The sequence below is a fragment of the Flavobacterium sp. NLM genome (assembly GCF_002210235.1).
In the GTDB taxonomy this organism is placed as follows: domain Bacteria; phylum Bacteroidota; class Bacteroidia; order Flavobacteriales; family Flavobacteriaceae; genus Flavobacterium; species Flavobacterium panici.
Window position 1 is genome coordinate 115343 of record NZ_LIAC01000008.1, and the last position, 115343, is coordinate 230685.

At 33.5% G+C, this 115343-nt stretch carries 100 protein-coding genes (1 of these 100 cut by a window edge); 72 read left to right on the forward strand and 28 right to left on the reverse strand.

What is annotated here, in order from left to right; genetic code table 11:
• The 4 genes from APR43_RS11625 to priA form a co-directional block, all read left to right on the forward strand.
• On the forward strand, nucleotides 1-61 hold the end of the coding sequence (locus APR43_RS11625; protein ID WP_053473464.1) for a DUF2147 domain-containing protein. The gene continues 368 nt to the left of window position 1, outside the view; only the last 61 of its 429 coding nucleotides appear in the window; its start codon lies off the left edge, out of view; its stop codon occupies nucleotides 59-61.
• Nucleotides 62-72: 11 nt separating this feature from the next.
• Nucleotides 73-819, forward strand: coding sequence for a subclass B1 metallo-beta-lactamase (gene bla-B1-FLAV / locus APR43_RS11630; protein ID WP_053473463.1), 747 nt, complete (start codon nucleotides 73-75; stop codon nucleotides 817-819).
• Nucleotides 820-889: 70 nt separating this feature from the next.
• Nucleotides 890-1093, forward strand: coding sequence for a hypothetical protein (locus APR43_RS11635; RefSeq protein ID WP_053473462.1), 204 nt, complete (start codon nucleotides 890-892; stop codon nucleotides 1091-1093).
• A 144-nt stretch (nucleotides 1094-1237) separates the two neighbouring features.
• Complete coding sequence (gene priA / locus APR43_RS11640) at nucleotides 1238-3685, forward strand: primosomal protein N' (RefSeq protein ID WP_053473461.1); 2448 nt, start codon at nucleotides 1238-1240, stop codon at nucleotides 3683-3685.
• On the opposite strand, the gene APR43_RS11645 is transcribed toward priA, so the two are convergent.
• Nucleotides 3682-4380, reverse strand: a complete 699-nt coding sequence (locus APR43_RS11645; RefSeq protein ID WP_053473460.1) for a LytR/AlgR family response regulator transcription factor — start codon at nucleotides 4378-4380, stop codon at nucleotides 3682-3684. The genes priA and APR43_RS11645 overlap by 4 nt on opposite strands.
• A 177-nt stretch (nucleotides 4381-4557) precedes the next feature.
• Between APR43_RS11645 and rpsF the strand changes: the two genes are divergently transcribed.
• The 10 genes from rpsF (at nucleotide 4558) to APR43_RS11695 (ending at nucleotide 24935) form a co-directional block, all read left to right on the forward strand.
• Nucleotides 4558-4899 (forward strand): 30S ribosomal protein S6, encoded by a 342-nt coding sequence (rpsF, locus tag APR43_RS11650; RefSeq protein ID WP_041518692.1) that lies wholly within the window; start codon nucleotides 4558-4560, stop codon nucleotides 4897-4899.
• 5 nt (nucleotides 4900-4904) lie between these two features.
• The gene (gene rpsR / locus APR43_RS11655; RefSeq protein ID WP_002987043.1) at nucleotides 4905-5201 is read left to right on the forward strand and encodes a 30S ribosomal protein S18; all 297 of its coding nucleotides are present in this window, start codon (nucleotides 4905-4907) and stop codon (nucleotides 5199-5201) included.
• A gap of 65 nt (nucleotides 5202-5266) precedes the next feature.
• The gene (gene rplI, locus APR43_RS11660; RefSeq protein WP_053473459.1) at nucleotides 5267-5707 is read left to right on the forward strand and encodes a 50S ribosomal protein L9; all 441 of its coding nucleotides are present in this window, start codon (nucleotides 5267-5269) and stop codon (nucleotides 5705-5707) included.
• 100 nt (nucleotides 5708-5807) lie between these two features.
• Entirely contained in the window at nucleotides 5808-8978 is a 3171-nt protein-coding gene (locus APR43_RS11665; protein WP_053473458.1) for a TonB-dependent receptor, read from the forward strand.
• A 96-nt stretch (nucleotides 8979-9074) separates the two neighbouring features.
• A complete protein-coding gene (locus tag APR43_RS11670) occupies nucleotides 9075-9548 on the forward strand; it encodes a DUF6495 family protein (protein WP_053473457.1) in 474 nt (157 codons plus the stop codon).
• A gap of 1242 nt (nucleotides 9549-10790) precedes the next feature.
• Nucleotides 10791-19073, forward strand: coding sequence for a gliding motility-associated C-terminal domain-containing protein (locus APR43_RS11675; protein ID WP_240514949.1), 8283 nt, complete (start codon nucleotides 10791-10793; stop codon nucleotides 19071-19073).
• A gap of 44 nt (nucleotides 19074-19117) precedes the next feature.
• Entirely contained in the window at nucleotides 19118-20050 is a 933-nt protein-coding gene (locus APR43_RS11680; RefSeq protein WP_053472130.1) for a type IX secretion system membrane protein PorP/SprF, read from the forward strand.
• A gap of 11 nt (nucleotides 20051-20061) precedes the next feature.
• Nucleotides 20062-21999 (forward strand): OmpA family protein, encoded by a 1938-nt coding sequence (locus tag APR43_RS11685; RefSeq protein WP_053472131.1) that lies wholly within the window; start codon nucleotides 20062-20064, stop codon nucleotides 21997-21999.
• 247 nt (nucleotides 22000-22246) lie between these two features.
• The gene (gene ligA / locus APR43_RS11690) at nucleotides 22247-24250 is read left to right on the forward strand and encodes an NAD-dependent DNA ligase LigA (protein WP_053472132.1); all 2004 of its coding nucleotides are present in this window, start codon (nucleotides 22247-22249) and stop codon (nucleotides 24248-24250) included.
• Entirely contained in the window at nucleotides 24240-24935 is a 696-nt protein-coding gene (locus tag APR43_RS11695) for a hypothetical protein (protein WP_053472133.1), read from the forward strand. The genes ligA and APR43_RS11695 overlap by 11 nt, the downstream gene beginning before the upstream one ends.
• Here the strand turns inward: APR43_RS11695 and APR43_RS11700 are convergent.
• Both APR43_RS11700 and APR43_RS11705 read right to left on the reverse strand, forming a co-directional pair.
• Complete coding sequence (locus tag APR43_RS11700) at nucleotides 24921-25832, reverse strand: bifunctional metallophosphatase/5'-nucleotidase (RefSeq protein WP_053472134.1); 912 nt, start codon at nucleotides 25830-25832, stop codon at nucleotides 24921-24923. The genes APR43_RS11695 and APR43_RS11700 overlap by 15 nt on opposite strands.
• A 136-nt stretch (nucleotides 25833-25968) precedes the next feature.
• A complete protein-coding gene (locus APR43_RS11705; RefSeq protein ID WP_053472135.1) occupies nucleotides 25969-26748 on the reverse strand; it encodes a 5'-nucleotidase C-terminal domain-containing protein in 780 nt (259 codons plus the stop codon).
• A 46-nt stretch (nucleotides 26749-26794) separates the two neighbouring features.
• Between APR43_RS11705 and APR43_RS11710 the strand changes: the two genes are divergently transcribed.
• The 16 genes from APR43_RS11710 to APR43_RS11785 all read left to right on the forward strand — a co-directional run bounded on the left by APR43_RS11710 (nucleotide 26795) and on the right by APR43_RS11785 (nucleotide 42665).
• Nucleotides 26795-27307: a DUF6913 domain-containing protein gene (locus APR43_RS11710; protein ID WP_053472136.1), complete on the forward strand. Its 513-nt coding sequence runs from the start codon at nucleotides 26795-26797 to the stop codon at nucleotides 27305-27307.
• Between the two features lie 16 nt (nucleotides 27308-27323).
• Nucleotides 27324-28205, forward strand: coding sequence for a 4-hydroxy-tetrahydrodipicolinate synthase (dapA, locus tag APR43_RS11715; RefSeq protein WP_053472137.1), 882 nt, complete (start codon nucleotides 27324-27326; stop codon nucleotides 28203-28205).
• Nucleotides 28206-28344: 139 nt separating this feature from the next.
• Complete coding sequence (locus APR43_RS11720) at nucleotides 28345-29139, forward strand: outer membrane protein assembly factor BamD (protein ID WP_053472138.1); 795 nt, start codon at nucleotides 28345-28347, stop codon at nucleotides 29137-29139.
• Nucleotides 29140-29148: 9 nt separating this feature from the next.
• Nucleotides 29149-29466: a DNA-directed RNA polymerase subunit omega gene (locus APR43_RS11725; RefSeq protein WP_007807938.1), complete on the forward strand. Its 318-nt coding sequence runs from the start codon at nucleotides 29149-29151 to the stop codon at nucleotides 29464-29466.
• Nucleotides 29467-29475: 9 nt separating this feature from the next.
• Nucleotides 29476-30690, forward strand: a complete 1215-nt coding sequence (gene coaBC, locus APR43_RS11730; protein ID WP_053472139.1) for a bifunctional phosphopantothenoylcysteine decarboxylase/phosphopantothenate--cysteine ligase CoaBC — start codon at nucleotides 29476-29478, stop codon at nucleotides 30688-30690.
• Between the two features lie 69 nt (nucleotides 30691-30759).
• A complete protein-coding gene (locus APR43_RS11735; protein WP_053472140.1) occupies nucleotides 30760-31650 on the forward strand; it encodes a DUF4835 family protein in 891 nt (296 codons plus the stop codon).
• 54 nt (nucleotides 31651-31704) lie between these two features.
• Nucleotides 31705-33357, forward strand: a complete 1653-nt coding sequence (recN, locus tag APR43_RS11740; RefSeq protein WP_053472141.1) for a DNA repair protein RecN — start codon at nucleotides 31705-31707, stop codon at nucleotides 33355-33357.
• Nucleotides 33358-33457: 100 nt separating this feature from the next.
• Nucleotides 33458-34648: an enoyl-ACP reductase FabV gene (fabV, locus tag APR43_RS11745; RefSeq protein WP_053472142.1), complete on the forward strand. Its 1191-nt coding sequence runs from the start codon at nucleotides 33458-33460 to the stop codon at nucleotides 34646-34648.
• 120 nt (nucleotides 34649-34768) lie between these two features.
• On the forward strand, nucleotides 34769-35767 hold the full coding sequence (locus APR43_RS11750) for a glycosyltransferase (protein ID WP_053472143.1): 999 nt from the start codon (nucleotides 34769-34771) through the stop codon (nucleotides 35765-35767).
• Nucleotide 35768: 1 nt separating this feature from the next.
• A complete protein-coding gene (coaE, locus tag APR43_RS11755) occupies nucleotides 35769-36365 on the forward strand; it encodes a dephospho-CoA kinase (protein WP_053472144.1) in 597 nt (198 codons plus the stop codon).
• Between the two features lie 59 nt (nucleotides 36366-36424).
• Nucleotides 36425-38011: a sensor histidine kinase gene (locus tag APR43_RS11760; RefSeq protein ID WP_053472145.1), complete on the forward strand. Its 1587-nt coding sequence runs from the start codon at nucleotides 36425-36427 to the stop codon at nucleotides 38009-38011.
• 3 nt (nucleotides 38012-38014) lie between these two features.
• Nucleotides 38015-38731, forward strand: a complete 717-nt coding sequence (locus APR43_RS11765) for a response regulator transcription factor (protein WP_012025443.1) — start codon at nucleotides 38015-38017, stop codon at nucleotides 38729-38731.
• Nucleotides 38732-39464: 733 nt separating this feature from the next.
• Nucleotides 39465-40856, forward strand: a complete 1392-nt coding sequence (locus tag APR43_RS11770) for an RtcB family protein (RefSeq protein ID WP_053472256.1) — start codon at nucleotides 39465-39467, stop codon at nucleotides 40854-40856.
• Between the two features lie 12 nt (nucleotides 40857-40868).
• Nucleotides 40869-41474 (forward strand): hypothetical protein, encoded by a 606-nt coding sequence (locus APR43_RS11775; RefSeq protein WP_053472146.1) that lies wholly within the window; start codon nucleotides 40869-40871, stop codon nucleotides 41472-41474.
• Entirely contained in the window at nucleotides 41462-42151 is a 690-nt protein-coding gene (gene prfH, locus APR43_RS11780; RefSeq protein WP_053472147.1) for a peptide chain release factor H, read from the forward strand. The genes APR43_RS11775 and prfH overlap by 13 nt, the downstream gene beginning before the upstream one ends.
• A complete protein-coding gene (locus tag APR43_RS11785; RefSeq protein ID WP_053472148.1) occupies nucleotides 42138-42665 on the forward strand; it encodes a hypothetical protein in 528 nt (175 codons plus the stop codon). Before prfH ends, APR43_RS11785 begins: the two co-directional genes overlap by 14 nt.
• A gap of 209 nt (nucleotides 42666-42874) precedes the next feature.
• Here APR43_RS11785 and APR43_RS11795 read toward each other — a convergent pair whose 3' ends face one another.
• The 10 genes from APR43_RS11795 to APR43_RS11840 all read right to left on the reverse strand — a co-directional run bounded on the left by APR43_RS11795 (nucleotide 42875) and on the right by APR43_RS11840 (nucleotide 51545).
• Nucleotides 42875-43621, reverse strand: a complete 747-nt coding sequence (locus APR43_RS11795; protein ID WP_053472150.1) for an acyl-[acyl-carrier-protein] thioesterase — start codon at nucleotides 43619-43621, stop codon at nucleotides 42875-42877.
• A 79-nt stretch (nucleotides 43622-43700) separates the two neighbouring features.
• Nucleotides 43701-43916, reverse strand: a complete 216-nt coding sequence (locus APR43_RS11800) for a hypothetical protein (RefSeq protein WP_053472151.1) — start codon at nucleotides 43914-43916, stop codon at nucleotides 43701-43703.
• The gene (miaA, locus tag APR43_RS11805; RefSeq protein ID WP_053472152.1) at nucleotides 43913-44833 is read right to left on the reverse strand and encodes a tRNA (adenosine(37)-N6)-dimethylallyltransferase MiaA; all 921 of its coding nucleotides are present in this window, start codon (nucleotides 44831-44833) and stop codon (nucleotides 43913-43915) included. Before miaA ends, APR43_RS11800 begins: the two co-directional genes overlap by 4 nt.
• Nucleotides 44834-44986: 153 nt before the next feature.
• Nucleotides 44987-45826, reverse strand: a complete 840-nt coding sequence (locus APR43_RS11810) for an ion transporter (RefSeq protein WP_053472153.1) — start codon at nucleotides 45824-45826, stop codon at nucleotides 44987-44989.
• Nucleotides 45827-45856: 30 nt separating this feature from the next.
• Entirely contained in the window at nucleotides 45857-47218 is a 1362-nt protein-coding gene (locus tag APR43_RS11815; protein WP_053472154.1) for an exonuclease domain-containing protein, read from the reverse strand.
• Between the two features lie 86 nt (nucleotides 47219-47304).
• Nucleotides 47305-47964 (reverse strand): YggS family pyridoxal phosphate-dependent enzyme, encoded by a 660-nt coding sequence (locus tag APR43_RS11820; RefSeq protein ID WP_053472155.1) that lies wholly within the window; start codon nucleotides 47962-47964, stop codon nucleotides 47305-47307.
• A gap of 6 nt (nucleotides 47965-47970) precedes the next feature.
• Nucleotides 47971-48465 carry a hypothetical protein gene (locus APR43_RS11825; protein WP_053472156.1) on the reverse strand — a complete coding sequence of 165 codons (495 nt, stop codon included), beginning with the start codon at nucleotides 48463-48465 and terminating at the stop codon, nucleotides 47971-47973.
• 15 nt (nucleotides 48466-48480) lie between these two features.
• Nucleotides 48481-49368 (reverse strand): 3-hydroxyacyl-CoA dehydrogenase family protein, encoded by an 888-nt coding sequence (locus APR43_RS11830; protein ID WP_053472157.1) that lies wholly within the window; start codon nucleotides 49366-49368, stop codon nucleotides 48481-48483.
• Nucleotides 49369-49460: 92 nt separating this feature from the next.
• Complete coding sequence (locus tag APR43_RS11835; protein ID WP_053472158.1) at nucleotides 49461-50426, reverse strand: Gfo/Idh/MocA family protein; 966 nt, start codon at nucleotides 50424-50426, stop codon at nucleotides 49461-49463.
• 114 nt (nucleotides 50427-50540) lie between these two features.
• Nucleotides 50541-51545 (reverse strand): RDD family protein, encoded by a 1005-nt coding sequence (locus tag APR43_RS11840; protein ID WP_053472159.1) that lies wholly within the window; start codon nucleotides 51543-51545, stop codon nucleotides 50541-50543.
• Nucleotides 51546-51664: 119 nt separating this feature from the next.
• On the opposite strand from APR43_RS11840, the gene APR43_RS11845 reads away from it, so the two are divergent.
• Entirely contained in the window at nucleotides 51665-52306 is a 642-nt protein-coding gene (locus APR43_RS11845; protein ID WP_053472160.1) for a protein-L-isoaspartate(D-aspartate) O-methyltransferase, read from the forward strand.
• A gap of 322 nt (nucleotides 52307-52628) precedes the next feature.
• Here APR43_RS11845 and APR43_RS11850 read toward each other — a convergent pair whose 3' ends face one another.
• From APR43_RS11850 to smpB, 3 genes are all read right to left on the reverse strand, one after another.
• Nucleotides 52629-53678, reverse strand: a complete 1050-nt coding sequence (locus APR43_RS11850) for a Fic family protein (RefSeq protein ID WP_053472161.1) — start codon at nucleotides 53676-53678, stop codon at nucleotides 52629-52631.
• An 87-nt stretch (nucleotides 53679-53765) separates the two neighbouring features.
• Entirely contained in the window at nucleotides 53766-54407 is a 642-nt protein-coding gene (locus APR43_RS11855; protein WP_053472162.1) for a hypothetical protein, read from the reverse strand.
• A gap of 78 nt (nucleotides 54408-54485) precedes the next feature.
• Nucleotides 54486-54941, reverse strand: a complete 456-nt coding sequence (gene smpB, locus APR43_RS11860) for an SsrA-binding protein SmpB (protein ID WP_053472163.1) — start codon at nucleotides 54939-54941, stop codon at nucleotides 54486-54488.
• A 138-nt stretch (nucleotides 54942-55079) separates the two neighbouring features.
• On the opposite strand from smpB, the gene APR43_RS11865 reads away from it, so the two are divergent.
• Nucleotides 55080-55718 (forward strand): outer membrane beta-barrel protein, encoded by a 639-nt coding sequence (locus APR43_RS11865; protein WP_053472164.1) that lies wholly within the window; start codon nucleotides 55080-55082, stop codon nucleotides 55716-55718.
• A gap of 99 nt (nucleotides 55719-55817) precedes the next feature.
• Nucleotides 55818-56042, forward strand: coding sequence for a VF530 family DNA-binding protein (locus APR43_RS11870; RefSeq protein WP_053472165.1), 225 nt, complete (start codon nucleotides 55818-55820; stop codon nucleotides 56040-56042).
• 2 nt (nucleotides 56043-56044) lie between these two features.
• Here the strand turns inward: APR43_RS11870 and APR43_RS11875 are convergent, their stop codons facing one another.
• From APR43_RS11875 to APR43_RS11885, 3 genes are all read right to left on the reverse strand, one after another.
• A complete protein-coding gene (locus APR43_RS11875; protein ID WP_053472257.1) occupies nucleotides 56045-56602 on the reverse strand; it encodes a DUF3575 domain-containing protein in 558 nt (185 codons plus the stop codon).
• A gap of 125 nt (nucleotides 56603-56727) precedes the next feature.
• Nucleotides 56728-57276 (reverse strand): GNAT family N-acetyltransferase, encoded by a 549-nt coding sequence (locus APR43_RS11880; protein WP_053472166.1) that lies wholly within the window; start codon nucleotides 57274-57276, stop codon nucleotides 56728-56730.
• Between the two features lie 6 nt (nucleotides 57277-57282).
• Nucleotides 57283-58134, reverse strand: a complete 852-nt coding sequence (locus APR43_RS11885; protein ID WP_053472167.1) for an aldose 1-epimerase family protein — start codon at nucleotides 58132-58134, stop codon at nucleotides 57283-57285.
• Nucleotides 58135-58321: 187 nt separating this feature from the next.
• Here APR43_RS11885 and APR43_RS11890 point away from each other — a divergent pair, with 187 nt between their 5' ends.
• A complete protein-coding gene (locus APR43_RS11890) occupies nucleotides 58322-60592 on the forward strand; it encodes a M1 family metallopeptidase (protein WP_053472168.1) in 2271 nt (756 codons plus the stop codon).
• A 108-nt stretch (nucleotides 60593-60700) separates the two neighbouring features.
• On the opposite strand, the gene APR43_RS11895 is transcribed toward APR43_RS11890, so the two are convergent.
• Nucleotides 60701-60931 (reverse strand): hypothetical protein, encoded by a 231-nt coding sequence (locus APR43_RS11895; protein ID WP_123924575.1) that lies wholly within the window; start codon nucleotides 60929-60931, stop codon nucleotides 60701-60703.
• Between the two features lie 201 nt (nucleotides 60932-61132).
• Between APR43_RS11895 and APR43_RS11900 the strand changes: the two genes are divergently transcribed.
• The 14 genes from APR43_RS11900 to APR43_RS11965 all read left to right on the forward strand — a co-directional run bounded on the left by APR43_RS11900 (nucleotide 61133) and on the right by APR43_RS11965 (nucleotide 75418).
• On the forward strand, nucleotides 61133-61780 hold the full coding sequence (locus tag APR43_RS11900) for a GNAT family N-acetyltransferase (RefSeq protein ID WP_053472170.1): 648 nt from the start codon (nucleotides 61133-61135) through the stop codon (nucleotides 61778-61780).
• Between the two features lie 55 nt (nucleotides 61781-61835).
• Entirely contained in the window at nucleotides 61836-63029 is a 1194-nt protein-coding gene (locus APR43_RS11905; RefSeq protein ID WP_053472171.1) for an argininosuccinate synthase, read from the forward strand.
• Nucleotides 63030-63083: 54 nt separating this feature from the next.
• Nucleotides 63084-63395 carry a hypothetical protein gene (locus APR43_RS11910; RefSeq protein ID WP_123959140.1) on the forward strand — a complete coding sequence of 104 codons (312 nt, stop codon included), beginning with the start codon at nucleotides 63084-63086 and terminating at the stop codon, nucleotides 63393-63395.
• Between the two features lie 13 nt (nucleotides 63396-63408).
• Entirely contained in the window at nucleotides 63409-64386 is a 978-nt protein-coding gene (gene argC, locus APR43_RS11915) for an N-acetyl-gamma-glutamyl-phosphate reductase (RefSeq protein WP_053472173.1), read from the forward strand.
• 88 nt (nucleotides 64387-64474) lie between these two features.
• A complete protein-coding gene (locus APR43_RS11920) occupies nucleotides 64475-65614 on the forward strand; it encodes an aspartate aminotransferase family protein (protein WP_053472174.1) in 1140 nt (379 codons plus the stop codon).
• A 103-nt stretch (nucleotides 65615-65717) separates the two neighbouring features.
• A complete protein-coding gene (locus APR43_RS11925; protein WP_053472175.1) occupies nucleotides 65718-66911 on the forward strand; it encodes a glutamate-5-semialdehyde dehydrogenase in 1194 nt (397 codons plus the stop codon).
• A gap of 209 nt (nucleotides 66912-67120) precedes the next feature.
• Nucleotides 67121-67882, forward strand: a complete 762-nt coding sequence (gene proB, locus APR43_RS11930; RefSeq protein ID WP_053472258.1) for a glutamate 5-kinase — start codon at nucleotides 67121-67123, stop codon at nucleotides 67880-67882.
• A gap of 106 nt (nucleotides 67883-67988) precedes the next feature.
• Nucleotides 67989-68378 carry a GxxExxY protein gene (locus APR43_RS11935; RefSeq protein ID WP_053472176.1) on the forward strand — a complete coding sequence of 130 codons (390 nt, stop codon included), beginning with the start codon at nucleotides 67989-67991 and terminating at the stop codon, nucleotides 68376-68378.
• Nucleotides 68379-68470: 92 nt separating this feature from the next.
• Nucleotides 68471-69418 carry an N-acetylornithine carbamoyltransferase gene (locus APR43_RS11940; RefSeq protein WP_053472177.1) on the forward strand — a complete coding sequence of 316 codons (948 nt, stop codon included), beginning with the start codon at nucleotides 68471-68473 and terminating at the stop codon, nucleotides 69416-69418.
• 103 nt (nucleotides 69419-69521) lie between these two features.
• Nucleotides 69522-70295, forward strand: coding sequence for an acetylglutamate kinase (gene argB / locus APR43_RS11945; RefSeq protein WP_053472178.1), 774 nt, complete (start codon nucleotides 69522-69524; stop codon nucleotides 70293-70295).
• Nucleotides 70296-70552: 257 nt separating this feature from the next.
• The gene (locus APR43_RS11950; protein WP_053472179.1) at nucleotides 70553-71623 is read left to right on the forward strand and encodes a M20 family metallo-hydrolase; all 1071 of its coding nucleotides are present in this window, start codon (nucleotides 70553-70555) and stop codon (nucleotides 71621-71623) included.
• 207 nt (nucleotides 71624-71830) lie between these two features.
• Nucleotides 71831-73111, forward strand: a complete 1281-nt coding sequence (gene argH / locus APR43_RS11955) for an argininosuccinate lyase (RefSeq protein WP_053472180.1) — start codon at nucleotides 71831-71833, stop codon at nucleotides 73109-73111.
• Nucleotides 73112-73253: 142 nt separating this feature from the next.
• Nucleotides 73254-74252: a DUF2157 domain-containing protein gene (locus APR43_RS11960; RefSeq protein WP_053472181.1), complete on the forward strand. Its 999-nt coding sequence runs from the start codon at nucleotides 73254-73256 to the stop codon at nucleotides 74250-74252.
• Nucleotides 74249-75418 (forward strand): hypothetical protein, encoded by a 1170-nt coding sequence (locus APR43_RS11965; RefSeq protein ID WP_053472182.1) that lies wholly within the window; start codon nucleotides 74249-74251, stop codon nucleotides 75416-75418. The genes APR43_RS11960 and APR43_RS11965 overlap by 4 nt, the downstream gene beginning before the upstream one ends.
• 155 nt (nucleotides 75419-75573) lie before the next feature.
• Here APR43_RS11965 and ytxJ read toward each other — a convergent pair whose 3' ends face one another.
• Nucleotides 75574-75963: a bacillithiol system redox-active protein YtxJ gene (ytxJ, locus tag APR43_RS11970; RefSeq protein WP_053472183.1), complete on the reverse strand. Its 390-nt coding sequence runs from the start codon at nucleotides 75961-75963 to the stop codon at nucleotides 75574-75576.
• 206 nt (nucleotides 75964-76169) lie between these two features.
• Here ytxJ and clpB point away from each other — a divergent pair, with 206 nt between their 5' ends.
• The 5 genes from clpB to APR43_RS11995 all read left to right on the forward strand — a co-directional run bounded on the left by clpB (nucleotide 76170) and on the right by APR43_RS11995 (nucleotide 82397).
• Entirely contained in the window at nucleotides 76170-78773 is a 2604-nt protein-coding gene (gene clpB / locus APR43_RS11975) for an ATP-dependent chaperone ClpB (protein WP_053472184.1), read from the forward strand.
• Between the two features lie 357 nt (nucleotides 78774-79130).
• On the forward strand, nucleotides 79131-80006 hold the full coding sequence (locus APR43_RS11980; protein WP_053472185.1) for a DUF808 domain-containing protein: 876 nt from the start codon (nucleotides 79131-79133) through the stop codon (nucleotides 80004-80006).
• A 138-nt stretch (nucleotides 80007-80144) separates the two neighbouring features.
• Complete coding sequence (locus APR43_RS11985; protein WP_053472186.1) at nucleotides 80145-80561, forward strand: hypothetical protein; 417 nt, start codon at nucleotides 80145-80147, stop codon at nucleotides 80559-80561.
• A gap of 357 nt (nucleotides 80562-80918) precedes the next feature.
• Nucleotides 80919-81332, forward strand: coding sequence for a hypothetical protein (locus APR43_RS11990; RefSeq protein WP_053472187.1), 414 nt, complete (start codon nucleotides 80919-80921; stop codon nucleotides 81330-81332).
• A 174-nt stretch (nucleotides 81333-81506) separates the two neighbouring features.
• Entirely contained in the window at nucleotides 81507-82397 is an 891-nt protein-coding gene (locus APR43_RS11995; protein ID WP_053472188.1) for a carbon-nitrogen hydrolase, read from the forward strand.
• Nucleotides 82398-82467: 70 nt separating this feature from the next.
• Here APR43_RS11995 and APR43_RS12000 read toward each other — a convergent pair whose 3' ends face one another.
• Nucleotides 82468-83727 (reverse strand): OmpA family protein, encoded by a 1260-nt coding sequence (locus APR43_RS12000; protein WP_053472259.1) that lies wholly within the window; start codon nucleotides 83725-83727, stop codon nucleotides 82468-82470.
• A gap of 202 nt (nucleotides 83728-83929) precedes the next feature.
• A complete protein-coding gene (locus tag APR43_RS12005) occupies nucleotides 83930-85450 on the reverse strand; it encodes a choice-of-anchor I family protein (protein WP_053472189.1) in 1521 nt (506 codons plus the stop codon).
• 189 nt (nucleotides 85451-85639) lie between these two features.
• On the opposite strand from APR43_RS12005, the gene APR43_RS12010 reads away from it, so the two are divergent.
• Nucleotides 85640-86680 carry an agmatine/peptidylarginine deiminase gene (locus tag APR43_RS12010; RefSeq protein WP_053472190.1) on the forward strand — a complete coding sequence of 347 codons (1041 nt, stop codon included), beginning with the start codon at nucleotides 85640-85642 and terminating at the stop codon, nucleotides 86678-86680.
• Between the two features lie 431 nt (nucleotides 86681-87111).
• On the opposite strand, the gene fahA is transcribed toward APR43_RS12010, so the two are convergent.
• Nucleotides 87112-88395, reverse strand: coding sequence for a fumarylacetoacetase (gene fahA, locus APR43_RS12020; protein WP_053472192.1), 1284 nt, complete (start codon nucleotides 88393-88395; stop codon nucleotides 87112-87114).
• A 109-nt stretch (nucleotides 88396-88504) separates the two neighbouring features.
• On the opposite strand from fahA, the gene glyA reads away from it, so the two are divergent.
• The 5 genes from glyA (at nucleotide 88505) to APR43_RS12045 (ending at nucleotide 93432) form a co-directional block, all read left to right on the forward strand.
• Nucleotides 88505-89779 carry a serine hydroxymethyltransferase gene (gene glyA / locus APR43_RS12025; RefSeq protein WP_053472193.1) on the forward strand — a complete coding sequence of 425 codons (1275 nt, stop codon included), beginning with the start codon at nucleotides 88505-88507 and terminating at the stop codon, nucleotides 89777-89779.
• A gap of 131 nt (nucleotides 89780-89910) precedes the next feature.
• On the forward strand, nucleotides 89911-90504 hold the full coding sequence (locus tag APR43_RS12030; protein WP_053472194.1) for a tRNA-(ms[2]io[6]A)-hydroxylase: 594 nt from the start codon (nucleotides 89911-89913) through the stop codon (nucleotides 90502-90504).
• Between the two features lie 330 nt (nucleotides 90505-90834).
• Entirely contained in the window at nucleotides 90835-91875 is a 1041-nt protein-coding gene (locus tag APR43_RS12035; RefSeq protein ID WP_053472195.1) for a GMP reductase, read from the forward strand.
• An 18-nt stretch (nucleotides 91876-91893) separates the two neighbouring features.
• A complete protein-coding gene (locus tag APR43_RS12040) occupies nucleotides 91894-92391 on the forward strand; it encodes a GNAT family N-acetyltransferase (protein WP_053472196.1) in 498 nt (165 codons plus the stop codon).
• A gap of 69 nt (nucleotides 92392-92460) precedes the next feature.
• Complete coding sequence (locus APR43_RS12045) at nucleotides 92461-93432, forward strand: hypothetical protein (RefSeq protein WP_053472197.1); 972 nt, start codon at nucleotides 92461-92463, stop codon at nucleotides 93430-93432.
• Between the two features lie 70 nt (nucleotides 93433-93502).
• On the opposite strand, the gene APR43_RS12050 is transcribed toward APR43_RS12045, so the two are convergent.
• Entirely contained in the window at nucleotides 93503-94081 is a 579-nt protein-coding gene (locus APR43_RS12050; RefSeq protein ID WP_053472198.1) for a pentapeptide repeat-containing protein, read from the reverse strand.
• Between the two features lie 134 nt (nucleotides 94082-94215).
• On the opposite strand from APR43_RS12050, the gene aspA reads away from it, so the two are divergent.
• Complete coding sequence (gene aspA, locus APR43_RS12055; RefSeq protein ID WP_053472199.1) at nucleotides 94216-95625, forward strand: aspartate ammonia-lyase; 1410 nt, start codon at nucleotides 94216-94218, stop codon at nucleotides 95623-95625.
• 80 nt (nucleotides 95626-95705) lie between these two features.
• Here aspA and APR43_RS12060 read toward each other — a convergent pair whose 3' ends face one another.
• Entirely contained in the window at nucleotides 95706-96179 is a 474-nt protein-coding gene (locus APR43_RS12060; protein ID WP_053472200.1) for a hypothetical protein, read from the reverse strand.
• Nucleotides 96180-96414: 235 nt separating this feature from the next.
• On the opposite strand from APR43_RS12060, the gene APR43_RS12065 reads away from it, so the two are divergent.
• The 6 genes from APR43_RS12065 (at nucleotide 96415) to APR43_RS12090 (ending at nucleotide 102613) form a co-directional block, all read left to right on the forward strand.
• Nucleotides 96415-97689: a BamA/TamA family outer membrane protein gene (locus APR43_RS12065; protein WP_053472201.1), complete on the forward strand. Its 1275-nt coding sequence runs from the start codon at nucleotides 96415-96417 to the stop codon at nucleotides 97687-97689.
• Nucleotides 97690-97801: 112 nt separating this feature from the next.
• Nucleotides 97802-98422, forward strand: coding sequence for an outer membrane beta-barrel protein (locus APR43_RS12070; protein ID WP_053472202.1), 621 nt, complete (start codon nucleotides 97802-97804; stop codon nucleotides 98420-98422).
• Nucleotides 98423-98742: 320 nt separating this feature from the next.
• Nucleotides 98743-99417, forward strand: a complete 675-nt coding sequence (locus APR43_RS12075; RefSeq protein ID WP_053472203.1) for a response regulator transcription factor — start codon at nucleotides 98743-98745, stop codon at nucleotides 99415-99417.
• A gap of 1 nt (nucleotide 99418) precedes the next feature.
• On the forward strand, nucleotides 99419-100822 hold the full coding sequence (locus APR43_RS12080; RefSeq protein ID WP_053472204.1) for a sensor histidine kinase: 1404 nt from the start codon (nucleotides 99419-99421) through the stop codon (nucleotides 100820-100822).
• 77 nt (nucleotides 100823-100899) lie between these two features.
• Nucleotides 100900-101619 (forward strand): universal stress protein, encoded by a 720-nt coding sequence (locus APR43_RS12085; RefSeq protein ID WP_053472205.1) that lies wholly within the window; start codon nucleotides 100900-100902, stop codon nucleotides 101617-101619.
• A gap of 46 nt (nucleotides 101620-101665) precedes the next feature.
• Nucleotides 101666-102613 carry a bestrophin family protein gene (locus APR43_RS12090; RefSeq protein WP_053472206.1) on the forward strand — a complete coding sequence of 316 codons (948 nt, stop codon included), beginning with the start codon at nucleotides 101666-101668 and terminating at the stop codon, nucleotides 102611-102613.
• 407 nt (nucleotides 102614-103020) lie between these two features.
• Here the strand turns inward: APR43_RS12090 and APR43_RS12095 are convergent, their stop codons facing one another.
• Entirely contained in the window at nucleotides 103021-104445 is a 1425-nt protein-coding gene (locus APR43_RS12095) for a PLP-dependent aminotransferase family protein (RefSeq protein ID WP_053472207.1), read from the reverse strand.
• Between the two features lie 101 nt (nucleotides 104446-104546).
• Here APR43_RS12095 and APR43_RS12100 point away from each other — a divergent pair, with 101 nt between their 5' ends.
• The gene (locus tag APR43_RS12100) at nucleotides 104547-105464 is read left to right on the forward strand and encodes an EamA family transporter (protein WP_053472208.1); all 918 of its coding nucleotides are present in this window, start codon (nucleotides 104547-104549) and stop codon (nucleotides 105462-105464) included.
• 323 nt (nucleotides 105465-105787) lie between these two features.
• A complete protein-coding gene (locus APR43_RS12105) occupies nucleotides 105788-108046 on the forward strand; it encodes an acyl-CoA dehydrogenase (RefSeq protein ID WP_053472209.1) in 2259 nt (752 codons plus the stop codon).
• 277 nt (nucleotides 108047-108323) lie between these two features.
• Here the strand turns inward: APR43_RS12105 and APR43_RS12110 are convergent, their stop codons facing one another.
• The gene (locus APR43_RS12110) at nucleotides 108324-108668 is read right to left on the reverse strand and encodes a 5-carboxymethyl-2-hydroxymuconate Delta-isomerase (RefSeq protein WP_053472210.1); all 345 of its coding nucleotides are present in this window, start codon (nucleotides 108666-108668) and stop codon (nucleotides 108324-108326) included.
• A 183-nt stretch (nucleotides 108669-108851) separates the two neighbouring features.
• Here APR43_RS12110 and APR43_RS12115 point away from each other — a divergent pair, with 183 nt between their 5' ends.
• The 4 genes from APR43_RS12115 (at nucleotide 108852) to APR43_RS12130 (ending at nucleotide 115005) form a co-directional block, all read left to right on the forward strand.
• Nucleotides 108852-110459 (forward strand): DUF6377 domain-containing protein, encoded by a 1608-nt coding sequence (locus APR43_RS12115; RefSeq protein WP_053472211.1) that lies wholly within the window; start codon nucleotides 108852-108854, stop codon nucleotides 110457-110459.
• A gap of 207 nt (nucleotides 110460-110666) precedes the next feature.
• Nucleotides 110667-112883, forward strand: coding sequence for a glycoside hydrolase family 3 C-terminal domain-containing protein (locus APR43_RS12120; RefSeq protein WP_053472212.1), 2217 nt, complete (start codon nucleotides 110667-110669; stop codon nucleotides 112881-112883).
• Nucleotides 112884-113062: 179 nt separating this feature from the next.
• Nucleotides 113063-113710: a DUF1349 domain-containing protein gene (locus tag APR43_RS12125; protein ID WP_053472213.1), complete on the forward strand. Its 648-nt coding sequence runs from the start codon at nucleotides 113063-113065 to the stop codon at nucleotides 113708-113710.
• Nucleotides 113711-113865: 155 nt separating this feature from the next.
• Entirely contained in the window at nucleotides 113866-115005 is a 1140-nt protein-coding gene (locus APR43_RS12130) for an acyltransferase family protein (RefSeq protein ID WP_053472214.1), read from the forward strand.
• The last annotated feature ends 338 nt before the right edge of the window (nucleotides 115006-115343 follow it).

The window sequence follows — 115343 nt, forward strand, 5'->3', positions numbered from 1 at the left end:
CGGCTATGTTGGTATTTCGATTATGGGAAGAACACAATACTGGACACGTGTAAAAAACTAATTCAAAATTAAATGCGAAAATTAGCTTCAATAGTTTTATTCTTAGTCATAACCTTAAATAGTTTTGGACAAAAGAAGAATTCTCCATTACCAATAAGTCATCTTACAGGTGACTTTTATGTTTATAAAACATTTCATGATTATAATGGAACGTTGATTTCTGCCAATGCCATGTATCTTGTTACAGATAAAGGTGTTGTGATGTTTGATGCACCTTGGGACGAAACTCAGTTTCAGCCTTTATTAGATAGTATAAAAGCAAAACATAATAAAGATGTGATAATGCTTTTTGCGACCCATTCTCACGATGATCGTGCAGGAGGATTTGATTTTTACAGAAAAAAAGGAATCAAAACATATTCGATTAAGTTAACAGATGATATTCTTAAAAAAGAAAACAAACCGAGAGCAGAATTTATAATTCCAAATGATAAGTTTTTTACAGTCGGGCAGCATACTTTTGAGGTTTATTATCCCGGAAAAGGTCATGCATCTGATAATATTGTAGCTTGGTTTGATAAAGAAAAAGTGCTTTACGGAGCTTGTTTTATAAAAAGTGCCGATGCCATAGACCTTGGTTATTTAGCGGATTCTGACGTAAAAGAATGGAAAAAATCGATTGGGAAAGTAAAGGCAAAATTTAAGAATCCAAAATATATTATTCCGGGTCATGAAGACTGGACTAATACAGAATCTTTAAACCATACTTTGAAATTGGTTGATGAGTATTTGGCTCAAAAATCTTCAGGAAAAAAGTAACAGATAATTATTAAATTCAGATTATAGTTAAAAAATAGTTTAATTTTGTTTGAACTAATAATGAGGATATATGACTGTAACGGATAAAAATATATTGGAAACCTACTCAAATTTATTTGAAGGACTTAGTTTTTCAAATAAAATTGAACTTATAGAGCGATTAACAAAGTCTATTAAAAGTAATAAATCAAAAGAGAATAATTTCTATAAATCTTTTGGAGCTTTTGCATCTGAAAAATCTGCAGAAGAAATTGTTTCTGATATAAAAAGATAACCACAATTAAGAATCAATTGATTTTTTTTACTGATAATACTAAAGATTTTAAGCTTTTAGACGGAATTCAAATGAAGAACTGGTTTGAAAGAAATTAAATATTTTTGTTCAAATTCATTCTTCAATCTTTATTAAAATATCTGCATGTTTTTTATCGAAGTTATTTTACCGCTTTCCTTAGCAAAAACCTTTACATATCGTGTTTCTGAGGCCGAATTCCATTTTATAAAAAAAGGAATGCGTGTGGCGGTGCCTTTTGGTAAAAGCAAAATATATACGGCACTTGTATTAGATACACATGAAAATGCGCCCACATTATATGAGGCTAAAGAAATCCATCAAATTTTAGATGAAAAACCAATTGCAACCGAAACGCAGATTAAACATTGGCTTTGGGTTGCTAATTATTATATGTGCGGTATTGGCGATGTGTATCGTGGAGCATTTCCAACCGGATTATTATTAGAAAGCGAAACTATTGTTTCATATAAACCAGAAGTTATTGTTAACGATTCTGAACTTTCTGATGATGAATTTTTGGTTTATGAAGCGCTGCAGCATCAAAGTTCGCTTAAGGTTCAGGAAATTGCTTCAATCTTAAATAGAAAAAATATTCTGCCTATTCTTCAAAAATTAATAGCAAAAGATATTATTGTTTTAGAAGAAGAAATAAAAGAAAGCTACAAACCAAAACTGGTTCGGTATGTAAAATTACATTCACAGTACGAAACAGATCAAGGTTTGATGAATTTGCTGGATATTTTGAGAAGTGATAAGCAAAAAGAAATTGTTTTGGCTTATTTTCAAATAAGCGCTTCAGAAAAAAAGCCCATAACAGTTAATAAACTGGTTGAAGTTTCAGGCTCAACTTCAGCAGTTGTAAAAACTTTGATTAAGAATGAAATTTTCGAGGAATATTATTTACAGCAAGACCGTATTTTATTTAACGGAGAAAAAACAGATAAAGAATTACAGTTAAGCGAAGCGCAGCAAGATGCTTTTACAGCAATAAAAGAGAGTTTTTCTGAAAAAGAAGTCTGCTTGCTTCACGGCGTAACTTCAAGCGGAAAAACTGAAATCTATATTAAATTAATCGAAGAATATCTGCAAACAGGAAGACAGGTTTTATATCTGCTTCCGGAAATTGCGCTTACAACACAATTGGTTTCTCGTTTACGACTTCATTTTGGAGATAAAGTAGCTGTTTTTCATTCTAAATATAGTAATAATGAAAGAGTTGAAGTTTGGAAACAAACACTCGAGAATTCAGAAAAAGCACAAATTGTAATAGGAGCGAGGTCGGCATTGTTTTTACCTTTCAATGATTTAGGTTTATTGATTGTGGATGAAGAACACGAACAGACTTTTAAACAGACAGATCCGGCGCCGAGATATCATGCCAGAGATGCGGCTATTGTTCTGGCAAATTTTCATAATGCAAAAGTACTTTTAGGTTCTGCAACGCCAAGTATTGAAACCTATTTTAATACGCAGAGCGAAAAATACGGTTTGGTTACGCTTACAGAACGTTATAAAAACGTTCGAATGCCAGAAGTTGTTTTGGTTGACTTAAAAGACAAGCATTTCAGAAAACGAATGACGGGGCATTTTAGTGATGTTTTAATAGAAGAAATGGCCGAAGCTTTGTCTTTGGGCGAACAAGTGATTTTGTTTCAAAACAGAAGAGGATATTCTCCTATAATAGAATGTCTCACCTGCGGACACGTACCACATTGTCAGCAATGCGATGTGAGTTTGACTTTTCATAAATTTAAAAATCAATTGCGCTGCCATTATTGTGGATATTCAATTGCAAAACCAACGCATTGTCACAGCTGTTCCAGTATTGATTTAACGACTAAAGGTTTTGGAACAGAACAAATAGAGCAGGAGTTGTTATCGCTTTTTCCGAAAGCTAAAACGGCCAGAATGGATCAGGATACAACCCGTGGTAAATTTGGTTTTGAAAAGATTATCGATACTTTTAAAAATCGGGAGATTGATATTTTGGTTGGAACTCAAATGCTAGCCAAAGGTTTAGATTTTGATAATGTGAGTTTAGTCGGAATCATGAATGCAGATAATATGCTACATCATCCTGATTTCAGGGCTTTTGAGCGCAGTTTTCAAATGATGACGCAAGTTGCGGGAAGAGCAGGAAGATCTGAAAAACAAGGTAAAGTTGTGATTCAGACTTATAACCCAGATCATAATACAATTCAGCAAGTTACAAACCATAATTATATAGGTATGTATAAGGAGCAGTTGTATGACAGACAGATTTATAAATATCCGCCGTATTTCAGGATTATTAAATTAACGATAAAACATCGTGAATTTGAGAAATTGAAAGAAGGATCCATGTGGCTGTATCAGGTTTTAAGTCAAAACCTGAATATGCCGGTTTTGGGTCCGGAAGAACCGGCTATCAGTAGAATTCGAAACGAATATATAAGGACTATATTAATTAAAATCCCTCAGAACCTGCATTTAGGAAACACAAAAAAAACTATTCAGAAAATGTTGAATAGTTTTGAAGCGGTTGCTCAGTACAGAGCTATAAAAGTTGTGGTCAATGTCGATTTCTATTAATTAGATGTCGACAATGCTTTTACTAAATCTTCCTTTTTGTTTCGACTAAGCGGAATTTTAGTAATACCGATTTCTGCAAATTTACTATTAAAGCGTTCTACCTTATCAATATTAATGATATATGATTTGTGTACACGAATGAATTTGTCTTTTGATAAATCATTTTCAAAAGATTTCATTGTTGAAAGTACCAGATTACTGTCGTCTTCTGTAACCACTCTTACATAATCTCCAAAAGCTTCAATCCATTTGATTTTAGCCGTAAATATTTTAAGCTTTTTAAGGTTGCTTTTAATAAAAATATGTTCGCCTTCTTCTTCTTTGACTTCTTTTTTAAGCAAATGCATGTCAATTGCTCTTTTTACAGAAGCATTGAAACGGTCTACGGCAATTGGTTTTTGCAGATAATCAGTGGCATCATAATCAAAAGCTTTCAGGGCGTATTCAGCCTTAGAAGTGATAAATATAATTTGTGGTTTAGATTTTAAACCATCAAGAAAATCAAAGCCATTAATGACTGGCATTTCTATATCAAGAAAAATTAAGTCGATATTATTTAATGAGATACAACTTTTTGCTTCTATTGCATTAGAAAAATCCCCGATTAAGTGCAAACCTGGGTGATTATTAACTAATTTTGCAATAATTGTCCTTTGTATAGAACTATCATCCACAACAACACAGTTTAGTTTCATAACATTTAAATTTAGAATAAATTCAGGATAGCAGTAGTAAATGTATAGTTTTTTTGGAAAAAAAACTAAAATAGACGTATAATTTTTGCATTATGACGAATAATAGAAAAAATGTGTTGTATATTTAAAAATAATGGTTACTTTTGCACCCAATTTTAACAAATAAATTTTTTATTTATGAATCATTATGAAACTGTTTTCATTTTAAATCCCGTTTTATCTGAGGTTCAGGTGAAGGAAACAGTAACGAAATTTGAAGAATTTCTTACTAGCAGAGGAGCTGAAATGGTATCAAAAGAGGATTGGGGTCTTAAAAAAATGGCTTACGAAATCCAAAACAAAAAAAGTGGTTTTTATCACTTATTTGAGTTCAAAGTATCAGGAGAAGTTCTAATTGCTTTTGAAACTGAATTTAGACGTGACGAAAGAGTTATGCGTTTCTTAACTGTAAGTTTAGACAAGCATGCTATTTCATGGGCGGAGAGAAGAAGAGCAAAATTAAAATCTACTAAAGCTTAATCATTATGTCTACAATAGAGCAATCTGCAAAAGGAAAAAAAGACGGAGATATCAGATATTTAACGCCTTTAAACATTGAAACTAACAAAACTAAAAAGTATTGCCGTTTCAAAAAATCAGGAATCAAATACATCGATTATAAAGATGCTGATTTCTTATTGAAATTCGTAAATGAGCAAGGAAAAATTCTTCCTCGTCGTTTAACCGGAACTTCATTAAAATACCAAAGAAAAGTTTCTGTAGCTGTAAAAAGAGCTCGTCACTTAGCTTTAATGCCATACGTGGCCGATTTATTAAAATAATTAAAAACTCTAGTCGCTGGTTTCTGTTCAGCAGAACCTAACTTCTAAAATATAAGGACAACAACATGGAACTTATTTTAAAACAAGACGTACAAAACTTAGGATTTAAAGATGATGTAGTATCTGTAAAGCCTGGTTACGGTCGTAACTTTTTAATTCCTCAAGGTTTTGCTGCATTAGCAACTCCTTCTGCTAAAAAAGTTTTAGCTGAAAATCTAAAACAAAGAGCACATAAAGAAGCTAAAGTTGTTGCTGATGCTAAAGCATTAGCTGAAACTTTAAAAGCTCTTGAAATTAAACTTACTGCAAAAGCTGGTGGAGAGAAACTTTTTGGTTCTATCACAAACATCGACATTGCTGAAGCTTTAGAGAAATCAGGTAATGCTATTGATAGAAAATTCATCACTAGTGGTATCGTAAAACGTACAGGAAAATATACAGCTAGCATCCGTTTACACAGAGATGTTATCGTTGAGTTACCATACGAGATTATCGCTGAAAAATAACATTTTGTTAACTTCTTGTTAATAAAATATAAAAACCACTTTTAGGAGTGGTTTTTTTTTGCCTAATTTTGAGGGAATTAACTCACTCAAAACCAGGAAAATGAAAAAACTATTTGCATTAATGTTATGTGTTTTGGCGTTCACAGCAGCTACAGGACAGACTACAACGTCGAGTATAAAAGGTATTGTAAAGAGTTCAGGTAATGAACTATTACCGGGAGCTGGTATCTTAGCGGTTCATACTCCAACTGGAACTAAATATTCTGCCGTTTCCAATGAAGATGGAAGGTTTAATATTTTGAATATGAGAATTGGCGGACCTTACAAGATTTTGGTAACCTTTGTTGGGTATCAAAGTCAGGAATATAATGACATATATCTGGATTTAGGAAAACCATTTAATATAGATGTACTTCTGGCTGATGAAAGTCAGACTCTTGAAGAAGTTAAAGTCACCTCAAAAGATAAAGTTTTTAAAAGCGGAAAAACCGGTGCAGAAACGACAATTGGAAGAAGGGAATTAACAGCTCTGCCAACAATTTCAAGATCGGCGGAAGATTTTACCCGTTTGGAGCCAACAGCAAGCGGCGGATCTTTTGGTGGTCGAAATGATCAATATAATAATTACTCTTTAAACGGAGCAGTTTTTAATAACCCTTTCGGACTTGACGCTGCTACTCCCGGAGGACAAACAGGTGCTCAGCCAATATCATTAGATGCAATTGAACAGATTCAGGTTGCTACAGCTCCTTATGATGTAACTTTATCTGGTTTTACAGGAGCTTCTGTAAATGCGGTTACAAAATCAGGAACAAATGAAATTCACGGAACTGCTTATGCTTTTTACAGAAATCAGGATTTAACGGGAAGTAAAATTAAAGGAGAAAAAATATTTGTACCTTCATTAGAGCAGACTCAGGCTGGATTTAGTTTGGGAGCGCCAATCATTAAAGATAAATTATTCATTTTTGGGAATTTTGAAATTGATAAACGAAGTGATTTGGGTTCTAATTTTGTAGCCAATAATAATGACGGCGTTACGGGAATTAATGAATCAAGAGTTTTAGAATCGGATTTAATTGCAGTTTCTGATGCTTTGGCAAAATTGGGTTATAATACCGGGGCTTATCAGGGATTTAAGCATGAATCAAATTCAAGTAAAGGAATTATAAAAGTAGATTGGAATATTAATGATAATCATAAATTAGCGGTTATTTATAATTTTCTAGATGCTTCAAAAGATAAACCGGCTCACCCGACAGCTTTGGGTTTTAGAGGGCCAAATGCTTCTATATTGCAATTTCAAAATTCAGGATATCAAATCAATAATAAACTGAGTTCCTTTTTAGTGGAGTTGAATTCTAAATTTAGCGAATCGGTATCAAACAAACTGCAGGCAGGTTATACTCATTTTAATGATTACAGAGATCCTTTTTCTGTTCCGGCGCCTGTTATAAATATTCAGGATGGGGCAGGATCGAATTATATTATTGCAGGTCATGAACCATTTTCTATCAATAATACTTTAGATCAAAAAGTAATTCAAATTACTGATAATCTAACATATACAGTTGGTAAACATGCTTTTACTTTTGGAACTTCTTTTGAGAAATTTGCTTTTAAAAATTCTTTCAATTTAGCGGGTTATGATAATTTCGGAAATCCAAATGGTTATGCAGGAACATTCTTTACACCTTATTTCACAGTCCAGGATTTCTTGACTGATGCTGCAAAACCATATGCTACAAGTATTATTGCGCAAAATCTTCAGTATGCGCAAGATATCTATAATTCAAAAAGTAACTTTGATGTAGGCAGCGACGGCGGTTGGAAACTGGCAGAGTTAAACGTAGGGCAGTGGGCGCTTTATGCTCAGGATGATATTAGTGTAAGCGACGATTTTAAATTGTCTTTGGGTTTAAGAATTGATAAACCATTATACTTTAATACTGCAGATTTGATTCAAAAATATATAGATACTGATAACGGAGGAGCAGGAAGAGATAATAGTATAGATTATTATAATCCGCAGACAGGCCAAGCGGTTAAATTGATTTCGACTGATTTGCCTAGCGACAGGATTTTATGGTCGCCTCGTATTGGTTTTAACTGGGATGTAAAAGGAAATGCAACTTCGCAGCTTAGAGGAGGATCTGGAATTTTTACAGGAAGAATCCCGTTTGTTTGGTTAGGAAATCAGGTAAGTGGTGCAGATGATAGCTTTTTTCAGATTATGGATCCGGATTATAAATGGCCGCAAGTATGGAGAACAAGTTTAGGTTACGATCATCGATTTGAAAGTAATTATATTGTAACACTGGATTTATCACTTAATAAAGACATTAATGCAGTGCATGTGCAGAACTGGGGATTAAAACCTCCAACGGGAGTATTGGCTGGTGTAGATAACAGACCGATTTATGTAGCTGCAGATCATGGCGCAAACAATGCGTATGTAATGACAAATTCTGATAAAGGAAGCGCTTTTAATGCTTCTGTTAAAGTGCAGAAAACATTTGTAAACGGATTGTATGCAAGTGTTGCTTATAATTATATGAAATCAAAAGATGTCAACTCTATTGAAGCAGAAATTACCGGAGATGCTTTTTCTTTTAATCCTGCTTTAGGAAATGTAAATAATGATGTGCTTTCGAATTCTAAATATGGCGATAATCATCGTTTTATTGGCGTAGCTTCAAAAAAATGGAAATACGGAAAGGATAAATGGGCTACTACAGCTTCTGCGTTTTTTGAATATGCTCAGGGCGGGCGTTTTAATTATACGTATGGTGGAGATATTAACGGAGACGGTTCTACTGTAAATGATTTGATTTATATTCCGACAACGGCAGAAATTGGTCAAATGACTTTTAGCGGACCTGGTCAGGGTGAAGCTTTTGATAAATTTATTTCGCAGGATAAATATATGAAAGATCGAAGAGGGCAGTATGCAGAGCGTTATGGCGCTATATCGCCTTGGAGAGGACGATGTGATATCAAGTTATTGCAGGATTATAATTTTAAATATTCATCAGCATCTGAAAAAACAAACACGATTCAGTTTAGTATCGATATTTTAAATTTCGGAAATTTATTAAATTCTGATTGGGGCGTTGTTCAGGTGCCAACTAGTGTTCAGCCTATTGGGGTAACTGTTGTTGGAAATACGCCAACATATACCTTTAATAATACCCAGACCAAAACATTTAGTTATGATGCTAGTTTAACCTCAAGATGGCAGGCTCAATTTGGTGTTAGATACATTTTTTAGTAATGACAAAAAAGTTATAAATTTGCCCTCGCATTTGTGAGGGCTTTTTTTTATGACTAAAAGTTCTTTTTAAAGCGTTTAAACAATAAATAATAGATGAAGTACGCAAGATTAACAAAAGAGCAGTTTGATGAATTGCATGCAGAATTTGCAAGTTTTTTAGCAACTCAGGCAATAGATAAAGCAGAGTGGGATTCTCTTAAAATAAATAAACCAGAAGTAGCAGAGCAGGAACTGGATGTTTTTTCAGATTTAATCTGGGAAGGTGTTTTGGGCAGGGCAGAATTTTTAGAGCATTTTTCAAAAAATCATATCTTTTTGTTTCATTGTTTTGATACTTATGTGCAATCAATAGTTTTGAAGTCATTAGTACCCGAAACTGATTTTTTGAGTAAAGAAGGTTTGCAATGGCTTAGTGATAATATGTTTACGGATAATATCGAAATGAAAGTGGGGAAAAAGGTCTTTACTGAGGATAGAAATTCTTCTATTTTTGAATTGATCAAACAGGGCGCTTTTTTAAGTGATGGACAATTATTTACTCAAATTAATACAATTTTACAATCTTAGGTTGTAATAAGTTCATTTTCAAAATATTATAAAAGGATAAGCAATTGTGTTAATTGTTTATCCTTTTTTTAATTTTTTAACTATTGTTTAGACTTTTGTGTTTTGTGATACCCGTATTTTTACGCGGTTTTGTAATAATAATTAAAATTTTAAGAGTTTATTTAATTTCGGTAAATTTTAGACCATTATATACTTAAAATTGTTAAATATCAATCGATTGCGTAATTTTTATTGTAATTTAAAACTTACAAATATTAATTTTAACAGAAAAACGTTAATATTTTTAAGCCTTGAAAAATGGGATGTTTATCTAGTAAAAACTCCGTATTTTCTTATATTAACAAAGATTAGCTAATTTTTAATTTTTACTTCGGGTTAAAAAAATAAGAATTTTATACTTGTTTTATTCTTTTGTTTTTTTTAATTTTAGAATACAAAAGTTAAACAAAATGTTTTTTTAGGTTTTCTTCAATAAAAATCAAAAAAAAATTATCTGTTGAACTTTTAAGATCAAAATATACTATGTAATAATTATAATCGAATCGGCTTTATAATAATAACTTTAATCGCCCTGCTTATGGAACTGACATTTACTTTCTTTATTATTGAGTTTGCATTAGGTCTTCATATTATTTTAGCTTTATATTTTATTATTCTGAAGAAAAACAAACTTCTTCACTCTTTTGATTATCCTTCTTTGGTTACAAACTTTTTTCAAAAGTTTTTAATATTCAATTCTAAATATTTAAAGTGTTGTCTGCATTGCGTAGACGATCATGTTGTCTGTTAAATTTTGTTTTAATGGACAAATCTTTAATGTCTAATTAATTCAATTTAGATTTTGATTTTAGAGAAGTCAAAATCATAGAAAGAGTAATCAACTTTCTATTTGAAATCGATTAAATATTATTGAATTAAAATTCTCCCCCCTACACTTTAAATTTTCTTTTATGAAAATTAATTTTAAAACAAATCACTTCATTTGGAAGATTGGTGTAGATCAATATTTCCTAAAAGTTTCGAGATTTTTTTGTTTAAAGAAAATAAAAAGGACTCAATTGTATACTTCGGTATACCAGACACAACGTAATTTTTTTAATGAAAATTTAAACTATAGTCTTTATGTGCTAAGGATTTGTTTTAGAGTTTAACTAATTGATTTTTAATGTTTTTTTTAATTGCCTAAGCATATGTGCTTATGGCAGCAGGTATTTTATTGTCCATTTTCTAATCTTCCAAATTATGAAAAAAAAATTTACTTTTTGTAGTCTCAACTTTCAGAAGAGATTATTCGGACTATTATTTTTATTCCTATTATGCACGAATTCATTTGCGCAGACTATTTGCAGACCTACGTCTCAAACAAATAGTCAGGGCGGATTATTGTGTGTAGGATTAAATGTTGATAGTCCGGCCAACGCTTATGACAGCGCGGGCTTAACAACTTTTGCAACCCTGACAAATGCTGTTGGAGTAGGCTGTTTCGTCGAAGAAACACTGACCTTGAACCAGACAGCAAGAGCAGGAGATCAAATTGCAATTTATTTTGGTACAGGAAATGGTTTGCTGGATGTTGGATTATTATCTAATGCATCTCTTCAAACCAAATTGTCTGGCGTAAATGTAGGTTCAAGTGTGGCTTTAAATAGTCCGCTCCTGAACTTAAATTTGCTTTCAGGAAATACTGTAGCAGTTGCAAAGTACACTTTAACAGGTGATGCAAATCAGGTACAAATTCAGGTTGGCGGACTTTTAAGTCTTTTAGTCAGCTTACGAATTTATGATGTCCGATTAGAATTTGCACAGCCAACAGTTGCCGGCGGTTTAACGCAAACGGTTTGCGCCGGAGCTACACCAACCCTTACAGCAACTCCTGCTGCAGGAACTACACTTGCATGGTATAGCTCAGCAGCGTCGACAACACCATTAATTACAGGAAATAGTTTTACAACTCCTGCATTAAATGCTAATACTACTTATTATATTGGTATTTCCCGAGCTGCCGGATGCGAAGGCAATGTTCGAGTACCAGTTGTTCTTAATGTTTCTAATCCAGTTGCACCAGCGGTTAACAACACTGGAACTGCTATTTGTTCTACAGGAGCAACACAGCAGACAACTTTAACACTTTTAAATCCTATTCCCGGAACAACATACTCCTGGTATTCTGTTTCAAGTGGAGGAGTAGCATTAGCAACGGGAACAACATATTCACCTACAGTACCTTTGGGTACTACAACTTTTTATGTAGAAGGTGCGATAGGAAGTTGTATAAGTCCTACACGAACTGCAGTCAATGTAGTTTCTACAGCAGTTCCTGCAACACCAACTGTTTTGACACAAAGTGTTACGATTCAGTCAGGTCAAAATGCAACTTTAAATGCAACAACTTCTGAAGTTGGTGCACAATTAAATTGGTATGATGTACCTACAGGAGGGACACCAGTTGCAACAAATACACCAACTTTTACAACACCTATTTTAACTGCAACAAAAACATATTTTGTTGAAGCTCAAAGTCCAAACGGAAGTTGTGTTAGTGCAGTAAGAGTTCCAATAACCGTTACGGTTCAGCCGGCAGCTTTAGGCGGATGTCTTGAAGCCAGCAGTCAGCAAACAACACAAAATGGTTTATGTTTATTGTGTAGTTCTACAAATCCAAATAATTCGGTAGATGGAAATCCTGCAACAGCAGCGAGACTTACTGTTCCAATTGGTTTAATTAATGGATGGGTTCAGCAGACATTACAATTTACTAATCCGGGTAAAACGGGTGATATTGTTGATGTTGAATTAGAATTACCAGGCGGATTAGCTGATCTTTCATTATTAGGAGCTGTTAGTCTTGCAACGTATAATGGAGCAACTTATAATAATGACAGAGTTTCAATTAACAATCCGTTAATTACTCTGCAATTATTAAGCGGTGATCGTTTTAGAGCAAGCGTAGTTGCCGGAGCCAATTTTGATCGTGTAGAAATTCGATTAAGAGGTTTGGCAACAGTATTGACAAATTTAGATATTTATCAGGCAACTTATAGATATAAAGCTCCGGTTATAACAGGAAATACAACCATTTGCAGCGGACAGACAACAACGTTAACCGCGACTCTTGCAGTTGGTGAAACTGTTAATTGGTATAGCGCAGCGACTGGCGGAGCTTCACTAGCTTCTACAGCTGCATTTACAACTCCGGCTTTAACAACAGCAACAACTTATTATGTTGAAATAACAAGAAATGGCTGTGTTAATAGTGAAAGAAATCCGGTTCAGGTTTTAGTAAATAATCCTGTATTGCCGGTAATTGATGTTTCTCCATCAACAATATGCAGCGGAGGGACAACTACTTTAACGGTTCAGACTCCGGTGGCAGGTACTACTTATAATTGGTATGATGCTGCATCAGGAGGAAATTTGGTATTTACAGGAACTTCATTTACGACACCGGCTTTAACAGCAAATACAAATTATTATGTTGAAGCAGTTATTGGAAGTTGTTCAACACCAACACGTACGGCTGTAAATTTAACGGTAACTCCTTTACCAGCGGTGCCAACTTTTGCTTCTCAGGATGTTATTATACAATCTGGGCAAACAGTTACCTTATCCGTTTCAAATCCGGTTGCTGGCGTTTTCTACAATTGGTATGATGTTGCAACAGGTGGTTTACCAATAGCGACTAATACGCAAACGTATACACCAAGTCCAGTTTTAACAGTAAATAAAAGCTATTATGTTGAGGCAGTAGATGTAGCAACAAATTGTGCAAACCCAGTAAGAGGAGTTATTAATGTAATTGTAATAAATACTATTAGTACTTGTTTGCAAGCAAACTCTCAGGCTATTGCAAGAGGAGGAGTAGTTTTGGGCTGTATTACATGTACTTCAGCTAATGACGCAGCTTCTGTTGACGGTAACAATGCAACAGCAACTACACTTACAATTCCTTTAGGATTATTGGATTACATACAGCAAACATTAACTTTTACATCTCCGGGTCAAGCAGGGGATATAATTGATGTTGAGTTGGGAATTCCTGTTGGTTTACTGGATATTAGTGCTCTTTCTAATATTAGTTTACAAAGTTTTAATGGAGTAACTCCTAATGCAGATCAGTCTAATATTAACAATCTTGTTAATGTTCAGCTTTTAGGTGGTAACCGTTTTAGAGCAAGCTTTGTTGCTGCCGGTCCATTTACAAGTGTACAAGTTCGATTAACAGGAATACTAAGTGCACTTGTATCTTTAGATATTTATGATGCTTCTTACAGATTTCCAAATGCAGCAATTACAGGGGCTTCAGCACCAATTTGTTCAGGACAGACAGCTTCTTTAATAGCATCTTCAACAGGTACAGAAACCTTTACCTGGTATGATGCTCCAACAGGCGGAAATATTGTAGCTGTTAATCCAACGCTTCCATTAACTTCTACTACAACATATTATTTAGAAGGAACTCGTGGAGGAACTTGTATTAATAGTTTACGTCAGGCTGTTACAGTTACAGTACTGCCAATTCCTACAGATGCTGATGTTATAATTGCAACTCCAGTTGAGGCGACTTGCGCCGGAGGTGCAGTATTAACGCCAACATCATCGACAATTGCAGGGGCTGAGTTTAAATATTATACAGATCAAAATAAAACTCAGGAAATTATAACAGGAACTACAGTAGCAGCTCAACCGGGAGTAACATTTACTAAAGATGCTATAACAGGAGAACTTACCATAGCAGGTTTAAATGCTGCAGGAACACCTTATAATTATTTTGTATCAATCTTAAATGGCGGAACTTGTGAAAATGTAAATGGATCATTAAAACAAGTAACCGTTAACTTCCCTTCAACTACTGTTTTAACTGTAAATGCAACGTTAGCAGGTTGTGGAAGTGCTAATTTAGGAGATGCGATAACTAATTTTGATTCAACAGGAAATACAACTTATACTTTTTATGATCCATCAAATAATGTAATAACTGCAGATGCTGCGGCTAATATTACATTAAGTGGTGTTTATTCAATTTTAGCTCAGGGTAATGGCGTTACTTGTCCTTCAGTACAGCAATCTGTAACTGTGACAATAAATGCATTACCGAGTTTGGTTGTAACAAACCCATCAGAATCTGTAAATATAGGATCAAACGTTACCTTAACAGCGACATCAACCGGAACAATTTCGTGGTTTGATCCGCAAGGAAATGCTTTAACAGGACCAACATTTACTACCGGAGTTTTAAATACACCGGGAGTTTATACGTATACAGTTGTTGCCAGCGACGGAATTTGTTCTGCAACTGCAACTAAAGTAATTAATGTAATTGATCTTAGTAACTGTCAATCATTAACAGAAAGAGTTTATGCAACTGCACAAACAATGGGATCAATAGTTACAGGAACGGTTACTGACGGTGCAAATGCAGTCGACGGTGATCCACAGACATTCTCTACAATTACTACAGGTTTAGGACTTTTAGGAGTGGGTACAACCTGGCAAAATTTAACTTGGCCGGCGCCAATTGTAAAAGGAACACCAGTAACTATTAAATTGGGTTCTGAATTAAGTTTATTAGCAGTAGGTCAAAATTTATCAGTAATTGGAACAATTGGAGGAGTTGACATTGGAACAATGCAGTCTGTATCAGGTTCTTTATTGAATTTAATTTCTGGAGATAATACCTATGAATTTACTTTTGTTCCTTCAGATGCTTCGGGTCCTCAGGATTATGACGGAATACGTATTCAGTCAGCTTCACTATTAAGTGCAGCCCAAAATACAAAAGTATTCGACGCACATTATAACAGATCAGTTTCAAGTGTAGCTTGTACGGCTGGAGATATCCGCGATATTTTTTATGGTGCAGCTGATTTAGGAATTGGAGCTGTCACAACTGCAGTAGGAGTGAACGATGCATGGAATATTGCAGACAATGACATTACAACTTTTGCAACAATGTATAGCGGATTAGGAGTTTTAGCTGCTGCCGATTTAACAGTTGAATTTAAAACACCATCTGTTGTAAGTGATACACTAAGAATTGTGATCTCAAAACCGGGAGCACTTTTAGATGTTAATTTATTGACAGGATTTACTATTCAGCGTTATTTAGGAAGTGTTGCCGTTGGGGCACCAATTCAAAATACAAGTACATTATTGAGCTTAAGATTATTGCCAGGAAATTCAATGGCAGTAGCACTTGTTACTTCACCAACAGAAGTTTACGATAGAGTAAGAATTCGTTTGGGAGGAGTTGCAGGAGTATTAGATTTCTTAAGAGTTCATACAGTAGAAAGAGTTGCAAACACAACCGTAATAGGAGCCGATCCGGATAATAAAATAACGGTCTGCCCGGGAACAGATATAACGCTTCAAATACCAGAAGAAGCCTGTTCAACTTATATTTGGTATGATGCACCAACAGGAGGAACTGCACTTGCTACAGGAATTACTTATACAGTACCGGCAAGTTTAACAGCAGGAATCTATAAATACTACGTTCAGCCAGTACGTTATGGTTGTGAAACTTTTGCAAGAGGAGAAGTAACAGTTGAAATTAAAGCTTCTGCTCCGGTAAATGCATTAACAAATATTACTTTAAATGGAGGAACAACAACTTCAATTTGTTCTCCTTCAGGAACGGTAACTTTAGCAACAAGTTTAAGCGGAACACCAGTTGTAACAAATCCTGTTTATTACTGGTATAGCTTTAACGGAACTACCGCTCAGTTGATTCCTGGAGAAACAACTGCACAGTTAATCGTTAACGGATTAGCTCCGGGAACTTATACCTATTATGTAGGAGTTAGCGGAGATCAATTTTGTGAAACTGCAGTTGCAGACAGAAAACAAATTACATTCACAATTCTGCCTCCTTCAACTGTAAATGATATTTTAGTTGATGATTTAACAGTTTGTCACAGTGTGCCGGCATCATTAACTCCAACTGCACCAACATTAACAAATCCGGTATTTACCTGGTATTTAGATGCAGCCAGAACACAGCCTATAACAAATGGTTCAGTTATAGCAGGAGTTACTTATACAATCAATGCAGCAGGTGTTTTAACAGCTGTAGGATTAACAAAAGCAATGAGTCCAATTACTTATCACGTGGCAGTTGCCAGCGATAATACTTGTGAAAATCTTGCAGGAACATTACAAGATGCCGTAATTATTATAAGTGATCCAAATACACCGACAACTACAGATGCAACACAAGATTTCTGTTTAGTTGATGCACCAACAGTTGCCGACATTCAGGTAAATACACCGGCAACAGGAACAATAGTTTGGTACACAGCTGCCACAGGCGGAACAGCAATTCCAGCTACAACAGTCTTAGTAACAGGAAATTATTATGCTTCAATTCTAAATCCGACAACCAACTGCGAGACAACAAACTGCGAAAGCAATGTTAGATTAGCAGTTGCAGTAAGTGTAACCGATCCTGGAACACCAACTACAACAGATGCAACACAAGACTTCTGTTTAGTTAATGCACCAACTTTTGCTAATATTCAGGTAAATGAATCAAATATAGTTTGGTACAGTACAGCAACAGGTGGAACAGCGATTCCAGCAACAACTGCTTTGACAAATGGAACTTATTATGCAGCCATTTTAGATCCGGCAACAAATTGTCAAAGTGCGGTAAGATTAGCAGTTGCAGTAAGTGTAACAGATCCTGCTACACCAACAACTACAGATGCTACACAGACTTTCTGTTCTGGAAACGCACCAACAGTTGCTAACATTCAGGTAAATGAAACAAATGTGGTTTGGTACACAACTGTTACAGGCGGAACAGCAATTCCTGCAACAACAGCTTTAGCAACAGGTAATTATTACGGAGCAATTCAGGATCCGGTAACAGGATGTGAAAGCAGCGTGAGATTATTAGTTGCAGTTACAGTTGGAAATACAATAAATCCAACAACAACAAATGCAGCTCAAAGCTTCTGTTCAACAGCTTCACCAACAATTGCAAGCATTCAGGTAAACGAAAGCAATGTAACTTGGTTTAGCACAGCAACAGGCGGAACAGCAATTCCGGCAACTACAGCCTTAACATCTGGAGTTTATTATGGAAACATTGTAGATCCGGCAACAGGTTGTGAAAGCTCAACTCGTTTGCAAGTTACAGTTACAGTAACAGATCCGAGTCCAACGCCAACTACAACAGATGCTACACAAGATTTCTGTTCTATAAATGCACCAACAGTTGCCAATATTCAGGTAAACGAAGCAAATGTGATCTGGTATACTTCTGCTACAGGCGGAACAGCATTGCCAGCCACAACAGCTTTAACAACAGGAACATATTATGGAGCTGTATCAAGTGCTATAAATTGTGAAAATCCAGTGAGATTAGCAGTTGCGGTAAATGTAAATACTCCGGGTGTCATTACAACGCCAAACACAACACAAACGTTCTGTTTATCTAAATTGCCAACATTAGCCAACATTTTAGTTAATGAACCAAACGTTGTGTTCTACGCTACTGCTACAGGCGGAACACCACTTCCGGCAGGAACATTACTAACAGCCGGTACCTATTATGCTGCCGCACTTAGTAACACAACAAACGGATGTGAAAGCGCGACAAGATTGGGTATTACAATTGCCTTTGAAAATGATGCTTTAGTACAGCTTACAACTACAGACGACACACCATGTGTTTTCCAGGGAGTAACCTATTCAATTGCAAATGGAAAATCAAATTATGTTTGGTCAGTTACAAACGGAACAATCACTTCTGGCGGAGGAACTGCAGACGGATCTGCAACAATCTCATGGTCAGATATTGGACCGGGAAGAGTTGAGGTTACTTACACAAATACTTGTGACGAAACCACAACAAAATTCCTAAACGTAACAGTAGCAACATGTTCTGATTTAACAATTACGAATGTGGTTGATAATCCAACGCCAAATTTTGGAGACAACGTAACATTTACGATAACAGTAAACAATGTTGGCGAAGGAAGTTTCATCAATACACTTGTTAGTGATTTATTACCAACAGGATATAATTTAGTTAGCTCTAATACATCAACAGGAACATTTAATCCGGCAACAGGACTTTGGACAATTCCAACACTTCCTGCAGGACAAAGTGTAACGTTAACAATAGTTGCAGAAGTACTTTCAAGCGGAAACTACTTAAATGTTGCTACTATCGAAAACTCAACTCCTTTAGATGTCGATGCAACAAACAATTCAGCTTCAGCTTCGGTTGAGCCAATTTGTTTAACAGTTTACAATGAGTTTACACCAAATAATGACGGAGCTAATGACTTGTTTAGAATTGATTGTATCGAAACATTCCCTAATAACGAGTTAAAAGTTTTTAACAGATATGGTGCATTAGTGTACAGCAAAGCACACTATGAGAACGATTGGGACGGAACTGCAAATGTATCCGGAGTAGTTAATAGAGGAGATATGCTGCCAACAGGTACTTATTTTTATGTGATTACCATTGGAGATGGAACGGTTAAAAAAGGATGGCTATCAATAATGAGATAACATTCTATTAATCATCTAATTAATTAAACTAAATAAGTATCGTTATGAAACTATATATAAAACCATTAGAAACGTATTTCATTTTAATATGTTCTTTTATTACAGTTTGCGTCAGTGCACAACAAGATCCTCAATATACGCAGTATATGTATAATACAATGGCGGTAAATCCGGCTTATGCCGGATCTACCGGCACTCTCGAAGCCACACTTTTACACCGTTCACAATGGGTAGGAATTTCAGGAGCACCAGAAACACAATCGTTTTCCATTCACGGACCGCTTTCAAATGAAAAAATCGGTTTAGGGTTAAGTGTTGTTAACGACAAAATTGGTCCTTCAAATGAATTATACCTTGACGGAAACTTCTCTTATTCATTACCTCTTGGGTACGAAAAAAGATTAGCATTTGGTATAAAAGCAGGTATGAGAATGCTAAATATAGATTGGTCAAAAGGAAGATATTACAATGATAATGATGTTCTCCTAAACCAAAATATAGACAATCAAATGAAACTGGCAGTAGGAGCCGGAATTTACTATTACACAGAAAAATGGTATTTAGGATTCTCTATTCCAAGTTTTATTGAAAACAATTATTATGATGATGTACAGGAATCGATAGATTACGATCGTTTACATTATTATTTAATGGGAGGATATGTTTTTGATTTGAACCCAAATTTAAAGTTCAAACCAGCATTTTTAGTAAAAGCAGTAAGCGGAGCACCGATTACTGCTGATGTATCGGCGAATTTTATGATTGCTGAGAAATTTGTTATTGGAGGATCATACAGAACAGACGATTCTGTAAGTATTCTGGCAGGTTTTCAAATATCACCTAGTTTTTATCTAGGTTATGCTTTTGATTACACCACAAGTCAATTGAATAAATACAATGATGGAACACACGAATTCATCTTGCGTTATTCATTCAACAAAGGACAAAGCAAAATTAAATCTCCTCGATTCTTCTAAAAACAAAACATATGAAAAAATTATATATCCTAAGTTTAGTCTTGAGCATTACGTTTAGTTTTGCTCAAAAGACTAATTTAAAGAAAGCAGATGCTTTGTTTAGAAATTATTCCTATACAGATGCATCAAAGGCTTACGAAGAAATATTACAGAATATTAAAAGTCCGTCGACACAAACATTAAAAAATGCCGGAGACTCGTATTATTTTATTTCTGATGCACGAAATGCCCTAAAATGGTATAGAAAACTATACGAAGCACAGGGTAATAACCTAACGGATATTTACTATCTAAGATACATTCAAACCATGAAAGCAGTCATGGATTATGATGAAGCAGATAGAGTAACAAAAGAATATCTGGATAAAAAAGGAGATCAAAAGGAAATAGACCGTTATGTTGCCCAGAAAAAGCAATTAGATAGTTTAGCGAAAGCAAAACCACTGTATCAAATTAAAAATCTGGATATCAATACCGGTAAATCTGACTTTGGGACCACATTTTTTCAGGAAAAAATTGTCTTTACTTCGGCGAGAGATACAACCAAGTTTAGCGAAAAACTATACACCTGGAACAATCAGCCCTTCCTGAATTTATATGTTTCCGAAAGAAATCCTGCAGATGGAAGTCTCTTCAACGAAAGTTTATTCATTCCAAACGTAATGAGTAAATATCACGAAGCAACAGCCACATTTGATGCAGCAGGAAAAACTATTTATTATACGACTAACATTTTAAAGAAAAACAAATTAGTTGTTGATGGCGATAAAGTCAATAACTTTCAAATTGTTAGAGGTGATGTTGTAGATAATAAATTAGAAAATCCGCAAAACGTATTCTTTAGCAGCGATGATTATTCAGTTGGGCATCCTTCTTTAAGCGATGACGGAAAATGGCTTTTCTTCGCATCAGACATGCCGGGCGGATTTGGTGAAACCGATTTGTATGTGGTAAAAATTTCAGATGACGGAACAATGAGCACGCCGCTCAATCTGGGACCAAAAATCAATACAATTGGTAATGATCTTTTTCCTTATTACAGAAACGGAATGCTTTATTTTTCTTCAGATGGACATTATGGCTTAGGAGATTTAGATGTTTATGAAAGCAAATTTTTATCAGACGGAACTTTTACAACACCAAGAAACCTTGGCGCTCCAATAAACAGTAACAAAGACGATTTTGCTTATATCGTAGATAAGTCAGACAGTTACGGATATGTTTCCTCAAACAGAGCAGGAGGAAAAGGCGACGATGATATTTATTCTTTCGTAAAAGGAAAACCAGTTTGTAACCAAAGTATTTCGGGAATCGCCGTTGACAGAAAATCGAAACTTCCATTATCAGATGTTACCGTTATGGCTTACAATTCTTTTAAAGAAGTTTTAGGGGAAACCAAAACAAACTACGAAGGAAAATATGCCATTGTTGTTCCATGTAATAAATTGGTTAACATGATTGCTGCCAAACCAAATTACAGCAGCGACGAAAAAACCGTAGAAACTACAAAAGAAAATGAAGGCGAAATTCCAAATATCAATTTTGAACTCAGCAATTATGACGATTTAGTGGTGAAAAAGAAAGGTGTTGAAAAAGTAGATGTTAACCCAATTTACTTTGACTACGACAAATATGACATTACACCTTTAGCAGTCGAAGAATTGACAAAAGTAGTTTTCATCATGCAGAAATTTCCAAACATCAGAATCAAAATTGAATCACATACAGATTCAAGAGGGAAAGATGCTTATAATTTAAAACTTTCAGATAACAGAGCAAAATCAACAAGAGATTATATTATCTCTCAGGGAATTGATGCTTCAAGAATCGAAAGTGCCATTGGTTACGGTGAAACCCGATTAATCAATAAATGCAAAAATGGAGTGAAATGTACTGAAGAAGAACATTTGTTAAACAGACGCTCCGATTTCATCATTATTCAAAAATAGTACTATATTTGTGATCTAATTTGTTGATAATCAGATTTTAAGATATAGAACGTAGAAACCATTTGGAAGTTGGTTTTTTAAAATTCTTTTTTAAGAATAATGGACAAGGAGAAAATCAGGCCGCAAATTTTTGCAGCCTGATTTTTGATTTTATAAAACTTTTGTGTTTAATGTTATTTGAACAAAAATAATCCTAATTTTGATATTCATTTATTTCAAATCAAAATCAGCATTATTTTAGCATTTTATGAGTATTCAGGAAACCATTCAAACCTTAAGAGACGAACTTAATCAACACAATTACAACTACTATGTGTTGGATAACGCCACAATTTCTGATTACGATTTTGATATAAAACTAAAGCAGCTTCAGGATTTAGAAAATAAAAATCCGGAATTTTTTGATGAAGATTCGCCAACGCAAAGAGTAGGCGGAGCCGTAACAAAAAACTTCAAAACTATTGCGCACCAATACAGAATGTATTCTCTTGATAATTCCTATTCGAAAGAAGATTTAATCGATTGGGAAAACAGAATTCAGCGCGTACTGGGAAATGTAAATCTGCAATATACCTGCGAATTAAAATACGACGGAGCTTCAATCAGTATCTCTTATGAAAACGGAAAACTAGTTCAGGCGTTGACGCGCGGTGACGGTTTTCAGGGAGATGAGGTGACCAATAACATCAAAACAATCAAGTCAATTCCAATCAAATTAAAAGGAGATTACCCTGAAAAATTTGACATTCGGGGAGAAATTATTCTTCCGCATGCAGGATTCGAAAAAATGAATCAGGAATTGATCGAAATTGGCGAAACTCCCTATTCAAACCCAAGAAATACAGCTTCAGGAAGTTTAAAATTACAAGACAGTGCCGAAGTTGCAAAACGTCCGCTCGAATGTTTACTTTATTTTGTAACAGGAAATAACCTTCCGTTTAAAACCCAATACGAAGGATTAGAATCGGCCAGAAAATGGGGATTCAAAGTACCAAACGAAGCCAAGTTAGTCAATAACATGCAGGAAGTTTTCGACTTTATTGACTATTGGGACGTACATCGTCATCAATTACCTTATGAAACAGATGGTGTTGTAATCAAAGTAAACAGCATACACTCTCAGGAAGAATTAGGATATACAGCAAAATCACCACGCTGGGCAATCGCATACAAATTCAAATCAGAGCAGGTTTCAACCAAATTAAAATCAATATCGTATCAAGTTGGGCGTACAGGAGCCATTACTCCGGTGGCCAATTTGGAACCAGTTCAATTGGCGGGAACCATTGTAAAAAGAGCATCTCTTCACAATGCAGACCAAATTGAAAAACTGGATATTAGAATAAATGATACCGTTTTTGTTGAAAAAGGAGGAGAGATTATCCCAAAAATTATCGCTGTAGATTTAGACAAACGTCCCGAAAATTCAGAAATAACACACTACATAACGCATTGTCCGGAATGTCAAACCGAATTGGTTCGAAATGCCGGAGAAGCAAATCATTACTGCCCGAATTTTTACGGTTGTCCTCCGCAGATTATCGGAAGAGTGCAGCATTACATTTCGAGAAAAGCAATGGATATCGAAGGACTGGGCGGAGAAACAGTAGCGCTGCTCTTCAAGAATAATCTAGTTCACAATTACGCCGATTTATACGAATTGAAAGTGGAAGATATTTTGCATCTGGAAAGAATGGCGCAAAAATCAGCCGAAAATTTGGTAAAAGGAGTAGAAAAATCAAAAGAAATTCCATTTGAAAGCGTACTGTTTGCACTCGGAATTCGTTTTGTTGGAGAAACCGTAGCCAAAAAACTGGCGAAACATTATAAAAATATCGACGCTTTAAGTCAGGCCTCTTTAATGGATTTAATTTTGGTAGATGAAATTGGAGAAAGAATTGCCAAAAGCGTAATAGAATTTTTTGAAAACGAAGAAAATAAAATCATAATTGAACGTCTTAAAAGTTATGGAGTTCAATTTGAAACCGTAGAAAGAATAAACCCAGATGCTACCGAGAAATTTATTGGAAAAACTTTTGTTGTTTCAGGAGTTTTCAGCCAATTTTCGAGAGACGATTTAAAAAAGACGATTGAAGATAACGGTGGAAAAGTAGGAAGTTCGATTTCTGCAAAAACCGACTTTGTCGTGGCGGGAGATAACATGGGACCGGCTAAATTAGAAAAAGCAAATAAATTGAATATTCCTATACTATCTGAAGATGATTTTATAACTAAACTGAATGAAGGCTAATAAACCATCGTTAATTTTATTCTTCCTGGCGCTGCTGTTTACAATTATTTTTGATTGGACAGAACAAGACTTCCTTGCAATTTATGCAAAGGCAATAGTGCTGCCTGCAATTTTTATTTATTTTTTAATAAGCAGTGAATTCAAAATCAAGAAAACCGAAAGCTTTATTTTTGCATTTTGTTTTATAGGCCAGGTTTTTGACCTTATGGATGTTGAGGTTTCAGAAATTGGAGCCGTAATAAGTTTTCTTGTTGTCTACGCCCTTATCATGAAGCTTTTTATAGTAGAACACGAAAAAATCAAACTACAAAAAAAGGATATTTTACCAATATCCTTAGTCATAATTTTTATCGTTTACCTGCTTATTTCAGTACTCAGTATGAAATTTGACAACACTAAAAAGTTCGATTATATCTATATTATCTACGGAATAATCCTCAGTTACATAAGCTATTTCTCCTTTGTAAGTTATATTACAAAAGGCACATTTATAACCCTTTTAATGTCATTAATGGCAGTTAGTTATATTTTTTCAGATATATTTTACATCTTCAACGAATACTTTTCACACTCCGTAGTTTTAGTTTTAATTCGTGATATAACACAAATTTTAGCCTACTACTTTATGGTCGAATATTTCCTCGAAAAAATAAAAATGCATAAAAGATCTTTATACAATAATTGATCTCGCTTGATTGCTGTGGGCTTTATCCTTATCAAAATAAAAATCGATACGACCTAAATTGATTCCGTAACAGCCAACCTGATTAACCAATACCTCTTTTCCAGCTTTGTTTTTTACAATAGTAGGTTTGTCAAGAAAAGTGTGCGTATGTCCGCCAATAATTAAATCAATATCCTGAGTAAGTTCCGCAAATTTTAAGTCAGAAATTTTCGAAGGCTCATCTTTATATTTATATCCAAGATGCGAAAGACAAATTACTAAATCGCATTTTTCTTCCTGTTTCAATAAACGTGTCATATCCTGAGCAGCTTCTACAGGATCATTATAAACAGTTTCCTTGTATAATTCTTTGTCAACCAAACCTTGCAGTTCAATTCCCACACCAAAAACACCAACCTTAATTCCGTTTTTATTGAAAATTTTATAAGGTTTCACCAAACCATTCATTACGGTATTTTTAAAATCGTAATTAGAATTTATAAATTCAAAAGTAGCATGAGGCATTTGAGCATACAAACCATCAAGACCATTGTCAAAATCATGATTTCCAATAGTTGATGCATCATATTTCATCATACTCATTAACTTAAATTCTAATTCACCCCCGTAATAATTAAAATACGGAGTTCCCTGAAAAATATCACCCGCATCTAATAAAAGAACATTTGGATTTTCCCTGCGAATCGTTTCAATAAGCGCCGCACGACGAGATACGCCGCCTTTATTTGGGTTACGCGGATCATCAGCCGGAAACGGATCTATATGACTGTGAACATCGTTTGTATGCAGAATAGTTAAGTGTTTTATATCGTCATTTCCAAAACTGCTCAATGACAATCCTAAACTTAATAAGGCAGTACTTGCAGCTGTTTTTTCGATAAATTCTCTTCTTTTCATTTTGTATATTTTTTGCGGGGAACTTTATATTTTGATGTTTTCTTTAGCCACGAATTTCACGAATTTCCACGAATTAAATTTTCTTTTTAAGCACTTAAAATTTGTGCAAATTAGTGTAATTAGTGGCAAACTTTTTTTACTCTTCTGTAATACGAATATCTCTAGGAACCGGAATCGTATCAACTTCCTTGAAATAATCAATTAAAACATTTCGAAGTTTATAATTCAAATCATATTTCTGAATATTTTTTGTAAAGAAACTCATGTAGTCATTGCCTTTTGCCAAATAATCGTTTGTAGCAACATAATACGTTTTATTAACGTCAAATGGTTGTCCCTGAATCAGTATATTTTTTGCCGTATTGTCTTTTGCAATAGTAAAAGTCATTCCAGACAAAGGATGCGGTTTTTTATCTTTAATAATATAAGAAGTCATTTCTAAAATCTGTTCTCCTTTTAAAGCCACAACAACAAGACTATTTTCAAACGGCATAATTTCAAAAGCAGACCTCGTTGTAACATTTCCTTTAGGTAAAATTGCTCTGATACCGCCATGATTTAAAAAGCAGATATCGATACTTTTATTTTCACGCATTTTAAAAACTTTATTACCTCTTTCTAAGCAGACGTCGGCTATTAAATTTCCAATAGAAGTCTGCCATTTCCCTGTACTTTTATCAAGAGTTTCAGGACAATAGGCTAAAACGCTGTCTAAATCCTTATTAATATGATCGCGATAAGGTTTAATAAAATTCTCAATTTCTGGAGTTTGTGCACTATTTTCTGCAACCGGAATCTGTTTTCCTTCTATCTTCGTTAAATTATAATTCTTGGGGCTGCAAGAAAATATTGTAGTTAGTGTTAAGAATATAACAAAAAGTTTTAAAAATCGGTTATACTTTTTTAGTTTTACCATTTTAAATGCGGCTTAAATAATTAATTTTGTAATTCGTAAAAGTACTATGTTTTTAGATTATACAAGAGAATTTTTTGTAAAAAAATCATTAAAAAATAACTTAAAAACTATCAAAAACGAAGTTTTTACAAGCAATATACAAACCATTGGTTTGCTGGTTGATGAGAGTAATTTTCGCCAATCTAAAGAGTTAATAAAAGAACTTGAAGCAAATGGAATTGCTCCAAAAAACATAAAAATTGTTGCGTACAGACGTAAATTCGACAAGAAAAAAGAGTACTCAAGACCAACTTTTGGTAAAAAACATATCGATTGGAAAGGACAGGTTACAGAAGTTTTTTTAAATGAATTTGCAGATACAGAATTTGATCTTTTGATTAGTTATTATGAAGAGGAAACTCCCATTTTAATGATGATCACAAGTAAATCAAAAGCAAAATTTAAAGTAGGATTTTCTTCCGTCGATGATAAATTAAATCGCTGGATGATTAACACTACAATAGCAGAGTATAAACTTTTCATTTCAGAATTGTTTAAATATTTAAAAAGTATAAAATAAAATTATAAATCAAAATATGCAATCATTAATAGGAACTGGTGTTGCGCTTGTAACCCCATTTAAAAAAGACTTTTCAGTAGATATCGAAGCGTTGCAGCGTGTCGTTAACTTTTCGATTGACGGAGGAGTTGAATATCTTGTTGTTATGGGTACAACAGCAGAAAATGCTACCTTAACAACAGAAGAAAAAGAGTTAGTTATCAGCACCGTAATTGATGTTAATAAAGGAAGACTGCCATTAGTTCTTGGAGTTGGAGGAAATAACACGATGCAGATTGTTGAAGAATTAAAAACAAGAGATTTTTCTGCTTTTGAAGCCATACTTTCAGTTTCACCATATTATAATAAGCCAACGCAGGAAGGAATTTACCAGCACTTTAAAGCAATTGCAGAAGCATCTCCAATTCCTGTAATATTATATAACGTTCCGGGAAGAACATCAAGCAATATGCTTCCATCAACAGTTGTTCGTTTAGCTAATGATTTTAAAAATATCGTAGCAATAAAAGAAGCAGCAGGAGACATGGCCCAGGCATTAAAACTTATAAAAGATGCACCAAAAGATTTTCTGGTAATTTCCGGAGATGATATGATCGCTTTACCTATCGTTTTAGCGGGTGGGGCAGGTGTTATTTCAGTAATTGGACAAGGTTTTCCAAAAGAATTTTCAGAAATGATTCGCTTAGGATTGAATAAGAAAGCAGTTGAAGCGTTTAAAACACAATACTTTTTAGCAGATTGTATTGATATGATTTTCGAACAAGGAAACCCTGCCGGAATAAAACAAATCTTTCAAGCCCTTGGTATTGCTGAAAATGTGGTGCGATTACCTTTGGTTTCTGTAGATGACGCTTTAGCAGCAAGATTAAATGAGTTTGTAAAAAATAGCATTAAATAATTGTTAAAGTGTTAGTATTATAAGATACTAAAAAATTATTTTGCAGTCGCTAAATTAATGACTAAATTTGCACCCGAAAGCTTCGGTGTGATTTTTACTTTGGCATAATGTCTAAGAAAATCATAATAAAAGTAAATAAATGAAAAAAATAGTATCTCTATTAATTGTTGTAGCCCTTTTTTGTTCTTGTAGTGATTACCAAAAGGCATTAAAAAATGAAGATGTTGCAGCAAAGTTCGAAGTGGCGACAAAAATGTACGAAGCTGGCAAGTATAATAAAGCCATTCGTCTTTTTGAACAATTAGCGCCAACATATAGAGGTAAACCTCAGGCTGAAAAACTTTTTTATATGTTTTCACAGTCTTATTACAAAACAAAACAATACTATCTGGCAGGATACCAGTTTGAAAGTTTTGTTTCAGGATATCCGCGAAGCGAAAAAGTACAGGAATGTGCTTATTTAGGAGCTTACAGTTATTCAAAATTATCTCCGGTTTACAGTTTAGATCAGGCTGATACGGTAAAAGCTTTAGAAAAATTACAAGCGTTTATTGATAATTATCCAAATTCAGAATATATACCTGAGGCAAATAAAACAGTACAGGTTTTAAATGGAAAATTAGAGAAAAAGGCATACGAAAATGCTAAAGGATATAATACAATTTCAGATTATAAATCAGCTCTTGTAGCTTTTGATAATTTTATAGCTGATTTTCCGGGAACTCCTTTCAAAGAAGACGCTTTGTTTTACAAATATGATTCAGCATATAAGTTAGCAATAAACAGTGTTCCTTCAAAAATGGAAGAACGTTTAAATATTGCAAAAACAGCTTATGCAAACTTAATTAAGTTTAAAAGCGATACAAAATATAAAAAAGAGGCAGACGAAATGAATGCCAGAGTTGAAACGGATTTACAAAAATATACTAAATAAAAATAAGTCATGGATTTAAAAAAGACGAATGCTCCTGTTAACACAATAACTTACAATAAAACAGTTATTGAAGAGCCAACAGGAAATGTGTATGAAGCAATTACCATTATGGCTAAAAGAGCAAACCAAATTAATTCTGAAATTAAAAAAGAATTAACTGAGAAATTAGAAGAGTTTGCTACTTATAATGACAGTCTTGAAGAAGTTTTTGAAAATAAAGAACAAATTGAAGTTTCTAAATTTTACGAAAAATTACCAAAACCACACGCTTTAGCTGTTCAGGAATGGTTAGACGGAAAAACTTACCACAGAGGTTCAAACAAATAATATAGTATAATGTCAGTTTTAAACGGAAAAAAGATTTTACTGGGAGTTTCCGGTGGAATTGCAGCGTATAAAACAGCCTCATTAGTACGACTTTTTATAAAAGCAGGTGCACATGTCCAAGTGATAATGACACCTGCTTCTAAGGATTTTGTAACCCCGCTTACATTATCTACCTTATCAAAAAATCCTGTACATTCCAGTTTCTTTAACGACGACAATGAAGATGCTGTATGGAATAATCACGTTGAATTAGGTCTTTGGGCAGATTTGATGCTGATAGCTCCTGCAACAGCAAATACAATGTCTAAAATGGCAACAGGAAATTGCGATAATCTTTTAATTGCTACATACTTATCGGCTAAATGTCCAGTTTATTTTGCTCCCGCAATGGACTTGGACATGTACAAACACCCCTCTACAATTTCTAGTTTCAATGCTTTAAAGCAATTTGGAAATATTATTATTCCAGCTGAAAAAGGAGAATTAGCAAGTGGTTTATCCGGAGAAGGCCGAATGGCTGAACCAGAAAATATCGTAGCTTTTCTTGAAGCAGATTTAGAAAGCAAATTACCCCTTAAAGGAAAAAAAATACTAATAACTGCAGGTCCAACATACGAAGCAATAGATCCCGTACGTTTTATAGGAAATCATTCTTCTGGAAAAATGGGATTTGATATTGCAAATGCGGCAGCAAATCTTGGAGCACAGGTTGTTTTAGTTTCGGGACCAACACATTATAAAGCTAAAAATCCTTCGATTGAAGTTATAAATATAATGTCGGCTCAGGAAATGTACGACGCCTGCCACAAACATTATGATGATTCTGATGCCGCAATCGCAGCAGCGGCCGTAGCAGATTACAAACCAAAAGAGGTTGCGTTACAAAAGATTAAGAAAAATGCAAGTGAGTTTTCGATTGAATTAGAGAAAACAAAAGATATCTTATCCTCTTTAGGAGCTATTAAAAAGAATCAGTTTTTAATAGGCTTTGCCCTTGAAACCGAAAATGAAATTGAAAATGCTAAGCTGAAAATCCAGAAAAAAAACTTAGATTTGATAGTTCTAAATTCTTTGCAGGATGAAGGTGCCGGTTTTAAAAAAGAAACCAATAAAGTAACATTTATTGATAAAAACTTTAATATCGAGCCAATGGAATTAAAATCGAAAGAATTTGTAGCAGTTGATATTTTAAACAAAGTGATTTCACATTTTTCAAAATCATAAAGATTTAAAATATTTTATAAAAAGTAAGAATAGTTGTTCTATTTTTGCTGATAATAAAATTTTATTTGTATGAACAAAATAGTTACACTTTTCGTATTTTTTATTTTTGGCTTTACTCAGGCGCAGCAGCTAAATTGTACAGTAACTATCAATACTGAAAGGCTTCCTACACCAAATCAGCAGGTTTTTAAAACGCTGCAGACTTCTTTATCTGAGTTTGTAAACAAAACAGACTGGACAGGAACTGGATCTGCCTTAAAACAGCATGAAAGAATTAATTGCTCCATGTATATTACATTGTCATCGTATAGTTCTGACCAGTTTACAGGAACTATTCAGGTACAGTCTTCAAGATTAATTTACAATTCGACTTATTCTTCGCCTGTTCTGAATTTTAATGACAAAGACTTTAATTTTAGATACACAGAATACGAACCATTATTGTTTAATCCAACTGTTTTCGAATCAAATTTAGTATCTGTAGTATCTTTTTACAGTTACATAATTTTAGGTATGGATGCTGATACATTTCAAAGCGGGGCCGGAAATCAGTATTTTGAAACAGCTCAAAACATTGCAAGCGTTGCGCAGCAAGGCGGATTTAGAGGATGGAGCCAAACAGACGGGCTTCAAAACCGTTATTATTTAATAACAGATATGCTTTCTCCAATGTATACTGATTTACGTCAGACCACCTTTTTGTATCATACAGGTTTAGATGCCATGAGCAATGATTTAAAAGCAGCAAAAGAAAAAGTAAAATCTTCTTTATTGCTTATAGGAAAAGTAAACTCAGTTAGGCCAAATGCATTTTTGACCCGCGTATTTTTTGATGCAAAATCAGATGAAATAGTTTCTATTTTTTCCGGAGGCCCAAGTATTCCGGTTACAGACTTAACAGATATTTTGAATAGGGTTTCACCTTTAAATAATTCAAAATGGTCGCAAATTAAGTTTTAAAAACTTAATTTTTTTTCCTTTCTTCGTAGCACTTTATTTTTATAATTCCCCTTTATGATAACTTCACTATCGATTAAAAATTATGCTCTGATTGAAAAGCTTTCTATTGATTTTTCAAAAGGTTTTTCTATAATTACTGGTGAAACAGGAGCAGGAAAATCGATTATATTAGGAGCCATTGGACTCGTTTTAGGAAAAAGAGCAGATTTAACTTCATTAAAAAACAAAGAAGAAAAATGTGTTATTGAAGCACATTTTGAAATTTCTAAATACAACTTAAAAGATTTTTTTGCAGAAAATGATCTCGATTATGAGGATGAAACCATAATTAGACGTGAAATTTTACCTTCGGGAAAATCAAGAGCTTTTATAAACGACAGTCCTGTAAACCTTCAGGAATTACAGGATTTGAGTCTTTTTTTAATAGACATACATTCGCAGCAGCAAACTCAGGAATTGTCTGATGAAACAGTTCAATTCAAAATAATTGATGCTATTGCAAATAATTTTGATACCATTCTAACGTATCAAAATCTATTAAAAGTTTATAAATCAGAGAAATCAAAATTAAACGCTTTACTAAAAAAGCAAAGCGATTCAGGAAAAGAGCAGGAATACAATACTTTTTTATTAAATGAATTGGTTTCGGCTAAATTAAAATCTGGAGAACAGGCAGAATTAGAAGCTGATTTTGAAAAACTGAATAACGTCGAAATTATAAAAGAGTCAATTGATAAATCGCTTGTAATTGCTAACGAAGAGCAATTTGGTGTATTTCATAATCTTAATGAAATTAAAAACGCACTCCAAAAGATTGCGCCTTTTTCAGCTGAATATCAAAACTTTTTTGAACGAATCACCAGTATTTCAATTGAATTTGATGATGTTTCAAAAGAATTGCAAAACGCTTCAGAAAAATTATTAAACGATCCGGAGCAATTAGAATTAGTAAGTCAAAAACTGCAGTTAATTTTTAATTTGCAAAAGAAACATCACGTTAATTCTGTAGACGAATTACTTCAAATTCAGGCCGATTTAGGAAATACACTTTTAGAATTAGATAATATTGAGGAAGAAATCGAAAACTTATCTAAATCAATCGAAGAAAAAGCAGCAGAATTAGATGCTTTTGCAGCAACAATTCATCAAAACAGAATAAATGCAATTCCGGTTTTATCAAATCAGTTAATCTCGATTTTAGAAACATTAGGAATGCCAAATGTTCGTTTTAATATGGAACTTTTACCATCAGAAACCTATTTCCAAAACGGAAAAGATGAATTACAGTTCTTGTTTTCTGCCAATAAAGGAACTGATTTTGGTTTATTGAAAAAAGTGGCTTCAGGCGGAGAAATGTCACGTATTATGCTGGCAGTAAAAGCAATTTTAGCGCAGTATTCAAAATTACCAACCTTAATTTTTGATGAAATTGACACCGGAGTTTCGGGAGAAATTGCCATTAGAATGGGTGAGATTATGAAAGAAATGAGTGCCAAAATGCAGATTTTTGCGATTACGCATTTACCGCAGATTGCAGCAAAAGGCGATTCGCACTTTAAAGTTTCTAAAGCAACAGTAGGTGATCATACACAGTCAGAATTAAAGTTACTGTCTCAGGACGAAAGAGTTATAGAAATTGCTCAAATGTTATCAGGAGCAGTCGTTTCAGATTCGGCTTTAAATCACGCCAAAGCCTTGTTGAACTAAAGAAATACTTTATATTTGTCATCGAAAAATAATTAAACAAAACAGGCATAAGTTGTCATTTATCTTGATAATGATTAATTTATGAGTAAATAAAAAGAGTATGATTATAGAACCTAGAATGAGAGGATTTATTTGTTTGACTGCCCACCCAAAGGGAGCTGAGCAAAACGTTAAAAATCAAATTGAATATATCAAATCAAAAGGTGCAATTGCCGGAGCAAAAAAAGTATTAGTTATTGGTGCTTCAACAGGTTTCGGATTAGCTTCAAGAATCACAAGTGCTTTTGGATCTGATGCTGCTACAATTGGAGTATTTTTCGAAAAACCGCCAGTTGAAGGAAAAACAGCTTCACCAGGATGGTATAATTCTGCAGCTTTTGAAGCTGAAGCTCATAAAGCAGGTCTATATGCAAAAAGTATCAACGGAGATGCTTTTTCAAATGAAATAAAAAGAGAAACATTAGATTTAATAAAAGCTGATTTAGGACAAGTAGATCTTGTAATTTACAGTTTAGCTTCTCCAGTGCGTACAAATCCTAATACAGGAGTTACACACCGTTCAGTTTTAAAACCAATCGGACAGACATTTACAAACAAAACAGTTGACTTTCATACAGGAAATGTAACTGAGGTTTCAATCGCTCCTGCAAATGAGGAAGATATTGAAAACACAGTTGCTGTAATGGGAGGTGAAGACTGGGCAATGTGGATCGATGCTTTAAAAAATGAAAATTTATTGGCAGAAGGTGCTGCAACAGTTGCTTATTCTTATATTGGGCCAGCATTAACAGAAGCAGTTTACCGTAAAGGAACAATTGGTCGTGCAAAAGACCATTTAGAAGCTACAGCATTTACTATCACAGATAACTTAAAATCTATTGGTGGAAAAGCTTATGTTTCTGTAAACAAAGCATTAGTTACACAGGCTAGTTCTGCAATTCCGGTTATTCCTTTATATATTTCTCTTTTGTATAAAATCATGAAAGAAGAAGGTATTCACGAAGGATGTATCGAGCAGATTCAGCGTTTATTCCAGGATAGATTATATAACGGTTCTGAAGTTCCTGTTGATGAAAAAGGAAGAATTAGAATTGACGACTGGGAAATGCGTGACGATGTTCAGGCAAAAGTGGCTGAACTTTGGAAAGAAGCGACAACAGAAACGTTACCGGCTATTGGAGACTTAGCAGGTTACAGAAATGATTTCTTAAACTTATTTGGATTTGAATTTGACGGAGTTGACTACAAAGCAGAAGCTAATGAAGTAGTTAATATTGACAGTATCAAATAAAAACATAAATCTTACAGTAAAAACCATCAACCAAAAGTTGGTGGTTTTTTTATGAATATAACCTATCTTTGCTGAAATTTTAAATTTTTAAAATATTCCACTTAAAACCGCATTCCCGCTATGATTTTTTCTTTAATTATACCCGTGTATAATCGTCCGGACGAAGTTGATGAACTTTTAGAAAGTCTTACAAAATCTGATTACAACGAACCTTTTGAAATTGTTCTGGTTGAAGACGGATCATCGATTCCTTGTAAAGATGTTGTAATGAACTATGATGGGAAATTGAATATCTCATATTATTTTAAACCAAATTCTGGCCCCGGTGATTCCAGAAATTTTGGAATGCAAAAGGCGAGAGGGGATTATTTTATCATTTTTGATTCAGATTGTATCATTCCGCCTAATTATTTAACGGAAGTTCGTAAAGCTTTAGATGAAAAATATGTGGACTGTTTTGGCGGGCCGGATAAAGCCTTGAAAAGCTTTTCGAACATTCAAAAAGCAATCAATTTTGCCATGACCTCTTTTCTTACTACAGGGGGGATTCGCGGCGGTTCTGAAAAAATTAATAAGTTTCAGCCAAGAAGCTTTAATATGGGAATTTCCAAGAAAGCTTTTGAAGCGTCAAAAGGCTTTGGAAACATTCATCCCGGCGAAGATCCCGACTTATCGATCCGTTTATGGAACTTAGGATTTGAAACCAGACTGTTTTCTGAGGCTTTTGTGTATCACAAACGTAGAATTGACTGGGAAAAATTCTCCATTCAGGTAAAAAAATTCGGCATAGCAAGACCAATATTAAACAGTTGGTATCCAGAACATAATAAGCTTACTTTCTTCTTTCCAACCGTATTTATCGTAGGTTTATTGATAGCTTTTTTACTATTAATTTTCAATATTGATATTTTATTACAATTATATTTTGTATATTTCGTTATTATTTTTCTTACAGCAAGTATTCAAAATAAAAGTATCAAAATTGGGTATTTATCGGTTATTGCTGTTTGGAAACAATTTTACGGTTACGGAACAGGATTTTTGGAATCTTTTGTAAAAGTTATTTTATTAAAGAAGAAACCACAAGAAGCTTTTCCTCGTATGTTTTTTAAGATATAATATGACAAAAATTATCGGCTTGACCGGCGGAATAGGAAGCGGTAAAACAACAATCACTGCTTTTTTTAAGGAAATGGGAATTCCTGTTTACATCGCAGATGATGAAGCTAAAAAGATAATGCAGTCAGCAGAAATTATTACTGCAATAAAAAATGCTTTTGGAGAATCGCTCTTTGAAAATAATGTTTTAAACCGGGCAAAATTAGCTGATATTGTTTTTAATGATGCAGATAAATTAACAGTTTTAAATTCGATTGTACATCCTGCAGTAAAAAAGGATTTTCAACATTGGCTGTCTCAAAATAAAAATGAAGCATTTGTAGTTTACGAAGCTGCCATTTTATTTGAAAGCGGAAAATACAAAGAATTTGATTATATAGTTACAGTTACTGCTCCAGAAGAAGTAAGAATTGAAAGAGTGATGAAGCGTGATAATACAACACGCGAACACGTTTTAAGCAGAATGAAAATGCAGTGGGATGATAAAAAACGAATTTCTTTAAGCAATTTTGTAATTAATAACAGTAATCTTAAAATTGCTAAAGAAGAAGTAGTTGAAATTCTTAAAATTTTGAAAATAAAACAAAAACAGTCTTAAATGTTAATATTTGGTTAATGTATTATTTAGTATATTGTTAAAATATTAATTTTGTTTCGATGAATAAATTATTTTTTAGAATACTTGTTTTACTGATGAGTTTGTCCTTGATAGGGATAATTCTAGTGCAGGTATTTTGGTTTAACTCTTCATTTAAAAATAACGAAGAGCAGTTTAAATACCACGTTACCCAAGTTATCGGAAATGTAGCAGACAAGCTTGAACAGCAAGAAGAATACAGTTTTTACGATAAATATAACCGCATAAAAGACAGCACAGGTAAAATTCCCAAAAAAGAGGACTTACTTCAGGTGTTTTATGTACAAAGAAATGCAAAAACAAATAAAACAATTGTTTATTCTAATACACTGACTTCTGAAGATTACGATATAAGCGGATCGTTTTTTAATAAAAAATTCAGCAGTGAGCGATTTAAGAATTTCAGCTCTAAAAGAGTAACCGAAGTTTATAATAACAATAACGGAATTGATAATAACAATTTAGGTCAAAGCATAATACCGGACCTTACAATTGAAAAATCAGGAAGTTTAGATATTTTAAATAAAGTTCAGCAGCAAATTCAGTATAAAGATATTGCGTCCTTAACTCCAATTGAAGGTAGAATTACTAAAGATAAACTTTCTAAGCTTTTAAAGAAAGAATTACAAGAATACGGAGTTAAAACCAAATTTGAATTTGGAATTTATAGCAGTGGTGTTCCAACCAAAATTAAATCGGATGGATTTCACTATGATAAAGAGGCAACTTATAATATTCCGATATATACTGATAACGAAGGAAATAGCAGATATGAATTGTCAGTTACATTTCCTCATAAAAAGAAATTTTTACTATCAGAATTATTAAGCATTACTATTTTATCAATAGTTTTTACATTAATTATAATAGTTGCATACACAAGTGCCTTAAATCAATTGTTGCGTCAGAAACATATTTCTGAAATCAAAACAGATTTTATAAATAATATGACGCACGAGTTTAAAACTCCAATTGCGACAATAAATTTAGCACTTGATGCGATTAGAAATCCTAAAATTATTGAAGATAAAGACAAAGTCTACAGATATCTTCAAATGATTAGGGATGAAAATAAAAGAATGCATGCCCAGGTTGAAAACGTTTTACGTATTTCTAAACTAGAAAAACGTGAACTTGATATCACTAAAGAACCAACTGTTGTAACTGATGTAATTGACGATGCAATTGAGCATGTAAATTTGATTTTAGAAGATAGAAAAGGTACAGTAGTAAAACATTATAACGCAGCAAGAACGACTTGTTTGATCAATGAAGTTCATTTTACAAACGTTCTGGTTAATATTTTAGAGAATGCCATAAAATATTCACCTGATACTCCTGAAATTGAAATTTTTACAGAAAATGTAAAAGACATGATTTTGATAAAAGTAAGAGATCATGGTTTGGGAATGAGTAAGATAGCTCAAAAACGAGTGTTTGAGAAGTTCTATAGAGAACATACTGGAGACCTTCATAATGTAAAAGGGCACGGCTTAGGTCTGGCGTACGTAAAAAGAATTGTAGAGGACCATAATGGTCAAGTATATGTTGAAAGCGAAAAAGGAAAAGGTAGCACCTTTATTATAAAAATACCATTAATAAATTAAAATATGGAAAATACTAACAAAAGAATACTTTTAGTAGAAGATGACCTAAATTTTGGGGCGGTTCTTAAAGATTATCTAATGTTAAATGACTTTGAAGTTACTTTAGCTAAAAACGGTATGGAAGGTTTCGAGAAATTCAAGAAAGACGTTTACGATTTATGTATTCTTGATGTAATGATGCCTTATAAAGATGGGTATACTTTAGCAAAAGAAATTAGAGAAAAGAACAGCGAAGTGCCAATTATCTTCTTGACAGCAAAATCTATGAAAGAAGATGTGTTAAAAGGATACAAAGCTGGTGCTGACGATTATTTAAATAAACCTTTTGATTCAGAAGTTTTATTGATGAAAATCAAAGCGATTATTCAAAGAAAATCAGCTGATACAAAAGCAGAACAAGTACAATTTGAATTTAATATTGGTAAATTCCACTTAAACTCAAAACTTAGATTCTTGACTTTCCAGGATGAAGAGCCAATCAAATTGTCTCCAAAAGAGAATGAATTGCTTAAAATGTTAATTCTTCATGAAAATGACTTAATGCCAAGAGAATTAGCTTTGACTAAAATCTGGAGAGATGACAACTACTTTACTTCAAGAAGTATGGATGTTTACATCGCTAAACTTAGAAAATACCTTAAATCTGATGAAGATGTTGAGATTCTTAACATTCACGGAGAAGGTTTCAGATTAGTTGTGAAAAGCAAAGTTTCTGAATAACGAATTCACCTAAAAACAATATAAAAGCTCTGAGAAATCAGGGCTTTTTTTATGTTTAGAAAGGAATTAAATGTCAACAATCTTTTGTTAGATGCACTGCAGTGCATCTCTACATTTTAAAATTCTGATTGATTTATAAATAATGTATATCGTAGAGACGCACAGCAGTGCGTCTACGCAAAGAGAATCGCCAATCTTTGTCGATATATATGTGCGATTTCTTCTTTCAGTCGAAATGACAAAAAAGGCATAAAATACTAGAATTTTTAATTTTATTTCCACAGGATATACTGTCCTCATTTTCAAAACAATAACTTCTTGTTTGGTGAGGAATTTAATGCCGGAAATATTTTTCATACGACTTTTCTGAAAAATAAATTTGGAAAATCAAAAAACAATTCTGAATATTTGCAGACGAAAAAAATAATAACCCTTTAAAAACGAAGAAAAATGTTTGTACTTACATTGACATCACAAAGCTTCACACCAAACGGATTTGGTGCAGCACTTCTTCGTGGCTTATTTCAATCTTAGAAATACATTTTTAGATATATAAAAAAGCCCGAAGACATTTAGTTTCGGGCTTTTTTTATTCTAGACACTTCAAAATTTTCCCGAAGAATATTTTACAAACTATCCGAAAGGATAAAAAATCCGCATGCTTATTTCATTTTGAATCCTTGATTGGCTTCAATCTGATTTGATTATGCATCAACATAATTATAAAAAATTTATGGGAAATAAATTAACTGGAAAAGACCTGATTAAATTGGGTTTTCCAAAGAACAATTCAATAAACATCGCCTTAGGGCAGATAAACAGATATAGAAAAAGAGAAAAAAAGGAATCTATTCTAACAGAGGCAAAAGACGTTCTGCTGAATCCTGAAAAATTTGAAGGTCACGGAGCCTGGGGAAAAGTTGCAGAAGGTTTGATAAAACCGGTTCAGGTAAGAATGCATCAGCTTAAAGCAACAAGAGCTCCTTTTACTATTTTTGGTGAAAATGAAATTGACCAGCAGGCAAAATTTCAATTGTATGATTCGTTGAAACTGCCAATTTCAGTAGCCGGAGCTTTAATGCCGGATGCACATTCAGGATATGGATTGCCAATAGGCGGAGTTTTAGCAACAGATAATGCTGTGATTCCATACGGAGTTGGAGTTGATATTGGATGTCGAATGAGCCTTTCAATTTTTGATTTGCCAGCGTCGCATTTCAAAGGAAAAGAACATCAGTTAGAAGCAATTTTAAAAGACAATACAAAATTCGGAATGAATGAAACACATGTTTCAAGAGTAGATCATGAAGTTTTTCATAAAAGTGAATTTCAGGATATTCCGTTACTAAAGAATCTTTTGCCAAAAGCCTATAAACAATTAGGAAGTTCAGGCGGAGGAAACCATTTTGTAGAATTCGGAATTGCTAAAATTGATAATCCGGAGAATGAATGGAAGCTTGAAAAAGGCGAATATTTCGCAGTTCTTTCACATAGTGGTTCTCGTGGTTTGGGTGCAAATATTGCAAAACATTATACCTATTTGGCAACAAAACAATGTCCGTTACCAAAAAATGTACAGCATTTAGCTTGGCTGGATTTGAATACACACGATGGTCAGGAATATTGGCTGGCAATGAATTTAGCCGGAGAATATGCAAAAGCCTGTCACGATGATATTCACAGACGAATTGCCAAAGCGATTGGGAAAAGAGTAGTGGTAACAATTGAAAACCATCACAATTTTGCATGGAAAGAAATGGTAAACGGTCAGGAATGTATTGTGCACCGAAAAGGAGCAACTCCTGCTGGAGAAGGTCAATTGGGAATTATTCCCGGTTCAATGACTGCTCCGGGTTACATTGTAAAAGGGAAAGGAAATGTGGAGAGTTTAAATTCTGCTTCGCATGGTGCCGGACGTCTGTTTTCGAGAGCAAAATGCAAAAGTACTTTTACACAAAGCGAAATCAAAAAGGTTTTGAAAGCCAATGATGTAACCTTGATTGGTGGAAATATTGATGAAGCTCCAATGGCATACAAAGACATTACAAAAGTAATGGCAAACCAAACCGATTTGGTCGAAGTCTTAGGAACTTTTACGCCGAAGATTGTTAGAATGGATCGTTAAAAAAGTAAAATTATGGAAAGATTTCAAGATGAAAATAAATGGTTGGGTAATTTTTATAACGAGATAATAGTTAAATGTCCAAAATGTGAATCTAAAGCAGTCTTGAAACAAGTAGCTAGAGATTGTAAATGTGGAAATTGTACCAAAATGTCTTTTGAGTGTAAAACTTGTTTTTATAAGATTGATGAACCCATTTATCAGTACAAAGCATATGGGAGACACTATTGCAGTTATTGTTTTGAAAAATTCGATTATGAATCTCAGATTTTTAAAGAAAGACCAGAAATGTATCAGGTTAAATGCCCGCATTGTAGTTTTCAGGAAGAAATAAAGCCGACCATTTATGAAGTTAGGGAAGAACCTAAAAATGATGGTTTAATAAGAGACGACTGGCATGATTTACCTCTTTGGTTTCAAAAGGAAATCAAAGGAAAGGTTTTTTGGGTTTACAATCAGGAACATATGACGTATTTAGAAAGATACATTAAAGCTGGTTTAAGAGAAAGAAATAATAATGGTAGTGGTAATGGAACAATGGTTTCAAGACTTCCAAAATTTATAAAAGAAGCGAAAAATAGAGCAAAGCTTCTTAAAATATTAGAAAAATGGAAAGAATAATTCAAATAACAGCGGGTCGCGGACCTGCAGAATGCACTTGGGTCGTGGCCCAAGTGCTTAAAAAAGTGTTGGAAGAAGCGCAAGATCAACAATTAGATGTTGTGCTGCTTCAACGAGAAGTTGGAGAAGAAAACGGAACGGTTGAAACAGCTTCAATTTCGATTAAAGGAAAAAATGCAGACCAATTTGTAAAATCTTGGATTGGAACAATTCAGTGGATTGGTCAGAGTCAGTTTAGGAAAATGCACAAACGCAAGAACTGGTTTGTTGGCATTTTTGAAATCGAACCGCAGAAAAATGATTCAGTTTCAGAAAATGATATTCAATATCAGGCAATGAGAAGTTCGGGAGCTGGCGGTCAGCACGTAAACAAGGTGAGTTCGGCAATTCGGGCAACGCATATTCCAACAGGAATTGCAGTAGTTTCTATGGATAGCCGTTCGCAGCACCAAAACAAAAAACTGGCAACAGAAAGATTATTAAAAAAACTAGAAGACGAGAAACTGGTTCAGCTTAAAAATCATGTGGGCAAACAATGGGAAAACCAACTCAATATTGAGCGTGGAAATCCTGTGAGGGTTTTTACTGGAAGTGATTTTAAAAAGAATAAAGTAGAGAAAAATTACAAGGGAACTCGTCAGAAATTAAAAAACGATTTAAGAAATGAAAACAATTGATAAATACCTTTTTCAGGCTTTGGATAATTATCCGTATTCGCTTGAAGAAACGATTGAATCTTTAGATTATGCTTTTTCTTATGATTCAAAAAATACAATGGTTTTGTGTTTATACGGAAGAATTCAGGCTGAACAATTAATGAATTATGAAGAAGCTAAAACCTATTTTCAAGAAGCTTTAGCAATTAATATTCATGCGCTTGAAGTTTATCCGTATTATTTGCAGACTTTAATTTTAAACGAAGATTATGAGGAAGCACAAAAATTAATTGATTTTGCTTTAACGATAAAAGGAATCAATAAATCTGATATTTACGTTAAAAAAGCGATTCTTTTTGAAGCACAGCATGAGTTTAAGAAAGCTTTAAAAGAAATTAAAAATGCTAAACTTCATTCTTTACAATTTGCTTATGAATGCAATATTAGTGAAGTGGAGAAAAGAATTGAAGGTAAAATCGATTTGCTAAAGAAAAAAAAGAAATCTAAAAAAGATTCTAAAAAGAAATCAAAGTGATTTTGATTGAAATAAAAAACGATGCAAAATTGCATCGTTTTTTTTAGTTAAATACTCAAAGTTTGTCATTTCGACGAAGGAGAAATCTTCGCAAGTAGCTCCGCATAGATAATTTGCCAATCTTTGTAGAGTTTCTTGCGGAGATTTCTCCTTCGTCGAAATGACAATATTGTGATAAAGTAGGGTGTTTAAAATTTCCGAACTTCTATTTATTTCCAATGCAGCTCCAAAGCAAAGCAAGTTTTTTCACCTTTTGTAATGCTGAATGTCGCTGTTGTATGATTATCGTCTTCGCTTTCGTGAATTACAACATTATCTTTTAGCGAAAGCTCTTTCATGAAATTCATTTCGAAGCTTTTAATTTCTTGTTTCATAATTCTTTTTGGATCAACGTGATCTAAACACCATTCCAGATATTTCACATTATTTACATGATTTACAATGTCTAAATCAGATAAATAAACTGTTTTTTCAAAAACAGCTTCTTTTTCGTGATTGATGTTTATTTTTGAGAAGCCTTCTTCTGTTGCTCTTTTTTCTGGGAATAATTCGAAATGCTCGTATGGAAGTGCTAAAGCTTCAGGACGACGCGCTTGTGTATTGAAAACTGCCCAATAGGTTTCGCAGCCTACGATTTTTTTCCCGTTTACGTACATTTCTAATGCACGAACAGAACGTGAATTTTCCAGACTGTTAATCCATGTTTTTACGGTTACAACATCCTGCCATTTTGGTAAGGCATGAACTTCAACGCGCATTCGGCTTAAAACCCAGGCTTGGTGAAATTCCTGCATATCATAAAAACTAATTCCTCCAATTTCTGAATGTGCTGCGGCGGTTAATTGTAAAATATTACACAAATCGGTATATTTTAAGAAACCTGTTGGTGTGCATTGTGTGAAATTGATTTCCCAGTCTTTACTTAAAACTGATGTGAAATTTGGAGATATTGGCATTTTTTGATTTTAGATTTTAGATTGTTGAGTTTAGATTTTTTCTATTAGAGAATAGAAGAAAGATGAAAGAGAATAGATTTTATATTTTGGATTTTTTGAAATATGCTGATACTATTTTAAAGCTTATAAAAATAAGGCTTAATACGATTATTCCAAAAAATATAAATCCTGTAGTATCTAAATTTTTAAAATTTGGTTTTTCAATTTTTTTCTTAAGTGTTGTATAAAATGCTGTAGTTAAAACAACTGTGCAGAAAACAAAGAAAATATCTCCTATTAGTTTTAAAAATTTCATTTTATTATATTTTCTATGTAATCTATAATTTCTTTTCTATCTGCTGCATAATCAAACCATTTTGTGTTTTCATTTCTCTTGAACCACGTTAATTGTCTTTTGGAGAATCTTCGGGTGTTTTTTTTGATTTCTTCAATGGCAAATGGCAAAGTGAATTCTTCGTCAAAATAACTAAATAATTCTCTATAACCAACGGTTTGAAGTGCATTTAACGCTTTATTAGGATACAAGGTTTTTGCTTCTTCTAATAAACCTTCGTTCATCATAATGTCAACTCGCTGGTTGATTCGGTTGTAAATGATTTCTCTGTCAGCGTCTAAACCTATTAAAATAGGAGTGAAGTTTCTATTGTTTTTCTTTTGATTTAGAAATGATGAATACGGTTTTTGTGCTCCAATGCAGACTTCTACAAAACGCATCATTCGCTGTGGGTTTTGCAGTGTTTGTGGATTTTCTAGAGTTATTTTTTGATAATATTCTGGATCCAGGTTTTTTAATTGTTCCTGAAGATATTCAATTCCGAGTTTTTCGTAATTTGAATTTACTTGGGAACGGACTTCTGGATCAATTTCCGGGAATTCGTCGAAGCCTTTTAAAATAGCATCAACATATAATCCTGAACCGCCAATAAGAATTACAAAGTCATTGGTTTGAAATAGTTCTTCGATTTTGGCTAAAGCTTCTTTTTCGTAATCGCCAACGGTGTAATTTTCGAAAATGGATTTATTTTGAATGAAATGATGTTGGGCTGAATTAAGTTCGTTTTGATTGGGAACTGCGGTTCCAATGGTCATTTCTTTAAAAAACTGACGGCTGTCGCAAGAAACGATTTCGCATTTAAAATGTTGTGCCAAAGCAATACTTAAGGCTGTTTTGCCTATAGCAGTTGGTCCGACAATGGTTATTAGGTATTTCATATTTTTTAGCCCAGATGGAAATGGAAACCCCGGACTTATATTTGTTCGTTTTTTTTGGTGTAAAAGAGCGACCGGCGGAAGCTCCTTTTATGCCTTAAAAAAACAACAAAGATAAGGAGGAGTTGTAATGTACAGATGGATTAGCTCCATAAATTAATTATTTGGCAATTGGGTTCCGCATTCGTAGCAGTATTTAGCGTTGTCAAAATGTAATTGCGATTGACATTTTCTGCATGTTTTTTTACCGCTTACTGTGTTGTTTTTTAAAGTATTTTTTGCAAATTCTGCTGTTACAATTCCGGTTGGAACAGCAATAATTCCATAACCTAAAATCATAACTAATGCTGCAATAAATTGTCCTAGAGGTGATTGAGGTGAAATATCGCCGTATCCCACTGTTGTTAAGGTTACTATTGTCCAGTAAATTCCCATGGGAATACTGGTAAACCCTGATTCTTTGCCTTCGACTAAATACATAACCGAACCGATAATTACGGTACTGATAAGAACGAAATAAATGAATACTAGAATTTTCTCTTTACTGGCTTCTATAGCGTCCTTAAGCTGTGCAGATTGATGTGAAATTTGCGGGATATGTAGTATTTTGAATAATCTGAAAAAACGTAATGCCCTGACAATTGATAAAATGCTTGCACCGGGAAAAAATATGGATAAATACATTGGCAATACGGCAAGTAGATCGATGATTCCGTAAAAACTAAAAATGTATTTAATTGGTTTTTGTATCGAGATAATTCTTAGAATATACTCAATTGTAAAAAAGACAGTAATCGCCCATTCGCAAATAAGCAGTTGTTCATGATACTTTTGACTGATTCCTTCAACTGTATCGAGCATAATTAATAAAACGCTCAATAAAATCAAACCTAAAAGAACTAAATCAAACATTCGTCCTAAAATGGTGTTTGTGCCATACAGGATAATTTTGATTTTTTCTCTAAAGGTTTCGTATTTTGATTTTCTATTTTTCATATCTACGAAGATAATGAAAGTTTTGTTTTGTTAAAAATGGAGTATTTTAAGGGATTTGCTCTTACGGATGTAATTTTGGATTATGTTTTTTACATCGCGATTATGAGGCATTGGAATTAGGATATTTTTTAGGATTTCAATATTGTTAATCTGATAGTTAAGATCATAATAAGCATAACCCTGATAGGTTCCGTTTTCGATTAAAATAGCGCTTCTTTCGTTTACATTTCGGCCTCTGTCAATTAAAATCATGCTTTTGTTTTCGAAACTGTTTTCAGAGATAAACTGCTGTACTCTCAAATTATAAATTTCCGGAGTGACTTCGCCAATACATGCTCCGTCGCATTCTTTTATTTTATATTGAAAACACTCTTTTTTACTTTGGTATAATCCGGTTAACTTTTGACACAAATGGTATTTTGCAGTGAATTTAAAAAGTGCGTTTTTACCTTCCTGTAAAGAAGCATAAGATGTAATTTCTTTTTTACGTCCGTCAGCTTTTTCAAGTTTTAAGTTTATATAACCATTTGAATCTTTTTCTGCATATAAGGCAAATGGGAAAAATGATTTTTTTTGCGAGCGGTTGTATCTTGGACGGTTAATTTTTACTTCCTGGCTTTCTTTTAAAAGAGCAATTAATTCACTTCCGGTTTCATCATAGGTTATGGTAAAAACTTCGGTTTGTATTTTTTTACTTTTTGTTGTGATTCCGGTAAAATGCTGATTAATTCTCTTTTTAATATTTTGGCTTTTGCCAATGTATATTAGGGTTCCACTTTCATTATAAATATAATACACGCCGGTTTTAGCTGGCATTTGGCTTAAAAGATCCAGGAATTTTGGCGCAATTCCTTTTTCGATTTCAAGTTTTATAAAGTCTTTTACAATTGTTTTTTCGACATCTTTTTCAAGCAGCATTTTGAAAAGCTTTGTGGTTGCCATGGCGTCTCCGCTGGCGCGATGTCTGTCGGCCATTGGAATTCCGAGGGCACGCACTAGTTTTCCTAAACTGTACGATGGCTGTTCTGGAATTAATTTTTTGGCTAATTCAACTGTGCAAAGCGTTCTGGCTTCAAAATCGTAGCCTAAACGTCTGAATTCTGTTCGTAAAATTCGGTAGTCAAAAGATGCGTTGTGTGCGACAATAACGCAGTCGGTAGTTATTTCGATAATGCGTTTAGCAACTTCGTAAAACTTTGGAGCAGAACGTAACATAGCATTGTTGATTCCGGTCAGTTTTACTACGAAAGGCTGAATCGGGATTTCAGGATTTACAAGGCTTATGAACTGGTCAATTACTTCATGTCCATCAAATTTATAGATGGCAATTTCAGTAATTCCTTCTTCATTAAACTGTCCTCCAGTGGTTTCTATGTCTAGTATTGCGTACAAATTAAGTGTTCAGTCTCAGTTTTTAGTATTCAGTTTTTTTGTAGAGGCGCACCGCAGTGCGTCTTACGATAGGTGATTTTTGAGAGTTAACGACCTCCAAAAATGCTGCTTCCAATGCGAACCATTGTGCTGCCGCATTCTATTGCAAGTTGATAATCTCCGGACATTCCCATAGAGATAGTATTCAGTTTGCAGTTTTCAGTTTGCAGTGTTTGAATAGAATCAAAAATCGATTTTAAATGGGTGAATTCTTTTTTTATTTGATTTTTATCTTCTGTAAAGGTTGCCATTCCCATTAAACCTAAGATACGAATATTTTTTAACTCTTTAAACTCCACAGAAGTTAAAAGTTCATTTAATTCGTTTTCGTCTAAACCAAATTTAGATTCTTCTTCGGCAATATATATTTGAAGAAGACAATCTATTGTTCTGTTATTTTTTAAAGCTTGTTTGTTTATTTCCTGTAATAATTTCAAACTGTCAACACCGTGAATCAAACTCACAAATGGTGCCATAAATTTGACTTTATTCGACTGAACATGACCAATCATATGCCATTGAATATCTTTTGGCATTTGTTCCCATTTCTCAGTCATTTCCTGAATTTTATTTTCTCCAAAAATATGCTGACCGGCTTCGTAGGCTTGCATTAAGTCTGAAACAGGTTTTGTTTTTGAAACGGCAACCAGAGTTACATGTTCAGGTAAAGTTTCTTTAATTGTATTTAAATTCGATGTTATTGACATTTTAATTTATTTTTTTGAAAGCTGAATATGTAATCTTTCATTTCTTTCTGACGAAATGTAAAAATCTATCTTTTTATCTTCCATTTTTAATTTAGAATCAAATCCAGGTCCTTTTGCCTCATTTTCTAAATATGTGTAAAAAGACCCCATATCACTTTGATACAGATTTCCAAAAATCTTATCATAGCAGTTAACAGAACCACAAAAATAACCTACTATTTTATCATCAAGATTAACAACTATTACTTCAAAATTTGCTTTTAGGTTTAAGTCCCTTAAATATAGAATTAAAAAATTGTGTTTTCTTTCTTTGTCAAAACTTTGAGTACTTTTAAAGACACAATTTTCGTATTTCTTGTTGTTAATATCTAATTGATAGTTATTCTCTTGTTTTAAGATTCGGGTTGTTCCAAAGAAATATTTAATAATCATTGGTTTGTACCAATAAAGAGCAATTAAGCTAAAAACAATCAAAATGACTAAAGAAAATACTCTTTTCATACAGCTATTTTAAGTCTATACAAACTGCTTCGAGATTTTCTCTGCTTTTTTACTTTCGCTGTAATCGTAAAAACCTTCGCCAGATTTCACACCCAATTTTCCGGCTCTTACCATATTTACTAAAAGTGGGCAAGGAGCATATTTAGGATTTTTGAATCCGTCGTACATTACATTTAAAATTGCAAGACAAACATCAAGACCAATAAAATCTGCTAATTGTAATGGTCCCATTGGATGTCCCATTCCTAATTTCATTACGGTATCAATTTCGTAAACTCCGGCAACTTTATTATATAACGTTTCGATTGCTTCGTTTAGCATTGGCATTAAAATTCTGTTTGCTACGAAACCAGGATAATCGTTTACTTCAACAGGAACTTTACCTAATTTCTCAGATAAATCCATGATGATTTTAGTTACTTCATCGCTTGTGTTGTAACCACGAATGATTTCAACTAATTTCATAATTGGCACCGGATTCATAAAGTGCATTCCGATAACACGTTCAGGATGTGCAACAACAGAACCAATTTGTGTAATTGAAATTGAAGAAGTATTGGTTGCTAAAATGGTATTGTGAGAACAAGCTTCGTTTAACTGCTTGAAAATATTTAGTTTTAATTCTACGTTTTCAGTTGCAGCTTCTACAACTAAATCAGCACCAACAACGCCGTCTTTAATATCGGTATAAGTAATAATATTAGTGATTGTTTTAGCAACATCTTCCTGCGTAATTGTTCCTTTTGCAAGCATACGGTCTAAATTAGCCGCAATAGTTGCCATTCCTTTATCTAATGATTTTTCAGAAACGTCGATTAATTTTACAGTAAATCCGCTTTGTGCAAATGTATGAGCAATTCCGTTACCCATTGTTCCTGCACCAATTACAGCTATAGTTTTCATTTTGTTTTTGGTATTTAAATTTTAAAAGTTAAGGTTTAAAGTGGCTTTTCTGCCAGCTTTAAACCTTAAAAATAATGAGTTATATTTTTATATTATTTATCGAAACAATCAATAATTTGATAAGCAACACGCAATGCATCTGTTGCCTGTTCAAGCGTTACAACCGGAGTTGTATCTGTGTTTATAGCATTTGCAAAAGATTCTAATTCGTCAAGAATTGCGTTGTTTTGCTCTACATCTGGATTTGTAAAATAGATTTGTTTTTTAACACCTTCGGCATTTTGCAGGATCATATCAAAATCTCCAGGAACTTCCGGTGCATCTTTCATACGAACGACTTCACATTTTTTCTCTAAAAAGTCAACTGAAATGTAAGCGTCTTTTTGAAAGAAACGTGATTTACGCATATTCTTTAAAGAAATTCTACTGGCAGTTAAATTGGCAACGCAGCCATTTTCAAATTCGATTCGGGCATTGGCAATATCAGGAGTTTCGCTGATAACCGAAACGCCGCTTGCATTAATATTTTTCACTTTTGATTTTACAACACTTAAAATAGCATCAATATCATGAATCATTAAATCCAGAACTACAGGAACGTCTGTACCACGCGGATTAAATTCGGCTAAACGATGTGTTTCAATAAACATTGGGTTTTCGATCATGTTTTTTGTAGCGATAAAAGCTGGGTTAAAACGCTCAACATGACCAACTTGTCCTTTTACGTTGTATTCTTTTGCTAAAGCCATAATTTCTTCGGCTTCTTCAACGGTATTGGCAATTGGCTTTTCAATAAAGATATGTTTTCCTGATTTAATTGCCACTTTTGCACATTTGTAGTGAGAAAGTGTTGGAGTTACAATGTCGATTACATCGACAGCATGTATAAGTTTTGCAATTGTACTGAAATTTTTATAGCCAAATTCTTTTGAGATTCTTTCGGCATTTTCTTGATTTTCGTCGTAAAATCCAACTAATTCGTATTTGTCAGATTGTTGTAATAAGCGTAAATGTATTTTACCAAGATGACCAGCACCTAAAACTCCTACTTTTAACATGAGAATGTATTTTAAACAAAAATATAATTTATTTGTCGAACGTGAAAATGAATGTAATAAAGATTTAGTGATTCTATAAATTAAAAATCAATCTTACTTGTTTGTTTTTATGAACTAGTATGGATATCTGCTAGACATAAAAAAATAAGTAACGATGAGTATACCAAATGCAACTGCTAAAAATAGTGTATATCGATCTTCAATTTTACGATCTATTTTTTTATTGACAACATATGTATCTGAATAGTCGTCATGCAGATTTTTCCCCATTAAAAAAGAGAAACTTTCAAACGGAACAAATCTTAATAATGTTCGTTTTAAAATCATTAAAAAATCAGGAGAATTCCCTTCTTCATCTATCACATTGCATGCTGTTATGGCTTTAGCAGGCGTAGTTTTAAATATAGATTCAAATACTAAGTAATAAATAAATTTAATGGTGCAAAAGAATGCTATAGCAGCAAATTTATCTCCAAATACTATTCTAAAATAAGTGAAAACAGAAGCTGATTCTTGATTTCTTTCCGCATAACTGATAAATCCAAAAACAATAACAATTATAACGAAAGAATCAATAAGTAAATTTATAAAACGCTTAGAATTTGAAGAGTTGTCAAGATTGTTTTCTGTTATTTGATTGTCATTATCAATAATCTTAGGATTTAATTCCTTGGTTATGAAATAATAGGGTATAAAAATGTATAATAAAGTAACTATAATATAGAGAACATCATAAACGCGGAGTTTGCTAATATTAAAAAGAGCAATAAAATAAAATACTTTTATTATAGAATCTAAAAACATTAAGCTGTAATTAAAAACTAACAGCTTTGTTTCCTTATATTTGGAAAAATAATAAATAATAGTACCCGAAAGAAAAGTTAGAAAAAAAGACAAATTTATAAGTCCCATTGAAATTGAACCGCCTTCTGCATTTCCATTAATTAAGTGTCTTGGAACATAGATATCCATTCCTGCGAAACCATATGGCTGAATCCTGAATACTATAAAATTTAGAAATTCTGTTACCTCTTCAAAATCATAAAAAACGAAAAAAAAGGATCTTAAAATGCCTAAGAGCGAAAAAAGTAAAGATAAACCGAGTATAATTTTTTTCATAAAATATTAGAATTCATTCAGGTTAGAGAATAAATCAAAAATAGAAATTAAATGATTAAAAAGTACTTGATAATTGATGATTTGTTTTCTTATTTTTGCGAAAATAAAACCTACCCATTTTGAAAGACACTGCCAAACATCAAGGACTTCGTAATCAATTAGTAAGCACTTTAGAACAAAAAGGAATTACTGACAGAGCGGTTCTGGATGCGATAAAAAAAATCCCAAGACACCTTTTTTTGAATTCAAGTTTTGAAGATTTTGCCTATCAGGATAAGGCTTTTCCTATTGGCGCGGGGCAGACTATTTCGCAGCCGTACACTGTGGCGTTTCAATCGCAGTTGTTAGAAGTAAAAAAAGATCACAAGATTCTGGAAATAGGAACGGGTTCAGGTTACCAAACAGCAGTTTTATTTGCTTTGGGCGCAAAAGTATATACTATCGAAAGACAAAATGAATTGTTTAAGCAGACTTCAATTTTATTTCCGAAACTAAACATTCGTCCTAAACATGTTTCTTTTGGAGATGGTTATAAAGGTTTGCCGCATTATGCTCCGTTTGACAGTATTATTGTAACTGCAGGCGCACCATTTATTCCACAGCCATTAATGGCACAGTTAAAAATAGGAGGAAGGCTGGTTATTCCGCTTGGAGAAGACGTTCAGATTATGACTTTGTTAATTAGAAAGAACGAAACTCAATTTGAAAAACACGAGTTTGGAGAATTTAGATTTGTTCCTTTATTAGAAGATAAAAATTAAAAAAATTAAGGGCTGTGTCAGAAATCGAGACAGCCTTTTTTAGTATTCAACAACATATATGTTCCGTAGGAACAATTCATTGGTAGAAAATTATGTTGTTGTTGATGTTTGTACGTTCCGTAGGAACGTTTGATTTTGATTATTTTAAATAATTAGGTATATCAAACGTTCCTACGGAACGTGTAAATTTGAGTGGTTGCTATTTTTTCTACCGATGAAACATTCCTACGGAATGATGTCTGATAAAAAATGAAAAGCTCAGTTTTTTAAACTAAATAATTATAGTAAAGGAGTTGTTTAGACTTTTTAAACACCCTTTTTTTTATTGAGTAAGAATTGCGATATATCTTTCTAAACTTTCTTTTTGTGTTTGAGCTATAAAAAGCAAAAAATCTTCTTTATCCTTTTTGGTCTGAGCAGTTTCCAGAGATTGATAATAACGGATTCTGTTTTCATAATCACCTTTAATATTGGCTATTAAATATCCTTTTTGCATCAAAATTAAATTCATGATTAATCTTGAAGTTCTTCCGTTTCCATCAATAAAAGGATGAATTGTTGCTAATCTTTCATGCATTTCAGCAGCTAAAATAACCGGATGAAGTTTGTTTTTATTGATTTCATACCAAATAAAATATTCCTCCATTTCTTGCTGAACTAATAAAGGCTGCGGCGGCATGTGGCTGCTGCCTTGTATCATAACCTGAACTTTTCGATAACGTCCAGCATCTTCCGGAATTATTCCTCTAAGAATTAAATTATGAATAGATAAGAGGTCACGTTCGTTTAATGAATTATTTTTACTCATTAAGTCTTTAATAAAACCAATGGCTTCCTGATGATTTATTGCCTCAAGATGTTCTTTCATGCTTTTTCCGGAAATGGTCAAACCTTCATTAATAACCATATCAGTTTCACGAAGTGTCATTGTATTTCCTTCAATTCTATTGCTTTCAAAGGTATATTCAAGTTCTAAAGCTTCCCTGATCTTAAAACTATCAAATTGCTTGTAAGAGTCTAATTTTTCTTTTAGAAGATCAATTTCTTTTAAGATTTTTTCTAAAGAAGTTGATAGCTTAAGATTTGATATAGTTTTGTTGTACTTGATTTCATCTTCTGCCATTTTTAAAGCTTTCAAAGCAAATTCCTCATCACCAATTTCATAAAGAATTTTTTCTTTAAGCCAGGCAATCATTAAAGTTTCGTAATCGATTTCTAAAAGCTGGGCGAGTTTTATAATTTGATCTTTGGTTGGTTTTCGCGTTCCAGATTCAAATTTGCTTATTAATGCCTGATCAATTCCGGCGAGCTGCGCTAGTTCACGCGTTTTTAAACCCTTTTGTTCTCTTGCATTTTTTAAAAGTGATTTCATTTTTTGATGAAAATTTAAGTCTTGACAAATTTAGTCATTTTTTATGCCATGAAAAAAGCAATAATATAATATTGCTTTCTTTTGAATTTATTTTGGAGGTAAAGAACCGTCTTTTCTCATTTCTTTAACCACAGCTTGCATAATAGCATCTACAGTTTGACCTAAGTCTGTAACATAATCTGATTTTGTAGTTCCCGTCCAGATTAATTTATTTTCTTTTAAAGAAAAAATATTGGTTTCAACCATATAATAAGTTGTTTCCTGATAATATCCGGGATCATAGTAAGCAGGAGAATACATTCCGTACCAGTTTCCGAAACCATAACCATAAACTCCAGAATATAAACCGTCAAAACCGCCGTAATACATTCCGGTATAAGATCCCGGAACATAAGTCGTTTCTTTTTCGGTGCTTACCAAACGCATGGTTACAACGCCGTCAAAATTTTCGTCCTGAAGAATTTTTAGTTTTTGTTCCTTTGTGAGATCTTTGGTTGTTTCGTTTAAGTATTGATAAGAAGTTTTAAAAATCGGGTTACTTGATGCAATTCGATTTTCGGTAATTCTCCTCGAAGCTTCATCTTTAACTAAAGCAACAACCAGGACTTTTTTAAAGTGTTCCTGGGCAACGGTTATTTTTGGATCTCTCCAGCTATTTACAATAGTTGTATTACTGCCACAACCTGAAAGTGACAGAATTGCAATGAGTAGAATTAAGTACTTTTTCATATTTTACAGTTATATTGTTTCTATAAAAATAACTATAAAATTTTGATAAACATAGATTTAGCCAGAATAAATGAAAGATTAGTTGTATGCTTTTTTAATTCTGTCTAAGTCACGTTTTGTATCTTGTTCTTTTAGAGATTCACGTTTGTCGTAGTTTTTCTTTCCTTTACAAAGACCAATCTGCAGTTTTGCAAGACCTTTTTCATTGGTAAACAATTTAAGCGGAACGATTGTAAGACCTTTTGCCTGAACGCTTTTATGAAGTGTTTTTAATTCTTTTTTATTTAAAAGCAATTTACGTTCGCTTCTTGATTTATGATTAAACTGGTTTCCAAACGAATATTCTTCGATGTAGGTATTGATAGCAAAAAGCTCCATACCGCTAAATTCGCAAAAGCTTTCTGTAATATTCGCTTTCCCTAAACGTATTGATTTGATTTCGGTTCCCGCCAAAACAATTCCGGCAGTATAAGTGTCGATTATCTCGTAATCAAAACGAGCTCTCTTATTAAGTATATTGACTGATTTTAACATGGTGGCAAAAGTAAGAAAAATGCAAGACATTCATACTGTCAAATATAATTAAAGATTTCTTTTAATCTATGATTTTAATCAGCTTCGACACAAAACCTTACTCATAAGTTTGTTCTGTAATTATAAAACAAACTTAAAATGAAAAAGATTTTTACATTAGTTGGTATTGCATTAATTGGTTTATCTGTAAAAGCTCAGGATTCGGCTCAAGGTTTAAAAGGAGCTTGGTTTGCAACTTCGCAATTTGGTTATCAGCAGACGAAAACGGCAGATTTAAAAAATACAAGTTTATCTGTACTTCCGGTTGTTGGTACATTTGTTACACCTTCGGTTGCCGTTGGAGCAGGAATTGGGTTTATTAATATAAAAGCAGATTCTAACGCTGGAACAGCTGCAAAAACAGATTTATTTGTGATTCAGCCTCTAGCAAGAAAATATTGGAATGTAGCGGGTTCGTTGTACTTCTTTGGACAAGCAGCTTTGCCGGTTATTACAGGAAAAGAAAAAGAAAGCGAGTTGAAAGTTAATCAGGTAGGATTATCTGTATCAGGAGGTTTTGACTATTTTGTTACGAAAAACTTCTCTGTAGAGTTCTCTTACGATTTGGCTAATTTTACTTCTACGACTATTGAGCCTAAAAATGGAGAAAAAACGACGGTTACAAATTTTGGGTTGGCGCATGTTGCAAATGTAGATCCGTTTTATAACACGATTTTAGCAGGAAGTAATCCAAATTTAACTTCACCGCTTTCTTTTGGATTTAAATTCGTATTCTAATTTTAGCTTTTAACGAATTGTATTAGGTGAATTCGTTAATTTTGCAAAAAAGACCGTTCTTTTTGGGAACGGTCTTTTGTATTATTTAAATTATATAAAATGGAAAGTAAATCTAAAGATCCGCTGCACGGAATCACACTTCAAAAGATTGTAGAAACCTTAGTCGACTATTATGGTTTTGACATTTTAGGAGAATTAATTCCTGTAAAATGTTTCACTTCAAATCCGAGTGTAAAATCAAGTCTTACTTTTTTAAGAAAAACCGATTGGGCGCGAAAAAAAGTGGAAGAATTATATGTAAAAACGCTTCCTAAATTCAGCTGATTTTAGTTCAGTTTATAGGAAATCATCACGCCGCCTCGATACGGAAGCCATTCTCCGCTTTTATTCCAGTTAGGCGCTTTTTCATATCTGCCTGGAGTTCCGTCATTATAATATCCGTGGTAAAAACCCTGATGCCATCCGCCTCCGGCAAAAATATCCAGTAAAAATTTATCGTTTAGTTTAATATTATAACCTACAGTAACTCCTAAACGGTAACCAAATCCGTGTTCATATTTGTTAGTATCCCAGTAATTCCATTTTTGTAATTGATAGAAATCTGGACCAGCGTGAGCACCAACATAAAATCCGTTGTATTTTTCTTTAAAATGATAACGAACTTCTGGAGTAAAAGTGTAAAATTCCATCGGATTATTTCCGTTAAATGATTTCCAGAAAGAAGCCATTACATCAAAACTAAAAGTGGTTTTTTCGCCAATACTTGTTTCGATACCAACGTTTGGAATCCCAACTAAAGCAGTAGCTCCGTTAAATTTTATAAAAGTCTGACTTTGTAATTGTATAGATAAAAAAAGAACAATAAAGGCGAATAATTTTTTCATGGTATTTTTTTGTGATCGCGGACGTAATCTGTTTTCGGCCACAAATATAACGCAATAGCACATTTACTATTGCAGGAATAGATGATTTTAACAAGAAATGTTTTTTGTGCGGAATAGTAAAATGCCTAGTTCTGAAGCAAAGAATAAATTACTTTATCCAAAAATTTGCCTTCATAAAGTTCCGCTTCTTTTAAATGAGCTTCCTTTACAAATCCGCATTTTTGTAATACCTTTTCAGATGCATAGTTTTCCGGATCAATTACCGCTTCGATCGAATGCAGTTTTAAATCCTCAAAACCATATTGAATTAATCTATTTACAGCTTCGGGAATAATTCCTTTTCCATGAAAATCAGGCGATAACATATAACCAATTTCTGCACGATGATTTTCGGGCTGCATTCTGTAATAACCAATAATTCCCAAAAGTTTAGGATTATCTTTTAGCGTAATTCCCCAATTAATTCCAACATTGGTTTCTATTTTTTCCTCAATCATAGCAATATGTTCCAATGCATCTTCATTATTTTTAACTAATGGTCTCGGAATATATTTCATAGTTTCAGGATTCGAACGCAATTCAAAAACTTCATTTACGTCATCATTCGTAATTCTTCTTAAAAGTAAACGCTCTGTTTCGATTACCGGAAAAGGGTGAAAGTTAAATTCTAACATCTTAAATTATACTATTTTAATACTGAATTTTGAATGAAATGACTGATCGACATCTAGAATCAAAATCCCTTCTTTTTTAAACAAATCTCCTGAATTATCTGCCGTGTCCGAATATCCAAACCAAGGCTCAATACAAACAAAAGGAGCCTGATCTTTTGTCCAGATTCCCAAACTCGGAAAATCTTCAAATTCAACCTGTACATAAGGTTTTGAATTTTCGAGAATAGTTAATGAATTAGATTCTAATGTTTTAAAAACCAAAGCATCATTTTCGAAAAGTTTATAGTTTAATGGAACAACATTTTCTGTAGTTTTTAAAGTTTCGGTTTTATTCGAAATCAAATCATTTTCAAGAAGGTTATATTTCAAAGGTTCAGCTTTTTCAAACTTAAAAGCATAATTTTCAAACTTTTCAGGAAGTGCAATCGCCGGATGCGCTCCAATTGAGAAAGGCATTTTTGATTCACTTTTATTGATAACCACATATTCGATATTTAAAGTCGTATTCTCTAACGTATAAATAAGCTGCAGTTCAAATTCGAATGGATATTTCTTTAGAGTTTCAGCATTTGATTCTAACGAAAAAACCGCACTGTTGCCTGTTTTTTCAATAAGTTGAAATTCCATATCCCTTGCAAAACCATGTCTTGGCAATTGATATTCTTTTTTATCAATAGTATAAATGTTGTTTTTTAATGTACCAACAATAGGGAAAAGAATAGGAGAGTGTTTACCCCAAAAATCAGGATTTCCTTCCCAGATATATTCTTTATTTTGATTGTCTTTTAAAGAGAACAATTCTGCTCCGGCATTTTTAATCGAAGCCTTAAGTGTTGAATTTGATATAGTTGTGCTCAAAATGTTATTTATTGAAAAGAATTAGTCTTAAATCTTGATGTAAATATATTTTATAAATTTTATTTTTTAGGAAAAAGCTTAGAATTATTTTTTTAATAAATTTTTGCTAAAATTAAATTTATCCTTTTCGTTTTCTCTGTAAATACCTTTTTTTTTCATTAATTTGCTACATAAACAGCTAAAAAATATGAAAAAACAATCTTCAAAAGCCTTTTTAACCATGGCTTTACTTGTTGGGATTTCTTCAGTTTGGGCGCAGCAGACTCCGCCGGCGACGACAGCAAATCCAGCAAACAATTATAATTATCATGATGCATTTGCACCACATTTTTATACTAAAAACGGTACTTCTACAAGAACTGCAAGCGGACAGCCAGGCGTTGAATACTGGCAAAACAGAGCCGATTATCAAATAACAGCAAAACTAAATGGAACTACAAATGAAATTGTAGGTACAGATGAAATTACATATACAAATAATAGTCCTGATAAACTTGGATTTCTTTGGCTGAATTTAGATCAAAATTTGTTCAAAGAAGATTCCAGAGGAAATGCTGTTGTGCCTTTAACCGGAAGCCGTAACGGAGCTCAAGGTCAGGTTTTTGACGGAGGAAATAAAATTAAATCTGTAAAAGTAATTTCTGGCGGGAAAACCAAAACAGAAGTTGAGGCAAAATATATCGTTACAGATACCAGAATGCAGATTTTTCTTCCACAGGAATTAGCTGCAAAAGGAGCTTCTGTAAAAATTAAAATCGAATTCTCATTCATTGCACCATTTGAAGGTTCAGACAGAATGGGAGTTTTAGAAACTAAAAACGGAAAAATATTCACAATCGCACAATGGTATCCGCGTATGTGTGTGTATGATGACGTAAGAGGCTGGAATACGGCACCTTATTTAGGCGCTTCTGAGTTTTATTTAGAATATGGAGATTTTGATGTAAAATTGACCGTTCCTGCAAACCACTACGTTGTAGGTTCCGGAGAATTAGTAAACGGAGCAGAAGTTTTTTCTGCAGAACAATTGAAAAGATATAAAGATGCTTCTCAAAGTGATAAAACCGTTATAATTCGTTCTGCAGATGAAGTTGCTGCGACTGCAAACAGCAATGCTTCGGCACAAAAAACATGGCATTATAAAATTAAAAATGCACGTGATTTTTCTTGGGCATCATCTCCGGCTTTTATTTTAGATGGAGCAAGAATCAATTTGCCAAGCGGAAAAAAATCTTTAGCATTATCTGCATATCCTGTTGAAAGTTCAGGAAATGATGCTTGGGGACGTTCTACAGAATATACTAAAGCGTCAATTGAAAATTATTCTAAAAGATGGTTCGAATATCCTTATCCTGCAGCTACCAACGTAGCAGGAAATGAGGGTGGAATGGAATATCCGGGAATTGTTTTCTGCGGATGGAAATCTAAAGGAGATGATTTATGGGGAGTTACAGATCACGAATTCGGACATATTTGGTTCCCAATGATTGTAGGTTCAAACGAGCGTTATTTTGCCTGGATGGATGAAGGTTTCAATACCTTTATTAACTCTGTAAGTTCTTACGATTTTAATAATGGAGAATACAAACAGCCTGCATCTAATTTACATGAAGAAGCAGAATATTTTACAGATCCAAAATTAGAAACCATTATGAGTTCTCCTGATAATATGAAGGAAGCTAATATTGGTGTTTTATGTTATGCAAAACCAAGTGCAGGATTAGTTATTTTAAGAGAGCAGGTTTTAGGACAAGAGCGTTTTGATAAAGCATTACGTACTTATGTAGAGCGTTGGGCTTACAAACACCCAACTCCTGATGATTTCTTTAGAACTATTGAAAATGTTGCAGGTGAAGATTTAAGCTGGTTCTGGAGAAGCTGGTTCGTAAATAACTGGAGATTTGATCAAGGAATCAATTGGATTAAATATGTAAAAAATGATCCGGCAAAAGGTGTAATCATCAATGTGGAGAATTTTGATAAAATGCCAATGCCAATTGTTTTAGATGTAAAAACAAAAAGTGGAAAAGTAACAAGAGTTAAGCTTCCGGTAGAAATTTGGCAGCGTAACAACGAGTGGTCTTTCAAACATAATTCAACAGAAGAAATTGAAAGTATTACACTAGATCCAGATCACGCTTTCCCAGATTATAACGATAGTAATAATGTGTGGACAGCGGGAAAGGGAAAAGTTGAAAAGGATATTATTTTAGATGGTTATGTAGGGAATTATGTTACTGTAAAATCACCCTTAACAATTGAATTGACAGAGAAAAACAGCGTTTTAAATGCGGAACTTCCAAACTATCCAAAATTTACTTTAACTCCTGTTGCAGGTGAAAAAGATACTTTTGAGTCAAAAAGAGCAGGATTGAAATTTAAATTCAACGAAGCCAAAACAGGTTTCGATATGATACTTATAGATAATGGACAAGTAATCCCATTTACGAAAAAGTAATAATTCAAAAATAGAAGTATTTAAAAACCCGATAGTTATTATAGCTATCGGGTTTTGTTTTTGTTTCAAGTTTCAGGTTTGCGTGCACGAATTTAAAATCTTAGAATCTCAGCATCTTAGAACCTTAGCATCTTTCAAAAAATAACTTTTCATTAAAAAAATGTTAGAATTTTGATTTTTTGTTTTGTGAATAAAAAAATAATGTACTTTTGCACCGATGAATAAAATAAGTTTACATACAACTTCTTTGTCACGGACAAACTCACCGATTACTTCTCCCGAAGTACGGATACTATCTCTATAGTATTCACTGAGTTTTATAGCCGTATATTTATTCATATCCATTTTTCATTTTGAAATCACATAATTTGTCCATTGGACAAACATATCCTAAAAGTATTTATTATTTTGTAAATTTTCTTAATCAACTTTTTGATTTTGAATATGTTACTTCTATTTTGCTTAATTTTATTGGATTCAATTCTGGATTTCAAACTAAACAATATGCTTTAATTTTTAACTCTAACTTCAATTATTGAAATGAAGATCTCTATTGTTGTTACCCAGGAAGAACACTTCAAATTCGCACAGGAAATTTGCGATACGATAGAATCATCTGCCTTGTTAAGAGGTACGGGGATTGCTAAAAGAACTCCTGAGTATATTCAGAAAAAAATGTCGAATGGTGATGCAATGATTGCTCTGGCAGACGGGAAATTTGCAGGTTTTTGTTATATCGAAAGCTGGCAGCACGGAAAATTCGTAGCACATTCTGGATTAATCGTTCATCCTGACTACAGAAGTTTAGGTTTGGCAAAAAAGATAAAATCTAAAGTTTTTGATTATTCTTTGAAGAGATATCCAGATGCTAAAATATTCGGAATCACAACTGGTTTGGCAGTTATGAAAATCAATTCTGAATTAGGTTATAAACCCGTTCCTTTCTCAGAATTAACGACAGATCCAAGTTTTTGGTCAGGTTGTAAAACTTGTACTAATTACCAAATTCTGCAAAGCAAAGAAAACAAAATGTGTCTTTGTACGGGAATGCTATACGATCCAAAAGAAAAACAAAAAAACCCGCCAAGACATCCTTTTAATGAGGCTGTTTTAAGCAGACTTAAAAAAATCAAACAAGCTTTATTTCTAAACAAAATATTGTCATTTGTTTTTTTATTCAAAATTTAACCAAAAAGAAATCTCAAACTGCTAAATACGAAAGTATTGGCCAAAATTATAAAAAATGAAAAAAGTAGTATTAGCTTATAGCGGAGGATTAGATACCTCGTATTGTTTGAAATATTTAAAAAATGAAAAAGGATACGAAGTTCACACTGTATTGGTAGATACAGGAGGATTTGACGCAGAAGAATTATCAGCCATTGAAAAAAGAGCTTACGAATTAGGAAGTGCACAACACGCAAACCTTACAATCGTAGACAAATATTATGATAAAGCTATAAAATATTTGATTTTCGGAAACGTATTAAAAAACAATACATATCCGTTATCAGTAAGTGCAGAACGTGTTTTTCAAGCAATTGAAGCTATAAAATATGCTAAAAAAGTAGGAGCAAGTGCGATCGCACACGGAAGTACAGGTGCAGGAAATGACCAAATTCGTTTTGATTTAATTTTCCAAACCATTGCTCCGGAAATTGAAATTATTACACCAATTAGAGATTTAAAACTTTCAAGACAAGAAGAAGTAGATTATTTATCTAAAAACGGAGTTCACTATTCTTGGGAAAAAGCACAATATTCTATCAATAAAGGACTTTGGGGAACAAGTGTAGGAGGAAAAGAAACTTTAACTTCAGGACAGCCATTGCCAAGTGAAGCTTATCCATCTCAATTAAAAAAAGAAGGAGAAGAAAAAGTAACCTTACATTTTGAACAAGGAGAATTAGTTGGAATAAATGGTAAAACAGATAAACCATCAAACAATATTGTGGCTCTGGAAAAATTGGCAAATGCTTATGCAATTGGTAGAGATATTCACGTTGGAGATACAATTATTGGAATTAAAGGAAGAGTTGGTTTTGAAGCCGCTGCGCCATTAATTATTATCAAAGCACACCATTTATTAGAGAAACATACTCTTGGAAAATGGCAGCAATACTGGAAAGAACAACTAGGAAACTGGTACGGAATGTTATTTCACGAAGGTCAGTTTTTAGATCCGGTTATGAGAAACATTGAAACTTTCCTGCAAGACACACAAAAAACAGTAAACGGAACTGTAACCGTTTCATTAAAACCATACCATTTTTCACTTGACGGAATCGAATCTAAAAATGATTTGATGAATACAGGTTTTGGTCAATACGGAGAAATGAACAACGCTTGGACATCTGATGATGCAAAAGGATTTATCAAAATTCTTGGAAATGCACAAAACATATTTTCATCTGTAAATCAATTAGATCATGATTAATTTGGCAGAGGCATAATGGTTATTGGGATTTTGGTATTTATTATAATACTAATAATGCTGGGACTGGCACTCTTTTTTAAAGATAATTTAAGTACAGTATTTTTTACTAATAGAAATTTTGTAGCAGGTTTTTTTTCTGTTTCAATAATAGCTATAAGTTATACAATTTTGATTTTTCCAAGTCCAATTGAACTAATCAATCAAGTATTCGCGATATTTAGTACAGTGCCTTTTATGTTAGCTTTTTTTGGAGGAGGATTTATGCTTTTTCTGGGATTACTAATAGAAGTAATAATTCTCTTTTTTGTAATTAGAGCATTTTTACCAACTCAAAATAAGAATTTAGATAAAAATAATTTTAGTTAAAAAAATAGAAACTATGATTAATGTCGGAATAATTGGTGGTTCGGGTTACACAGCCGGAGAACTCATCAGAATTTTAATGTATCATCCAAAAGTAAACATCGATTTTGTTTACAGTACAACAAATGCCGGAAAACCACTTTCTGTGGCGCACCACGATTTGATGGGTGATATCGAAATGAATTTTACGGATATAATAAATCCTGACGTAAATGTGGTATTTTTATGTTTAGGTCACGGAAAATCAATTTCATTTTTACAGCAAAACGCATTTGCAAACCACACTAAAATTATCGATTTAGGAAATGATTTCAGGTTAAATAAAGATGCTCATTTTCAAGGAAAAGATTTTATTTACGGCTTACCTGAATTGAACAAAGCAGAAATCAAAAAAGCAAATTATATTGCAAATCCTGGTTGTTTTGCTACAGCTATACAATTGGCTTTGTTGCCATTAGCAGAACATAATATGCTAAATAATGATGTTCATATTAATGCTACAACCGGAAGTACTGGTGCAGGAGTTGGACTTTCAGAAACGTCTCATTTCAGTTGGAGAAACAACAATATGTCGCATTATAAAGCTTTTGAACACCAGCATTTAGGCGAAATTTCAGAAAGTTTGGTGCAGCTGCAGGACGATTTCGAAAGCGAGTTGCTTTTTATTCCGAACAGAGGAGATTTTCCAAGAGGAATTTTTGCAACTTTATATACATTATGTGATGATAGTTTGGAACAATTAGTAGAGAAATACGAAGATTTCTATAAAAACGAACCTTTTGTAACCGTAACCACAACAAACATCAACTTAAAACAAGTGGTGCAAACGAATAAATGTATCATTAGTTTATTGAAAAAAGGAAACCGGGTTCTCATAACATCAATTATAGATAATTTAACCAAAGGTGCTTCAGGACAAGCGATTCAAAACATGAATTTAATGTTCGGATTAGAAGAAACCACAGGTTTAAATTTGAGACCAAGCGGATTTTAATAATAGTTTCAAGTTTTAAGTTTCAGGTTTCACGTTCTGTACGTAACCTGAAACTTGAAACCTGAAGCAAAATTAACAAAAAACAAAAATGAACTTATTCAACGTTTACCCATTATACGACATAACTCCAGTAAAAGCAGTAGATTGTACAATTATTGACGACAAAGGAGTAGAATATTTAGATTTATACAGCGGACATGGTGTGATTTCTATCGGACACACACAGCCGGATTATGTAGCAAAATTGAAGAATCAATTAGACCATTTAGGATTTTATTCAAATGCGATTCAGAATCCTTTGCAGGTTGAATTGGCACAGAAATTAGGAAAGCTTTCTGGTCTTGAAGATTACGAATTGTTTTTATGCAGTTCTGGTGCTGAAGCCAATGAAAATGCTTTGAAATTAGCTTCTTTCCATAACGGAAAATCAAGAGTTGTGGCTTTTGATAATTCTTTCCACGGAAGAACTTCTGCAGCTGTTGCCGTTACAGATAATAAAAAAATCGTTGCGCCCTTAAATGCACAGCAAGAAGTTACTTTTTTACCTTTAAATCAAATCGGATTAGTTGAAGCTGAATTGGCTAAAGGCGATGTTACAGCAGTAATTATCGAAGGAATTCAAGGAGTTGGAGGTTTAGACCAAGGAACAACTGAGTTTTTCCAGGCTTTAGAAAAAACTTGTAAAAAACACGATGTTGTTTTGATTTTAGATGAAGTACAATCAGGATACGGAAGAAGCGGGAAATTCTTTGCTTTCCAACACCACGGAATCAACGCTGATATTATTTCAGTAGCAAAAGGAATGGGAAATGGATTTCCGGTTGGGGCGATTTTAATTTCTCCAAAATTCGAAGCTAGTTTCGGATTATTAGGAACAACTTTCGGCGGAAGCCATTTATCTTGTGCAGCAGGAATTGCAGTTCTTGATGTAATTGAAAAACTTGATTTACAAAAGAATGTAAACGAGGTTTATGAATATTTCTTAGAGAAAATCAAAGAAGTGGAAGGCATCAAACAAGTAAAAGGAAAAGGTTTAATGCTTGGAGTAGAATTTGATTTTGATGTTGCCGCTTTAAGAAAGAAATTAATCATCGAAAAACACATTTTTACAGGAAGCGCAAACAATAAAAATCTATTAAGAATTTTACCGCCATTAACAGTGAAAAAAGCTGATATTGATACATTTATAGTAGCTTTAAAAGAAAGTTTGGAAGAACTAAAAAACTAAATTATCACGAAGTCAAACCTGACGGGTTTTTAAAACCCCTCAGGTTTAAAATATAAGTTTCTAAAAAGAAACTAAACCAAAAAACAACCAACCAACTACAATTATGAATCCATTATCAATTGAAAAACGTAATCTGGTTTTGCGATCTATGGCAAAGCAGGTCGAGCAGGAGCGGAGTCAGATTATCTTGACCAATCAGGAAGATCTTGCCGATTACGACGGTTCCGATTTAGCGATGGAAGAACGCTTAAAAGTAGATGATAAAAAAGTCGACGAAATGATTTTATCATTAAACCAATTGGCTTCTCAAGAAGATCCAGTTGGAGTTGAGCGTTTTCATTTCACTCATGATAATGGAATTAAAGTCATAAATAAAACCGCTGCTTTCGGAACGATTTTAATTATTTACGAATCTCGCCCAGATGTTACAATCGAAGCGGGTGGAATTGCCTTTAAATCCGGAAATAAGATTTTATTAAAAGGAGGAAAAGAGTCTTTAAAATCAAATTTGAAAATCGTAAATCTTTGGCACAAAGCTTTAGAAGAAAACGGAGTTTCAAAAGATTGGGTTGAATATCTAAATTATAATAGAACAGAAACTCAGGCTTTTCTAGAAAAACCAACTCAAAAAGTCGATTTAATAGTTCCAAGAGGCGGAGAAAAATTAATTGAGTTTGTAAAAGCGCACGCCACTTGTCCCGTAATTGTAAGCGGACGAGGAAATAATTTTGTTTACGTTCATGAAAAAGCAGATACAGATTTAGCTTTAAAAGTAATTCTAAATGCTAAAACTGCTAAAATTTCGGCCTGTAATGCTTTGGATAAAGTTTTGATAGATTCTAAACTTCCCAATTTTGAAGATTTTACAGCCATGTTGATTGAAGCTTTAATTGAAGCAAAAGTGGAAGTTATTGTAGATAAATCTTTAGCAAATTTTGAAAATACTAAAACACTTCAAAACGAAGATATTTGGTACGAAGAATTTCTAGATTATAAAATCGTAATCGGAACAATTGATTCTCAGGAAAATGCGATCGAGAAAATCAATAAATATTGCGGCGGACATTCGGCAGCAATTATTTCAAGAGATAACGAAGCAGCACAGCAATTTATGGAAGCGATAGATGCCGCAGCAGTTTATCAAAATGCCTCAACCCGTTTCACAGACGGCGGACAATTTGGTTTAGGTGGAGAATTAGCGATAAGCACTGACAAATTACATCAACGTGGTCCAATCGGTTTGCAACATCTTGTAACCAATAAATGGTACGTGTACGGAGAAGGGCAGATACGATAATTTTAGATTTTAGAGTTCAGATTTTAGATTGATGATTAACGATTTTTGATTTCAGATTATTGGAATTTGGAATTTATTTTTTGGAATTTAACTATATATAAAGCTTTGCTAACTTAGCGTTTGTAAACAAAAAAAATATAAAAAAACTTTGCGCCTTTGCGTTAAAAATAACTTAGTGCCTTAGCGCCTTCGTGGCAAAAACAAAAGACATGGCAAAAAAACGGATTTTATTAAAAATAGGAAGTAATACTTTAACCAAAGAAACCAATCATATTTCGCGGGGAAAGATTGAAGACCTCGGAATACAGATTGCGGCTTTAAACGACGAATATGAATTTATCATAGTGAGTTCAGGAGCAATTGCGGCAGCGAAGCAATTTGTAAAACTGGATAATCAGGATAAAGATGTTTTTGTAAAGCAGGCTTTGGCTTCTATTGGGCAGCCTCATTTAATGCGGATTTACAATGAAAATTTTAAGGATTTAGGATTAAATACTTCGCAGTGTTTACTTTCTTATTCTGATTTCGAAAAAGAGCAGACTAAAAAGAACATTGTAAATACCATTAATGTATTGGTTAAAAACAATTACATTCCGATTATTAATGAAAATGATACCGTTGCCACAGATGAGATTCGGTTTGGAGATAATGATAAATTAGCGGCTTTAACGGCGGTTCTTTTAAATGTTGATATTCTGATTATTGCAACCAATACAAACGGAATTTATACGAAAGATTCTATTCACGATGAGATTCCGGAAACGATAAAATTAGTTAATGATTTAAAAACGCTTGAAAAAGAAATCGGCGAATCAAAATCATCACACGGAACAGGAGGAATGCAGTCTAAAATAGAAGCAGCTGGAATTGCAAAAGCAGCAAATATAGAAACCTGGATCGTAAATGGATTAAATGATAATTTCATTTTAAAGGCATTAAAGGATGAGATTTCTTTTACCAAGATTGTGTGATATGAACGCGGATGACACAGATTCGCTATCGCGAAGACGCTGATTTAAACGGATTTTATATTTGATTTTAATTTTTTATGTAGTATATTTCATTCAAAAATATTTTATGGAATTATTGCATCGAGAGTTGACCGACGTCATTATCAAAACTTTTTATGAAGTTTATAATGAATTAGGGTATGGGTTTTTAGAAAGAGTTTACCAAAATTCCTTGTATTTGGAATTGAAAAATAAAGGTTTGTATGTTGAAGCTCAGAAGAAAATTAAAGTTTATTATAAAGGTATTGAAGTTGAAGAATATTATGCAGATTTAGTAGTTGAAGATTTAATTATTTTAGAATTAAAAGCGGCTAATTGTATTGTAATCGAGTTTGAAAATCAAATTTTGAATTATTTAAAAGGTACAGACTGTGAAGTAGGTTTACTTCTAAATTTTGGAACAAAACCAGAATTTAAACGAAAAGTATTTGAAAACAGTAGAAAAATAAGAATATAAAAAATCCGCGTTAATCTGCGTCTTCGCAAAGCGAATCCGTATAATCCGCGTCTAATTTTTTAGAAACCAATAAGAAAAACAAAACCAAGAAGATGAATTATATTTCAATAAAAGATATCGACTCATTATCAAAATGGGTAAAAAGTGCGATCAAGATCAAAAAAGATCCACTTAAAAATAAAAAATTAGGAAAAAACAAAACATTAGGAATGTTATTCTTCAATCCGAGTTTAAGAACGCGTTTGAGTACACAAAAAGCGGCTTTAAACTTAGGAATGAACGTTATGGTAATGAATTTTACCAACGAAGGCTGGACATTAGAGTTCGAAGACGGAGCCGTTATGAATTCCGGTGCTTCAGAACATATCAAAGAAGCAGCAGAAGTAGTTTCCCAATATTGTGATATCATCGCAATCCGTGCTTTTGCAAGTTTAGTTAATAAAGAAAAAGATTATCAGGAAACCGTTATTTCAGGATTTTTGAAATACGCTACTGTGCCAATTGTAAACATGGAAAGTGCTGTTCGTCATCCATTACAATCTTTAGCAGATGCTATTACGATGGAAGAACACAAAACGAAACACAAACCCAAAGTAGTACTTTCTTGGGCGCCACATCCAAAAGCTTTGCCTCAGGCGGTTGCGAATTCATTCGTAGAAATGATGCAAATGCAAAAAGACATGGATTTTGTAATCACACACCCGGAAGGTTACGAACTAAGTCCGGAAATAACAAAAGACAGCAAAATCGAATACGATCAAAACAAAGCTTTTGAAAATGCAGATTTCGTTTACGTAAAGAATTGGAGTAATTTCAACGATTACGGAAAAGTAACCAACAGCGATCCAAACTGGACTGTTACAGCCGAAAAAATGGCTTTAACGAACAACGGAAAATTCATGCACTGTCTTCCAGTTCGTCGTAACGTAATTGTGAGCGACGAAGTTTTAGACGGAGAAAATTCAATCGTAATCGAACAAGCGAATAACAGAACGTATTCGGCACAATTAGTTTTACAAAAGATTTTGAAGAAAATATAATTTATAGGTGCAAAGGTTCAAAGTTGCAAAGGATCAGAGGTTTTATAGCCTTGAGAAAAACCTTTGAACCTTTGTCCCTCTGTCCCTTTGAACCTTGAAAGAAATGAACGTATCAGTAATAAAAATAGGTGGAAACATCATCGATAATCCAGAAGAATTAGAACAATTCTTAACCGATTTTTCTAAAATTGAAGGCTATAAAGTTTTAGTTCACGGTGGTGGAAAATCGGCTACAAAAATGGCTCAGAGTATTGGTTTGGTTCCGCAAATGATTGACGGACGCCGAATTACAGATGCTCCAATGCTTGATGTTGTAGTAATGATTTACGCAGGACAAATCAACAAACATATTGTAGCGCAATTGCAGGCAAAAGACAATAATGCAATTGGTTTTTCGGGTGCTGACGGGAATTTGATTCAATCCGTAAAAAGAAATCACCCCACAATCGATTATGGATTTGTAGGCGATGTAAAACAAATCAATACCAAATTGCTGGCAACTTTATTAGAAGCTGGAATTGTTCCTGTTTTCTGCGCCATTACACACGATAAAAACGGACAATTATTAAACACAAATGCAGATACAATTGCAAGCGAATTATCAATTGCATTATCAGAAGTTTTTGACGTTACTCTGATATATTGTTTTGAAAAACAAGGCGTTTTACAAGATTCAGAAGACGATTCATCTGTAATAACAGAAATAAACGAAACATTATACAATAAACTAAAAGAAGAAAAAGTAATCCATTCCGGAATGATTCCAAAACTGGATAATTGTTTTAATAGTTTATCAAGAGGTGTACAGAAAATTAAAATTGGACATCATAAAATGCTTCAAAATTCAGATATTCCGCACACAACTATTACATTATAAAAGATGTTGCCACGAATTGACTCTAATTTTTTCTTTTAAAAGAGAAAATAATTTTAGACTTACATTAAAAAGTTTATTTTGATTTTAAATCTGTTACAAAAAAACAATTTGTGAAAATTCGTGTAATTAGTGGCAAAAAAACAGCACTGCGCAGTGCTTTTAAAATTTAATTTTAGAAATTTGCGCAAATCAAAAATGTCACGATTTTTATTAAAAACTTTGTGACTTCGCGCCTTCGTGGCAAAGAAACCAAACTTATGAAAAGTATAAATACGCTTACTCAGGAAGCAATTAGTTTATTAAAAAGACTAATCGAAACCCCTTCATTTTCAAGTGAAGAAGACCAAACAGCTCTTTTAATCGAAAATTGGTTCAATCAAAATGAAATTCCTTTCAAAAGAGAAAACAATAATGTGTGGGCTTTCAACAAATATTTCGACGAAAACAAACCAACACTTTTACTTAATTCACATCACGATACCGTAAGACCCAATCAAGCTTATACTAATGATCCGTTTAAAGCGATTGAAAAAGACGGAAAACTATTCGGATTAGGAAGTAATGATGCAGGCGGATGCTTGGTTTCATTATTAGCGACTTTTGTTCATTTTTACGAAAATCAAAATCTTTCGCACAATATTGTAATTGTGGCTTCCGCCGAAGAAGAAAGCAGCGGAAAAAACGGTTTAAACAGTGTTTTAAAGCATTTGCCAGAATTAGATTGCGCTATTGTTGGCGAACCAACTTTAATGCAATTAGCAGTTGCAGAAAAAGGTTTATTAGTTCTTGACGTAAAAGTAAAAGGAATTGCTAGCCACGCTGCACATCAAAATGATGATAATTCAATATACAAATCAATTCCAGTAATGGAATGGTTTAAAAACTATAAATTCGATAAAATCTCAGACGTTTTAGGTCCTGTAAAAATGACCGTAACACAAATCAGTGCAGGAAAACAACATAATGTAGTACCTTCAGAATGTGATTTAGTGGTTGATATCCGCGTAACAGACCGTTACACAAATGCTGAAATTTTGGAAGTTGTAAAAGCAAATGTAAATGCCGAAGTAACGCCAAGATCCATGCATTTAAACGCATCGTCAATTCCAGTTTCACACGGTTTGGTTCAGGCGGGAATTGCTTTGGGAAGAACAACTTATGGTTCGCCGACACTTTCTGATCAATCTGTTTTAAGCTGTCAGTCTTTAAAATTAGGGCCTGGAGAAACTTTGCGGTCACATTCAGCAGACGAATTTATTTTTGTAAATGAAATTGAAGAAGGAGTCGATTTATATATCAAAATACTAACTGATTTTTTTAAATTATAATTGTCATCCTGAGCGTAGTCGAAGGATTTAGGAGCTAATCCCGCTATCCGTTCCAATCTTTTCCTGGCTAAAGAAGCCAGAAAAAGGATTTCCACTACTATCGGGGCTAGGACTCTCAGGAATTGAGAAACATTACGTAAAAAAAGAAACTTTGTGAATCTCTGAGCTTACTTTGAGTATCTCTGTGAAACAAAAAACATACATCTTATGAAACTTTGGGAAAAAGGAATACCAACAGATAAACAAATCGAACAATTTACCGTTGGAAACGACCGTGAACTGGATTTAGTTTTGGCAAAATACGATGCTTTAGGTTCAATCGCACATGCTAAAATGTTAGGTCAGATTGGTTTATTGACAACAGAAGAAACAACTTCGTTAGTTGATGCATTAAACGAAATCATAGCTGATATTGTAGTTGGAAATTTCGAAATCGAAGACAGTTTCGAAGACGTACATTCTAAAATAGAATATCTTCTAACGGTAAAATTAGGCGATGCAGGAAAAAAAATCCACACCGCACGTTCTCGTAACGATCAGGTTTTAGTAGACGTTCATTTGTATTTAAAAGACGAATTAAAAGCGATTAAAGAACAAGTAAAAACACTTTTTGATCTGTTGATGGAATCAGCAGAAAAGCATCAAAATGTATTATTGCCGGGCTATACACATTTACAAATCGCGATGCCATCTTCATTCGGAATGTGGTTTTCTGCTTATGCTGAAAGTCTGATTGATGATATTACAATGTTGAACGCCGCTTCTAAAATTGTAGATCAAAATCCGTTAGGTTCTGCGGCAGGTTATGGAAGTTCATTTCCAATCAACAGAACATTTACAACACAAGAATTAGGTTTTGAAACCTTAAAATACAATGCCGTTGCAGCACAAATGAGCCGTGGAAAAGCAGAGAAAACGGTTGCTTTTGCGATGACAAGCGTTGCAGGAACGTTATCAAAATTCGCAATGGATGTTTGTTTGTACATGAGCCAGAATTTTGATTTTATTGGTCTTCCGGCACATCTTACAACAGGTTCAAGCATTATGCCTCATAAAAAGAATCCTGATGTTTTTGAATTAATCAGAGGGAAATGTAATAAGATTCAGGCGCTTCCGTACGAAATCACTTTAATCACCAATAATCTTCCAAGCGGATATCACAGAGATTTACAGCTTTTAAAAGAAGGTTTGTTTCCAGCAATTCAAACTTTAAAATCTTGTCTGGATATTGCTATATTTTCGATTAAAGATATTACTGTTAAAGATCATATTTTAGAAGATAAAAAATACGATTATTTGTTTACAGTTGATACATTAAACGAAATGGTTGTGGAAGGAATGCCTTTTAGAGATGCATACAAAGCTGTTGCAGAACAATTGGAAGCTGGAACATACAAATCTCCAAAAGAAACAAAACACACACACGAAGGAAGTATCAATAACTTATGCCTTGATGCAATTAAAGATAAAATGAAAGCCGCTTTTTAAAAGCTTATTTCCAGAATAATATGAAACCGATTTGCAGCTAATACAAATCGGTTTTTTTATTTCTTCAAATATATTTTTGAAACTTAAGAAAATTCGACCTAATTCTCTAAATTTGAGAATTGATCATTTTTAAAATAAAAACATGACGCAATTTGACGAACAGGCATCTCAAGGTCTTTTTGAGAAAAACTTAATTACCGAAAATCAATTTCAGGAAATAAAAGAATATCGAAGCCTCAATATTTTCTCGCTTAATGTCGAATTAAAACTGTTACTTTCGATTTCGGTTTTAATGTTCACATCCGGAATTGGAATTCTTATTTATGACAATATTGACAGCATTGGACATATTGCACTTCTGGCGATTTTGTTTGTTCTTATTTGTGGTTGTTTTTATTACTGTTTTAAAAAATCCAAAGGTTTTCAAAAAACAGAAACTACAACAGAAAGTCATTTTCTGGAATATATAGTTTTAACAGCAAATGTTCTCACCTGTATTTTTATAGGATATCTCCAGGTTCAATATGAAGTATTTGGAACACATTATGGTTTAGCGACTTTAGTTCCCACAATTGTCAGTTTCTTTTGTGCTTATTATTTTGATAACAAAAGTGTTCTAACCATTGCTGTTACAGGTTTGGCAGCGTATGTCGGACTTTCGGTAACGCCGCAAGATATTTTTAAGAGTAATAATAATTTTTATGCCAGTCAAAGTTTAAGTTATTCTGCTATTATGCTTGGCGTTTTGCTGATTCTATGGACAGTTTATAGTTTTAGAATTAATTTAAAAACACATTTTGCGCTTATCTATCTCACATTTGCTTTGCATATTATAAGTATTGCATCAATAAGTAATATGGTTAGCGAAGATATTATCTGGCTTCTTTTCTCTTTAATTTTAGCAGGTTCATCTGTTTATTTTTATAAAATAAGTCATCAGCTCAAAGCGATTTCACTATACATTTTTATGATTGTTTACGCCTACATTGGCATTAATATTTTCATATTTAGAATTTTCGAACATATTGATTTTGGCGATATATGGGTATTATTTATAATGATATTACCAGTTTATTTCATTGGCTCGATAGTATTGTTTATTAAACTGATTAAAAACTTCAATAAAGAAATTGCCGAATGATAGTACACGATAAAAATTTACTCAACAATTTGTTTTTAACTGAAGAAGCAGATTCCCTTGAAAGCGGAGGGTTCATAAGTAAAGAGCAAAAGAAAATAATTAGAAATCAATTGCCATCTTTCAAAATTCAAAATAACATTTTAGTTCGTTTAGGATTTTTTCTGCTGGGATCATTTCTATATTCCTCTATTTGCAGTTTTATTTCTTTAATTGCATTATCAGGCGCAGAATCTTTTTTCAAAATTTGCTGTTTTCTTTTCGCAGGTGTTGGTATTGCAGGTGCTGAATTATTAGCGACTAACAAATATTACAGGCACGGCTTAGACGATGCTTTTATTTTAGGAATACTTTTAAATGTAGGCGGAGCAGTTTTTATACTTACAGAAGATTTTGAAACTGGATTAACTCCCGCTATTTTTGTTGCCATTGCCTCTTTTTTAACTTATAAAAGATACCTGCATCTGCTTTCTATGCTTGTTTTTTGTTTGGCAGGTTCAGCAGTTTTGTTTTTCGGTCTGTTTGAAATTGGAGATATTGGTAAAACAATTTTACCTTTTGTGGCAATGTTAGCTTCGGCAGGATTTTATTTTTTCACGAAACAAAGAATTAAGAATTTAAAAGAAGTTTACTATTACAACGGATTATTGTTAGCCAATAGTTTCTGTTTGATTCTGTTTTATCTTTCCTGTAATTATTTGGTAGTTAGAGAACTTTCAGCAGAACTTTTAGGAATTGATGTTCAGCCTGGACAGGATATTCCGTTTGCTTATTTCTTTTACGCATTTACGTTTATAGTACCCGTTGTATATTTGATTCAGGCTTTAAAAACGAAAGACAGAATAATGCTTTGGGTAAGTTTTGCAGCAATAGCTTTTACTGTTTTTACTATTCGATTTTATTATTCGGTTTTACCAATTGAAGCGGCATTAACTATTGGTGGATTAGTGATGTTTGGTATTGCTTATTTCTCTATCCAAAAATTAAAGAACAAAGAATCCGGATTAACTTTTAAACCAGATAGAATCAATCATTCAACTGCAATTTTAAATGCTCAGACTTTAATTGTTGCTTCAACTTTTGGCATGAAACCCGAAGTTAAAACAGAATCGCCAATGGATTTTGGAGGAGGAGGATTTAGCGGCGGCGGATCTGGAGAAAGCTTTTAAATTAGGTTTGCGACAGATTAAAAGGATTAAAATGATTTTCTAATCTTTGTCAAGTCGCCACGAATTACACAAATTTACACAAATCAATTCGTGAAAATTTGTGTAATTCGTGGCTAAAAAAGAATCATTTTAATCCTTTTAATCTGTGGCAAAAACTATACTTTACTTTTCAAAGCTTCAGCATCGATATCACTGTGAGAAACATTGTAAACTGCTTTTCCGTTTTTGATTAAAATTAATTGAGGCGATTCATGGTAAACCTCAAATCTACTTGCGATTTCATTAGAAACATCTCTGTGCGCAATTAGATCAAGAAAATAAGCATCAACAACTTCTTCAAGATCAAACTCTCTCTCAAATTGTTTCAATGCCATACGGCTGATACTGCATCTTGTACTGTGTTTAAAAATTACAACAGGTTTTTCATTAGATATGGCTTCGATTTCCATTAATTGATGAATATCGGTCAATTCAGTCCAATTAACTTTACTTTTTGGAGCATCTGAATTCTCAGAACTTCCGAAGATTGAATTTAAAAAACTCATGTTTGGCTTGTTTTATGACTTTTTGACATCTAAAACTGATTAAAACCAGATTTTTTACGTCATTTTGTCTTTGTTTTTACTGTGGAATATAATTTGAATATTAGAGAACAAAGTTAAATCTTTTGAGTTAAAAATGTACCTCGATAAGTTGTAACTTTAATGTAATCGAATATTTAAAAACAAAAATCAATCAAATCTTAAAAAATATGAACATAAATAAATTTACTATTAAATCGCAGGAAGCCATTCAATTGTCGCAGCAATTAGCGCAGCGAAATGGCCAGCAGCAAATTGAAAATGAACACATTTTCAAAGCCATTTTTGAAGTTGATGAAAACGTTGCGCCATTTATTTTGAAAAAATTAAATGTAAATGTGCCTTTGTTTTTACAAATTTTAGACAGTACAATTCAGAGTTTTCCAAAAGTTTCAGGAGGTGACATTTTACTTTCCAGAGAAGCAAACAAAGCTTTGAATGAAGCCGAAATCATAGCACAAAAAATGAACGACGAATATGTTTCGATCGAACATTTAATCTTGGCAATTTTTGATTCAAAAAGCAAAGTTTCGCAAATTTTAAAAGATCAGGGCGTTACCGGAAAAGGTTTAAAAGCCGCGATTGAAGAATTGCGTAAAGGTGAAAGAGTAACTTCTGCTTCTGCCGAAGAAACCTATAATTCATTAAATAAGTACGCTAAAAACTTAAATGAACTAGCGCGTACAGGAAAACTGGATCCGGTTATTGGCCGTGATGAGGAAATTCGTCGTGTATTGCAGATTTTGACCCGTAGAACAAAAAACAATCCAATGCTTATTGGTGAACCCGGAGTTGGTAAAACCGCAATTGCAGAAGGTTTAGCGCACAGAATTGTTGATGGAGACGTTCCGGAAAACTTAAAAGATAAAATCGTTTTCTCATTAGATATGGGGGCTTTGATCGCCGGAGCAAAATTTAAAGGAGAATTTGAAGAACGTTTAAAATCAGTTGTAAAAGAAGTTACCGCTGCCGAAGGAGATATCGTTTTGTTTATTGATGAAATTCATACGCTAGTAGGCGCGGGTGGAGGTGAAGGTGCAATGGATGCGGCTAATATCCTGAAACCGGCTTTGGCCCGTGGAGAGTTAAGAGCAATTGGAGCTACAACTTTAGATGAATATCAAAAATATTTTGAAAAAGATAAAGCGCTTGAAAGACGTTTTCAAAAAGTACTAATCGACGAACCGGATACGGAAAGTGCGATTTCAATTTTACGCGGAATTAAAGAGAAATACGAAACGCACCATAAAGTACAGATTAAAGACGAGGCGATTATTGCCGCTGTTGAACTTTCGCAGCGTTATATTACAAACCGTTTTTTACCGGATAAAGCTATTGATTTAATGGACGAAGCGGCTTCGAAACTTCGTATGGAAATCAATTCAAAACCGGAGGAATTAGATGTTTTGGATCGTAGAATAATGCAGTTGGAAATCGAAATAGAAGCCATTAAACGTGAAAAAGAAGAAAGCAAACTGAAAATCCTGCACATGGATTTGGCAAACCTGAAAGAAGAGCGCAACGAAATCTACGCCAGATGGAAATCTGAAAAAGATATTGTTGACGGAATTCAGGCTGTAAAATTAGAAATTGAAGATTTCAAATATGAAGCTGAACGTGCAGAACGTGATGGAGATTACGGAAAAGTAGCCGAAATTCGTTACGGAAAAATAAAAGAAGCACAAGAACGTCAGGAAGCATTGCAAAAACAATTATTGGAATTTCAATCAGGTAATTCTTTAATTAAAGAAGAAGTAACCAGAGAAGATATTGCAGAAGTTATAGCAAAATGGACTGGAATTCCGGTTATGAAAATGCTTCAGACAGAAAGAGAAAAACTATTGCATCTTGAAGATGAATTACACAAACGAGTTGTTGGTCAGGAAGAAGCAATTGAAGCCGTGAGTGATGCCGTTCGCAGAAGCCGCGCCGGTTTGCAGGATATGAAAAAACCTGTTGGAACTTTCTTATTTTTAGGAACAACGGGAGTTGGTAAAACAGAGCTCGCAAAAGCATTAGCAGAATATCTTTTTGATGACGAAAATGCAATGACTCGTATTGACATGAGCGAGTATCAGGAACGTCACAGCGTGAGCCGTTTAGTTGGTGCGCCTCCGGGATATGTAGGTTATGATGAAGGTGGTCAATTGACCGAAGCTGTTCGTAGAAAACCATATTCAGTTATTTTGTTAGACGAGATCGAAAAAGCGCATCCGGATACGTTCAATATTTTATTGCAGGTTTTAGATGAAGGTAGATTAACTGATAATAAAGGCCGCCTTGCTGATTTCAAAAACACAATTATCATTATGACATCTAACATGGGAAGTCATATTATTCAGGAAAAATTTGAAAACCTAAAAGGAAGCGTTGAAGCTGCCACAGAAGCTGCTAAAAATGAAGTTTTAGGATTATTAAAACAAACCGTTCGTCCTGAATTTATAAATCGTATAGATGAAATTGTAATGTTTACGCCGCTTACAGTAGATAATATTTCAAAAATTGTAAGCCTGCAATTAAAGAGCGTTACAAAAATGCTGGCACTTCAAGGTATTACGATGGATGCAACTCCAGAAGCAATAGCTTACTTGTCAGACAAAGGATATGATCCGCATTTTGGTGCAAGACCTGTAAAACGTATTGTTCAGAGAGAAGTTCTGAATCAATTGTCAAAAGAAATCCTTGCAGGAAATATAACAACAGACAGCATCATTTTATTGGATGCTTTCGACGGGAAGCTGGTTTTTAGAAATCAAACACAACCCGTACTATAATTTGTTTGGTTAATTATTTTTTTGAGGAGGAAACACCAGTCGAAAGGCTGGTGTTTTTTTATATCCGTGAATAATGAAACTTTTTTCAAAAGTCATATAAACAGAAATTCCGATTTAATTCTCAAATTTACTATAACATAAAATTTAATTATCATGAACAATATATTTAGAGGATTAATCGCCGGATATGGAGCTAAAAAATTAGGCGGCGGATGTTTTGGAACTATACTCGTATTTGTAATTATCTGGCTATTATTAGGTCAGTGCAGTTAAAAATTAAATCCATCAAATCATTAAAAACATCAGCATAAAAAGTCTTAAATTCGCACAACTAAATTTAAACAAAGACAAAATATAATGGCATCAGGTTTTTTCGTACTATTAGACGATATCGCAGCAATTATGGACGATGTTGCAGTAATGAGTAAAGTTGCAGCAAAAAAAACAGCTGGTATTCTGGGTGATGACTTGGCAGTTAATGCTGAGAAAGCTTCTGGGTTTGCTTCATCAAGGGAGCTTCCTGTATTGTGGGCAATTAGTAAAGGTTCCCTCCTTAACAAAATTATTATTTTGCCTGTCGCTTTTCTATTAAGTGCATTTTTTCCTGTTGCAATCATTGTAATTTTGGTTCTTGGAGGACTTTTCCTGGCTTATGAAGGAGCCGAAAAAATATACGAATTTATTTTCCCTCATGAACATGAGGAATCAGAAGGAATTACCGAAGAAGTTCTAACAGAAGAACAAATTTTAGAAGCCGAAAAAGGCAAAATAAAATCAGCAATCGTAACCGATTTTATCTTATCTGTCGAAATCGTAATTATAGCACTGGGAACTGTAATAGGCAAGCCTATTACACAACAAATTATCGTAACATCAATCATTGCAGTAATCGCAACTATAGGAGTTTATGGTATTGTAGCCCTAATTGTTAGAATGGATGAAGCAGGGTATAAGCTTATCAAATTTAGTAAAAGAGAAAAAAGCATATCAAAATTCATCGGGAACATTTTAGTTAAAGCACTTCCATTAGTTATTAAAAGTCTAACCGTAATTGGTACAATAGCTTTGATATTAGTTGCCGGAGGTATTTTTGTGCACTACATTCCATATTTCCATCATTTATCTGAAGAAATTAAGATTCCTTCCATTATAAAAGAATTTGTAATTGGATTGGCTTTAGGGCTTGTTGTTTTAGGATTTGTGAATCTCTTTAAGAAGATTTTTAAAAGATAAATGGCAAAGTTATTGTTGTAATTACAAAGTATAAAAAAATAAAAGGATTAATATATCGTTTTTTCTTTTAAACTTTAACATTTTGTAAAGCAACCTAAATCACAAATTAATATCTATATAATAACAAATATTATTTTTATGAAAAAAATTAAATTAGAATCTCTGGCCTTTGTATTATTTATTATGACTGTATTAACTTCGTGTAGTAGTGATAACGACACTCCTCAAGGAGATGGATACATTTATAAAAGCGCTTATGCAACCACCGTTCTAGGGCCAACAACAGGAAAAGTAGGTCAGGAACTTATATATAATATATCTTTTCAGGTTGAAAATGGTTGCGGAGAATTTAACAAAATGACTGATGTTGAATTTAATAAAGAGTCTGGATATCAAGTTGAAGCAAAGTATCCAGCTACAACTTGTTCTTTACCGGATCCTGAAATAAAAAAAACGAATTATAAAATTAAAACAAACCTAGCAGGAACTTATTATTTAAGAATTGCTAAGTCTGAGACTGAATTTATAGTTACAAAAGTTGTTATAACTGACTAACTTTATCTCTTTAAAATATTAAAACCGTTTTACATAGGTAAAGCGGTTTTTTTTGTGCCATATATGATTTTATTTTTTTTAAGCACAAAAATCAAATTCTAAAAGGACTATCTTTCCCGCTATCCACTATATCTTTTGCCCGCTAAAGAAGCGAACAAAAGGATATCGTTTCTATCGCGGCTAAACAGAAAATTTTATTTTCATAAGAAATTATGCTTCTTTTTAAAAATATTTTTATTGAATAAGTTTCTCAATTTCAAAAGTTTAGTCATTTCATTGTTCAAATTAACATTTCATCAAAGCAACCATTTTATTTATCCTGCATCTTCATATTATAACATTAAATTATTATTTTATATGAAAAGTTTTAAATTAAAATCAGTTTTAGTAGTTTTATTCTTGTCAATTGGCTTTGTTTCATGCAATAATGATGACGACGAGGAACCAGTAAACGATTCAGTTTCAAAAGCAGCATTAGTTACTGGAATTAGTGGGCCAGCTACAGGAAAGGTGAATGACGAATTAAGCTATGAAGTAACTTACGTTGTTGATAATGCTTGTGGAGAATTCGATAAAATTTCTGAAGTAAAAATTGGAGCCGTTAATGGATTACAAGTTATAGCGAAATATCCAACTGGAGTGTGCACGCAGCAAGTTCCAGATCCTAAAAAAACAGTTTATAAATTTAAAGCAACTGCAAAAGGAACTGTTGAAATCAAATTCAAAAAATCGGAAACAGAATTCATAACTAAGTCAGTTGTTATAGACTAACATTTCTTAGTTGATTACTTTAGGTGGTAAAACCATTTTGCAGACGTTTAATTTTTGAACAGATGTGAAATGGTTTTTTATTTAGGAATATCTACAAATCTAATTATAGCATAAAACATTGTGCTTTTGCCATTCCTTTAAAATTTACTATTTTTGCACTCTAAATTTTATGTCATGTCGAAAAGAAAATATAAAATATCGGTAATTCAGTTAAACCTGAATGATGTAGCCGAAAACAATTTAAAAAAATGTATCAGCTGGGTAAGAGATGCTGTAAGCCAAGGAGCAGAAGTTATCCTACTTCCTGAATTATATAGCAGTCATTATTTCTGCCAAAGTGAAGATGTAGACAATTTTGCATTAGCAGAACCACTTTACAGTACTTCATTTATTGCTTTCAGCGAATTGGCAAAAGAACTTGGAGTAGTAATTATTGTTCCTTTCTTCGAAAAAAGAATGGCAGGAATTTACCACAACAGCGCTTATATCATCGATACAGATGGTACAGAAGCTGGTTTATACCGTAAAATGCACATTCCAGACGATCCGCACTTTTATGAAAAATTCTATTTTACGCCAGGGGATTTAGGTTTCAAGGCAATAGAGACTAAAAAAGGAACAGTTGGAACATTAATCTGCTGGGATCAATGGTATCCGGAAGCTGCTCGTATTACAGCTTTAAAAGGTGCTGAGGTTTTATTTTATCCAACTGCAATTGGATGGCATCCAAAAGAAAAAGAACAATACGGAGAAAATCAATATGGAGCCTGGATGAACGTAATGAAAGGCCACGCCGTTGCAAATGGTGTTTTCGTTGCGGCAGCAAACCGAATTGGTCTTGAAAAATATCTTGAAGGAACAGAAGGAATCCAATTTTGGGGAGCATCATTTATTGCTGGCCCGCAAGGAGAAATATTAGCGCAGGCATCACACGATAAAGAAGAAATCTTAATTGCTGAGGTTGACTTAGATTTACAGGAAAATGTTCGTCAAAACTGGCCATTCTTTAGAGATAGAAGAATTGATGCTTTTGGAGATATTACAAAAAGAGCAATCGATAAATAATTTATCTTTATATAAAATAAAAAGGCGGTTTCAATAATTTGAAACCGCCTTTTTTAATGTAATATATAATTTACTTTACCTGAAAAGTAACTCTTCTCACGATTTGACGTGCCTCTTTTGAATTTTTGTTTACTGAAGTATCTTCTCCGTTCGCAATTACATTCAATCTTGAAGCATCAATTCCCGCATTAACAGCAACTTTCTTCACAGCTTCAGCTCTTTTTCTTGACAACTCAGTATTGTAGCTTGTTTTTCCAATTTCATCAGCATATCCCACAATATCCGCAGATTTTCCAGGATTATTTTTTAGATATTTCACTAAGAAATCAACACCAGATAAAGAAGCGTTTGTTGGTTTAGACGAATTAAAATCGAAATAAACATTTACATATCCTCCATTAATTAATTCTTCTACAGTGCTGTTTGTTGCACCTTTACCGTTTTGTCCGTATGTTTTCTCTAAATAGCTTTCCAATTCATCCGGTACACCATTTTGATTATTGTCAATAGACTGCCCTTTTGTATTTACAGCCACTCCGGCAATTGTATTTGGTTCTAAATCATATAGATCAGCGACACCATCTTTATCACTGTCAATAAGGCCAGTTTCAATAGTAGCAACTCTGTCTTCTAATTTATTTAACCTTTCATTTTCTTCAGAATACCAGTCAGCATGTTTTTCATTTTTACCTAAGTAGAAAGTCAAACCAACAGATGCATTTAGTAAAATACCATCAAAAGAATCGGTTGTAGTATTTCCCATTCCGTCAAAATTCCAGTTTTGTCTTCCGTTAATAATTCCGGTAAGATCACCAGTCAAAGCAACTCGGTTACTTAATTTAATTTGTCCTGTCAAACCCGCGATTCCGTGCGCCATATAATCCTGACCGCCAAAACCGGTTTCAGTACTAATTTGCGAAACTCCAAAACCTCCATGAGCCAAAATCCCAATAGTATTTGTCCATGTTTCAAAATTTAAGGCGCGTCCAACATTAATAACCCCTTGTAAACTTGCACGTACATATCGGCTTTCAAAAGCAGGAGTATTGTCTTTTTCTGTAAATTGATCGTATCCAACATCTAACTTTACACCAAACTTTGGATTAAACATATATCGTACACCTAAATCACCATGAAACAAATTCAGGCTTTCAGTGGCATATCCCGGAGTCATGGCTCGTGTTGGTTTATTAACACCACCATTTAATTCGATAGACCATTTGTTATATTCTAGCTTTTCAATACTTGGTGTTGTAGACGTTGTAGTCATTTGTGCATTTGCAGCGAAGGCTAATAGTAAAAGAGATACAGATGCTAATTTCTTTTTCATAATATCAAAAAATTTAATTCGGCTTTTATTTAAACTCTTAGCAAAAGTAGGGCTGGTATTTTTGGAATGTGTTGTATACCGTCTTACATAATTCCCATTGTTTTGTCTAAGAATCTGAAAATACATTAATTAAACTTTTGTTTTTAGCAAAAAAAAAGGATAAAATCTAAATTTTACCCTTTTTTGAATTTTAAAATACTGGTTATTTTAAATCTGGCTGATATATTTTTATAGTTCCATCGCCTTCGCTGCTCACTACAACTAAACTTCTTTTAGTTGGACTTTTTGAAGCAGGAATAAAAAGTACACCTTCTGGAGCATCTCCTGTTTTTACAGTTTGTAAATATTGAGGAGAAGCAGGATTTGTAACATCATAAGTCATAAAAGCATCAGATCTTTCAAGACCAACAAACAAAATATTCTGATTTCCCATTTTGGCAACAACTACAGCTTCTGGTTCAGAACCTTTATCATCACTTCGTTTGTCATCGTAAGTTCCTAATTCATTTGTTTTTTTGTCAACATCATTTTTACTGTCATAAACAATTTTTCCAGTGTTTCCATTCCAGATCGAAAATGATCTTGCACCAAAACTCACCATTTCATCTAAATCTCCATCACCATCAGTATCTCCCATATCAGTAATAAGATTCAATCTTCCTAAATTAGCATCTAATTTTAAAGTAGCTGCATCAGGAAAAACCGTTGCATCAAGCTTTAAGCTTTTCATACGTTTAATATCCGTATAAGCATCATATTCTCTTGCATCACCTTCATTAGCAGTAACAAAATAAGGAACATTATTAGATGAAAAATGACTGATAGCATCCGGCATATACAATCCTTTTACTTTCCATGGGCTAAAGGCAATTTTATCGTCACTATCACTTACATCAATGGCATTTTCTGCCGTATTGTAATCTTTTAATCCTAAAGGGTAAATTGCAGTAATAGTTTTTGAAGTCAAATCTACTTTTGCAACACCATTGTTTTCCTGCAAAGTTACCCAAGCCGTTTTTGAATCATCAGAAATTGTAATGTATTCTGGTTCAATATCCTGAGCAAAGCTTTTAGCATACTTAGAAATTCTGAATCCGTCTTTAGCTAATGCCGCAGCCTGACTGCTGAAAGAAGCAAAATCAAGAGTTGTAACAGTATAATTACTAGTTTCGATAATAGAAATGGTTCCGTTTGGATCTTGAGAATAATCAGTATTTGGCTCACCTTCATTAGCAGTTATAATATATTTTCCGTCAGCAGAAAATGTAATCATATCTGGCAATGCACCAACTGTAACTTGTTTTATTAAGCTGTAATCGCTTGTATTAAAGACAACAACTTTTCCGTTTCCTTGTTTGTTTACTGTTGATTCTAAAGCAACAGCCAGTTTTCCATCATAAATAGAAACACTATTTGAAGCACCTTCATAAGCAGCTAAATCAATTTTGCCAATTTTAACCGGTTTTGTTGGATCAGCTAAATCAATAACATCAATTTGATTCGTTCCACTGTTATTTACAGTAAAAAGTCTTTTTGTTTTTTCGCAGTAGGCAGAGATTTCAGCGGCAGCAGCATCTCCAATTTTAATTGAACCAATTTCTTTAAAAGTGGCAGGATTTTCATTTACAACAACTTCTTGTTCTTCGTTGTTAGAATTTTCATCGTTATTACAGCTTGCCATTAAAAATAAAGCTGCTAATAAGGATAGAGTTACTTTTTTCATTTGTTAGTGTTTTAGTTTTTGCCAAAAGTAATTAGCCAATCCCGCTCGAATATTAAGCCTTAATTATTTAATCTTTAACTTAATTTTTGGAAGATATTCTTTGTGAAATAATACATGATTTTTATTCAGATGTTTTAAAATCCTAACGAATGCTTATCTTTGTACACTTTTAAAAATTAGAACTTTTTTATGGCAGCAAATAATAGAAGATTTCCAGCAGAGTGGGAAAAACAACAAGGAATTGTATTATGTTTTCCGCATAACGGTAACGACTGGCCGGGAAAATATGAAGCAGTTCAATGGGCTTTTGTAGAATTTATTAAAAAAGTAGCCACTTTTGAAACTGTTTTTTTGGTCGTAGCCGATGAAAAGCTAAAAGAAAAAGTAGCCGAAATGCTTGAAAGAGCTCGTGTTAATATCAAAAATGTTTCCTATATAATCCATAAAACCAACAGAAGCTGGATGCGTGATTCCGGACCGATTATTGTAAAAAATGGTTCAAAAAGAGAAGCTTTGAATTTCAACTTCAATGGCTGGGCAAAATATAAAAACTATCAATTGGATAAATTTGTTCCAGGCAAAGTTGCTGATTTTATTGATGTGCCGTTAACTCAGGTTACATATAAAGGAAAACCTGTAATCGTTGAAGGCGGTGCAATTGATGTAAACGGAAAAGGAACTTTATTGACTTCTGAAGAATGTTTAATGCATCCAACAATTCAGGTTAGAAATCAAGGTTTTACAAAAGAAGATTACGAAGCTGTTTTTAAAGAATATCTTGGAGTTACCAATGTTATCTGGCTTGGAGATGGAATAGAAGGTGATGATACACACGGACACATCGACGATTTATGCCGATTCGTTAATGAAGATACAATCGTAACTATTGTGGAAACTGATAAAAACGATTCAAATTATAAACCTTTACAAGATAATTTGAAACGTTTACAAAACGCAAAACTAGAAAACGGAAGATCTCCGGTTATTGTAGCATTACCAATGCCAAAACGTGTAGATTTTGAAGATTTAAGATTGCCAGCAAGTTATGCTAATTTCTTAATTTTGAATAATTGTGTTTTAGTGCCAACATTTAATGACAGCAACGATCGTGTTGCATTAAATATATTATCAGAATGTTTCCCTGATAGAGAAGTAATCGGAATAAGCTGTATTGATTTTATCTGGGGATTCGGGACACTGCATTGCTTAAGCCAGCAGATTCCAGCATAATTTTTTTGCTACGAAGACAAAGGCGCAATTTTTTATACGGTTGTCAGGCTGAGCGAAGACGAAGCCCCGCTAAGATTTTCGTCAAAGTATTGTATACAGATTTAATCTCGCAAAGTCGCGAAGGCGCAAAGTTTTTATAATTTATTAAATAGCCTCCAGTTTTAACTGGAGGAAAAATAAAGTCACCATTAAAGGCTTTAGCCAAACTCGTTTTTTGGCTAAAGCCTTTTTCTTGCAAAATATAAATATCTCCAGTTAAAACTGGAGGCAACTAAAAAAAACTTTGCGCCTTCGCGCCTTTGCGAGATTAAAAACATTCAGATAAGAAAATCATTTTAATCTTTTTAATTGTGGCAAAAAAAACAAAAAAAACCTTGGCGATAACCAAGGTTTTTAATTTTCTATATATCTTCAGATGATTTATCTGCTCTTCATTGTCTGATAAATGGAGGTAAAAGCTGACTCGCAACTTCTCCAAAACCAATTCGAACTTCTGCATTTTCACAGAAACCTCTAATGATTACAGTATCATTATCTTCAATGAATTTACGTTCACTTCCATCTTTTAAAGTAAGCGGATTTTTCCCGCCCCAAGTCAATTCCAGCATAGAACCAAAACTATCAGGAGTTGGTCCCGAAATAGTTCCAGATCCCATCATATCACCAGAATTTACGCGGCATCCGTTTGAAGTATGATGCGCTAGTTGCTGACTCATTGACCAGTATAAATATTTAAAATTAGATTTTGAAACCACAGTTTCTTCAGCTTCTTCTGGCTTAATTGAAACCTCTAAATGAATATCAAAAGCTTTTTTCCCTTTTGTCTGTAAATATGGAAGCGGCGATGGATCTTGTTTAGGCCCTTTTGTTCTAAAAGGCTCCAAAGCATCCATAGTAACAATCCATGGAGAAATTGATGTTGCAAAGTTTTTTGCTAAGAATGGTCCTAGAGGCACATATTCCCATTTTTGGATATCGCGCGCGCTCCAGTCATTCAATAAAACCATTCCGAAAATATAATCTTCTGCTTCATATGTTGGGATATTTTCTCCCATAATATTCACATCAGTAGTAATAAAAGCAGTTTCAAGTTCAAAATCTACTAAACGAGACGGGCCAAAAACTGGATAATCTCCGCCTGCAGGCATTGTTTGCCCCATTGGTCTGTGAACCGGAATTCCAGATGGAACAATTGTCGAACTTCTTCCGTGATATCCAACCGGAATATGCAACCAGTTTGGCAGAAGAGCATTCTCTGGATCGCGGAACATTTTACCTACGTTTGTAGCGTGTTCTTTGCTTGAATAAAAATCAGTATAATCACCAATTAATACAGGCAATTGCATCTCGACATCGTCGATATTAAAAATAACAATATCGCGGTCTTTTGTTGAATCTCTTAGCTGTGGATTGGTTTCGTCGAAAATATCAGCGATACGATTTCGCACCAAACGCCATGTTTTTTTTCCATCAGAAATAAAATCATTAAGCGTGTCCTGCATAAACATATCATCGGTTAAATCTATTCCTTCAAAATAGTTTAATTGTTGTAAAGCCCCTAAATCTATAGCGTAATCGCCAATTCTAGTTCCTACTGTAACGACATTTTCTTTGGTAAGAAATACACCGAAAGGGATATTTTGAATAGGGAAGTCGCTATTTTCAGGTACTTCTAACCATGATTTTCTTTTGGTATCGTTGGCGGTTATTGGCATGTTGAATGTTAATTATTTGTTGAAAAATTACATGTCAAATATATCATAATCTAACAGTATCACAAACGTTTTTTTGTATTTTTGCAGGAAATTAACGAAAAACGAAGAAATGCAACGCGACGAACAAATTTTTGATCTTATTCTAGAAGAAAAAGATAGACAAATTCACGGATTAGAACTAATTGCTTCAGAAAATTTTGTAAGTGATCAGGTAATGGAAGCAGCCGGGTCTGTTTTAACTAACAAATATGCTGAGGGGTATCCTGGCAAAAGATACTACGGCGGTTGCGAAGTAGTTGACGTTATCGAGCAAATTGCTATTGACAGAGCTAAAGAATTATTTGGTGCTGAATACGCAAACGTACAGCCTCACTCAGGTTCTCAGGCAAATACTGCTGTTTATCACGCATGTTTAAATCCTGGTGATACTATTTTAGGTTTCGATTTATCTCACGGTGGTCACTTAACACACGGTTCTCCTGTAAACTTTTCAGGACGTTTATACCGTCCCGTTTTTTACGGAGTAGATGCTGAAACTGGTCGTTTAGATTATGATAAAATTCAGGAAATTGCAACTAAAGAACAACCAAAATTAATCATCGCAGGAGCTTCGGCTTATTCTCGTGATATGGATTTTGCTCGTTTCAGACAAATCGCTGACAGCGTAGGAGCAATTTTATTTGCTGATATTTCTCACCCAGCTGGTCTTATTGCAAAAGGATTATTAAATGACCCAATTCCACATTGTCATATCGTTTCTACAACGACTCACAAAACATTACGCGGACCTCGTGGAGGTTTGATCTTAATGGGAAAAGATTTCGAAAACCCACAAGGATTAAAAACTCCAAAAGGAGAAATCAGAATGATGTCTTCATTATTAGACTTAGCTGTTTTTCCTGGAAACCAAGGTGGACCTTTAATGCACATTATCGCTGCTAAAGCTGTTGCTTTTGGTGAAGCATTAAAAGATGAATTCTTCTCTTATGCAATGCAATTACAAAAAAATGCAAACGCAATGGCAGATGCTTTCGTAAAAAGAGGTTACAATATTATCTCTGGTGGAACTGATAATCACATGATGCTTATCGATTTAAGAAATAAAAACATTTCTGGAAAAGAAGCTGAAAACGCATTAGTAAAAGCAGAAATTACAGTAAATAAAAACATGGTTCCATTTGACGATAAATCACCATTTATTACGTCAGGAATTCGTGTTGGAACAGCTGCAATCACAACTCGTGGTTTAGTTGAAAAAGATATGGAAACTATCGTAGCTTTAATCGATAAAGTACTTACTGATCATACAAATGAAGACGTTATCGAAGAAGTTGCTGAACAAGTAAACGAATTAATGAGCGAAAGACCGATTTTTGCTTACTAAAAAATAGTTTCAAGTTTAAAGTTTCAAGTTTAAAGTTTTATGCTGTTCAAAAGACAGTTTAAGACTTTAAACTTTTTTCGTTCCTAAAAGAACCTGAAACCTGAAACATAAAACAAAAAAAACAAAGACAAATGGGCGTATTAAGATTACAACTGCCAACCGATCCAAGATGGGTAAATATTGTTGAGAAAAACATAGAAGAAATCTTAACAGATCACGCTTGGTGCGAGCAAAAAGCAGCAACAAACGCGATTACAATTATTACCAATAACTCGGAACATCAGGATTTGGTAAAAGATTTATTGGCTTTAGCCAAAGAAGAAATAGATCATTTTGAGCAGGTTCATAATATCATTATCAAAAGAGGATTAAAACTAGGGCGCGAACGTAAAGACGAATACGTAAACGAACTGTACCAATACATGAAAAAAAGCGGCGACGGAAGCCGTGTTTCTGGTCTTGTAGAAAGATTATTATTTTCTGCAATGATCGAAGCCAGAAGCTGCGAACGTTTCAAAGTTTTATCTGAAAATATTCAGGATGAAGAATTAGCGGTTTTTTACAGAGAATTAATGGAAAGCGAAGCCGGACATTACACCACATTCATCACTTACGCAAGAAAATACGGAACCGGAATCGATGTTGAAAAACGCTGGAGAGAATGGCTGGAGTTCGAAGAATCGATTATTAAAAATTACGGGAAAAACGAAACAATTCATGGATAGTTTTTAGTGTTCAGTGTTCAGTTTTTTTAGTATTCAGATCAGTCGCAGTCACAGTTTTCAGTTTTTACGGTTGTCACGTTGAGCGAAGTCGAAACGCGTTCCAATGAGAAACCTGAAACCTGAAACCTGAAACCTGAAACCTGAAACCTGAAACCTGAAACCTGAAACAAAACCAAATTAAAAAATCCGCGTCAAATCCGCGCTTTCGCGAAAGCGAATCCGTATCATCCGTGTGCCAATTAAGCGCAAAGTTTAGCAATCTAAAATCTAAATTCTAAAATCTGCAATCTAAAAATTCCTATCTTTGAAAGTAACCCAAAATTCAAAGCCATGAGAATAGAGACCGATCTGAAATTAGGATTTAAAGACGTAATGATTCGTCCAAAAAGATCAACGCTCAAAAGCAGATCTGAAGTTTCATTAGAACGAAATTTTAAGTTTTTACACAGCACTTCAGATTGGACAGGAATTCCGATAATGGCCGCTAATATGGATACAGTCGGTACTTTTGAAATGGCTCAGGTTTTGGCAAAAGAAAAGCTTTTTACCGCTATTCATAAACATTATACTTTAGAAGAATGGAATAACTTTTTGAAAAATGTAACGCCGGATTTTTACAATTATATAGCCATAAGCACCGGAACCGGGAAAGAAGATTTTGATAAAATTGGAAAAGTCATAACAGCAAATCCGTTATTGAGATTTATTTGTATTGATGTTGCAAACGGTTATTCAGAACACTTTGTTCAGTTTTTAAAACAAACCCGAAAACAATATCCCGATAAAGTAATTATTGCCGGAAATGTAGTTACAGGCGAAATGGTCGAAGAATTACTTTTAGCTGGCGCCGATATCGTAAAAGTTGGAATTGGACCGGGTTCTGTATGCACAACGCGTGTAAAAACAGGTGTTGGTTATCCGCAGCTTTCTGCCATTATCGAATGCGCCGACGCTGCGCACGGTTTAGGCGGTCATATTATAAGTGATGGCGGCTGTTCAACTCCGGGAGATGTTGCAAAAGCTTTCGGCGCAGGTTCAGATTTTGTGATGTTAGGCGGAATGCTTGCCGGACATACCGAAAGCGGAGGAGAACTAATCGAAATAAACGGCGAAAAATTTAAACAATTCTACGGAATGAGTTCGGCAACCGCAATGGAAAAACATGTTGGAGGCGTTGCAGAATACAGAGCAAGCGAAGGAAAAACAGTAAAAGTTCCGTTTAAAGGAAATGTTATCGCTACAGTTTTAGATATTCTGGGCGGATTGCGAAGCACTTGTACGTATGTTGGTGCATCAAAATTAAAAGAACTTACGAAACGAACAACTTTCATCCGCGTAAGCGAACAAGAAAATCAGGTTTTTACAAATTAAAATATTTTAGAATATAATATGATTACCATTTCAGAAGCAGGTTTAAGTGATATCAAAACAATTCAGGAAATCACTAATATTACCTGGCCAATTACTTACGGTGAAATTTTGACTAAAGAACAGTTAGATTATATGTTAGATTTATTTTATTCTGAGGAAGCTTTAGCTAAGCAAATCGAGAATAAAGAACAATTATTTTATCTAATTTCAGATTCAGAATCTACAATTGGATTTATCGGAATTGAACATAATTATAAAAATGAAGCTCTGACTAAAATCCATAAAATCTATCTTCTGCCGGAAACACAGGGGAAAGGTTACGGGAAAATAGTTTTTGAATCAATTGAAAAATTAGCTTTAGAAAATAATTCGGCAGCACTTTTATTAAATGTGAACCGTTTTAATACCGCATTAAATTTCTATAAAAAACTAGGTTTTGAAATCAAAGAAACAGTCGATATAGAAATTGGAAATGGGTATTTAATGGAGGATTATGTGATGGGGAAAAATATTTAAAAATAGTTTTTGTCCTTTTAAAGATGTTTTTACTTTTATGTTTTTGAATAATGACAACAACAATAGCGTATGAAGCACATCACAATATTTTTTTTTATATTTTCAGTGTTCAGTTTTAACTTAAAGGGACAATCAATAAATATTCCCGATCAAATTAAAATTTCGAATATTGAAAATAAAGTAATTGTAAAGGGCACAAAAATATTAATAAATGAATCTAAAGATTATGTATATTATAATGAACTAAAAAGGTTTCAAAAAGATTCAAAAAATTATTTTCAAGTTATTGAAATTCCAAACCAAGACTATCATAAATCTGTTACCAAAATAAGTAATAAAATTGATGAGCTAGAAAAGCAAGGCGGAAGAATAAGAATAAAGAAAGAATTAAAATTAGGATTTTATGATGCTTATTTTGCTCTTGCTCCTCAAGGTAAGGATTCAGAGCAAATTATTCTTGCCTTTGGAGATACTTCTTTTTCAGTTTTAGTTATGGGAGTTTTTTCAAATGATGAAAAAGAAAGGAAGGAAATAACAGATTTAGTTTTAAGTACATATTATGATGAGAATATAAAAGTAAATATTAATGATAATTTATTTTATTATGTAGATTTAAAAAAATCAGAATTTGAATTATTAAATGTCATGAATAGTTTTGGTATATATACTATTGGTAAAGAACAATTGGTTGGTAATGGAATCTACATAAATAATTTTTTAATTGGAGTTTTACCTAATAATCTTAATGGATTTGATTTAAAAACTTACAGTGATAAATTGATATATAAATATGGAAATAATATTTATAAAGAGAAAAATGTTAAGATAAAAGTGATCTCCGAAGAAAAATATAAAGAGGGCGCAGATGAGATTATAAAAGTAGAAATGTCTGGAATTTTTGAAGGAAAAGAACTAAAAATGTATCAATATATAAAACAAACACCAAAAGGTATAATTCAATTTTTAGGAACCGACATATCAAAAAAATATACTTATTTTAATGAGTATAAAAAAATCGCTGAAAGTATAAAATTAAGGTAGGTACTATCGTCAAGTAATCTCCAATGATATATATTAATAATCAAAGCCAATTTTATATTGGCTTTTTTCTTTAACTCACAATCACATCATGCTTAAACAATAACCCTTTCAATTCTTTCAAAGCAAAAACAGCCTTTTTAAGTTTAGTTTTAGAAGGATCGATAGAATAATTATAACTCGTTTTAAAATCGGTTTTGTTGGCGATGGCTTTGTCAAATTCAGAACGGTATAAATCACAGTTGTCAAATAAAACGCCCGTTAGATCGGCGGCCATAAAATCAACCGCAATTAAGCTGCAATTGGTAAACGGAGTTCCTTTCAATTTTAAAGTATAAAACTTTGAAAAGTCCAGAATACAATCATTAAAACGAACTTCAAAAATCAGTTTATCGCACATGGCGAAATTCACTTCTTTAATTTCACATCCATTAAAAGTAACGGTTCTAAAAGCAACATAATTAATCTTTGCTTCGGTAAAAATGCAGTCGTTAAAAACACAATCTATAAAAGTAACCGCTAAAAAAGTACAGGCAGAAAAATTACAATTATTAAAAACGCAGCATTCGAAATCTTTAAAGTTAAGATCGTCTTTGGCATAAATAACCGTATTATATTCTTTATCAAGAAAATATTCGCTTTCTTTTTTCAAGTTTATTTTAAATTTTTGAGGCTGAAAAGGTACTAATTTAAGCCAAAATATTAAGTAAAAGTTGTGAACAAAATTTAGAATTTGATGTAGCTTTACGCTTATTTTTTAAGTTAAAAAACATCAATTTTAATTATATGGAATCAACAAGAAAGGAGCATGATTTTTTAGGTGAATTAGAAATTCCGAATCATCTGTACTACGGAATCCAAACTTTTAGAGCGGTAGAAAACTTCAATATTACCGGTATTCCCATTTCAAAAGAACCTTTGTTTATCAAAGCTTTAGGTTATGTGAAAAAAGCCGCAGCTCTTGCCAATAAAGACTGTAATGCGATCGATCCAAAAATTGCTGAAGCCATTTGCTACGGAAGTGATCAGGTTATTGCCGGAAAATTTAATGACGAATTTGTAAGCGATTTAATTCAGGGCGGCGCGGGAACTTCTGTAAACATGAATGCCAATGAAGTAATTGCGAATATTGGTCTTGAATATCTGGGACACAAAAAAGGCGAATACAACTTTCTGCACCCAAATAATCATGTAAACTGTTCACAATCTACAAACGATGCTTATCCATCGGCATTTAGAATTGCGTTATATTTAAAAATGGACAGCTTTATTAAAACACTTTCGGGCTTAGAAGTTGCTTTTGCCAAAAAAGGAGAGGAGTTCAAAGAAGTTTTAAAAATGGGAAGAACACAATTACAAGACGCTGTTCCAATGACTTTAGGACAAGAATTTAAAGCCTATGCAACAACAATTGGCGAAGATATTCAACGTTTAAAAAATGCTCAGGAATTATTGCTGGAAATCAATATGGGCGCAACCGCCATTGGAACAAAAGTAAACGCTCCGGAAGGTTATCCTGAAATTTGTGTGGCTTATTTAGCCAAAGAAGTTGGAATTCCGTTGACACTTTCACCAGATTTAATCGAAGCAACAGTTGATACCGGAGCGTATGTTCAGATTATGGGAACTTTAAAACGTTCTGCCGTTAAGATTTCTAAAATCTGCAACGACTTACGATTGTTGAGTTCAGGACCAAGAACAGGTTTAAACGAAATCAATTTACCCGCACGTCAGCCAGGTTCATCAATTATGCCGGGGAAAGTAAACCCAGTAATTCCAGAAGTCGTAAACCAGACTTGTTTTTATGTAATTGGTCAGGATTTAACGGTTACAATGGCGGCAGAAGCAGGACAATTACAATTGAATGTAATGGAACCTGTAATTGCTTTTGCGATGTTTACCTCTTTAGATTATCTTTCAAATGCCATTCAAACTTTAATTGACAAATGTATTAAAGGAATCACGGCAAATGTGGATCACTGTTATAATATGGTCATGAACAGTATAGGAATTGTGACGCAGTTAAACCCAATTATTGGTTATGAAGAAAGCGCGAGTATTGCGGGCGAAGCTTTAAAAACAGACAAAAGCGTACATCAAATTGCCGTTTTAGAAAGAAAGCTGATTACACAGGAAAAGTGGGATGAAATCTATTCTTTACAAAATTTAATCCATCCAAAATTTATCACAAAGTAAAATTACTATAAAAATTATAATAACAAGCCTTCAATATTATTGACGGCTTATTTAAAAAAAACTTTAAATTTCTCGACTATTTATTGATTCATTTTCAGGCTTACTGCGATTAAATATAAAGCCAAACAAATTACGTTTACTCCAAAAACTTTAAGATATTTATATTTTGGTGAAGTATTTTGTCTGAAGAAATTATAATTAATAATAGTTGCGGTGCTCCCCACAATAATGCCAATTCCTCCAACACTAAAAAAGGAAATAAAAGACAGTGCACCAATTATATATTCATACCATTTTAATTGCGCTGCCATAACACATCTTTTTCCGTCTATGCTTAAAACCTGCGCAGAGATATCCGGAATGTTCATTTTAGGAAAAGCTTCTACAATTTCGTCATTCACCCTTTTTATTAAAAAAGGTTTTCCTCTTTCTTTACTTTGCTCTACAATAACTCCATTTTGTTTTAAGGTTGATTTTCCTGAGAAAATATTATTTTCAAATTCAAAATGATCAGTTGGAAAATTGGGAAGTTTAAATTCAAAAGTATTTTTCATTATGGTATCTATTTTATTTGTAAGTGTTTTTAAAAGAAAGGTTTAAGTTTCTTAAAACATTTTGCAAAATTAATTTCAACCGTAAAGTAGTTTTGATTGTAAAAGTTTAAAAAATTGCAGAATAAGATTTTATTGAAAGATATATTCTGAATGTTTTGTTCTGTAAAATATTGAAAATAAGAGTTATATTTACAAGAGGTTTGATTTTTTAAATAGAAATTAAAATTTTTGCCGAATGAAATTCTTAAGAAAAATAAGTTTTCAGCATAAAATTAAAATCGCAGTTCTGCTTTTTGTATTTCCTTTATTTCTAACAGCTCAAACGGAAACAGATTCTCAAAAAAAAGAAATATGTCCACCCAAAACTATTTTAGAAATCTTTAAAAAACCCGATTCTACTTTAGTTGTAAAGCCCACAAAAAACAATTTTTTCCTAGTAATTCCCGCAATTGGTTCACAGCCCGCAACAGGATTCTTTTTTGGCGCCGTTGCGCAGTATACTTTCAAAGGAAAACAAGAATCAGATAAATATTCAGTCGCTAATTTGGGTATAACCTATACCGTAAAAAAGCAATGGCTTATAAATGTTAAAAACAATATTCTGCTAAAAAATAACCGAATCTTTTTAAGCGGCGATTACAGGCTTTACATATTTTCGCAACCAAACTATGGACTCGGAACAGATATAATTCCACCGCATCGGGATCAGGAACCTGGTTTTAGTATCGATTCTTTGGCACAGGAAATGGATTATAATTATTTCAAATTTCATCAAACCGCTTCTTTCGAAGTAAAAAAGAATTTTTACGTAGGCGCAGGAATCAATATCGATTGGTACACCAATATAAAAGACAAAGAATTAGATGTTGAAAACGGAAATCTAACCTATCATTATAATTACAATCAGGAACACGGTTTTGATAATTTAGAATATTTTCTAACCGGAGTAAGTTTTAATATGGTTTACGATTCTAGAGATAATCAGGTGAATTCTTCCAGAGGCTGGTTTGCAAATATTAATTATCGTTTTAATCCCGTATTTTTTGATAATCAAAAATACAGCAATGTTTTGTATGCCGAATATCGAAATTTTATTCCGCTTTCGCAGAAAAATCCGCGTTATATTCTCGGAATCTGGGCTTACGGACAATTTGTTACAAGAGGCGATGTTCCGTATTTAAATCTGCCCGCAATTGGCTGGGATCAGCGCAGCAGGAGTGGAGAAGGTTACACACAAGGATTATTTAGAGGAAATGGTTTAGTCTATCTTTCAACAGAATTTCGGTTTCCCATAACCTGTAATCAAATGTTTAGCGGAGTAGCTTTTACCAATTTTGTAACCGCTAGTAATAAAGACAATGATGTATCACTTTTTCATGCAATCCAGCCAACGGTTGGTGTTGGCCTTAGAATATTAATAGACAAAAAAACACGTACCAATTTGATTGTCGATAATGCGTGGGGAAATAATTCGAAGGGATTTTACTTAAATGCTGGAGAAACTTTTTAATAGCTTTATTTGTTAAGTGTTTGATTGTGTGAAATTTATATTTAAAAATGTAAGAAATTACAATAAAAAATATTAAATTTGGCTAACCATTTAACTTTCAAACACATAATTTATGAAACAGTACAGTTTATTATTAGCTGTATTCCTGTCGGCGATAGGAATGCAGGCTCAGGATGCAAGGTCTTTTTCGCTTAATTTGTATGGCGGTTATAATTTTTCAGATGAGCTGGATTACGACGGTTATTCTGCAACAATTGAAGATGGATTTCAATATGGAGCAGGATTTGAATATTTCTTTTCGACAAATAACTCAGTTGAGTTAAAGTATTTAAGATCAGATGTGAAAATACCTTTTTATGGCCCTTTAGGAAATCAGGTTAATGCCGGAAACGATAAAGGTGCCTTCAATTTTATTCTCGCAGATTTCACCCATTATTTTGATACAGGATCAAATTTATTGCCTTATTTAGGTGCAGGAGCTGGAGTTAGTATTTTAGAAACACCTCAGGGAGGAAGCGGAACTTATTTTGCCTGGGATGTAAAGGGAGGTGTAAAAATTAAAACAGCTTCAACCGTTTCTGTAAATATTAACGCTTATTTACAATCGATGTCGGCAGCAGTTGGTGAGAGTTATTATTGGACATATTGGTATGGTCCGGTTGCAGTTGATGATTATATTTCGACTTTTCAATTTGGACTTGGAGCAGTATTGAGTTTTAATTTTAAAAATTAGAAAGAATAATATTTAACACATAGAAACGTAGATTTATGTATTAATTGAATAAAGATTAAAATAAATGATATATCATTTACACATAGCTATGTTTGTTAATGCAAGTGAAACGCCTTTGATCAATAACAAAATCTATGTTTCTATGTGTTTAATTAATTAAGTTCAACGTGTATAAATTTATAAGTAAGAATTAGCAGCTAGATAAAGCTGCTTTTTTTATGCTTTTTAAAGCCGTTGTTCATAATTAAATCATAATTTACAACTATTATGAATAATATTTTTGAAGTCAATCCTTATTTTTGTTGTATATACAAATTAATATGAAGTTACTAATAGTCGAAGACGAACCAAATCTTTTATCGATTTTACGGAAAGGATTTGCCGAAAATAACAACGAAGTAAGTGTGGCTATGGACGGTAAAACTGCCCTCGAAATGATCTACAATTATAACTTTGATGTTGTCGTTTTAGACGTTATGTTACCGGATATTAACGGAATCGAGATTTGCCGCAGACTTCGTGCCAGTAAAAATTTTGTTCCTATTTTACTTTTAACCGCTCTGGGAACTTCAGAAAACATTGTAACCGGACTTAATTCGGGTGCCGATGATTATTTGGTAAAACCTTTTAAATTTGGAGAACTCGATGCAAGAGTAAATGCTTTAAATCGAAGGGCGCATCAGGAAACAGATAAAATTGACGTGATTACGATTGGCGATTTAGAAATAAACGGACGTGCCAAAACAGTGAAAAGAGAAGGAGAATCGATAATTTTAACCGCGAAAGAGTTTAAATTACTGTATTATCTGGGAAAAAATGCCGGAAGAATCGTTTCCCGCGATCAGATTTTAGATAACGTTTGGGATATTAATTTTGATATGAACACCAATGTTGTCGATGTGTATATTACGTATTTAAGAAAAAAAGTAGATAAACCTTTTAAAACCAAACTTATTCATACCATGAAAGGTTTAGGTTATGTTATAAAGCCATAGAATGGATATCAGAAAAAAAATTACTTTTACTTATGTAGCACTTTCTACCTTTAGTACATTGCTATTGAGTATAATAGTATTTGTTTTATTTAGAGAAAATAACCGTTACCATTTTTTGAAAAGGTTAGAAGACCGTGCCAAAATTGTAGCATCAATACACTTTCAGCACGATCCTGAAAAAAGCAAATACTATAGTAATTTAAAGAAAAACGGACTGGAAGAACTTATTGAAGAAGAAGAATATGTTCTTAAAATAAACAGCGCCAATAGTTTTGATTACAACACAAATCTAAACCTTCCAAATAAGTTTTATTCTAATATTCTGTCAACAGGAAAAGATTATTTTGAAGTTAACAGCAAATATTATCTCGGACAGGTTTTTACTGAAAGTCATCAAAAATATATTGTAATTGTAGGCGCGCGTGACCGACGCGGAAAAACTACGTCTATATATATTATAAAAATATTACTTTTTGGAGGGATAGGTTTTATACTTCTCGCATTCTTTTTAGGTCGTTTTCTGGCAAAACGAGTCATAAATCCTGTTGCAAGAATCACCAAAGAAGTAAACAGAATCAGTGCATCAAATCTTCATAACCGACTTCCGGAAGTGAAAAACTCTGATGAAATTTCAGATTTGACAGAAACGTTTAACGATATGTTAGACAGGCTTGAAACTTCATTTGAAATTCAGGCCAACTTCATTAATAATGCTTCACACGAATTAAAAACGCCAATTACAACCATAATTGCCGAATCTGAAATTATGCTGCTAAAAGAGCGTGAAGTTTCAGAATATGTTGAATCATTGCAAAACATTTACAGTCAGGCTTCAAGATTAGGAAACCTGACCGAGAGTTTATTAAAGTTGACACAAACGGGTTACGACGGAAACAAACAAGTTTTAGATATTGCCAGAATTGATGAATTGTTGTTAGACGTAAAATCAGATTTAGATAAAATTTATCCTGATAATCGTGTCAGCATTAAAATGAATTTTGCCCCAAAAGATTCTAATCTGCTTTTAATTCCGTGTAATAAACCGCTTTTAGAATTAGCGATCAATAATATTATTACCAATGGCGTAAAGTATTCTGATAATAATGAAGTATTTGTAACGCTTTCTGCCAATCAGGATGCGATAAAAATTTCGATTAACGATATCGGAATCGGTATTCCGCCAGAAGATATTCCACATTTGTACGAACCTTTCTTTAGAGGGAAAATTGCAGCCAAATATATTGGCTACGGTTTAGGATTGCCTCTGGCTTCCAAAATCATTCGTATGCACGATGGCGAAATACAAGTGCAGTCAGAGCAAAACAAAGGAACAATCGTAACGATAATCTTCAAAAAGATAAATCCTAAAAAGACCAACATTAAAAAATCTAATGTTGAATCTTAGAAAATTCTAATTTTAGATTAAGACCCTTCTAATTTTCAGCCCCTTATTTTGTATGTATAAACTAAAAGATTATACATATGAAAAATTTCCTAATACCTACTACTTTAAAAGATGATACAATTTCTGCTGTAAAATCAGCTATTAGTCAGGCAAAAGAATCAGACTGTGAAATTGTTCTAATGATGGTTTCTGATACTCCAGATGCTTTTTCATCCTCTAATTTTTTACGTGAAATGAGAACCGGACTTACCAAAAGTCAGGAAGAAGTTCTCGAAACCTGCAGATATATGATTGATCATACTAAAAACTGCAAAATTAAAATTCACAATCAATACGGACTTTCGTCTCCAATTTTTAGAGGAATTATTGAACACTTTGCTGTAAAATTAGTCGTTTTAACGCATTCTTATAAACAGGAAACAAAACGTATTCATCAATATTTAGTACAATTAGCGGCCAATCAAAAATGCCCGATTCTGCATTTAGGAAACGATTTTAAAGAAGATTTTACAAAAGCGCTTTATATAGAAAACAGCGCTGCAAATGTTCATGTAAAAGATGTACAGCAGTTTTTAAATGAAAATTTCTCTTATGAAATTGTAAGCCAGACTTCAAGAGTTGATGATAATTACGACGCAGCAGCGCCTTATTTAACCGAAGCCATTTCAAAATACGAAATTGACCTTTTGGTAGAAACCCGTAAAGGCGAAAAAATCAAATTTAAAAAAGTAAAAAAACAAAACATTAATGAAAAACTGGGACTTCCGGTACTTTCATTATATGAAGAAACCGTATAAAACCCGATTCTTCTAAACAAATATTAATTTAATTAAAACCGAAAATATGTTATTAAAGAAAAGAATACCAATGAAGTACGTTCTCGGGAAAATTAAAGTAGAAATGGCTTTAGTGATTACTTATACTGTATTGTTCGAAATTTTTCATCACTATTTTGTCACCCTTCCTGTAGATATTCCAATTGCGATTCCAACCATGATTGGAACCATTATTTCCTTATTATTAGCCTTTAAATCGAATCAGGCCTACGATCGCTGGTGGGAAGCACGAATTGTTTGGGGAGCCGTTGTAAACGATTCCAGAACCTTAATTCGTCAGGTTTTGACATTTTATAAAGACCCCGATTTTTCTGTAGAAGCAAGCGAATTCAAAGAGAATTTTGCCAAAAGACAAATTGCATGGTGTTATAGTTTAGGGCAGGCACTTCGAAATAAAGATGCCGTAAAACCTTTAAAAGGTTTAATGAGCGAAGATGAAATTAGATACATCAAGAACCATCAAAACGTTCCTAATGCTATTTTAATGCTTCATGCACGTGATCTTAAGAATGCTAAAAACGAGAAAAAAATCAACATGTACCAACAAGTTGAAATCGATAATACATTATCGAGATTATGCGATGAAATGGGTAAATGCGAGAGAATCAAGAACACGATTTTCCCAACAACCTACAGTATGTACATTAGATTAACCTTGTGTTTATTTATTTTGTTACTGCCTTTTGGGCTGACAAGTGTATTGAGCTGGTTTGCGATTCCGTTGATTACTGCAATTGCAGCAGCTTTCTTTTTGATCGAAAGAATGGCGATTCATTTGCAGGATCCGTTTGAAAACAGACCAACCGATACGCCGGTTACCACAATTGCAAACACTATTGAAAAAAATATCAAGCAAATGCTGAACGAATATCAAAGCGAATTTGATATTCTGAAAGAATTCCACTTAGACGACGAACCTAAGAAAGTCGAAAAAGACGCTTATTTTGTGTTATAAGACTTTAATTTTGGTCTTCTTTAATTGTTGGCTGGACAGTGTATTGGTTAGCGCTGTCCAGCTTTTTTTATTGAAGTTGCTGAGAGGCTAAGTTGCTAAGGTTCTGAGTTTTTGTCATTGCGAGGAACGAAGCAATCTCACTAATAAATTGACAAAAATATAAACGCAAACATTTTAAACATAGCCAGCGGTTTCAACCGCTGGAACGCAATGTAATCACAATGTAATGTCATACTCCGCGTCCCGTGGTTGAAACCACGGGCTATATTAATTGAAGATGCTATTCTAAGTTTTTTTATTTTTAAAAACACACAGTTTTGTCATTGCGAGGAACTAAGCAACCGCACTAACAGTAAGACACAAAGTTTGATTTAGCAAGTGAGATTGCTTCGTTCCTCGCAATGACCTTACAACTGTTTCGCTGCCAATCTCCCCAAAGTTCGAATAGATTCCCGCAATTCATTACTCCACGGAAGCCCAAAACTCAAACGCATACAATTCGAAAACTGATTTTGAAAAGAGAAAATCCTTCCGGGCGCGATACTGATATTATGTTTCATAGCCAGATGATAAAACGCAGCAGTATCAATTTTTTTATCTAATTCAACCCAAAGGAAAAAGCCGCCCTGAGGCTGGCTCACTTTTGTTCCTGCGGGAAAAGATTCTAAAACTGTATTGATATAATTATTACAATTGCGATTCAGTATCTGGCGGATTTTTCTAAGATGATTTTCATAGCGTCCGTTTTTCAGGAAATCACCCACAACTTCATGTGTAATTGTAGGAGAGGAGAGCGTGTGGTAAATTTTATTACGAAGGATTTCTTTTTTAAATTTCCCAGGTGAAACCCAGCCGGCGCGATAACCCGGTGCCAGTGTTTTAGAAACAGAACTGCAGCAAAGTACAATACCGCTTTCGTCGTAAGTCTTGCAATTTGTCGGGCGGCTTGCGCCAAAGTACAAATCGCCGTGAATATCATCTTCAATTAATGGAATGTTGTAAAACTCCATCAATTTTACCACTTCTTTTTTGTGTTCAGCAGGCATCATGCTTCCAGAAGGATTACTAAAATTACTCATCAATAAACAAAGTGTAACTTTTTTAGTCGCAAGAGCTTTTTTCAGCGCTTCTAATTCTATGCCCGTTGTCATATTGGTAGGCAATTCCATAATATATAAACCCAAAGATTTAGCCAATTGCAGAATTCCAAAATAAGCAGGACTTTCGGTAATAATAGTATCTCCTGGTTTTGTCAACGTCATTAAACAATGCGATATGGCGCTTGTACAGCCCGGCATCGTTATAATATCCCGCTCTGTTAAAGAACCGCCCCAGCTAAAAGACCAGCGTGCAATTTCTTTTCTTAAATTCAAATTACCTTGTACTTCTTCATAGCTTGTTCCGCTGTTTGGCAGCTGGCGCATCGCCTGAACCATTCCTTTGTTTAATTTTGCAATAGGAAGAAGCTCATTTGATGGAAAACCCAGCGACAGCATCGTAATATTTTTATCGGTCATATTACCGTAAACCTGATCGATTAAATCTTCCCGATCTATGTTTTCGCATTTTAATATGGGACTGCTGGCAGAAGGTTCCGGAATTGTTCTGGCCGAGATATTACTCACATAATAACCCGACTGAGGGCGCGATTCGATTAAAGACCTGCTTTCGACTTCATAATACGCTTTGCTTACCGTACTCATGCTGTAACCCGTTTCGGCACAAACTTCCCGGATCGAAGGCAGTTTGTCTCCAACATTTAAAAGCCCTGATTTTATCTGCTTTTCAATAACGTCTGCAAACTGCAGATACAAGTAATTTGAACTCTTCATAAAAATAAACTGTTATGCTGCAATTTACAAAAACTGTATCTGTATTGCTATTTTATTTTTTAGAAATTTGTTTCATAGAAAATTAAACAAACTAAAATTTCGTGAAAACAACAAAATACTACATAGCGGCCATTACTTGTTTTGTAATCTGGGGATTTTTTAGTTTGGTTTTAAAACCAATACATGATTATGCCTCATTGGATATATTATTCTATCGTGTTTTCAGCTGCAGCATTTTAATGCTCCTGATTTCTTTTACATTTAGACGAAAAAAGGTTAAAGAAGCCATAGCAGTTTTTAAAGCAATGCCAAAAGCTGAAAAGAGAAAATCGGCTTTATTAAATATTGGCGGAAGCGTTTTTCTAATGGCCAATTGGTTTACCTTTATTTATGTAATGAATCATGTCAGCGTAAAAGCCACATCTTTGGCATATTTAGTCTGTCCAATTTTAACCACATTATTGGCGTATTTTATTTTGCACGAAAAACTAAGTAAAACACAATGGATTGCAGTTGGATTAAGTATTTCAGGCTGTATTCTTTTGTCTTATGCCAATATAATGGATATGTTTTTCAGCATCATAATTGGCTTTACTTATGCCGCATATTTAGTAAGTCAGCGCGTTAACAAAGGTTTTGATAAATTTATAGTCCTAACATTTCATATTACTTTGGCTGCTTTATTTTTAGTGCCTTTTTTCCCAGCCTACAGCGGACCAATTCCAACAGAATTTAGCTTTTATTTCTGTATCGAAACTATCGCCATTTTGTTTACCATTTTCCCATTGTTTCTTAATTTATATGCACTTTCAGGAATAAATTCTTCAACCGTTGGGATGCTTTTAAACATCAATCCGATGATTGCTTTTTTACTGGCCATGTTTTTTTATAAAGAACCATTTGGCATTATACAAATTATAGCATACGGTATTATTTTTATTGCTGTGTTAGTTTTTAATTCACATCATATTTTTGCCATAAAACAGAAATATATCCTGTCGTCTAAAGATTCTCAGTAATGTATCTCTCATATTTTATTGGTTAAAAAATGTAAAATTACGAGAATCTTAACAGGGTTTTAAAACAGGAATGAGTATTTTTCATTCCTGTTTTTTTATGCAGTAAATTGAAATATAGGCCACAGATTATACGGATTAAAGGGATTATTTTCTTTACGTGGAAAGTCGGCCACGAATTACACGAATTTTCACGAATTCAAACTGATTTAAAGAATCAGTATAAAAAAATAAATTCGTGAAAATTCGTGTAATTCGTGGCGAAAAAAAATCCTTTTAATCTGTATAATCTGTGGCAAAAAAAATAAAAACCGAATCTCTATTATATGAAACCAGCAAAACTTCAAGCTTTTACTCCGTTGTTTTATTTAGTGTGGTCTGATGATCTTTTGACTCAAAAGGAATTTACCACATTAAAAGAATTTATAAAATCCCAAAAAGCCCTTTCAGCCGAAGAACAAGAATATCTTTTATCTAAAGTTGATATTTCAAATCCGCCTTCGCGAAATGAACTCGCACAATGGAAACTGGATATTGAAAAAAGCATTCAGGATAAATCTTCCATAAAATCCATTTTTGATATTGCTGTGGCACTTTCAGATAAAGATTTGGATATTTCTTCATTAGAATCAGACTTTATAAAACTCGAAAATGACCTTGGAATTTTAGGCGAAGAAGCACTCCAAAACTTCAAAACAAAAGCCGATTCTTTTACCGCAAATTCGCAGACAACGAGCAATTTTGACATCCAAAAAATAACGGAATTTCTGGATGGAAAAGAAGCTCACATCATAAAAAAAGTAAAATCAGTGATTTCAAGACCTGAATTTGCTTACGAAACTTCGACAGATATTAATGTTTTTCGTCAAACGGTTTACAATTGGTGTAAAATTTTAGCCGATGAAAACTTAGGAAATATGGCTTATCCGAAGGAATATGGCGGAGGAGGAAACGTAGAAGATTATTTTGCAATTATGGAAACGCTAAGTTATCACGATTTAAGTTTAGTGATAAAATTTGGCGTTCAGTTTGGGCTTTGGGGAATGAGCGTACAGTCTCTCGGAACCGAAAAACATTATGCAAAATATCTAAAAGATATTGGTTCCTTAAAACTTCCGGGTTGTTTTGCCATGACAGAAACACATCACGGATCGAACGTAAAAGGTTTAGAAACTACGGCTACATATAATCATAACGATCAGACTTTTACGATTCATACGCCAAATAAAAATGCTCAAAAAGAATATATCGGAAACGCCGCAGTCCACGGACAAATGGCAACTGTTTTTGCGAAACTAATTATCGACGATCACGATTATGGCGTAAACGCTTTTGTAGTTCCGCTAAGAGATACAAACGGAAATACTCTAAAAGGCGTTACAATTGGTGACTGCGGACATAAAATGGGATTAAATGGAGTAGACAACGGAACAATTAGTTTTGATAATGTTGTGATTCCGAAAGAAAATATGCTGGATCGTTTTGCTTCGGTAAACGATAAAGGCGAATTTGAAAGTCCGATTCCGAGTGATAATAGAAGATTTTTTACCATGCTAGGAACTTTGGTAGGAGGAAGAATCGGAATTCCGCGTTCGGCTTTGGCTGCAGCCAAATCTGGGTTGACAATTGCCATTCGCTACAGCGACCAACGCCGACAATTTGGTCCTGAAGGCGGATCAGAAGTTCCAATTTTGAATTACAGAATGCACCAACGCAGATTGTTACCGCATTTGGCTAAAACTTATGCCGTTCATTTTGCGCTTCAATATCTGACTAAAAGATTTTTGAACAGAACAGAAAGCGAAATGCAGGAAATCGAAGCGCTTGCAGCCGGAATGAAATCGTACTCAACCTGGAGTACAAGAGATATTTTGCAGGAATGTAGAGAAGCCTGTGGCGGAAAAGGATATTTATCTGAAAACCGAATTGACGCTTTAAAAAATGACACCGAAATTTACACGACTTTTGAAGGTGATAATACCGTTTTAATGCAATTAGTGGCTAAAAACCGTTTATCTGAATTCAGAAAATCTTTTGGTGAAATGGGTTCTTTGGGAATTATCAATTATGTATATGAAAATGCCAAAACAGCCATTACAGAGAAAAATCCAATCGCAACCAGAAGATCAGATGATGAACATTTACTGGATGGAGAATTTCATTTACAGGCATTTGTGCACAGAGAAAAAACAATTCTGGCTTCGGCAGCGAGACGTATCAAGAAATTAGTAGATGGCGGTTTAGAAGCTTATGATGCTTTTAATGTAGTTCAGCATCAGATGATTGATGTTGCACAAGCTTATTTGGAACGTATTGTTTTAGAACAATTTCAGGAAGCCATCAAAGCAATTGAAGACCAAAATTCAAAACAAATATTGACAAAATTATATCAGTTATATGCGCTTTCGCAGATAGAAAAAAACAAAGCCTGGTATCTTGAAGATGGTTATATGGAAGCGGTAAAAACCAAAGCGGTTCGTAAACTGGTTAATCAGCTTTGCTGGGATATTCGTCCAGATGCTGTGGCGTTAGTAAATGCTTTTGATATTCCGGAGAGTTGTTTGGCGGCGCCAATTGTGGTGTAGTTTTTTTTAAACCATATAAGTGATATAAGTTTATAAGTTTTTAGAGGAACTTTGTCAAAGTTTTAAACTTTGACAAAGTTTGTTTTTCTTTTGATAAGGTTTAACGCAAAGTTTTGTCATTCCGAGGAACGAGGAATCGCACTAGAAATTCCGTACAGCAGATCGCCATCTTTGTCGATTCTCTAGTGCGATTCCTCGTTCCTCGCAATGACAATATCATGGAAAATATTATAACATTTATTATTTGTAATAAAATTATTTATATCAAACAAACCAATTAAATCATTTTACTATTAAAATAACCAGCCTTTTGGAAATCGTCTATATTCATAGAAATTGATTTAACTTCGGGCAAAATTATATTTAGTTTCGTTACAATTGCTTTTGATAAATTGTTTTTTTGTTCTTCATTTTGGCCTTCCATTATATAACCAAAAACATGAATAAAATCACTTAAAGTATTACCATTATTATAATGTGAGAAAGGATTTATGCGAACTTTAATTTCTGTTGCGGTAAAAAGATCGGTTGATAAAGCTGAATTAAAAACTTCCTGCATGATATCATCTGCAGATTTTAATCTTAATACATTTTCAGAACATTCGATGATAAAATTTGGCATTTGATAGTAGTTTAAGTTAGAAATTCACTTCAATCAAAATTATAAAAATCATTATTAGTTTTAGGTTATTTTGCGAGATATATAAATAATTCATTTTTCTATTTACACTTTATTATATTTGTACGTTACATTTATTTTTTACACAGTTTGAAAAATCCACTTTTGTTACTTTTAATTGTCTTGATGAGCTTTCCGGTTTTTGCTTCGGAAAGTACAGATGATATTATAGACAAGTTAAATCTGGCGCTAAAAAACAAACAACATTATGTTAGATTAAAGGAAGAAAGGATTCTAAATTTCAAAAAAATCAAATCAGAGGATTTAACGAAAGAACAAGAGTACAATTACAATAAAACCTTATATACAGAATACCAAAAGTTCAATTCAGATTCGGCTATTTTATATGTAAAAAAGAACTTAAAAATTGCCGATGAACTTCACGATAAAGATTTGGCCGATTTAGCCAATCTGCAATTGGTTACACTATATTCCTCTTCGGGAAAATACAGGGAATCTGAAGCAATTTTAAAAAGTATTGACAAAAACAAATTGTCAAAATCCCTGCTTCCCAACTACTTTGTTTCGTATCGTGAATTTTTTGAGCATTACGCGGCAAATAGTTACAGTAAAGAATATTTACAGCAAATTCAAAAATACCGTGATTCATTATTGATGGTTTTAGATCCAAAATCTATTAATTACCAAATCAATAAAATTCAGCACGATGTATATCATAAAAAAATAGTTAGTGCCCAAAAGCAATTAATGAATCTGCTTAAAAATACCAGCGAAGATGATCCGCAATATGCCATGATTACCTATTTGCTTGGAAGTATTTATGAGCATACACATCAGCTTGAATTGCGAAAAAAATATTATGCACTTTCGGCAACTTCTGATATTAAAAATGCTAATAAAGACAATGCTTCGCTGCAGGAATTAGCTTTGGTTTTTTATGAAATTGAAGATGTCGATATGGCGTATAAACTAACGCAATCGGCGATTGAAGATGCGCTTTATTGTAATGTGCAGTTTCGAACGCTTTTAATGTCAGAAGTTTATTCGATTATCAATACCGTTTATTTAGAGAAAGAAGCCAAACGAAAAACAGAATTACAGCTTTATTTAATCTGCATCAGTTTGCTTTCGGTATTTTTAATTATTGCGGTAATTTACGTTTACAAACAAATGAAAAAGGTTTCGAGAATTCGGGGAGAACTCTATGAAACCAGTCAAAAATTAGCCGAATTAAATCAGGATATTACCGAAACCAATAATCAGCTGCAAGAACGTAACGCACAATTATCAGAATCGAATCATATCAAGGAAGAATATATTGCACATTTTTTCAGCCTTTGTTCAACTTACATTAATAAACTGGAGAATTACCGTATTATTTTAAATAAAAAAGCAACGGCAAAACAATTTGACGAAATCTATAAAATGCTAAAGTCAACGACTTTGGTTGATACAGAATTAGAAGAATTGTATAAAAACTTCGATATTATTTTCCTGAATTTATATCCCACTTTCGTAAAAGACTTTAATGCCCTTTTAATTAAAGAAGAACAAATCGTTTTAAAACAGGGAGAATTGCTAAATACTGAGCTTAGAATTTTTGCTTTGATTCGTTTAGGAATTAACGACAGTGTAAAAATTGCGGCCTTTCTTCGTTACTCTTTAAGTACAATTTACAATTATCGAACAAGAGCCCGAAATAAAGCGGCAGTTTCGAGAAATGATTTTGAAGAAATGGTCATGAAAATAGGTTTAATTACATTGAAAATGTAAAGATTTATTTTAAAATCACTACTTTTTTTAGCCTTTATTTTTTATTAAAAAATTGATAATCAGAATTTTAATTTTTTAATTCACTACTTTTTTTCGTTTAAAAATTCAAAACGAACTATAACGTTTTAGCTTTACAATATTATTAAAAGGTACAATTGACCACTTGTATCTATACCAAAAATTGAATGCTTAAATAAATTACTAGTTATGTTTAAAAACGTTAAAACAATCCTTGTTTTAGTTTTGTTGAGTTCATTCGGATTGAATGCACAAAATAAGGTTCCGGTTTATCTTGATGATAAAAAGCCAATTAGCGAGCGTGTAGAAGATGCGCTTTCAAGAATGACAACCGAAGAAAAAATTGCCATAATTCATGCGCAGTCAAAATTTAGTTCACCTGGTGTAAAACGCCTTGGAATTCCGGAAAACTGGATGACCGACGGACCACACGGAATTCGTACTGAAGTAAAATGGGACGAATGGGACCAAGCAGGTTGGACAAATGATTCTTGTATTGCATTTCCGGCTTTAACCGCACTTTCTTCAACATGGAATAAAGAATTAGCTTCTTTATACGGAAAATCAATTGGAGAAGAAGCGCGTTACCGAAACAAAAACGTACTATTAGGACCTGGTGTAAACATTTACAGAAGCCCTTTAAACGGCCGTAACTTCGAATATATGGGAGAAGACCCGTTTTTAGCTTCAAAAATGGTTGTTCCTTATATTAAAGGAGTGCAGTCTAATGGAGTTGCTGCCTGCGTAAAACACTTCGCTTTAAACAATCAGGAAACAAACCGTAATTCTGTTAACGTAGTAGTTGACGATCGTGCCTTATACGAAATTTATCTTCCGGCTTTTAAAGCGGCTGTACAAGAAGGTGAAGTTTGGGCAATTATGGGTGCTTATAACAAATACAAAGGTCAGCAATGCTGCCACAACGAATATTTATTAAACGATATTCTTCGCGGAGAATGGGGCTTTAAAGGTGTTGTAGTTTCTGACTGGGGAGGTGTAAACGATACGAAACAAGCTATTCACAATGGTTTGGACATGGAATTTGGTTCTTGGACAAACGGACTTTCTTGGGGAACCAGTAATGCTTATGATAATTATTATTTAGCAAAACCATATTCTGAAATGATCAGAAAAGGGGAGATAGGAACAAAAGAATTAGACGAAAAAGTACGTCGTGTTTTACGTTTAGCTTTCCTGACTACAATGGATAGAAACCGTCCTTTTGGATCTTTTGGAACAGAAGAACATGCTAAAGCTGGTTTAAAAATTGCTCAGGAAGGAATCGTTTTATTACAAAACAATAACAACATTTTACCAATCGATCTTTCTAAAACTAAAAAGATTGCCGTTATCGGTGAAAATGCAATTAAAATGATGACTGTAGGAGGAGGAAGTTCTTCTCTAAAAGCACGTTACGAAATTACACCTCTTGAAGGTTTAAAGAAAAGAATTGGCAATCAGGCTGAAATCGTTTATGCTCGTGGTTACGTAGGAGATCCTACAAGTAATTATAACGGAGTTGTAGCAAAAGTAAGTTTAGAGGAAAAACGTTCTCCTGCTGAATTAACTGCTGAGGCTTTAAAAGTAGCAAAAGATGCTGATATTGTATTATTTATTGGAGGTTTGAATAAAGCTCCAAATCAGGATGATGAAGGACACGATCGTAACGGATTAGAGCTTTCTTATGGTCAGGATAAATTAATCAGTGAATTGGCAAAAGTAAATAAAAATATTGTTTACGTAAATATTTCTGGAAACGCGGTTGCAATGCCGTGGGTAAAAGAAGTTCCGGGAATTGTTCAGGGATGGTTTTTAGGAACTGAAGCTGGAAATGCTTTGGCATCGGTTTTAGTTGGAGATGTAAACCCTTCTGGAAAATTATCTTTCACTTTCCCAGTAAAATTATCGGATAACGGAGCACACGCTTTAGGAGAATTTCCAGGTAAAGATGAAGTAAAATACAACGAAGGAATTTTTGTTGGATACCGTTGGGCAGACAAACAAAAAATAAAACCATTATTCTCTTTCGGACACGGATTAAGCTACACGACTTTTGCATACGGAAAAGTAACAGCTGATAAAAAACAAATTTCAAGCAGTGATAAAATCACGTTTTCTGTTACGGTAAAAAATACAGGAAGCAGAGAAGGTTCTGAAGTGGTACAGCTTTATATCAGCGATTTAAAATCTTCATTACCTCGTCCGATTAAAGAATTAAAAGGATTTGAGAAAGTTTCGCTAAAAGCGGGAGAAGAAAAAACAGTAACATTTACAATCGATAAAACGGCTTTAAGTTTCTTCGATGATAAAAAACACGACTGGGTTGCTGAACCGGGAGCTTTTGAAGCTATCGTAGGAGCATCTTCAACTGATATAAAATCTAAAGTGGGCTTCTCACTTCAATAATTTCATTATTTCTAAATTGGTTGGTTGTAAAGCTGCAAGTGTAAAAAGTTGCAGCTTTGCTTTTTAAGATTTACCATTAAGTTTAAAATTTTACCATTAAGATACTAAGTTAATTAAGCTTTGAACTTAATATCTTAATGGTAAAAAAATAAAACACTTTATTGTTTAAATTATTTACTATGAAAAAAATTGTACTTGGTGCTGTCGCTTTATTTTTAGTGCAAAATCTTGCGGCGCAAAGTCTGGAAAAAATGCAATGGTTTAATGAACCTGAAAAATGGGAAATTAAAAACAATGCCTTAATCATGAATGTAACCGCAAACAGCGATTACTGGAGAATTTCGCATTACGGATTCACGGTTGATGATGCGCCTTTTTACTATGCAACTTACGGCGGTGAATTTGAAGCCAAAGTAAAAATCACAGGAAATTATATCGCTCGTTTTGACCAAATGGGATTAATGATTCGTGTTGATGAAAAAAACTACATCAAAACCGGAGTAGAATTTGTTGACGGGAAATTCAATATCAGCACCGTTGTAACACATGATAAAAGTGACTGGAGCGTAACTACTCTTGAAAAAGCATCGCCGTTTATCTGGATAAAAGCGGTAAGAAGATTAGATGCTGTTGAGGTATTTTATTCTTTTGATGATAAAAATTATATCATGACCAGAAACGCGCCTCTACAAGATAATACCCCAGTAATGGTTGGGTTAATGGCCGCTTCTCCTGACGGAAAAGGTTTTGAGGCTAAATTCGAAAACTTCTCTGTAAAACATTTAGCGGATCAAAGAAGATTAGAGTGGCTGAAAAACCACCAATAAATTAATTTTCAATTTTTTAAATTCCAAATTCCAATTTGTTAACGCATAGCTATGTTTGTTTAAACAAGTGAAACGCCTTTTTTAAAGTTCAAAAACTATGTCTCTATGTGTTTAATTAAAAATTTAGACTAACCTTATAATAACCAAAATATTTTATGAGCACAGTTATTTACACTGATATAAAACCAAAAAAACATTACGAGATTCTCGATGGTTTGCGTGGAGTTGCGGCTATTTTAGTTGTTATTTTTCACATTTTTGAAACCTTTAGCGGCGGAAATCGTTTTATACAGATAATCAATCACGGTTATTTAGCCGTTGATTTCTTTTTTCTTTTATCAGGGTTTGTTGTCGCTTATGCGTATGACGATCGCTGGGGGAAAATGACGCAATGGGAATTCTACAAACGCCGATTAATACGCTTACAGCCTATGGTGATTATGGGAATGATCATTGGTGCTATATTTTATTATTTTCAGGCCTCAGATATATTGTTTCCACAAATTGCAGGAATGGAAGTGTGGAAAGTAATTTTAACCATGATTATTGGTTTCACTTTATTACCAATTCCGCCTTCAATGGAAATCAGAGGCTGGGGAGAAATGCATCCTTTAAATGGTCCGGCATGGTCACTTTTTTTCGAATACATCGCAAACATCTTGTACGCCCTAATTTTCCGCAGATTTTCGAATAAAGTACTATCAGTTTTTGTGCTGATATTTGCCGGACTGTTAATTAACTATACTGTTTTTGGTCCAAAAGGTGATGTAATTGGCGGCTGGTCATTAAATCTGGAACAAATGAATGTTGGTTTCACCCGATTATTGTATCCGTTTTTTGCCGGAATTTTACTTTCCCGTTTAGGGAAATTAATCCATATAAAAGGTGCATTTTGGGTTTGCAGTATTTTAATCACAATTGTTTTGGCATTGCCAAGATTTGGAGACGAAAATAGTTTATGGATGAATGGTTTATATGAATCATTCGTTATCATTTTAATCTTCCCAATTATTGTTGTAATAGGAGCGGGCGGACAAATTAAAAACGCTTTCTCGGCAAAAATATGTAAACTTTTAGGCGATATTTCATATCCAATTTACATTACACATTATCCTTTAATTTATTGGTATACCGCTTGGGTTGTTGATAATAAAGTTTCGCTTCAGGACGGTTACGTTGTAGGAATTGGAGTTTTAATTGCGAGTATTGTAATAGCATATCTATGTTTAAAATTATACGACGAACCAGTTCGTAATTGGCTTCAGAATAAATTTCAAAAACGTAAAATAGCGTAAAATGCACAAGATAGAGATGCACTGCAGTGCATCTACGCAACGTATATAAAATCTTGAATTTCTAATTTTGTTAGTTATAGATATTCAAAAAAGGGATGAAGCTTATAGTTTCATCCCTTTATTTTTGTTTTATGTAGATACGTACCGCAACTACGTCTTTTTTTGCCACAGATTAAAAAGATTAAAAATGATTTTTTTGTATGAATTTGCAAAAATGCGTTTAAATCTCGTGTCTATACTTTGCGTAGACGCACTGCTGTGCGCCTCTACGGATATGCATTGTGTAAAAAATAAACAGGGATGAAACTTAATAGTCTCATCCCTGTTGTATTATTTTG

What these genes read in the sequence shown, in the direction of transcription:
- APR43_RS12090 (WP_053472206.1), top strand. Translation starts at nt 101,666, where the DNA reads ATGTTATTAAAGAAAAGAATACCAATGAAGTACGTTCTCGGGAAAATT.
- APR43_RS12030 (WP_053472194.1), top strand. Translation starts at nt 89,911, where the DNA reads ATGGGCGTATTAAGATTACAACTGCCAACCGATCCAAGATGGGTAAAT.
- rpsR (WP_002987043.1), top strand. Translation starts at nt 4,905, where the DNA reads ATGTCTACAATAGAGCAATCTGCAAAAGGAAAAAAAGACGGAGATATC.
- APR43_RS11685 (WP_053472131.1), top strand. Translation starts at nt 20,062, where the DNA reads ATGAAAAAATTATATATCCTAAGTTTAGTCTTGAGCATTACGTTTAGT.
- bla-B1-FLAV (WP_053473463.1), top strand. Translation starts at nt 73, where the DNA reads ATGCGAAAATTAGCTTCAATAGTTTTATTCTTAGTCATAACCTTAAAT.
- APR43_RS11900 (WP_053472170.1), top strand. Translation starts at nt 61,133, where the DNA reads ATGAAGATCTCTATTGTTGTTACCCAGGAAGAACACTTCAAATTCGCA.
- rplI (WP_053473459.1), top strand. Translation starts at nt 5,267, where the DNA reads ATGGAACTTATTTTAAAACAAGACGTACAAAACTTAGGATTTAAAGAT.
- APR43_RS12115 (WP_053472211.1), top strand. Translation starts at nt 108,852, where the DNA reads ATGAGCTTTCCGGTTTTTGCTTCGGAAAGTACAGATGATATTATAGAC.
- APR43_RS11890 (WP_053472168.1), top strand. Translation starts at nt 58,322, where the DNA reads ATGAAAAAACAATCTTCAAAAGCCTTTTTAACCATGGCTTTACTTGTT.
- APR43_RS11795 (WP_053472150.1), bottom strand. Translation starts at nt 43,621, where the DNA reads ATGCCAATATCTCCAAATTTCACATCAGTTTTAAGTAAAGACTGGGAA.
- APR43_RS12060 (WP_053472200.1), bottom strand. Translation starts at nt 96,179, where the DNA reads ATGAAAAATACTTTTGAATTTAAACTTCCCAATTTTCCAACTGATCAT.
- ytxJ (WP_053472183.1), bottom strand. Translation starts at nt 75,963, where the DNA reads ATGAGTTTTTTAAATTCAATCTTCGGAAGTTCTGAGAATTCAGATGCT.
- APR43_RS11800 (WP_053472151.1), bottom strand. Translation starts at nt 43,916, where the DNA reads ATGAAATTTTTAAAACTAATAGGAGATATTTTCTTTGTTTTCTGCACA.
- APR43_RS12070 (WP_053472202.1), top strand. Translation starts at nt 97,802, where the DNA reads ATGAAACAGTACAGTTTATTATTAGCTGTATTCCTGTCGGCGATAGGA.
- APR43_RS12125 (WP_053472213.1), top strand. Translation starts at nt 113,063, where the DNA reads ATGAAAAAAATTGTACTTGGTGCTGTCGCTTTATTTTTAGTGCAAAAT.
- argC (WP_053472173.1), top strand. Translation starts at nt 63,409, where the DNA reads ATGATTAATGTCGGAATAATTGGTGGTTCGGGTTACACAGCCGGAGAA.
- APR43_RS11785 (WP_053472148.1), top strand. Translation starts at nt 42,138, where the DNA reads ATGAAAACAATTGATAAATACCTTTTTCAGGCTTTGGATAATTATCCG.
- APR43_RS11825 (WP_053472156.1), bottom strand. Translation starts at nt 48,465, where the DNA reads ATGAAAAGAGTATTTTCTTTAGTCATTTTGATTGTTTTTAGCTTAATT.
- APR43_RS11940 (WP_053472177.1), top strand. Translation starts at nt 68,471, where the DNA reads ATGAATTATATTTCAATAAAAGATATCGACTCATTATCAAAATGGGTA.
- smpB (WP_053472163.1), bottom strand. Translation starts at nt 54,941, where the DNA reads ATGTTAAAATCAGTCAATATACTTAATAAGAGAGCTCGTTTTGATTAC.
- APR43_RS11700 (WP_053472134.1), bottom strand. Translation starts at nt 25,832, where the DNA reads ATGAAAAGAAGAGAATTTATCGAAAAAACAGCTGCAAGTACTGCCTTA.
- APR43_RS11950 (WP_053472179.1), top strand. Translation starts at nt 70,553, where the DNA reads ATGAAAAGTATAAATACGCTTACTCAGGAAGCAATTAGTTTATTAAAA.
- APR43_RS11835 (WP_053472158.1), bottom strand. Translation starts at nt 50,426, where the DNA reads ATGTTAAAAGTAGGAGTTTTAGGTGCTGGTCATCTTGGTAAAATACAT.
- APR43_RS11635 (WP_053473462.1), top strand. Translation starts at nt 890, where the DNA reads ATGACTGTAACGGATAAAAATATATTGGAAACCTACTCAAATTTATTT.
- APR43_RS12040 (WP_053472196.1), top strand. Translation starts at nt 91,894, where the DNA reads ATGATTACCATTTCAGAAGCAGGTTTAAGTGATATCAAAACAATTCAG.
- prfH (WP_053472147.1), top strand. Translation starts at nt 41,462, where the DNA reads ATGGAAAGAATAATTCAAATAACAGCGGGTCGCGGACCTGCAGAATGC.
- APR43_RS11725 (WP_007807938.1), top strand. Translation starts at nt 29,149, where the DNA reads ATGGATTTAAAAAAGACGAATGCTCCTGTTAACACAATAACTTACAAT.
- APR43_RS11695 (WP_053472133.1), top strand. Translation starts at nt 24,240, where the DNA reads ATGAAGGCTAATAAACCATCGTTAATTTTATTCTTCCTGGCGCTGCTG.
- APR43_RS12035 (WP_053472195.1), top strand. Translation starts at nt 90,835, where the DNA reads ATGAGAATAGAGACCGATCTGAAATTAGGATTTAAAGACGTAATGATT.
- APR43_RS11935 (WP_053472176.1), top strand. Translation starts at nt 67,989, where the DNA reads ATGGAATTATTGCATCGAGAGTTGACCGACGTCATTATCAAAACTTTT.
- APR43_RS12080 (WP_053472204.1), top strand. Translation starts at nt 99,419, where the DNA reads ATGGATATCAGAAAAAAAATTACTTTTACTTATGTAGCACTTTCTACC.
- APR43_RS11985 (WP_053472186.1), top strand. Translation starts at nt 80,145, where the DNA reads ATGAAAAAAATTAAATTAGAATCTCTGGCCTTTGTATTATTTATTATG.
- APR43_RS12095 (WP_053472207.1), bottom strand. Translation starts at nt 104,445, where the DNA reads ATGAAGAGTTCAAATTACTTGTATCTGCAGTTTGCAGACGTTATTGAA.
- priA (WP_053473461.1), top strand. Translation starts at nt 1,238, where the DNA reads ATGTTTTTTATCGAAGTTATTTTACCGCTTTCCTTAGCAAAAACCTTT.
- APR43_RS11710 (WP_053472136.1), top strand. Translation starts at nt 26,795, where the DNA reads ATGTTTTTAGATTATACAAGAGAATTTTTTGTAAAAAAATCATTAAAA.
- argB (WP_053472178.1), top strand. Translation starts at nt 69,522, where the DNA reads ATGAACGTATCAGTAATAAAAATAGGTGGAAACATCATCGATAATCCA.
- APR43_RS11850 (WP_053472161.1), bottom strand. Translation starts at nt 53,678, where the DNA reads ATGAAATCACTTTTAAAAAATGCAAGAGAACAAAAGGGTTTAAAAACG.
- ligA (WP_053472132.1), top strand. Translation starts at nt 22,247, where the DNA reads ATGAGTATTCAGGAAACCATTCAAACCTTAAGAGACGAACTTAATCAA.
- coaE (WP_053472144.1), top strand. Translation starts at nt 35,769, where the DNA reads ATGACAAAAATTATCGGCTTGACCGGCGGAATAGGAAGCGGTAAAACA.
- clpB (WP_053472184.1), top strand. Translation starts at nt 76,170, where the DNA reads ATGAACATAAATAAATTTACTATTAAATCGCAGGAAGCCATTCAATTG.
- APR43_RS11875 (WP_053472257.1), bottom strand. Translation starts at nt 56,602, where the DNA reads ATGAAAAAATTATTCGCCTTTATTGTTCTTTTTTTATCTATACAATTA.
- APR43_RS12065 (WP_053472201.1), top strand. Translation starts at nt 96,415, where the DNA reads ATGAAATTCTTAAGAAAAATAAGTTTTCAGCATAAAATTAAAATCGCA.
- APR43_RS11765 (WP_012025443.1), top strand. Translation starts at nt 38,015, where the DNA reads ATGGAAAATACTAACAAAAGAATACTTTTAGTAGAAGATGACCTAAAT.
- APR43_RS11965 (WP_053472182.1), top strand. Translation starts at nt 74,249, where the DNA reads ATGATAGTACACGATAAAAATTTACTCAACAATTTGTTTTTAACTGAA.
- APR43_RS11895 (WP_123924575.1), bottom strand. Translation starts at nt 60,931, where the DNA reads ATGAATAAATATACGGCTATAAAACTCAGTGAATACTATAGAGATAGT.
- APR43_RS12120 (WP_053472212.1), top strand. Translation starts at nt 110,667, where the DNA reads ATGTTTAAAAACGTTAAAACAATCCTTGTTTTAGTTTTGTTGAGTTCA.
- APR43_RS11720 (WP_053472138.1), top strand. Translation starts at nt 28,345, where the DNA reads ATGAAAAAAATAGTATCTCTATTAATTGTTGTAGCCCTTTTTTGTTCT.
- APR43_RS11840 (WP_053472159.1), bottom strand. Translation starts at nt 51,545, where the DNA reads ATGAAAAAAATTATACTCGGTTTATCTTTACTTTTTTCGCTCTTAGGC.
- APR43_RS12075 (WP_053472203.1), top strand. Translation starts at nt 98,743, where the DNA reads ATGAAGTTACTAATAGTCGAAGACGAACCAAATCTTTTATCGATTTTA.
- APR43_RS11735 (WP_053472140.1), top strand. Translation starts at nt 30,760, where the DNA reads ATGAACAAAATAGTTACACTTTTCGTATTTTTTATTTTTGGCTTTACT.
- APR43_RS11960 (WP_053472181.1), top strand. Translation starts at nt 73,254, where the DNA reads ATGACGCAATTTGACGAACAGGCATCTCAAGGTCTTTTTGAGAAAAAC.
- fahA (WP_053472192.1), bottom strand. Translation starts at nt 88,395, where the DNA reads ATGCCAATAACCGCCAACGATACCAAAAGAAAATCATGGTTAGAAGTA.
- APR43_RS11750 (WP_053472143.1), top strand. Translation starts at nt 34,769, where the DNA reads ATGATTTTTTCTTTAATTATACCCGTGTATAATCGTCCGGACGAAGTT.
- APR43_RS11980 (WP_053472185.1), top strand. Translation starts at nt 79,131, where the DNA reads ATGGCATCAGGTTTTTTCGTACTATTAGACGATATCGCAGCAATTATG.
- APR43_RS11705 (WP_053472135.1), bottom strand. Translation starts at nt 26,748, where the DNA reads ATGGTAAAACTAAAAAAGTATAACCGATTTTTAAAACTTTTTGTTATA.
- APR43_RS11855 (WP_053472162.1), bottom strand. Translation starts at nt 54,407, where the DNA reads ATGAAAAAGTACTTAATTCTACTCATTGCAATTCTGTCACTTTCAGGT.
- APR43_RS11995 (WP_053472188.1), top strand. Translation starts at nt 81,507, where the DNA reads ATGTCGAAAAGAAAATATAAAATATCGGTAATTCAGTTAAACCTGAAT.
- coaBC (WP_053472139.1), top strand. Translation starts at nt 29,476, where the DNA reads ATGTCAGTTTTAAACGGAAAAAAGATTTTACTGGGAGTTTCCGGTGGA.
- APR43_RS11830 (WP_053472157.1), bottom strand. Translation starts at nt 49,368, where the DNA reads ATGAAAACTATAGCTGTAATTGGTGCAGGAACAATGGGTAACGGAATT.
- dapA (WP_053472137.1), top strand. Translation starts at nt 27,324, where the DNA reads ATGCAATCATTAATAGGAACTGGTGTTGCGCTTGTAACCCCATTTAAA.
- argH (WP_053472180.1), top strand. Translation starts at nt 71,831, where the DNA reads ATGAAACTTTGGGAAAAAGGAATACCAACAGATAAACAAATCGAACAA.
- APR43_RS11775 (WP_053472146.1), top strand. Translation starts at nt 40,869, where the DNA reads ATGGAAAGATTTCAAGATGAAAATAAATGGTTGGGTAATTTTTATAAC.
- APR43_RS11760 (WP_053472145.1), top strand. Translation starts at nt 36,425, where the DNA reads ATGAATAAATTATTTTTTAGAATACTTGTTTTACTGATGAGTTTGTCC.
- APR43_RS11925 (WP_053472175.1), top strand. Translation starts at nt 65,718, where the DNA reads ATGAATCCATTATCAATTGAAAAACGTAATCTGGTTTTGCGATCTATG.
- APR43_RS12045 (WP_053472197.1), top strand. Translation starts at nt 92,461, where the DNA reads ATGAAGCACATCACAATATTTTTTTTTATATTTTCAGTGTTCAGTTTT.
- APR43_RS11680 (WP_053472130.1), top strand. Translation starts at nt 19,118, where the DNA reads ATGAAACTATATATAAAACCATTAGAAACGTATTTCATTTTAATATGT.
- APR43_RS11810 (WP_053472153.1), bottom strand. Translation starts at nt 45,826, where the DNA reads ATGAAAAATAGAAAATCAAAATACGAAACCTTTAGAGAAAAAATCAAA.
- proB (WP_053472258.1), top strand. Translation starts at nt 67,121, where the DNA reads ATGGCAAAAAAACGGATTTTATTAAAAATAGGAAGTAATACTTTAACC.
- APR43_RS12005 (WP_053472189.1), bottom strand. Translation starts at nt 85,450, where the DNA reads ATGAAAAAAGTAACTCTATCCTTATTAGCAGCTTTATTTTTAATGGCA.
- APR43_RS12000 (WP_053472259.1), bottom strand. Translation starts at nt 83,727, where the DNA reads ATGAAAAAGAAATTAGCATCTGTATCTCTTTTACTATTAGCCTTCGCT.
- fabV (WP_053472142.1), top strand. Translation starts at nt 33,458, where the DNA reads ATGATTATAGAACCTAGAATGAGAGGATTTATTTGTTTGACTGCCCAC.
- APR43_RS12085 (WP_053472205.1), top strand. Translation starts at nt 100,900, where the DNA reads ATGAAAAATTTCCTAATACCTACTACTTTAAAAGATGATACAATTTCT.
- APR43_RS11665 (WP_053473458.1), top strand. Translation starts at nt 5,808, where the DNA reads ATGAAAAAACTATTTGCATTAATGTTATGTGTTTTGGCGTTCACAGCA.
- APR43_RS11990 (WP_053472187.1), top strand. Translation starts at nt 80,919, where the DNA reads ATGAAAAGTTTTAAATTAAAATCAGTTTTAGTAGTTTTATTCTTGTCA.
- APR43_RS11670 (WP_053473457.1), top strand. Translation starts at nt 9,075, where the DNA reads ATGAAGTACGCAAGATTAACAAAAGAGCAGTTTGATGAATTGCATGCA.
- APR43_RS12010 (WP_053472190.1), top strand. Translation starts at nt 85,640, where the DNA reads ATGGCAGCAAATAATAGAAGATTTCCAGCAGAGTGGGAAAAACAACAA.
- APR43_RS12110 (WP_053472210.1), bottom strand. Translation starts at nt 108,668, where the DNA reads ATGCCAAATTTTATCATCGAATGTTCTGAAAATGTATTAAGATTAAAA.
- APR43_RS11770 (WP_053472256.1), top strand. Translation starts at nt 39,465, where the DNA reads ATGGGAAATAAATTAACTGGAAAAGACCTGATTAAATTGGGTTTTCCA.
- APR43_RS11645 (WP_053473460.1), bottom strand. Translation starts at nt 4,380, where the DNA reads ATGAAACTAAACTGTGTTGTTGTGGATGATAGTTCTATACAAAGGACA.
- APR43_RS11865 (WP_053472164.1), top strand. Translation starts at nt 55,080, where the DNA reads ATGAAAAAGATTTTTACATTAGTTGGTATTGCATTAATTGGTTTATCT.
- aspA (WP_053472199.1), top strand. Translation starts at nt 94,216, where the DNA reads ATGGAATCAACAAGAAAGGAGCATGATTTTTTAGGTGAATTAGAAATT.
- APR43_RS11905 (WP_053472171.1), top strand. Translation starts at nt 61,836, where the DNA reads ATGAAAAAAGTAGTATTAGCTTATAGCGGAGGATTAGATACCTCGTAT.
- rpsF (WP_041518692.1), top strand. Translation starts at nt 4,558, where the DNA reads ATGAATCATTATGAAACTGTTTTCATTTTAAATCCCGTTTTATCTGAG.
- recN (WP_053472141.1), top strand. Translation starts at nt 31,705, where the DNA reads ATGATAACTTCACTATCGATTAAAAATTATGCTCTGATTGAAAAGCTT.
- APR43_RS11870 (WP_053472165.1), top strand. Translation starts at nt 55,818, where the DNA reads ATGGAAAGTAAATCTAAAGATCCGCTGCACGGAATCACACTTCAAAAG.
- APR43_RS11820 (WP_053472155.1), bottom strand. Translation starts at nt 47,964, where the DNA reads ATGTCAATAACATCGAATTTAAATACAATTAAAGAAACTTTACCTGAA.
- APR43_RS11675 (WP_240514949.1), top strand. Translation starts at nt 10,791, where the DNA reads ATGAAAAAAAAATTTACTTTTTGTAGTCTCAACTTTCAGAAGAGATTA.
- APR43_RS11880 (WP_053472166.1), bottom strand. Translation starts at nt 57,276, where the DNA reads ATGTTAGAATTTAACTTTCACCCTTTTCCGGTAATCGAAACAGAGCGT.
- glyA (WP_053472193.1), top strand. Translation starts at nt 88,505, where the DNA reads ATGCAACGCGACGAACAAATTTTTGATCTTATTCTAGAAGAAAAAGAT.
- APR43_RS12130 (WP_053472214.1), top strand. Translation starts at nt 113,866, where the DNA reads ATGAGCACAGTTATTTACACTGATATAAAACCAAAAAAACATTACGAG.
- miaA (WP_053472152.1), bottom strand. Translation starts at nt 44,833, where the DNA reads ATGAAATACCTAATAACCATTGTCGGACCAACTGCTATAGGCAAAACA.
- APR43_RS12105 (WP_053472209.1), top strand. Translation starts at nt 105,788, where the DNA reads ATGAAACCAGCAAAACTTCAAGCTTTTACTCCGTTGTTTTATTTAGTG.
- APR43_RS11920 (WP_053472174.1), top strand. Translation starts at nt 64,475, where the DNA reads ATGAACTTATTCAACGTTTACCCATTATACGACATAACTCCAGTAAAA.
- APR43_RS11910 (WP_123959140.1), top strand. Translation starts at nt 63,084, where the DNA reads ATGCTGGGACTGGCACTCTTTTTTAAAGATAATTTAAGTACAGTATTT.